The sequence below is a fragment of the Plantactinospora sp. CNZ320 genome, assembly GCF_002846275.1.
Genome location: NZ_PJMP01000001.1, coordinates 6,955,245 through 7,070,587, shown reverse-complemented (window position 1 = coordinate 7,070,587; position 115,343 = coordinate 6,955,245). Strand labels below are relative to the sequence as shown.

Genomic DNA, 115,343 nt, shown 5'->3' with positions numbered 1-115,343 from the left:
ACCGCCCCGGGTCGACGGGCAGGGACGGGTGCCCCGAATCGTTGCCCGTGACAGCCGGCTGTCCTGGCTCGGCGGCCGGGACGCTGTGCCGGCCACCGCCCCAGCCCTCGTCCGAGGCGAGCGGGCCGGCGGGGAGGCGGCTCGTGTCGTCCGAGGAGTGGACCGGACCGGGCAGGTCAGCGGCGCCGACCGCCGTGGCATCGCGCTGGCCGGTCGGATCCGGCGCCCACCCACCGGGCGGATACCCGGCGCCGCTGCCGGTCGGGGCGGCGGCGAAGCCCGGCAACGGGACCTCGAGCGAGGGCGGGGCGGGTTCAGGAGCGCCCACCGGCACGAACCCCGGGTACCCGCCGCCCGGCAGGGGCCTGCCACGCGGGTCCAGCCCGTACTGGGCCTGTTTGCCGGCACCCTCCGATACGCCGAACGGGGTCGGGTCGGCGTACCGCCCGGTGCCGGCGTCGGCAGGCTGGCCGTACGGGGTGTCGGATGCCGGGCCGCCGCGCTGGGCCGGGGCCGCCGGCTGATCCGTACCGGGGTAACGGTCCTCGCCGACGCCGGGCCATCGCTGGTCGGGGTAACCACGGTCCTCGGCCCGCCAGCCGGACCCCTGCTCTTCCGGATAGTTGCGTTGCTGCTCCACGGCCACGCACCGTATGTGACCTGCCCGGGTGCCCGCCAGTCGGCCGCATCGCCACCGGCCGTTCGAGTGGTTCGCATATCAGACGAAGGGCATGATCGTCCGGTTGTCCACAGCACCCCCTGATATCCACAACCATCGCGGTCGACGGTTGCCGGGAGCGTCGGCCGGAGCCAGGGTCCAGCCATGACAGCGGCGAGACAGGCGGTCGGCGCGTACGGGGAGCGGTGTGCCGTACGGCACCTGGTCGAGGCGGGATTGCGGGTCGTGGCCCGCAACTGGCGATGTGCCCACGGCGAGATCGACATCATCGCCTGGGAGGCGGAAGTCCTCGCCTTCTGTGAGGTCAAGACCCGGCGCGGCGACGCGTTCGGCACACCCGCCGAGGCGGTGGTGGGCAACAAGGCACGCCGGTTGCGTCAGTTGGCCGCCGAATGGCTGCGGACCAGCGGCGTGCATCCGGAGCAGATCCGGTTCGACGTGATCGAGGTCTACCCGGCGCGCAGCGGGCCGGCACGCGTCGAGCACCTGCGATCGGCATTCTGAGTACGCCCGACAAGCGTTCGGCCTTGTTGCCAAAGATTGGCAACAAGGCCAGACTCGTGCCATGCCCTCGGTCGAGCCCCAGGCCAACGCCGCTACCGCCCCGTCGGTCCGACGCTCCCTGTTCATGCACTCGCCGATCCACCGGATGCCCCGGGCGGTCCTGCGGCAGCTGCTCGACCTGGTCGACGACGACACTCCACCGGGCGGGCCCGACGGACCGGTAGCCCGGCTGGAGCGGCGCATCGCCGACCTGTTCGGTACGGAGTCGGCCCTCTTCTTCCCCACCGGCACGATGGCCCAGCAGGTGGCACTGCGGATCCATGCCGAACGTCGCGGCCGGCACGCGTTCGCCGCGCATCCGCAGAGCCACCTGGACGTCTGGGAGCAGCGGGGCTACCACGTCGTGCACGGGTTGCGGTTCCATCCGGTCGGGGACCGTCACCGGCTGATGACCGACGCCGCGCTGGCGGCGGTCGGGGAGCCGCTGGCCGCAGTGGTCTGGGAGCTGCCGCAACGGGACATCGGCGGGCAGCTCCCCGAGTGGGACGAGCTGCGCGCGCAGGTCGCCGCCGTCCGGGCCCGAGGCGCGGCGGCACATCTGGACGGCGCCCGGATCTGGGAGGCGCAGACCTACTACCAGCGACCGTTCGCGGAGATCGCCGGGCTGTTCGACACCGTCTACACCTCGCTCTACAAGGCACTGCTCGGCATCCGGGGTGCCGTCCTCGCCGCCGACGCCGCGACCATCGCCGAGGCGACGGTGTGGCGGAGCCGGCTCGGCGGAGCCATCCACGACGCCTGGCCGCTGGCGCTGGCCGGCCTCGCCGGCCTGGACAGGCTGCTGCCCCGGATGCCGGCGTTCCGGGAGCACGCGATCGCGATCGCCAGCGCGATCAACAGCGACGGAGTGGCGCTGGCCTGGCCCGCCCCGCCCCAGACGCCGATCTTCCACGTCCACCTCCCCGCGTCCGGAGAGGACGTCGAACGGGCCGGGGCGGAGATGGTCGCCGAGAAGGGCGTCCAGCTCTTCGCGCGGGTGCGCTCCGCGCCGGACCCGACGCGGTGCAGCTTCGAGGTCACGGTGGGCGAGCACGCCATGGAATTCACCCCGGACGAGGTGGTCGCGCTCCTGCACGAACTACTCGAACGGGCGGCCGGACGGGTACCTGCGTCTCCGCTGGCGGTGCCTGAACCGGCCGGTGGGCACACATAGCACGATCACGCCTTGATCGTCCGGTCGTCCACAGGGCCCTCGGTTGTCCACAGGCGAGGATGTCGGGCCGGTGCGTCGAGGGCGTCCGGGGCACGGTCGAGACCATGCCGATGCCGCGAGACAGCTTCCCCGGGCCCCGCCGATGAGTTACGCCAAAGTGCTCTGCGTAGGACTGGTCGGGGTCACCGGGCACGTCGTCGAGGTCGAGGCCGACCTGGCCACCGGCCTGCCCACCGTCGTACTGTCCGGGCTTCCCGACACCGCCCTCAACGAGGCCCGGGATCGGGTACGTGCCGCGATAGTCAACTCCGGTCAGCGCTGGCCCAATCGCCGGATCACCGTCAACCTGCTGCCGGCGACCCTGCCGAAGCACGGCTCGGCCTTCGATCTCGCCATCGCGGCGGCGCTACTCGGCGGTTCGGGTGAGATGCCACTCGCTCCGCTGGACCGGGTCGCCGTGCTCGGCGAGTTGGGCCTCGACGGGACCGTACGACCGGTCCGGGGCGTACTGCCGATGGTCGTGGCGGCGGCCCGGGCCGGCATAACCCGGGTGGTCGTACCACTCGACAACGCCGCCGAGGCGTCGGTCGTACCCGGGGTACGGGTCAGGGCGGTCGACACCCTGCACCGGCTGGTGGCCTTCATCCGGGACGGCGCGCCGCTGCTCGACCCGCCGACTGCACCGGCGACGCCGCCCCGACCCGGACCCGACCTCGCCGATGTCGCCGGGCAGGGGCTCGGGCGGCGTGCCGTGGAAGTGGCCGCCGCCGGCGGTCATCACCTGGCCCTGTTCGGGCCACCGGGGGCCGGCAAGACGATGCTGGCCGAGCGGCTGCCCTCGATCCTGCCCGAACTCGACGACGAGGGCGCGCTGGAGGTGACCGCGCTGCACTCGATAGCCGGTCTGCTGCCGCCGGACGGGCAACTGCTGCGCCGGCCGCCGTTCCAGGCACCGCACCATACGGCGACGATCGCCTCGCTTGTCGGAGGCGGATCCGGGCTGGCCCGGCCCGGTGCTGTTTCCCTGGCTCATCGCGGAGTGCTCTTTCTGGACGAGGTTCCCGAATTCGTCCGGGGTGCGCTGGAGGCGTTGCGCCAACCGCTGGAAAGTGGCCGGATCGTGCTGGCCCGGGCTCGTGGTGGCACCGAATATCCCGCCCGGGTGCAACTGGTGGTGGCGGCGAACCCGTGCCCCTGCGCGAAACCCTCCGGCGACATCTCCTGTGAGTGCACGCCGCTGGCCCGCCGCCGCTATCTCGGTCGGCTCTCGGGGCCGCTGCTGGACCGGCTGGACGTACAGGTGCGGGTGAACCCGCTGCGGGCGGCGGAACTGATGGCCGCCGAGACCGTCGAGTCGTCCGCCGTTGTTGCCGAACGGGTCTGCAAGGCGCGGGCCGCCGCCGCTGCCCGCTGGGCTGGCGGCGGTTGGCGGGTCAACGCCGAGGTGCCGGGCCCGCAGCTGCGGCATCCCCGGTGGCGGCTGCCGGCGAACGACACCCACGCACTGCGCCGACTGCTCGACAGCGGCGTCCTCTCCGCCCGTGGCTTCGACCGGGTGATCCGGGTGGCCTGGAGCATCGCCGACCTCGACGGCAGGCAGCGCCCGGACGCCGGAGACGTGGACGAAGCGACCCAACTCCGCACCGGGAGCCTCACATGACCAGCCCCGTACACCCCACTTCGGCTATCCCGGGCCGTGATCGCGTACCACCGGTCCCTGAGTTGGCGCAGGCGGTGGCGATGGACGAGGACAGGCTGGCACGTATCGCTCTGAACTGGCTCTTCGAGCCCGGTACCCGAGCGGTGTACCGGCTGGTAGGGCAGTACGGGGCGGTCGGGGCGCTGCACCGCCTGCTCGCCGGCAAGATCTCCGACCACCGGCTGCGGGCAACTGTCGAGTCCCGGCTCGCCGCCGGGGATCCCTGGAAGGTCGCTCTCGACGCCGCGGAGCAGACCGAACGGCTCGGTGCGCGCGTGGTGACCCCCACCGACCCGGACTGGCCGGCCCGGCTGAGCAGCCTGGACCGGCTGACCCTGCCCAGCGCCGACCGCAGGGTCGACCAGGAGACGGCCCCGCCGCTCTGCTTCTGGGTACGCGGGGCCTGGCCGCTCGGGGAGGCGCTGCAACGATCGGTGGCGGTGGTCGGGTCCCGGGCGGCCACCCCGTACGGGCTGCACGTCGCCACCGAGATCGCTTTCGGCCTGGCGGAGCGGGACTGGACCGTCGTCTCCGGCGGTGCGTTCGGCATCGACGCGGCGGCGCACCGGGGCGCCCTGAACGCCGGTGGCCTGACCGTGGCGGTACTCGCCTGCGGTGTCGACCGGCCCTACCCGGTCGGAAACACCTCTCTCTTCGACCGGATCGCCGAGGTGGGCCTGCTGGTCAGCGAATGGCCCCCCGGGTCGGAGCCGCTGCGGCCCCGGTTCCTGATCCGCAACCGGGTGATCGCCGCCGCGACCGTCGGCACCCTGGTGGTCGAGGCGGCGGCGCGCAGCGGCGCGACCCAGACGCTGCGTCGGGCGATCGCCATGAAGCGACCGGCGATGGTCGTTCCCGGGCCGGTCACCTCCGCCATGTCGGTCGGGGCGCACGAACTGCTCCGCGAATACTCCGAGACGCGACTGGTCACCGGCGTCCCGCACGTGCTGGAGGAGGTGGGGCGGATCGGTGCCGACCTCGCACCGCCGGTTCGTGGTCCGGAAAGGCCGCAGGACGGGCTCGACGACGACTCCGCGCTGATCCTGGAGTCGGTTCCGCGACGCGGCCCACTCGGTGCGGACGCTCTCGCCGCGCGGACCGGACTCGCGCTGCGTACCACCCTGCGCAAGCTCTCCCTGCTGGAGCAGCTCGGCCTGGTGCTCCGCCGCGACGACGGGTACCTTCTCGCACCGGCGGCGACCCGGTCCGCACGCACAGCGTCCACTCGACCGGACGGAGCACATGTTGCGGGTGAGCCAGCTGGCCGGTGAGCACCGGTAGCTGTTGTGAGCGCGCGTGGCGGGTGTGGCGCACCGGTGGCGGGCGTGAAGCCACCGGGGGTGGGCGGGGAGCACCGGTGGCGGGGTGTGAGCTGCGGCGAGCCGGCTTGACGTAACCGAGGTTCGGGGCCCACCGTCGCAGTGATGAGCGAGCCCAGTCGAACCACCCGCGCCCGGCATGAGGCCCTGACACCGGCCTTCCGGGAGAGCGTCGACAACTTCGCCCAGCACCTCGCCTCGGTCGAGAACCGGTCGACGCACACCGTCCGGGCGTACGTCGCAGACGTGGTGTCACTGCTCGACCATGCCAACCGGATGGGTTGCGCCGAGCCGCGAGAACTCGACATCGGCATGCTGCGAAGTTGGCTGGCGAAACTGCGTACTCTCGGGGCAGCCCGCGCCTCGCTGGCTCGTCGCGCCGCGTCCGCCCGTACCTTCACCGGCTGGGCGTACCGGACCGGGCTGCTGGACGCCGACGTCGGCGCGCAACTCGCCAGCCCTCGGGCGCACCGGGAACTGCCGTCCGTGCTCCGGCCCGACCAGGCCAGCGAGCTGGTGGACGCGCCCGGCGAGGCCGGGTCGCCGGAATCGTCACGGGACCGGGTGGTGCTCGAACTCCTCTACGCAACCGGTATCCGGGTCGGTGAGCTGTGCGGGCTGGATCTCGGCGACGTCGACCCGGCCCGGCGGGTGGTCCGGGTCCTGGGCAAGGGCGCCAAGGAACGCACGGTGCCGTACGGGCTGCCGGCACAGCGGGCACTCGACGACTGGCTCCGGATCGGCCGGCCACGCCTGGCCGGCCCGGAGAGCGGTACCGCGCTGCTGCTCGGGGTACGCGGCGGGCGGCTCCAACCCACTGTGGTACGCCGGATCGTCGCCGACTACGCCCGCGCGGCGGGCCTGCCCCGGATCAGCCCGCACGGGCTGCGGCACTCGGCGGCCACCCATCTGCTGGAGGGCGGTGCCGACCTGCGTACGGTGCAGGAGCTTCTCGGGCACGCAACGCTGTCGAGCACACAGATCTACACCCATGTCTCGGTGGAGCGGTTGCGAGCTGCCTACCGCCAGGCACACCCGCGCGCCGACTCCCCCAGCTGAGCCGATCCCGCCGGCCGGTGCAGTGGCCCCGGCCAGCGCAGTGGCCCCGGCCGGTGAAGTGGCCCCGGGCGGCGCAGTGGCCATCGCCCGGATCCCAGTTCCCGGTCGGTGGTCGATCGGCGCCGGGCTACGATCGCCGAATGAGCACCGCGGGGCCGCAGCCGCCCGTGCCGATCCCCGGCGCACGACTGCTGTTCTCGCTGGATCCCGGCGTCGCCCACCTCAACCACGGCTCGTACGGGGCGGTGCCGATCGGCGTGCAGCGCGCACAGCAGCGGCTGCGCGACGAGACCGAGGCCAACCCGATGCGGTTCTTCAACCGTGGACTCGTCGACCGGATCACGCACGCCCGTCGACACCTGGCCGGCTTTCTCGGTGCCGACCCGGACGGAACGGCCCTGGTCGGCAACGTCACCCTCGGTGCCGCCGTCGTGCTCCAGTCACTGCGGCTCGAACCCGGCGACGAGGTGGTCGACACCGATCACGGGTACGGCTCGGTCGCCCTCTCCGTCGAGCGGGAGGCACGCCGGACCGGAGCCGTCCGGCGCACCCTCGCCGTACCGCTGACCGCCACGGACGAGGAGATCGTCGAGATCGTCCGGGCCGGGATCCGGCCCGGGCGTACCAAGCTGCTCATCGTCGACCAGCTCACCTCCTCGACCGCCCGGCTGTTTCCGGTGGCGGCGATCGCCGCGGTGGCCCGGGAACGGGACGTCCCGGTACTCGTCGACGGTGCACACGCGCCCGGGATGCTGCCGACGCCGGTGCAGAGCATCGACGCCGACTTCTGGATCGGCAACCTGCACAAGTGGGGCTACGCCCCCCGGGGTACCGCCGCGCTGGTGGTCGCGCCCCGCTGGCGTGACCGGATCGAACCGTTGGCCGTCTCCTGGGAGCAGGAGAGCGGCTTTCCCTCCCGGGTCGAATGGCAGGCGACACTCGACTACACCGCCTGGCTCGCCGCACCGGTCGGCGTGTTCACGCTTCGCACCCTCGGGCTGGATCGGGTGCGGGCACACAACGCCGAACTGGCCGCGTACGGGCAGCGGGTGGTCGGGACAGCTCTCCGGGTCGCGCCGGCCGACCTGCTCGACCCCGGCGGGCCGACGGTGTCGATGCGGATTCTTCCGCTGCCGGCCGGGGTCGCGACCACCTTTCCCGACGCGGTGGCGCTGCGCCATCGGATCAGCGACGAGCTGGGCGCCGAGGTCAACGTCAATCCCTGGCGTGGCCGGGGCTGGCTGCGACTCTCCGGTCAGGTCTACAACCGGGCGGAGGAGTACGACCGGCTCGCCGAGCGCCTGCCGGGCCTGCTCGGCAGGCTCTCCTGAACAACGGTCCGGATCGTGTCATCGCCCGACGGCACCGGCCGGAGGACCTGCTGTCACCGGTAGCAGGCGGACCCGGCCGAGGCCGAGCAACAGCAGGGGATCGAGGTACTCGTCGCCCCGGCGCAGCCCCCAGTGCAGGCAGGCCGACCCGGCGGACACGCAGCCCCGGTGGCCCGGCAGGAGTACGCCGAGCGGGTCTCCGGCCCGCACCTCGTCGCCGGTCGCCACCCCGGGCCGCACCGGCTCGTAGGTGGTGCGTAGCCCGTTGGGATGGGCGACGCTGACCAGCGGACGGCCGGCGACCGTCCCGGCGAAGTACACCACCCCCGGCCCGGCGGCCCGCACGGTGGCCCCGGACGGCGCGGCCAGGTCGACGCCCCGGTGCCCGGCCGCCCACGGTCGCGGCGGCGGGTCGAACCGGCGGACGACCGGCGGAACCCCGTCAAGCGGCCACCGGAACCTCCCGGGCACCGACACCAGCTGCGGCGGCGGCACCAGCACCGACACCGGCTGCGACGTCGACGGCGGCCGACGGGGCAGAGCAGCGACCAGGGCCGGGGTACCCGCGCCCCGGATCGACCTGTCGCTCGGTGCTGCCTCGACCGTGGGTGTCGGTGCCAGCGCCAGCAGCACTACCGGAAGCAGGAGCGCCGGTCCCGCGCCGGACCATCTTCTCGTCATGGTCGTGCAGCGTCGCGCCCCGCGCGGTCCCGCACAACGCCCCGACTCGCGGGCTGTGCACAACCAGCACGGCTGTGGAAAACCCCCACGTCCCACGATGATCTGCTATGCAATCTCGTGGCTCGCTCGGTTCCGTGCCGGACCACGGAATCGCGGTTCGTGGCTCGCGGCTCGTGACGGGCGAGCGTCCGCCCGTGAGCAGCGTCCCCCGTGAGCTGGGCGGCTTCGCCTCGGTTCATCCTGCTCGCCTAGGCTGGACGAGCGGAGGCGGTCCCCACCCGCCGCCGGGACGACGGAGGAGCGGAGCGGCGATGACCACAGTGGACGATGTGAGCCGGCCCTCCCGGGTTGCCGACCCCGACGAGGGCATCAGCATCGAGGAGCTGGGGCTCGCCGCGCGCAACCACGCGCTGCCGCTGGAAGCGCTCCGCTACGACGTCACCCCGGTGGGCCTGCACTACCTGCTCATCCACTACGACATTCCGGACCTGGATCCGGGCCGGCACCTGCTCACCGTCGACGGCCGGGTCGACCACCCGCTGACTCTCGATCTCGCCGCCCTGCGGGAGCGGCCGAGGGTGACCCGGCGGGTCACCCTGGAGTGTGCCGGTAACGGCCGGGCCCTGTTGACGCCGCGACCGGTCAGCCAGCCGTGGCTCTCCGAGGCGGTCGGCACCGCCGAATGGACCGGTACCCCGCTCGCTCCACTGCTGCGGGAGGCCGGGCTCGCCGAGGACGCCGTGGACGTGGTGTTCACCGGCGCCGACCACGGGGTGGAGCGCGGCGTCGAGCAGGACTACCAGCGTGGGCTGCCGCTGGCCGAGGCGTTGCGCGAGGAGGTGCTGCTGGCGTACGAGATGAACGGTCTCCCTCTGCTCCCACAGCATGGTGCCCCGCTGCGCCTGGTGGTGCCCGGCTGGTACGGCATGGCACACGTCAAGTGGCTGACCCGGATCACGGTGCTGGACCGGGAGTTCGACGGCTACCAGAACGCGGTGGCCTACCGGCTGCGCACCTCCGCGGACGACCCGGGCGTTCCGGTGACCCGGATCGAGCCCCGGGCCCTGGTCCAGCCGCCCGGCTTCCCGGACTTCATGTCCCGGACCCGGGTGCTACGCCCCGGACTGTGCACGCTGGAGGGCCGGGCCTGGTCGGGGCACGCTCCGGTGACCGCCGTCGAGGTGACCACGGACGGCGGGCAGAGCTGGGCCCCGGCCACCCTCGAACCGGGCACCGGGGCGGAGGAACCGGCGAGCGGATCCGCCCCGGGTTCGGCGGGGCAGCGGGAGTACGCCGCAGCTGAGCCGATCGTGGACGAGCACTGGGCGTGGCGCCGCTGGCGGTACGAGTGGCCGGCGACCCCGGGCCGGTACACGCTCGGCGCGCGGGCCACCGACGCGTCCGGGCGTACCCAGCCGGTCGAGCAGCCGTGGAACCGTGGTGGGTTCGCGAACAATCTGGTGCAGCGGGTGGAGGTCGTGGTCACCGAGGACCACTAGGCGGTCGACCCCGCCGGTCCTTTCCTGCGTCTGGCTACAGCTCCGGCTGCCGGATGGTCCGCCGTCAGGGGGCGGCGGTCAGCCGGCGGTTCCCGGGGCCATCGAAATGCCGGTGATCGTCAACCGCCGAATCCAGAATCAGCGGGAAGGGAGATGTCCGGCTTTTCGAGTTCTTCGACGTTGACATCCTTGAAGGTCATTACTCGGACATTTTTCACGAAGCGCGCTGGCCTATACATATCCCACACCCAGGCGTCGTGCATTTCCACCTCGAAGTAGACCTCGCCGTCGGAGTTGCGGACGTGCAGGTCAACCTGGTTCGCCAGATAGAACCGCCGCTCGGTCTCCACCACGTAGGAGAACTGGCGAACGATGTCGCGGTACTCCCGATAGAGCTGCAGCTCCATCTCGGTCTCGTACTTCTCGAGATCTTCCGCGCTCATCCCACTCCGCCTTCCATGGCCACATCTTCCCCCACCAACGTTGACGGCCGTAGCCGCTCGCCCAACGCCACGCCGACGGTACTCCCTGCCCGGCCCCCGTGCGCCATCGACTCGAACCCACCTAGCTGCGCCGGACGCCGGGACCGGGGCGGCCGACCCACCCGTCCGGAGACGGTTGCGACGTTGACGTACGAGAAGCGATGTTCCGGACACGGACCGTGACGTTCCAGTGCTGCGCTGTGCTCGGCGGTGATGTATCCCTTGTGTTCCGCGAAGCCGTACCCGGGGTACTGGTCGTGCAACTCCACCATGATCCGGTCTCGGGTGACCTTGGCCAGCACGCTCGCCGCCGCCACACAGGCGGCGACCTGGTCACCCTTCCAGACCGCCAGCCCCGGCACGCCCAGCCCGTCCACCCCGAAGCCGTCGGTCAGCACGTAGTCCGGCAGCACGGGGAGGGAGGCCAGCGCCCGGCGCATCGCCGCCAGGTTGCACACGTGCACCCCCCGGGCGTCCACCTCCGCGGCCGGGATGACCACCACCGCGTAGGCCAAGGCCCGGGCCACCACCTCGGCGTAGATCCGCTCCCGGGTGGCCGGGGTGAGCAGCTTCGAGTCGGCGAGCCCTTCGATCTCGCCGCGCCGGCCCTCCGGCAGCACCGCCGCAGCGGCCACCAGCGGGCCGGCACAGGCTCCCCGACCGGCCTCGTCGGCCCCGGCGACCTGTGGGAAGCCGCGTCGCCGCAGCGCGCGCTCCATGGCGTAGATGCCGCCCTCGCGGCGGATCACGGTACGGGGTGGGGTCAGCACCACTACTCGCTCTCCAGCGCCCGGCGCAACAGCTCGGGCAGGTCGGTCGGATAGAACCGTTCCGTCGTCCGCTCCAGTTCCCCGATCGCCCACCAGTGGTGGGTGTCGATCGTGGCCTGCTCGACCGCGTCGAACCCGGCCGTGTCCACCGCCCAGGCCGCGACCCGGACGAGGAAGAAGTGCTGCTCCTGCCGGTACCACTGGCCAGCGAAACTGAACTCGGTGGTCTCCTGCCAGATCGGCTCGCCGAAGTCGGTCGGCCCCAGCCGCAGGCCGGTCTCCTCGGCCAGCTCGCGGGCGGCTCCCGCCGCCGGGGTCTCGCCGGAGTCCAGGCCGCCGCCGGGGGTGAACCAGTAGCGGTGTTCGGGGCGGGCCGGATCCCAACCGTGGAACAGCAGCACCCGACCGTCGGCGTCGACCAGGAGCACCCGGGCGGCCTGGCGGGGGCTGAACACGGTCACCCGGTCAGCCTAACCGCGTCCGCGTCCGGCCCGCCGCCGGCCGCGCGCCGACCGCGACGCCTCAGCCCTGCGGGTTGGGAATCGCGCCGTAGGAATCGGGTACGGAGAGCCAGGTGGCCCGGCCGACCGGCCAGAAGACGGTGAAGGCCCGCCCCACCACCGAGCCCTCCGGGATCGTCGCCACCTGGATGTCCTTGCGGCTCTGCTGCCAGTGCTCCAGCGAGTCACCGGATGCGGATCGATGATCACCCATCACCCAGAGTCGCCCCTCCGGGACGGTGATGTCGAACTCCTCGTCGGCCGCCGGGTCCTGCACCCCGTTCTCGGTGAAGATGTACGGCTCGTCCAGCGACTGACCGTTGATCATCAGTCGGTCCTCGGCGTCGCAGCAGACCACCCGGTCGCCGCCGACTCCGATCACCCGCTTGATGAAGTCCTCACCCTCGGGTTTGCCTGTCCACTCGGTGGGTGCCTTGAACACGATGATCTCGCCCCGATGCGGTGCGCGGAAATCGTAGACCAGCTTGTTGACGAGCACCCGGTCGTAGATGTCGAGCGTGTGCTCCATCGACGGCGACGGGATGTAGAAGGTCTGTAGCACGAACGCCCGGACCAGCACCGCGACCAGCACAGCCACGCCCACCAGGATGGGCAGCTCCCGCCAGAACGAACTGCGGGGCTTGGACTTGTCGGTCTGCTCGTCAATCACTGGTGGAGCCTACGATGCCGGGTCCGGCGAGAGCGCCGGGAACGCGCGGTAACGAGCAGAGAGCCCAAGATTGGCATAGCAATTGCCATTTCTCCCGTGTCTGCGCTGTTTTGCGGACTGTCGGTGGGCGCCTCTCCGGGGGCGGGAGCCGCCACCGGTTTCGGCAGTTTGTCGAAGGTGTCCGGCACCGGCAGCGAACTCCAGTGCCCGAACGGCCAGACGACGACGAAGGCCCGGCCGATCACGTTTTCGATCGGTACCGGGCCCTGGCAGCGCGCGTCCTGCGACACCAGTCGGTGATCGCCCATCACGAAGATCTGGCCGGCCGGAACCACCACCTCGTCGAAGCGCCGCGACCGGCATTCCTGGCGGTTGGGCGGTACGTCCAGTGGGGAGTTCTCCAGCACGTACGGCTCGTCGATCGGGGCACCGTTGACGGTCACCCGACCCTGGTCGTCGCAGCACTGCACCCGGTCGCCGGGCAGCCCCACCACGCGCTTGATGAAGTCCTTCTCGCCGGGGCGGCTCACTCCGACCAGGTCTCCGATGGTGCGGCCGAGCTTGGCCACGAACCCCGGATCGGCCTGCTCGCGGACCTCGGGCGCCCAGGCCGCCGTACCCCGGAACACCACGATCTCGCCCCGGTCCGGATCGCGGACGTCGTAGACGATCTTGTTGACCAGGACCCGGTCGCCGATCAGCAGAGTGTCCTCCATGGACCCCGAGGGGATGAAGAACGCCTGGAGCAGGAAGGTCCGGATCAGGACCGCGAGGCAGAACGCCACGATCAGCAGTAGCGGAAGCTCCTGCCACAGTGGCATCTGCTTACGCGTACGGCGGGATCGGCGGGGCCGACGACGCCACGGTTCGACATCGTCCTCGTCGTCCACCCTACGCACCACGCAACTCCCCGGTCCCGAGATACAGCGCCATCACCCACTGGTCGGCGACGGGCACCGCGAGCCGAAGCGCGGGGTGAACGGGCGACCCCGGCAGTCGCCGGGGTCGCCGCGTCTCGCGTCTGCCCGTGCGGCAAGCGTAGTCGGCGTTCGCCGGCTCGGCACCCCACGATCGACGTCGGCGCGGTCAGCGGGAGGTCAGCCGACCCGCTTCTCGCGCTTCTCCTTGATCTTGGCCTTCTTGCCGCGCAGCTCACGGAGGTAGTAGAGCTTGGCCCGGCGCACGTCACCCCGGACCATCACTTCGATCCGGTCGATACCCGGGCTGTTGATCGGGTACGTCCGCTCCACCCCGACCCCGAAGCTGATCTTGCGTACGGTGAAGGTCTCCCGCAGGCCCGCTCCGTGGCGCCGGATGACGACACCCTCGAAGACCTGGACCCGGGACCGGCTGCCCTCGATGACTCGGGCGTGCACCTTGACGGTGTCACCGGCACGGAAATTGGGCACGTCGGTCCGCTGCGACTGGGCGTCGAGGGCGTCCAGGGTGTTCATCGCTGCATCCTTGAAGACTCACGGCGCACCGGGCGTCGGCACGCGGATGGGTGATTCTGATCTCCACGGCGGGGCCCGGCACGGCAACCCCGGCGGAGATCCTCGCAGCCGTCCGTGGCACGGGCGACTGCGGCAACCCCCCTACTTTGCCATATCGCCGGCCGGAGGCTGAAATCCGGCCCCGGCCAGGGCGGCGACGTCCCGTTTGTCCAACTGCTCGGCCGGCAGTGCGGCGAGCATGTCCGGCCGGCGCCGGGCCGTCCGGACCAGTGCCTGGTCCCGCCGCCACCGGGCGATCCGGCCGTGGTCACCCGAGCGCAGGATCTCGGGTACGTCCTGCCCGCGCCAACTCGGCGGCTTGGTGTAGACCGGCGCCTCCAGCAGGCCGTGCGCGTGCGACTCCTCGGCGAGCGAGTCGGCGTTGCCGAGCACCCCGGGGAGCAGGCGGGTCACCGCCTCCATGATCACCAGGACCGCGACCTCGCCGCCGAAGAGCACGTAGTCGCCGAGCGAGACCTCGGTCACCGGCATCCGGGTGCCGGCGTGTTCGAGTACCCGCTGGTCGATCCCCTCGTACCGGCCACAGGCGAAGACGAGGTGGGACTCGGCGGCCAGCTCGTGCGCCATCGCCTGGCTGAACGGGATCCCGGCCGGGGTGGGCACCACCAGTCGGCTGCCGGACTCCCGACCGGGCGGCACCAGGGCGTCCAGCGCCTCACCCCAGGGCTCGGGTCGCATCACCATGCCGGGCCCGCCGCCGTACGGGGTGTCGTCGACCGTACGGTGCACGTCGTGGGTCCAGGTCCGCAGGTCGTGCACACTCACGTCGAGTACGCCGGCCGCGCGGGCCCGCCCGATCAGCGAGAGCCCCAACGGGGCCAGGTACTCGGGAAAGATCGACACCACGTCGACGCGCATGTAAGGAAGGGCCCCCTCTTATCGCATTCTGTATAGGAAGGGGCCCTTCCTAACAGAACTCGCCGCTCAGAGATCCAGCAGCCCCGGCGGTGCGTCCACCACCACCCGGCCGGCGGCCAGGTCCACCTCGGGAACGATCGCCTTGACGAACGGGATCAACGCGGTCCGCCCCTCGGGGCGGCGCAGCACCAGCAGGTCCGAGGCGGGGGCGTGGTCGATCCGGGCCACCTCGCCGAGCGGCTCACCGGCCGGCGTGACCACCGCCAGACCCACCAGTTGGTGGTCGTTGAACTCGTCCGGGTCGGCCGGGGCCGGCAGCCCGGCGCTGTCGACCCAGAGCAGGGTGCCGCGCAGCGCCTCGGCGACGTCACGGTCGTAGACGCCGTCGAAGGTGACCAGCAGCTTGCCCTGGTGCCAGCGGATGGCCTCGACGGTCAACTGCTCGGGCACCCGGACCAGGTCGCCGTGCTCGGTGACCGGGGCGGGTGCGGCCGGGCCGGTGCCGGAGGCCGCCGCCGGGTCGGTGCGCAACACCGCCCCGGCAGCGAACCGTGCCTCGGGATCGTCGGTCCGCACCTCCACGGTCACCTCACCGCGAATGCCGTGCGGACGGCCGATCCGGCCGACGATCAGGAGCATCGGGATCCGCGGATCAGTACGAGTCGACGATGTCGACGCGTACCCCACGACCACCGATCGACCCGATCACCTGGCGCAGCGCCTTCGCGGTGCGGCCGGAGCGGCCGATCACCGTACCCAGGTCCTCGGGGTGCACCCGCACCTCCAGGCGCTTGCCGCGCCGGGAGTCGACCATCCGGACCCGTACGTCGTCCGGGTGGTCGACGATGCCCTTGACCAGGTGTTCGAGCGCCGGCCGGAGCGCCACGTCAGGCCTGCTCGCCGGAGCCCGCACCGGCCTGCTCCTCGGTCTTGGGTGCCTCGGCGGGTGCCGCCTTCGCCTCGGCGGGTGCCGCCTTCGCCTCGGTGGGTGCCGCCTTCGCCTCGGCGGGCGCCGCCTTGGCCGCCTTCTTCGCCGGCTTGGCCGACTCGGTCAGCCCGGCCGCCGCCTTCGCCTCGGCCTCGTAGGCCGCCGTGCGGTCGGCCCGCTCCGGCGCCACCAGCAGCGGCGGCGGGGCCGGCAGGCCCTTGAACTTCTGCCAGTCGCCGGTCTTCTCCAGCAGGCGCTGGACGGCCTCACTCGGCTGGGCGCCGACAGAGAGCCAGTACTGCACCCGGTCCGACTTGACCTCGATCACCGAAGGGTGCTCCTTCGGCTGGTAGATCCCGACGAACTCGATCGCCCGACCGTCACGCTTGGTGCGCGAGTCGGCGACGACGATGCGGTATTGCGGGTTGCGGATCTTACCCATCCGCAGGAGCCGGATCTTTACGGCCACAGTGTGTTCGCTCCTGTTGCGATTCTCACCGTCCCGGACACGGGCGGTGCGCGGGTGAGAGCCGACCGGCACAGTGGGGTTGAGCCGGAGACTGCTCGATGGACTGGCGACACGCCCGGGTTAGAGGGCGCCGGACGCGCGCCGGATACCAGCGACCCATTCTGCCAGACCCGACCGGAGAACCTCACACCGGCCGGCGAACTCGCCGACGGCCTCGCCGGCAGGGCAGGCGCTGGCGGTCACGGCGGGCCGCCAGGAAGGGGCCCCGCTGCGACAGAAAGCTCTGTGCGAGGGCCCTTCCCGACACCTGGCCCGGCCGGTACGCCCGGCGCGGACCCTGATCATCCGGCCGGGCCGTGATCCGGCACAGACCTTGATCATCCGGCCGACGTCCGCCGACAGAACAGCCGTACCGCGGACCTGATCCGGCTGTACCGGCCCTTCCTGGCTCGTACCGCCGCCGCTCAGCCCTTCACGGCGCCCTGGAGGCCGCCGACGATCTGCTTCTCGGCGAAGGTGAAGAAGAGCAGTGCGGGCAGCATCGCCAGCGAGGTGAAGGCGAGAATTCCCGCCGTGTCGGAGGTGTACTGGCTTGAGAAGTTCTGCACGCCGAGTGGCAGGGTGTGCAGACTGACGTCGCCGAGCACCAGCAGCGGCAGCAGGAACGCGTTCCAGCTCGCCACGAACGCGAGGATCCCGACCGTCACCAGCGCGGGCCGGGACAGCGGCAGCACGATCAGCCAGAGGAAGCCGAGCCGGCCCGTACCGTCGATCGCGGCGGCGTCCTCCAACTCGCGCGGGATGGCGGCGAGGAAGGGACGCAGGATCACGATCGTGAGCGGCAACGCGAAGGCGATCTGCGGGAGGATCACCGCGTAGTAGGAGTTGATCAGGTTCAGGTCGCGCAGCATCAGGTAGAGCGGCAGGATCGCCGCCCCGGCCGGGAAGAGCAGGCCGAGGGTGAAGAAGGTGTAGAGCGCCTCGCGCCCGCGGAAGGTGTACCGGGCGAGCACGAACGCGGCGCAGACACCGAGCACCACGACGCCGAGCGTCGTACCCAGGGCGATCACCGCGCTGTTGAAGGCCTGGCCCCAGAAGTCGCTCTGGGTCAGCACCCTGGCGTAGTTGTCGAAGACCCACGGGTCGGGCAGCCCGGCCGGGTTCGCGACGATCTGCGGGGTGGTACGGAATCCGCCGACGATCACGTAGACGACCGGGGCGATCGACACGGCCGCGACCGCGAGCGCCAGCGCGTAGGTGAGCGGGTTGCCCCAGGACACCGGTCGGCGCTTGGACGGTGGGGGCAGGACAGCGTTCGCGGCCACGGTCAGTTCACCCTTCTGGTGATGGCACCCTGGATGTCACGGCGCAGGAGGAAACGCTGGAACAGCAGCGCCGCGACGAAGGAGATGACGAAGAGGATCACGGCCACCGCGTTGCCGTAGCCCCACAGTCGGGCGAAGAAGCCGTTGTCGACCATGTAGGTCGCCATCGTTGCCGACGCGCCGAGCGACCGGACCGAGGAGACCGAGGTCACCCAGATCACGTCGAAGACCTGCAACGAGCCGATCATCGACAGGAACATCCAGATCCGGATCGTCGGGCCGAGCAGCGGAAGTGTGATGTGCCGCTGCACCTGCCACCAGCTCGCGCCGTCGATCGCGGCGGCCTCGGTCAGCTCGTGCGGCACGTTCGACAGGCCGGCGAGCAGCAGGATGATGGCGAAGCCGACGTACTTCCAGGTGAGGACGAAGAGCAGCGTCCAGATCACGATGTCGAGGTCGGCCAGCCACGCCTGCACCAGGCTGCCGAGTCCCAGCGACCGCAGCAGCGCGTCGACGGTCCCGCCGTCGGTGAGGATCAGCTTCCACATGATGCCGACGGTGACCTCGGCGAGCACGTAGGGCACGAAGACCAGCAGGCGGAAGACGGTGCGGCCCCGGAAGCGACGGTTGAGCAACAGCGCCACGCCGAGCGCGATGGGGCCCTGGATCAGCAACGACCCGACCACGATGATGGCGTTGTTGCGCAGCGCGTCGAGGAAGATCGGGTCCTCGAAGGCGAGGATGTAGTTGTCGAACCCGACGAAGTCGGTGGGCGGTCCGACCCCACGCCAGCGGAAGAGGCTGTAGTAGACCGCGAACCCCATCGGCACCAGCACGAACATCACGTAGACGATGACCGCCGGCGTGGTGAGCCCGATGATCTCGTACCACTTACGTCGGTTCTCGGCCCCGCGCGAGGATCTCTGTCTCCGGGCGGGCCGGACACCCGCCGGCGGCGCGGACGCGCCGCCGGCGGGGTTCAGGGTTGAGTTGGTGGAGGTCACTTTCGTGCGGCCGCCTTCATAGCCTCGACGACCTTCTCAGGGGTGCCGCTGCCGGCGAAGATGGCGACGATCGCGTCGTTCATCGCGTTGCCGACGGTGCTGCCGAAGGCCGTGTCCAGCCAGAGCTGCACGTAGGTGGCGTTGGAGGTGGCCTCGAGGATGGACTTCAGGGCGGGGTCCGCGACGCCGCCCTCGGCGCCCTTGGCGACAGGCAGGCCGGTGCCGGTCTCGGCGTAGGCCTTCTGCACCTCGGGGCTGACGATGTACTTGAGGAACTCGACGCACTCGGCCGGAGCGTTCTTGGCGCAGGAGAACCCGTCACCACCGCCGAGGGCGGCCTTCGGGTCGCCCGCCGAACCGCTGATCGCCGGTACCGGGAACCAGCCGAGGAACTTGGCCAGCGCCGCCTTGTCCTCCGCGACGGTCTCCAGGGTGCCCTTGTTCCAGTCACCCATGAGTTCCATCGCGGCCTTGCCGTTGGCGAGCAGGCCGTTGGCGCTGGTCGGGTCGTTCTGGCCCGGGGTGGCGATGAAGTTGGGCTGGAACGGGTTGGTGCCGATGAAGGTCTTCAGGTCCGCGCCGGCCTTCACGAAGCACGGGTCGTCGAAGACGGTCTCTTTGGAGGCCTTCTTCAGGGTGTCGACCGAGCAGGCGCGCATCGCGAAGTTGTACCACCAGTGCGCGGCGGGCCACTTGTCACCGGCGCCGAGGGCGATCGGGATGACGTTGATCGCCTTGAGCTTGGTGACCGCGTCGTTGAGCTCGTCGAACGTGGTCGGCGGGGCGGTGATGCCCGCCCGCGCGAACATGTCCTTGTTGTACCAGATGCCCTCGATGCCCATCCGGTACGGCAGGCCGTACTGCTTGCCGTCCACGGCCCAGATCTCGGCCGCGCTGCCGATGTTCTCGATCTCAGCCTTGGCCGACTCGGTGATGTCCTTGAGGTAGTCGGCCTCCACCTGCTCGCGCATCTCGCCGCCGCCCCACGCGTTGAAGATGTCCGGCGGGTCGGTGGTGAGCAGGGCGGCGGGGAGCCGGGTGCGCTGGAGCTGGTTGGTCTCGATCGCCTCGATCTCGATCTTGACGGTCGGGTGCAGCGCGGAGAAGTCCTTGGCGACCTTCTCCCAGTAAGTCTTGCCGGGACCGTCCTGTGAGGCGTTGTGCCACCAGGTCAGGGTGACCGGGTTCTTGTAGAGTTCCTCTTCAGCGGGCTCTTCGCTCTCGCCGCCGCCACATCCGGCAGCAAGGAGTGCGCTGGTCGTAAGCAGCGCCAGGACGGTGCCCGCGCGGCCTTTCATCGCCATCGAATGTCTCCTCGACTAGTCAGTCGCGGTACTCAACCTGAACGGGGAGTTTTACAGCCGCGTAACGCGGTGTCAACCGTTGTCGATAACGGTTTCGACTCCCCTGTCGTGGGGTCCTGGCAGACCTCTATCATCGTCGGCGTGGCGTTTCCGCAGCGCGTCAAGATGTCGGACGTGGCCCGTACGGCCGGCGTCTCCGTCGCGACGGTATCCAAGGTGGTCAATGGCAGGTACGGCGTGGCCCAGGCGACCGTCGAGCGCGTCCAGCAGGTCATCCACCAGCTCGGGTACGAGGCCAGCCTCGGGGCGCAGAGCCTGCGCAGCCACCGCACCAACGTGCTCGGCATCCTGGTCGCCGAGTTCGAACCGTTCTCGACCGAGCTGCTCAAGGGGGCGTCCCGGGAGGTCGCCGGCACCGGCTACCAACTGCTGGCCTACTCCGGCGGCGACGGCGACCACACGGCCATCGGCTGGGAGCGGCGGTCGCTGGCCCGGCTCTCCGGAACCCTGATCGACGGAGCGGTGATCGTCACCCCGACCGTTGTCGAGACCAACCAGGGCTTCCACGTCGTGGCCGTCGACCCGCACACCGGCCCCTCCGGCCTGCCCACCGTCGACTCCGACAACTTCGCCGGCGCCGTGCTCGCGACGAACTACCTGCTGTCGCTCGGTCACCGTCGCATCGGGCACATCAGTGGACGCTACGACCTCGAGTCGGCCCGGCTGCGCGAGGCCGGGTTCCGCAAGGCGATGGCCGACGCCGGCGTACCGGTGGACGAGCGGTTGGTGCGGGTCGGCGGGTTCCGGATCGAGAGCGCCGCCGGTACCGCCGCCGAACTGCTCGCCCTTCCCGACCGGCCGACCGCGGTCTTCGCCGGTAACGACCTCTCCGCGATTTCCACCCTCGACGTCGCCCAGAGCATGGGACTGCGGGTGCCCGACGACCTGTCGGTGATCGGTTTCGACAACGTACCGGAGTCGGCCCTGGTCAACCCGCCCCTGACGACGATCATGCAGCCCCTGCAACGGATGGGCGCGGAGGCGTTGCGCCTGCTCATCGACCTGATCAGCGGCGTCGAACGCGACACGCACATCCGGCTACCCACCGAACTGGTCGTCCGGGCGTCCTGCCGCCCCTACGGCGCCGGCCAGCAGACCGACCTGCCGCTGCCCGCCACCGTCACCCCGACCGGCGACTGACTCCCGTCGCCGCTCGGCGCACCCTCTCCCGCCCCCGGCGCTCTGCGCACCCTCCCCCGCCCAGGATGCTCGGCCCGGACCGGGTCAGCGCACCGGCGGGCGGTCCCAGCCGGGTGGCAGATCCGGCGAGGTCCAGGCCGGATCGGGGACGAAGTCGCACCAGGTGCCGTCGAACGGGAACTGCGCCGCCTCGGCAATCTTGATCACCCGCTCCCCCTCGGCCCGTACCGCAGCCGGGTCCGGCACCCAGTAGTGCTCCGGGAAGGCGAGCCGCTCGGCGAACTCCTCCTCGTCCTTCCACTCCCAGGTGTGGTCCGGCCAGACCACCACGTCGAGGTCCTGGTCCACCATGTCGACCCCGGCCAGGTCGCCGTCGTCCCAGCGGATGCCGTGTTCCTCCAGATTGACGTACCAGTTGACGAACCGCTCCGAGGCGTCCCGGAAGAACCAGACCGAGTGGTCGGCCCCGGCCGGCAGGAACTTCAGCACCGGCGGGCCGTGCCAGGTGCCGACGTGCAGCCGGTAGTCCGAGCCGACCCACTCGGAGAACGGCAGCGCCCGCATCCCCCGGCCGTCCGCGGTGACCTCGCTGGCCACCCGGGAGTCCCGGGCGATCCAGAGCAGCAGGCCACGGTCGTCGTCGCTCACCACCCGGGCCGAACGGACCCAACCGATCCGGCCCCGCCGCACGTTGCGGTGCACGATGACACGGCCCGGCGCGAAGCGCATGCTGATCCCGGTCCGGCCGGGTCAGTAGGAGCGGGCGAGGATGGCGGTCAGCTCCGGCTCGTCCTCCGAGTCCGGCACCGAGCCGTCGGCCCGACGCAGGCAGCGGACGGTCACGCCCTTGGCGTTCGCCTCCGCCTCCCCCTCGGCACCAACGGCCGACCAGGGCACCCGGGCGAAGCCGGTGCCGGCCGCCTCGATCGCCTCGGCCAGCGAGTCCACCGAGAAGGTGTGCGACTTCCGCCGGGCCAGCGCCTCGTCGTAGAGCGCCTTCTGGTCGGCGTCGAGCGCGGCGAGCACCCCGGCCACCACGTCCGGCACCGGGACCGGAGTCTTGGCGCCGGTGGTCCGGCGGACCAGCACCGCGTTGCCGGCGGCGAGGTCGCGGGGACCGAGCTCGACGCGTACCGGATAGCCCTTGAGCTCGGCGTCGACGGCCCGGCGGCCGAACGGGGTGTCCACCCGGTCGTCGAGGGCGACCCGGACCCCGGCGTCGCGCAGCGCGTCGCAGAGCTTCGCGGCGGCCTCGGCGACGCCGTCGCCGGCCTTCACCACCATCACGTACGCCTGCACCGGCGCCAGCTTCGGCGGCACCCGCAGCCCGTTGTCGTCGCCGTGGCACATGATCAACCCGCCGAGCATCCGGGTCGAGCTGCCCCAGGAGGTGGTCCAGGCGTGCTCGACGCTGCGCTCGGCAGAGGTGTAGGTGATGTCGAAGGCGCGGGCGAAATTCTGCCCCAGCTCGTGCGAGGTGCCCATCTGGAGCGCCTTGCCATCACCCATCATGCCTTCGAGGGTGTAGGTGCGGGTGGCACCGGCGAAGCGTTCCCGGGCGGTCTTCAACCCGACCAGCACCGGGATGCCGAGCACCCCGACCATGAAGTCCTCGTAGACCTCGTGCAGGATCTTCCGGGCGTACGCCCGCGCGTCGGCCTCGTCGGCGTGCGCGGTGTGCCCCTCCTGCCAGAGGAACTCGCTGGTCCGCAGGAAGATCCGGGGCCGCAGCTCCCAGCGCACCACGTTGGCCCACTGGTTGAGCAGCAGCGGCAGGTCCCGGTAGGAGTCGACCCACTTCGCCATGAACTCGCCGATCACCGTCTCGCTGGTCGGCCGGACCACCACCGGCTCGGCTAGCTGCTTGCCACCACCGTGGGTGACCACCGCCAGCTCGGGCGAGAAGCCCTCGACGTGCTGCGCCTCGCGACGCAGGTAGCTTTCCGGGATGAAGAGCGGAAAGTACGCGTTCTCGGCGCCGGCCAGCTTGATCCGGGCGTCCATCTCGGCCTGCATGCGCTCCCAGATGGCGTAGCCGGCCGGTCGGATGACCATGGTCCCCCGCACCGGGCCGTTGTCGGCGAGCTGCGCCTTGGCGATCAGGTCCTGGTACCAGCGGGGGAAGTCCTCCGCACGGGGAGTGAGCACGCGTGCCATGAGGGCACATCCTATGCGTCCACCCCGAAGCCGACACGCGCGGGCCGGGGAAAGGAAGGGCCCCTTGTTATCGCTTTCTGTTGTAGAAGGGCCCCCGCCTAACAACCCTGCGGGGCGGCTCGGGGCGACATCGGGGACGGTCAGCGCACCACCCGGCCGCGCAGCACGATGCGCTGCGGTGCGCGTACGACCCGCAGGTCGGTCCGGGGGTCGGTGGGGTAGACCACCAGGTCGGCGAGGCCTCCCTCGACCAGGCCGGGGAAGCCGAGCCAGGCCCGGGCCCGCCAGGAGGCGGCGGCCAGCACGTCGACGCTGGACATGCCGGCCCGCTCGTGCAGCAGCAACATCTCCTCGGCGGCCAGCCCGTGGTCGATCCCGCCGCCCGCGTCGGTGCCGACGTAGATCGGCACCCCTGCCTCGTACGCCGCGCCGACCACGGCTGGGAAATTGTCGCGGAGCGCGAGCATGTGCTTGGCGTACCCGGGGAACTTCGCGGCGGCCCGCTCGGCGATCTCGCCGAAGGTGTCGATGTTGATCATCGTGGGTACCAGGGCGGTGCCGCGCCGGGCCATCTCGTCGACGAGGTCGACGCTCAGCCCCGTGCCGTGCTCCACCGAGTCGACCCCGGCCCGGACCATCAGCTCGACACCGACCTCGGAGAAGGTGTGCACCGCGGCCCGCGCCCCGGCCGCATGCGCGGCGGCCACCGCGGCGGCCACGGTCTCCGGATCCCAGGAGGGCGCCAGGTCGCCGACGTTCCGGTCGATCCAGTCGCCGACCAGCTTGACCCAGCCGTTGCCGGCCCGGGCCTGCTCGGTCACCGCCGCCGGCACGTCGGCGGGTTCCACCTCGACCGCGATGCCCCGCAGGTACCGCTTCGGCGGCGCGACGTGCCGCCCGGCGCGGGCCAGTCGGGGCAGGTCCGGCTCGTCCTCCAATTCCGGGTACGGGAACGGCGAGCCGGCGTCCCGGATCGCCAGTACCCCGGCGTCCCGGTCGATCCGGGCCAGCTCGCGGGCCTGGTCCAGCGAGGTGATCGGCACCGACCCGGGAGCGATGCCCGGGTGGCAGTGCGCGTCGACCAGACCGGGCAGCACGAAGCCGCCGTCTGCCACCGTCACCGCTCCGGGAACCGGGGTGAAGGTGACCCGGTCACCGACCAGCCACAGGTCGCGGACCTCATCGTCCGGGAGTACGACCCCTCGTACGTGCAGCGCCATGCGCACATTCCTACCCGATCGAGGACGGCCCACCCGCCGCACCCCGGCCCGCCCCGCCGAGGCTCACCTCCGAACCGGAACCTATGCCTCGGCGCGCCCGCGCAGCCCGGCCCAGCGAGCGGTCAGCGCCGGCAGGTCGACAGTCACCTTCCACGGCCGCTCCGTGCCGAAGATGTCGTCGGTGTGCACGGCCGGCTCGTACTCGCCGGACGGCCCGAGTACGAACTCGGTGAGCGTAATCCGTTCGTGCAGCGGGTCGACCACCCAGTAGGTCGGCACCCCGGCGTGGGCGTAGACCCGGGCCTTGGCGTACATGTCCCGGAAGGACGACGGACATCGTGTCCGTCGACGTCACTTCTCGTCCGGACGCTTGCCGAGCTTGTTGAAGTCGAGCTTCGGCAGCTTGAACCCGGGCGGCAGGCCCTGACCGCCCTGCAACGCGTTCGGGTCGAGCCCCGGCGGCAACTGCGGCATGCCGCCCGGGAAGCCACCGGCCGGGCCGCCGACCCGGGGCCGGCCGCCACCCTTGGTGCCCTTGCGCTTGTTCTTCGGCGACTTGGTCGCCTTGCGCCGGCCGCCGGGCAGGCCCATCATGCCGCCCATCTGCTTCATCATCTTCTGCGCCTCGGCGAAGCGGTTGAGCAGCTGGTTCACGTCCATCACGGTGACGCCGGAGCCGTTCGCGATCCGGGCCCGCCGGGAACCGTTGATGATCTTCGGGTTGGTGCGCTCGCCGGGGGTCATCGACCGGATGATCGCGGTGACCTTGTCGAAGTGCTTGTCGTCGACCTCGGCCAGCTGGTCCTTCATCTGCCCCATCCCGGGCATCATGGCCAGGACGTTGGCGATCGGACCCATCCGGCGTACCGCGATGAGCTGGTCGAGGAAGTCCTCCAGGGTGAACTGCTCGCCGCCCATCAGCTTGGCGGTCATCTTCTCTTTCTGATCGGCGTCGAAGGCCTGCTCGGCCTGCTCGATCAGCGTGAGCACGTCACCCATGCCGAGGATCCGGCTCGCCATCCGGTCCGGGTGGAAGACGTCGAAGTCGGTCAGCTTCTCGCCGGTGGAGGCGAAGAGGATCGGCTGACCGGTGACCTGGCGTACCGAGAGCGCCGCACCACCACGCGCGTCACCGTCGAGCTTGGAGAGGACCACACCGGTGATCCCGACACCGTCCCGGAACGCCTCGGCGGTGCGTACCGCGTCCTGACCGACCATCGCGTCGATCACGAAGATGACCTCGTCCGGGTTGACCGCGTCCCGGATCGCGGCGGCCTGCGCCATCATCTCGGCGTCGATGCCGAGCCGGCCGGCGGTGTCGACGATGACGATGTCCCGGGCGGCCCGCCGGGCGTGCTCGATCGACGCGTTGGCGACCTGGACCGGGTCGCCGACCCCGTTGCCGGGCTCCGGCGCGAAGACCTCGACCCCGGCCCTGCCACCGAGCACCTGCAACTGGTTGACCGCGTTGGGTCGCTGGAGGTCGGCGGCGACCAGCAGCGGCTGGTGCCCCTGCCCCTTCAGCCAGCCGGCCAGCTTGCCGGCGAGGGTCGTCTTACCGGAACCCTGCAGACCGGCCAGCATGATCACGGTCGGCGGCTGCTTGGCGAACTGCAACCGGCGACTCTCGCCGCCCAGCACCGCGACGAGTTCCTCGTGGACGATCTTGATTACCTGCTGGGCCGGGTTGAGCGCCTGGGAGACCTCGGCACCCCGGGCCCGCTCCTTCACACTGGCGATGAAGGACTTGACCACGGGCAGGGCGACGTCCGCCTCCAGCAGCGCCAGCCGGATCTCCCGGGCGGTGGCGTCGATGTCGGCGTCGGTGAGGCGACCCTTGCCACGCAGCTTGGTGAAGATCCCGGACAGGCGGTCACTCAAAGTGTCAAACACGGCGCAGCATCCCGTTTGTCGTATTTACCCGAGCATGGCGTGGCCGAGGCACGGGTGCCCGGCCACCGCAAGGGTAGCCGCCCGCATCCCCCGCCGCTTCCGCCCCGCCCGACCCGGAGGGCCGGCGGCGGGCGCACAACCGGGGCAGCTCGACAGTCTGCCGGGACGGCCATCCTCGCCCGGCTGCCGAGCCACGCGGGACGACCGTCCATCGCCCGGCCGAGGTGCCGCGCCCGGCCGTGCCGGGCGGTCAGGGCTCGACCAGGCCGGACTGGTAGGCGTACACCACCAACTGGGCCCGGTCCCGGGCGCCGAGCTTGACCATTGCCCGGCTGACGTGGGTACGCGCCGTCGCCGGGCTGACCAGCAGCCGGCTGCCGATCTCGTCGTTGCTCAGCCCCTCGCCGACCAGCCCGACGACCTGCCGCTCCCGCTCGGTCAGCGTGTCCAACCGGGGATGCGGCCGGAGCACCCGGGACGGCCGGGTGGCGAACTCCCGGACCACCCGCCGGGTCACCGACGGGGAGAGCAGCGCCTCGCCGCTGGCGACCAGCCGGATGGCCCGGAGCAGCTCGACCGGCCTGGTGTCCTTGGTCAGGAAACCGCTGGCACCGTACCGGAGCGCCTCGAAGACGTACGCGTCGAGTTCGAAGGTGGTCAGCACCACCACCCGGGTACCGGCCAGTTCCGGGTCGGCGACGATCCGCCGGGTCGCCTCGATGCCGTCGATCCCGGGCATCCGGACGTCCATCAGCACCACGTCGGGGCGTTCCCGCCGGGTCACCGCCAGCGCGTCCAGCCCGTCCGCCGCCTCACCGACCACCCGCAGGTCCGACTCGCTCTCCACCAGGGCGCGCAGCCCCAGCCGGACCAGGTCCTGGTCGTCCGCGATCAGTACCCCGATCGGCGCGCTCCGCCCGGTCATCCCAGCCTCCTCCGCGGTCATCTCTGCCCTCCCCCGGTCACTCAGGCGTCACCCGGCCACTCCCGCCTCCGCCGGTCAGTCCCACGTCCGCAGGGGCAGTCGGGCGAAGACCCGGAACCCGCCGGCCGGACGCGGCCCGACCTCCAGCGCGCCGCCGAGCGCACCGACCCGCTCCCGCATCCCGGTCAGCCCGTGCCCCTCCCCCGGACCGGCCGCCCCCGAACCGCCGTGCCCGGTGTCGACCACCTCAACGGTCACCTCGTCCGGCAGGTACCCGATCCGGACCGTCGCGGCGGCGGTGCCGGCGTGCCGCAGCACATTGGTCAGCGACTCCTGCACCACCCGGTACGCGGCCAGGTCGACCGCCAGCGGCAGGGGCCGGCGGTCGCCGTCGTACTCCAAGGTCACCGGCAGTCCGGTCTGGCGCAGCCGGCCGGTGAGCGCCGCCACCTGGTCCAGTCCGGGCACCGGAGCCCGATCGACGGCGGCGTCCCGGCGGACCACCGAGAGGGTCACCCGGAGCTCGTCCAGCGCCTCCCGGCTGGTCCGGCTGATCGCGGTCAACGCCGTCTCCGCCTGCTCCGGGCGCTTCGCCAGCAGGTGCAGGGCGATCTCGGCCTGCATGTTGATCGCGGCCAGCCCGTGCCCGACCACGTCGTGCACCTCCTGGGCGATCCGCAGCCGCTCGTCGTCGGCCAGCCGGCGGGCCTGCTCGATCCGGTCCCGGGCGGCGGCCTGGCGGTTGTTGCGCACCGTGACCCCCACCGCGAACGGCACGACGATCCACGCCGCACCCGGCAGCAGGCCGGACAGCCCCACCGGCTCGCGCAGCGAGACGAAGACGTGCGTCAGCAGCGCCGCGAGTGCCGGAACAGAACCGAACACCGCCCGACGGATCGGCAGATGCCGGGCGACCGTGTAGACCGCGACGAAGAACGAGACCAGGATCGGACCGTACGGATAACCGGCCACCAGGTACGCCGAGGTGGCCACCGTGCCGAGCGCCAACGTGACCAGCGGCCAGCGGCGGCGTACCACAAGCGCCAGCGCCGCCACGGTGACCAGCAGGTCGGCCGTACCGTCGACAGGTGCGGCGTCCGGGAAGTTCTGCGTCGCGCCGCGGGTGCCGACATAGCCGACCAGCAGCAGCACCAGCGCGAGCGCGGCGTCGGCCAGCAGACTGCCCCACCGCCCACCGGCCCGGCGCAGCCCGCCGGTCGCCTCCCGTCCCCGCGTCGTCATCTGTGCCGAGGATGTCATGCCGGCACTCCTGTCCGGCCGCCGTGCACCGGTCGGCGCGTCCGTCGGAGTGCCCGGCGACGACCACGGTCGGCTGACCGTGGGTGGATGTCCGCCATGCCCCCGACGATCCCGCCCGACGGCCCCGGCGGCGTCGCCCGCCGGGCGGCCTTCCGGCTACGTCCGCTGACGTAGCCGGCACCGGTTCAGTCAGCAGCGGGCGGTTCAGCCGGCGGCGGCGAGCACGGCGGCCTCGACCCGGTCCCGCTCCGCCTCGTCGGGCCAGCTTCCGACCAGGTAGAAGGCGTCGACGACGTCACCGCCGAGGGTGGAGATCCGGGCCGCCCGCACCTGGGCGCCGGCCTCGTCGAGCGCGCTGGTGACCCGGTAGAGCAGCCCGCCCGCGTCGGCGGCCCGCAGCTCCAGCACCACGGCGTCGGTGGCGGCGGCCCGGTGCCAGACCACCCGGGGTGGCGAGCCACCGCCCCGGGCCGCCAGCGCGCGGCCGCGCAGTCGCTGGGTCACCGAGACGTCCCCGGTGACCGCCCGGCGCAGGTCGGCGGCGAGCGCGACCGGTTCGGGCGGGATGCCGTAGCGGGGCTGGACCAGGAACTCGACCAGGGCCGTCTCGCCTACCATGCTGGCGTCGGCGGCGAGCACCTCCAGCCGGTGCAGGGCCAGGCAGCCGGCGACCGCGGCGAGCAGTCCCCGCCGGTCCGCCGCGGCCACCGCCACCCGGTCCCCCTCCAGGTGTACGGCCGGCAGCGGCCCCGCCACCAGCGCCGGATCCGGGGTCGGCGGCTCGGGAAGCCGGCCGGTGTCGAGCCTGGTGTGCACCCGGCGGACCAGTTCGGCGACCAGCCGGGCCTTCCAGTCCGACCAGGCGGCCGGTCCGGTCGCCTGCGCGTCGGCTCGGGCCAGCGCGTGCAGCAGGCTCAGCGTGCCGGTGTCCCGCACCGCCTCGGCCACCCCCGCGATGGTGACCGGGTCGGCGAGGTCCCGTCGGGTCGCCACCTCGGGCAGCAGCAGGTGCAGCCGGACCAGCCGCTCGATCAGCTCGACCTCGGCCGGCGGCAGCCCGATCCGGGTGGCGATCCGGGCCGCGATCGGTGCACCGACGAGGCTGTGGTCACCGCCCAGTCCCTTCCCGACGTCGTGCAGGAAGGCGGCGAGCAGCAGCAGGTCGGGGCGGTCCACCTCGCGGGCGTACCCGGTCGCCTCGGCGGCGGTCTGCACCAGGTGCCGGTCGAGTGTGTAGCGGTGTACCGGGTTGTGCTGCGGCAGGCTACGCATCCGGGGCCACTCCGGCAGCCAGCCGTCGACCAGGCCGTACCGGTCACAGGTCTCCCAGGTGCCGACCAGCCCCGGGCCGGCACCGAGCAGGGTGATCAGCGCCGCCCGGGCGGCCGGCGGCCAGGGCGTCGGCAGCGGCGGGCAGTAGGCGGCGAGCCACTCGCAGGTGGCGCGGGCGATCGGCAACCGGGCGCTGGCCGCGGCGGCGGCGACCCGCAGCGACAGGCTCGGGTCGGGGCGGGCCCCGATGGCGGTCCGGGCGAGGACCAGTTCGCCGTCCTGCTCCACCACGTCCCGGGCGACCGGGCGGCGCAGCGGCCGGCCGTCGGCGCCCCGTCGTCGCCCGGACCGGAGCCGGTCGGCGGCCCGCCAGGCGTCGTCCAGGGCGTGGCTGATGGTCCGGGCGTCTCCGGCGACCTGGCGCAGCAGCGCGTCACCGGGCTCGGCGACGGCAGGCGTTGCCGCCGCTTGGGCGCCATCCCGGGCCGGCACGCCGCCGTCGTCGGCCGACCCGTCGCCGTGCGGCGGAAGCTGTCGAGGGGTGGGGCCGGTGGTGCCGCGCCGGAGTTGGCGTAGCCCGAGCAGCTCGGCGACGGCGGCCCGCTCCTGGGCGAGGAGCCGGTCGACACGGCGGCCGAGCGAGGTGTGCAGGGCGTCCCGGGTGTCCAGCATCCGCAGGTGCGCGGCCCGGACGGCGGGACGGAGCGTGTCGCTGATCCCGGCGAAGGCGATGGCCCGGAGCAGCGCCACGTCGCGCAGGCCGCCGGCCGCCTCCTTGAGGTCGCCCTCCAGCAGGAACGCCAGCTCGCCGTGCGCCTGCCAGCGGGTCGCGGTGATCTCGCGCAGCGCCGGCAGCACGCGTACGGCGGTCCGCCGCCACTGGTCCGCGGCGGCCTCGATCAGCCGGGTGGAGAGTGCCCGGTCCCCGGCGACGTGCCGGGCGTCGAGCAGGCCGAGCGCGACCTTGACGTCGTCGTGTGCGACGGAGAGCGCCTCGGGGATGGTGCGCACCGAGTGGTCGAGGCCGAGCCGGGCGTCCCAGATCGGATACCAGAGCGCGGCGGCCAGCTCGTCGGTGCCGGGCACCCCGGCGTGCAACAGGACCAGGTCCAGGTCGCCGCAGGGCGCGCACTGCCGGCGGCCGAGTCCGCCGACCGCGATCAGGGCGACCCCGTCGGCCGAGGTCGCGGTCGTGCCGCCCCGGCTGCCGGCGGTCTTGCGCAGTCCGTCGGCGAGCAGCCCGGTCAGCCAGGCGTCCAGCGCCGCCGCCCGCTGCTCGCGGGCGGCGGCGCCGATGCCGGGGACGACCAGGGGCTTCGGGTCGACCTGACCGGTGGTCAGCGGCATGGATCCCCTGGTCATCGTGACGATCGCCTAGAGCGCGTCGAGGCCGCGCTCGCCGGTACGGACCCGGATGACGTCCTCGACGCCGGTCACCCAGACCTTTCCGTCACCGATCTTGCCGGTACGGGCGGCGGTGACCACCGCGTCGACCACCTTGTCGACGTCGATCTCGTCGGTCAGCACCTCGACCCTGATCTTCGGCAGGAACTCGACGGTGTACTCGGCACCCCGGTACACCTCCGTGTGGCCCTTCTGCCGTCCGTACCCCTGGACCTCGCTGACGGTCAGGCCGGCCACGCCCAGGGCGTGCAGCGCCTCCTTCACCGCGTCCAGCTGGTACGGCTTGATGACCGCGGTCACCAGCTTCATATCCAACCCCTCCATCGCAGAAACGTTAGCCGGCGACCTTCTCGCTGACCGGGGCGGCGGGCTCGGCCGCCGGGGTGCTGCTGTTCGACGTGCCGATTCCGGCCATGGCGAAGGCGCCGCCGCCGCTGCCGGAAGCCGTGGAGAGGTCGTAGCCGCTCTCCGCGTGCTCCGCGATGTCGATGCTGTCGACCTCGGCCTCCTGGGAGACCCGGAAGCCGATGGTCTTCTGGATAACGAAGGCCAGCAGCCAGGCGACGCCGAAGGACCAGACGGTGACGATCACACCGGCCAGGGCCTGCCGCCCGAGCTGGGTGGCGCCGCCGCCGTAGAAGAGGCCGTCGGAGGCACCGATCACGTCGGTGATCGCCCCGTTGACGCTGTTGGTGGCGAAGAGACCGAGCCAGAGCGAGCCGATCCAGCCGCCGACGAAGTGCACGCCGACCACGTCGAGGGAGTCGTCGTAGCCGAGCTTGTACTTCAGGCTGACCGCGAGCGCGCAGACCGCACCGGAGACCAGGCCGAGCAGCACCGCCGCCCAGGGGGCGATGAAGCCACAGGCCGGGGTGATCGCCACCAGGCCGGCGATGGCGCCAGAGGAGGCACCGACCAGGGTCGGCCTGCCACCCCTGATCCACTCGACGATGATCCAGCCGAGCACGGCGGCGGCGGTGGCGAGCTGGGTGTTGATGAAGGCCAGGCCGGCGACCGAGTCGACGGTCAGCTCCGAGCCGGCGTTGAAGCCGAACCAGCCGAACCAGAGCAGACCGGCGCCGAGGGCCACCAGCGGGATGTTGTGCGGCTTCATGACCTCGCGGGGCCAGCCGAGCCGCTTGCCGAGTACCAGCGCCACGGCGAGCGCGGCAGCACCGGCGTTGATGTGCACCGCGGTACCGCCGGCGAAGTCGAGCGCGTGGATGTCGCCGCCGATGATGCCGCCGCCCCACACCCAGTGCGCGACCGGGAAGTAGACCAGGGTCGCCCAGCCGAACGCGAAGAGCAGCCAGCCGGCGAACTTGGCCCGGTCGGAGATGGCGCCGCTGATCAGCGCGACGGTGATCACCGCGAAGACCATCTGGAACGCCATGAAGACGTAGAGCGGTACGCCGATGCCGCTGGGGTTCTCGGCCGTCGCACCCCACAGGTCCGTCTCGGCCAGGAAGGTCTTGGTGCCGAGGTACTGGCCCGGGTCGCCCCAGAAGCCGTTCACGTCCGTACCGAACGCCACGCTGAAACCGTAGAACCACCACAGAACAGAGATGAGCCCGATCGCGGAGAAGCTCATCATCATCATGTTGAGCACGCCCTTGGACCGGTTCAGGCCGCCGTAGAACAGCGCCAGACCGGGCGTCATGAGCAACACGAGCGCCGTCGACACCAGCAGCCACACGGTGTTGCCGGAGTCGATCGTCGGTGCTTCAGGCACGCTGGCCTCCTAAAGTTGGTTTCCCTCCTTCCCGGCCCACGAAAGGCAGCATCGCCCGTACGCCGGTTGCGCGGAAGCTTCCTGGCTGGAGGTTTCACGCGTGGTGCCCGCCCGGTTTCCACGGCGTCACGGGTTGTTTCCAACGTGTGAAGAAGCTCGCACTATCGATGGAACGGACAGGGGCATACCAACCGAATAGCCCGTGGTGGATGTACGGACAGCGACAAGCGCTACCGGAGCGCGTACTCCAGGGTGTGCCGTTCGTAGTCGAGCAGCCGGAGATCGCGCATCGGGCGCCGGAGGTGACCCTTGTGCACGATCCGGACGAATGCCGGGTCACCGGCCGCCGCCATCCGGCGGATCCCCTCGACGTGGTCCACGATCCGCTTCCGGATGGTCCGGACCAGCCGATGCCGGTCCCGGGGGATCAGCCCGTACGCGTCGGCGAAGAGCCGCAGCCGGCGCGGCCGGTTGGGCCGCTGCCAGCCCAGGGTGTAGGAGTCCCGGTCGGAGAAGAGCGGCACCCAGGTCCAGGCCGCGTACGCCACGTCGTAGATCCGGGCACCCGGCGAGGCGAGGTCGAAGTCGATCAGGGCGAGGGTGCCGTCCGGCCGCCAGATCACGTTGTGCGGGGCGGCGTCGTGGTGGCAGATCACCTCGGTGTCCGGCGGGGGCGGCCCGAACGAGCGCCAGACCGCGTTCGGCGGCGGCTGGAAACCGTACTGCGCGTCGTGGAACATCCGCAGCATGGTGGCGACGGTGACCAGCGCCTCGTCGGTGACCCAGTGCGGGGCGAGCGGGTACTCCCCGCACTCCCCCTCCAGGTAGGACAGCACCTCACGGTTGCGCGAGTCCATCCCGAGCGCCCGGGGCGAGCCGGTGAAGCCGACGTACTCCAGGTGCCGGAGCAGGGCATGCACCGACGGCGTCCACGGCCCGGCGTTGCGCCGGACCGTGTCGCCCACCCGCACGACGGTGCTGACGTTCCCGCCATGCAGCGGGATCTCCTGCGAAGTCACGTACGTCTCTCCTGTGCAGCGGCGCCGGAACAGCGTCACCAGGCCCGCGCCCGGGTGCGGGGCGGGGTAAGCGATCAGTCCCCCGAGATTACGCGTCCACGCCAAGTGGCTCGGTGCCGAGGAGCGCGTCGACGAACTGCGCCGGATCGAACGGCGCAAGATCGTCGGGGCCCTCGCCGAGCCCCACCAGCTTCACCGGGATGCCGAGCTTGCGCTGCACCGCGATCACGATGCCGCCCTTGGCGGTGCCGTCGAGCTTGGTCAGCACCACGCCGGTGACGTCCACCACCTCGGTGAAGACCCGGGCCTGCTCCAGGCCGTTCTGCCCGGTGGTGGCGTCCAGCACCAGCAGGGTCTCGTCCACCGGGCCGTGCCGGGAGACCACCCGCTTGATCTTGCCGAGTTCGTCCATCAGGCCGACCTTGTTCTGCAACCGGCCGGCGGTGTCGATCAGCACGGTGTCGACGGACGCCTCGATGCCGCGCTGCACCGCGTCGAAGGCGACGCTGGCCGGGTCCGCCCCCTCGGGACCCCGGACCACCTCGGCGCCGACCCGGCCGGCCCAGGTGGTGAGCTGCTCGGCAGCGGCGGCCCGGAACGTGTCGGCGGCACCGAGCAGCACCGTACGCCCGTCGGCGATCAGCACCCGGGCCACCTTGCCGCAGGTGGTGGTCTTGCCTGCACCGTTCACCCCGACCACCAGCAGCACCGCCGGGGTCTCCCCGTCCCGGGTCGCCCGCAGCGACCGGTCCAGCGTCGGGTCGAGTACGCCCACCAGCTCGGCGGCGAGCAGCGCCCGCAACTCGGTCGCGCTGCGGGTGCCGAGTACCGCGGTCCGCTCCCGCAGCCGGTCGACGATCTCCCGGGTCGCCTCGACCCCGACGTCGGCGCCGATCAGGCTGTCCTCGATCTCCTCCCAGACCTCCTCGTCCAGGTGGTCCCGGGCGAGCAGGCTGAGCAGGCCCTTGCCGAAGACGTTCTGCGACCGGGAGAGCCGGGCCCGCAACCGGACCATCCGCCCGGCGGTCGGCTCCGGCCGCTCCACCACCACCGGCGCCTCGACCTCGGTCGGTGCCGGCGGCGCCTCGGCGGGTGGGGTGAGCACGTCTGTCGGCGGTGCCGCCGTTGGACTGGGTGGCACCGGTGGCACCGGCGGAGCGGGCGGGATCGGCGGCAGCGGCGGCGCGGCCCGGCCACCTCGGCGGGTCACCACCAGACCGACCATCAGGCCCACCGCGAGGAGCACCAGCACGCCGGCCACGACCAGCATGACGACGAGGTTGTCCATACGGGCGATCCTGTCAGACGCCGGACGGGTTGGCGCGGGCGCCGCACCTGTGCCGGGGTGTTACACCCGAGTAGGCTCGCCGCGAAGCTCCGGTAAGCACCGCGGGCAACCGGGTGTCCACCACCCCTTACCTCGCTCGGAGGTCGTCGCATGTCCACCGCCCGGCTCCTGATCGGCCCGGTCCTGCGCCGGGTCGTCGGCTCCAGGGCCACCGTCTGGGTGGAGACCAGCGCCCCGACCCTGGTCCGGGTCACCACGCCGGACGGCGCGGCCGGCGAGGCGGTCACCTTCAGCGCGTTCGACCACCACTACGCGCTGGTGGTGGTGGAGGGGCTGGAGCCGGGGCAGAGCACGCCCTACCAGGTCTTTCTCGACGACGAGCAGGTCTGGCCGGAGCCCGGGGCGAAGTTCCCGCCGAGTGTGATCCGGACCCGTCCGGCCGACGACTTCGGGGCACGGCTGGTCTTCGGCTCGTGCCGGGAGACCACCCAGCACTCCACGGCGCGGAAGCTGCCGCCGGACGCGCTCGACGCGTACGCCCGGCGGTTGATGGCGTCGGTCGGGGCCGGCAGGTCGGGCGAACAGGGCGGGCCCGCGGACGCCGCCGACGGCTGGCCGGACCTGCTCGTGCTCCTCGGTGACCAGGTCTACGCCGACCAGACCTCGCCGACGGTACGCAAGCTGCTGCGCCGCCGCCGCGACCGCAGTGCCGGCGCCCCGGCCGACCAGGTGGTCAGCTTCGACGAGTACACCAAGCTCTATCTGGAGTCGTGGCGGGATCCGGAGATCCGCTGGCTCTTCTCCACCGTGCCGAGCGTGATGATCTTCGACGACCACGAGATCATCGACGACTGGAACACCTCGAACCCGTGGCGCACCGAGACGCACCGCGAGCCCTGGTGGTCGGAGCGGATCTCCAGCGGGCTCGCGTCGTACTGGGTCTACCAGCACCTCGGCAACCTCGAACCGGACGAGATCGCCGCCGACCCCGTCTACGCCAAGGTCGTCGCCGCCGAGGACGCGACCTCGGTACTTCGCGAGTTCGGCGCCCGGGTCGACGCGGAGGCGACCGGCTACGACGCCGCGCTGGGCGAGGGGAAGACCCCGGCCGAGGCCGCCCCAGCCGGCCGCTACCAGTGGAGCTACTCCCTCGACGTCGGCCGTACCCGGCTGGTGGTGCTGGACAACAGGTGCAGCCGGGTGCTCGACCCGACACACCGGGCGATGCTGCCGCCGACCGAGTGGGCCTGGTTCACCGACCAGGTGCACGGCGAGTACGACCACCTGGTGGTCGGCTCCTCGCTGCCCTGGCTGCTGCCGCCCGGCATCCACCACCTGGAGTCCTGGAACGAGCGGCTGGCCGACTCGGGCCGGCCCCGGGTGGCGGCGTTCTCCGAACGGCTGCGCCGAGGGCTGGACCTGGAGCACTGGGCGGCGTTCCGCCGGTCGTTCGACGCGCTCGCCCAGGTCTTCGTCCGGCTCGGCAGCGGTCCCGCCGGGCAACCCGGCGACCGGGTCGGTGCCGGGCCGGCGTACCCGCCACCGGCGTCGATAAGTGTGCTCTCCGGCGACGTGCACCACTCCTACGTCGCCCGGGCACGCTTCCCCGGCGCCCCGACCACCACTCCGGTACACCAGTTGACCTGCTCGCCGATCCACAACCAGATCCCCGGGCCGATGCGGCCGCTGCTCCGGCTCGGCTGGTGGCGCGCCCCGTCCGTGGCGACCCGGGCGCTGGCCCGCACAGCCGGGGTCAGGCGGCCGCCGGTGCGCTGGCGCAAGCTCGACGGCCCGTACTTCGGCAACGCGGTGAGCACGCTGCGGCACGAGAGCCGTACCGCCGAGGTCACCATCGAGGGCACCGCGTCGGACGGCACCCTGCGCACGGTGGCCCGGCGTACCCTGACGCGCTGATCGAGGGGCCGGTGGCTCTCTCCGGCAAAGCGCCGGCCCACGTCCAACGCCGCCACCGCACGGCGGGGCGGCGGGGCGGCTAGGCACATGCGATCATGACGCGATGACCTGGACCGCACCCGACATCGACCGACAGCGCGCACCAGTGGTCGCGGACGAGCGCACAATGCTCGAGGGCTGGCTCGACTTCCACCGGCAGACCCTGCTGCACAAGTGCGCCGGGTTGACCGCCGAACAGCTCCGCACCGCCAGCGTCGAACCCTCCGGACTGACCCTGATCGGCCTGGTCCGGCACTGCGCCGACAACGAGCGGTACTGGTTCCGCCAGCAGTTCGCCCAGCTCGACGTGCCGTGGCTGTACTACACCCCGGAGCAGCCCGACGGCGACCTCGAAGGCGTCGCCGACGCGGATCCAGCAACCGAGTTCGACACCCTACGGGAGGAAATCGAACTGGGCCGCCAGGCCGTCGCCGGCCGCGGCCTGGACGAGACCTACGTCAGCTCGCGCGGCAAGGACATCAGCCTGCGCTGGGTCTACCTGCACATGATCGAGGAGTACGCCCGGCACAACGGCCACGCCGACCTGATCCGGGAACGCATCGACGGCACTACGGGCGAATAGCGCGCGGGGGGATCGGCCGGCCGACCGTCAGTACGCCAACGCGGCGCGCAGGTAGCGCAGGTCCGCCGGCCCGTTCCACCGGTACGCCGACAGCCCGGCCACCCTGGCACCCCGCACCGACCGGTCCGAGTCGTCGACGAAGAGCACCTGGGCCGGCGGTGCGCCGACGGCCAGGCAAGCCTCGCGGAAGTACTCCTTGGCCGGCTTCGCCACGCCCAGCTTCGACGAGTTGACCACCACGTCCACCTCGTCGGTCAGGCCGAGCAGCGCCAGGTCGGCGTCGAGCAGGTCGGTGGCGTTGGTGGCCAGCCCGACCCGGATCCCGGCGGCCCGCACCCGGCGGACGAAGTCGAGGACGTCCTGGTCCACCGTGCCCCGGTCGGCCTGCCACTCGTCCACCGCCGCCCGGGCCCGGTCCTGCCCACCGGCCGGCTCGGCGAGCGCGTCGACGATCGCGACCAGCCAGTCGGCGTGACTGAGCTGCCCGGTCACCGCCGGTTGCAGCAGTGACCAGCGCATCGCGGTGTCGTAGAGCGCACCGGCCGGCAGCCCGTACCGGCGCTCGATGGCGGCGCTGGTCTGCGGATCCCACCGCCGCAGTACCCCGTCGAGGTCCACCAGCAGGGCGGTCGCCCGTTCCCGGGGCATCAGTTCTCCTCGTCGTTGCTGAGCCGCTGGCTGATCACCTGGGTCACGCCGCTGCGCATGGTCACGCCGTACAAGGCGTCGGCCACCTCCATCGTCCGCTTCTGGTGGGTGATCACGATGAGCTGGCTCTTCTCCCGCAACTGCGCCATCAGGGTGATCAGGCGGCCCAGGTTGACGTCGTCAAGCGCCGCCTCGACCTCGTCCATGATGTAGAACGGGCTGGGCCGGGCCCGGAAGATCGCCACCAGCATCGCCACGGCGGTCAGCGACCGCTCGCCGCCGGAGAGCAGCGAGAGCCGCTTGATCTTCTTGCCCGGCGGGCGGGCCTCCACCTCTACGCCTGTGGTGAGCAGGTCCTCCGGGTCGGTGAGCACCAACCGCCCCTCGCCGCCGGGGAAAAGCACGGTGAAGACCTGCTCGAACTCCCGGGCCGTGTCGTGGTAGGCGCTGGCGAAGACCTCCAGGATCCGGTCGTCGACGTCCTTGACCACGGTGAGCAGGTCACGGCGGGTCGCCTTGAGGTCTTCGAGCTGCTCGGAGAGGAACTTGTAGCGCTCCTCCAGGGCGGCGAACTCCTCCAGGGCGAGCGGGTTGACCTTGCCGAGCAGGGCCAGTTCGCGTTCCGCCTTGGCTGCCCGCTTCTCCTGTACCGGCCGCTCGAACGGTACCGGCTCCGGCGCCGGCCGGTCGTCGCGCTCGGCGGCGGCGATCTCGGCCTGGCTGGGCGGGACGGGCTGCTGGGGGCCGTACTCGGCGATCAGCGTCTCCACGTCCAACCCGAAGTCCTCGGCCGCCTTCGCCTCCAGCTGCTCGATCCGCAGCCGCTGCTCGGCCCGGGCCACCTCGTCCCGGTGTACCGCGCTGGTCAGCCGCTCCAGGTCGGCACCGAGCCGCTTGGCCGCGCCGCGTACCTCCTGAAGTTCGGCCTCCCGGGCGGACCGGGCCGCCGCGACCTCGTCCCGGGTCTGCTCGGCCGTGGCCAGCGAGACCGCGAGCCGGGTCAGCGCCTCCCGGGCGCCGAACTCGACGGCGCGGGCGATGCCGGCGCCCCGGGCCCGGGCGGCCCGCCGGGCGGCGGCCCGCTCCCGGGCGGCCCGTTCGGCGGCGGCCTGCCGGGCCAGCGAGTCGGCCCGGCCGGCGATCGAGGCGACCCGCTCCTCGGCGGTACGCACCGCGAGCCGGACCTCCATCTCGTTCTGCCGGGCCTGCGGCAGGTACGCCGCCAGCTCGTCCCGCTCCTCGGTGGACGGGTCCGCGTCGATCGGGGTCGCCTCGGCCAGCCGGAGCCGCTCCTCCAGCTCGGCCAGGCCGGCGAGGTCGCGCTCCCGGGCCTGCTCGGCGCGGCTGCGCGACTCGGCGAGCCGGTCCATCTCGGCCTTTGCCGACCGGGCGGCGGCGCCCAGCTCGGCCAGCCGGCGGGCGGCGGCGTTGCGCTGCCCCTCCGCGTCCCGCTTCACCGCCGCGGCGGCGGCCACCGCCTGCTTGCGCTCGGCGACCTCCTCGCGGGCCTCACCGAGCTGTTCACGCAGCTCGGCGATGGTCTGCTCGGCGGCGAGGCGGTTGGCCCGAGCCTCCTCGACCGCCGCCTGCACCTCCAGGAAGCTCGGTGCCTTGGCCGAACCGCCGGCCGCCGCGTAGCCGCCGACCACGTCACCGTCGGCGGTCACCGCGCGCAGTTCCGGGTTGCCGGCCACCAGCCTGGTCGCGGCCTCCAGCGTGTCGACGAGTACGACGTCGCGCAGCGCCCGGTGCACCGCCGGGCGTACCCCGTCGGGACAGCCGACCAGGTCGGGTGCCCAGCGCGCCCCGTCGGGCAGGGCGGGGCGGAGCGCGTCCGGTGAGCCGATCATGCCCGGCCCGGCCTGACCGCCGACCAGCAGCTCGGCCCGGCCGGCGTCCTGGATCTTCAGCCACCGCATCGCCTCGGCCGCCTCGTCGACCCCGGCCACCGCGACCGCGTCGGCCAGTGAGCCGAGCGCGGCGGCGAGCGCGGCCTCGTGACCCGGCGCGACGGTCAGCAGCCCGGCCAGGCTGCCGAGCAGCCCCGGCACCTGGTCGGCGCGGGCCAGCAGCGCCCCGGCGCCGTCCTTGCGGCGCAGCCCCATCGACAGCGCCTCTTCCCGGGCCTTCCAGGTCGCCGCGTCCTTCTCCGCCGCCCGTTCGGCGTCGGAGAGGGTACGCACCCGGGCCGCCGCCTCCTCCTGCGCGGCGACCGCCTCGGCGTGCCTGGCGTCCAGCTCGGCGTTGTCCCGGTCCGCCTCCGAGGACTGCTCGGCGACGGCGTCCAGCTCGTTCTGGGTCTGCTCGGCCCGCAGTTGCGCGTCGGCGTGCGCGGCGGCCAGCCGTTCGATCTCCTCCGCCGCCGAACCGGTACGCGCCCGCGCCGAGTTGACCTGCCCGGTCAGCTTGGCCAGCCCCTCCCGCCGGTCGGCGATCGCCTTCGCCGCCGCGACGAGGGCGCGTTCCGCCTCGGCGAGCTGGCGTTCGAGCTGCTGGCGACTCTCCACCGCCTCGGCCAGCCGGATCTGGTCCTCGGTGAGGGCGGCCCGCAGCTCCTCCTCGTGCGCGCGAACCTCCTCGGCCTCGGCCTCCAGGCGGTCCGGGTCCCGGCCGGGGCGCTCGTCGTCCGGGGTGGTGCTCAGGTGCCGCAGCCGCTCCCGGGCCAGCTGCTCGGTGGAGCGGAACCGCTCGGTGAGTGCGGAGAGCTTGTACCAGGTCTCCTGGGCCCTGGCCAGCAGCGGGGCGTCCTCGGCGAGCGCCTCCTCCAGCTCGGCGAGCCGGGACTGCACCTCGGCGTGCTCCGCCTCGACCTGCTCCCGGCGCTGACGCAGGGCCGCCTCGTCGGCGATCTCCTTGTCCAGGGTCGAGCGGAGCGTGGCCAGATCGTCGGCGAGCAGCCGCAGCCGGGCGTCCCGCAAGTCGGCCTGGATGCCCTGGGCCCGCCGGGCCACCTCGGCCTGCCGGCCCAGCGGCTTGAGCTGACGGCGCAGCTCGGCGGTGAGGTCGGTCAGCCGGTTCAGGTTGACCTGCATCGCGTCGAGCTTGCGCAGCGCCTTCTCCTTGCGCTTGCGATGCTTGAGTACGCCCGCCGCCTCCTCGATGAAGGCCCGCCGATCCTCCGGCTTCGCGTGCAGTACGGCGTCGAGCTGGCCCTGCCCGACGATGACGTGCATCTCCCGGCCGATGCCGGAGTCGGAGAGGAGTTCCTGGATGTCGAGGAGCCGGCAGGAGTCGCCGTTGATCTCGTATTCGCTCTCGCCGGACCGGAACATCCGGCGGGTGATCGACACCTCCGTGTAGTCGATCGGCAGCGCCCCGTCGGTGTTGTCGATCGTCAGGGTGACCTCGGCCCGTCCCAGTGGCGCCCGGCCGGCGGTACCGGCGAAGATCACGTCCTCCATCTTGCCGCCGCGCAGCGCCTTGGCGCTGTGCTCGCCGAGCACCCAGGCGATCGCGTCGACGACGTTCGACTTGCCCGAGCCGTTCGGGCCCACCACACAGGTGATCCCCGGCTCCAGCTTGAAGGTCGTGCTGGAGGCGAAGGACTTGAAGCCCTTCACCGTCAGGCTCTTGAGATACACGTTCCCGATCCTCGTCCGGCGCGACCGCCGGGCGGCCCCAGCGCTTCCCGGTCCGTCCCGCTTCCGGTCCGGCACCACCGGCGACCGGGTCGTCGGCCGGTCGGCCACGCCCCAGGAGTCGGCGGAGACTGCTTGCCCCCGGCGGTGGGAGCCTGGTCAACCCGCAGGGTAACCCGGCGGCGGTCGTCCTGCGCGACGCGGCACGCGCCGACCAGCGTATCGGATCATCCGAGCCCACCGGCCGGGCAGCGCACAGGCCCCGCCGGCGCCAAGACGGACCCGACCGGCACTCAGGCCGGGGCGGCGGGGGCCCGGGAACAGAACTGCGCGCCGCCACAGGTGTGTCGGCGCGCTTTTTCTGGTTGCGATTCAGTTGACAGGCGGGGGCGCCGGTTACCCGACGCCCGGAACTCAGGTCAGCGCGGGCTCGGCCAGCCGCAGCAGATCGTCTGCCTCGGCGACCGCCGCAGCGAGCCGATCGTTCTCGGCACGCAACCGCGTCGTCTCGAACTCCAGTGCCTGAACCCTGGCACGCAGTCGGGTGACCTCGTCGAGGAGGCGCCGGTCAGGCGCCGCACCAACGTGGCCGTAGAGGGCCTTCGCCATATCGTCTCCTTGTAATGCGCTGCCGGAAAGGCCGGCCAACGCGCGCCCAACTCGTACGCGACTACTTGCCCGCAGGAAAACGCAGGCATGGTCGGGCGCGACTGGCGACACTTACATAGTGTGCCGATGTCCCGGCTGAGTCAAGTTTTACCGGGCACGGGCCACCTGTGCTGTCAACCACTCGTGGGCGAGAGCTTGCCGCGCAGGCGCGAACCAGGTCGCTGTCCGGACGACCGGAGTCTATCCCCCGTCGATGTCCCGACAGCTGTCGGCCCTGGTAGCCGGCGCGATCCCACCGGCGGGTCCCCCCCTTATATCTTCCTTAGCCACGTTGCCCCTGCTGGTCGGCCCGCGTAGCGTCCGCACGGTCAACGACCAGGGCATAGCCGGACCCGGAAGCAGTGGAGGCGCAGCGTGCAGGGGTGGAACGAGCAGACCGGCTGGGAGGACGGCGGCGACTGGGCCGACCGGCCCGACAACGGTGCTGCCTTCCCGGCCGCCCACGCCGGTCATCCGGAGGCTCGGCCCGGGTCGTACCAGCATCCCGCCGAAGCGCGCCGCGGCGACGACCGGGACGAGCGGCACGGCGACGCCCGCTGGGCCGACGAGCCGGACGACCTCTCGCCCTCCGCCGGGGCCGCCTGGAGCGACGAACTGGCGCACAGCACGAGCCGGGGCGACGAGGCCACCCGGCAGACCGACTGGGTCGACGGGTCGGCCCGCGACACCGGCTGGAGCGAGGAATCGGCCCGCGACACCGGCAGGAGCGACGAGCCGGCTCGCGACACCGACTGGGTCGACGGGTCGGCCCGCGACACCGGCTGGGGCGACGAGCCGGCTCGCGACACCGGCTGGGGCGACGAGCCGGGTCGGGGTCCGGAGCCCGGTGCAGCGGGCTGGGTGGACGGGGTCACCGAACGCTGGCGACGTGCCGGGCTCGACCCGGTGGACGAGCCGGCCGGGCGGCGGCAACAGGCAGCGGCGCGCTGGGCGGACGAGCCGGCGGACCTCGGCGCGTTCGAGCTGGGTCGGGATACCGACACTGTCCCGGGGCGGCGGCTGTCCACCGCCGACCGCCAGCGCGACGCCGAGGCTTCCGACCGAGGCAGCTCCGGCCGGCACCGCCGGCCGACCCCGCTACGTGGCCCGGTCGGCCTGGGCGTCGCGGTGACCGCACTGCTCGGCGTCTTCGGCGTCGGTGCGGCCCTGCTACCGCCGAGCCTCACCGACGCGCCGGCCGGCAACCGGGGCGGCCAGCCGGCGGTCGAGGCGGCCGGTCCCGAGGAGAGCACGGATACGGCGACGCCGGACCCGACGGGGACCCCCGAGCAGACCGCCGCTCCGACGCCGACCGCGACCGCCACCCGGCCGACCCCGAAGCCCAAGGCCAGCACGAGCGCGCCGAAGCCGCCCCGGACGACCAGCCCGGCCGCGCGGCGTACGCCGGCCCGGTCGGGGTCGGGTGCCGGCGCGACAGGCGGCAGCCAGGCGGCGAGTCAGGTCCTCACGATCGTCAACCGGGAGCGCACCGCCAACGGCTGCGGCACCGTGACGCTCAACGGCGACCTGAATGAGGCGGCCCAGTTGCACAGCCAGGACCAGGGCGAGCACACCAACATGTCACACGATGGCAGCGACGGCAGCGACTTCGTGGTGCGGGCCCGCCGAGCCGGCTACGACCGGCCGATGAGTGAGAACGTCGCAATGGGCTACGAGACCGCCGCCGCCGTGATGGAGGGCTGGATGAACAGCTCCGGACACCGGAGGAACATCCTCAACTGCGACGCGAAGGCGATGGGCGTAGGGGTGGCCACCGGCGCCGACGGCCGGCTCTACTGGACCCAGATGTTCGGCGCGGTCGCCTGACCCGTACGCCGCTGCCCACCGCCGTGCCCGAGCCGGGGACTGGCTCGTTGGGCGGTACGAGGGGGTGCAGCCGTGTTCCGCGCTGCTCGATGAGGTGCCCGGGGTACGCCGGCTCGCCGGTCTGGTCCTCGCGGTCGCACTGCTGACCCCGGCACAGGGGTGCCGCCTCCCGCCGGACCGGTCCGTGGTGCCGCCGTGGCCGGGTGGCCCCACGCCGAGCTGGCAGTGGCAGGTCAGCGGTCAGCTCGATCCCACCGTCGACGCCCAGGTGTACGTGCTCGACGGCTTCCGGCTGTCGTTGGAGACCACCCGGCGGCTGCGGGCGGAGGGGCGGCGCCTGGTCTGCCACGTCGAGGTCGGCGTCTACCAGGAGTCCCGGCCCGACGCGGAACGGTTTCCGGCGACCCTGCTCGGTGCGCCGGCCCGGCTGCCCGGCCAGCCTGCGGGTGCACCGCGCGGTCGGTGGCTGGACATCCGGCAGTGGTCGGCGCTCGAACCTGTGCTCGCCGACCGGTTCCGGCTGTGCCGGGGCAAGGGCTTCGTCGCCGTACTCGCGGTGGGGATGGACGGCTACCGGCAGCGGTCAGGGTTTCCGCTGACCTTCGACGACCAGTTGGCCTTCAACCGGCGGGTGGCCGAGCTGGCCCGGCGTACGGGGCTGGCGCCGGGCCTGGCCAACGACATCGATCAGGTGCTGGCGTTGGAGCCGTACTTCGACTTCGTGGTCGCCGAGGAGTGCTTCCGGCGCCGGGAGTGCGACCGGCTGCTGCCGTTCACCAACGCCGGAAAGCCCGTCTTCCACGTCGAGTACAACGCCTCCCCCGCCGACTTCTGCGTCACCACCGTCGGGTACGGGTTCACCTCGATCCGCAAGGACCGCGACCTCGGGGTACGCCGGGAACTCTGTCCGTCCTGACCGGTCAGCGGCTCGGCTGCGCCACCGAACGGGGCCGGGGCTGACAGCGGGGGCAACTGAACGACGACCGGTTCATGAACGCCTCGCGGCGGATCGGCGTGCCGCAGCGGCGGCAGGGCAGCCCTTCCCGACCGTACACGTTCAGTTCCCGGTCGAAATAGCCGCTCTCGCCGTTGACGTTGACGTAGAGCGCGTCGAAGCTGGTCCCGCCCTCTTTGATCGCCTCACCGAGCACGTCCCGGACGTGGCCGAGCAGCCGGGTGACCGCCGGCCCGGTGAGCGTCTCCGTCGGCCGTGCGCCGTGCAGCCGGGCCCGCCACAGCGCCTCGTCGGCGTAGATGTTGCCCACCCCGGAGATCAGGGTCTGGTCGAGCAGCGCCCGCTTCACCTCGGTACGCCGCCGCCGCATCGCGGCCACGAAGTTGGTCTCGGAGAACTCCGGATCCATCGGGTCCCGGGCGATGTGCGCGATCTCGGCCGGCAGGGTGGCACCGCCCTCCGAGACCGCCAGTCCGCCGAAGGTGCGCTGGTCGACGAAGCGCAGGTCGGTGCCGCCGTCGTCGAAGGTGAACCGGATCCGCAGGTGGATCTCGTCGGCCGCCTCGGTCGGCCGGACCAGCAGTTGCCCGGACATCCCGAGGTGTCCCACCACCGCGTCACCGCTGTCCAGCGGCAGCCACAGGTATTTGCCGCGCCGCCGGGCGTCCAGGATCGTCCGCCCGGCGAGTACCGCGGCGAAGTGCGCGGCGCCGGGCAGGTGTCGGCGTACGGCACGCGGATGGCGTACCTCGACGGCCGCGATCCGCCGACCGGTGACCCAGCGGGACAGCCCCTCCCGGACCGTCTCCACCTCGGGCAGCTCAGGCATGTACCACCATCCTTTCAGCTCGCCGACGGCGTCCCTGGTCAGCTCGGGACGGCGTCGCCGGCCGTACCCGGGTTGCGGCGGTCGACGTCGGCCGGCCCGCCGGAGGCCGCGACGACCGGCCGGTTGTCGGCCCCGACGCCCGGCCCGGCCCCGTCCGGTGCCGGATCGACCACGGTCACCGCGGAGTCCGTCGAATCGGCCCGAGCGGCGGATTCGTTCTGCTGTTCGGAGAGGGTCCGCCAGGCGGCCTCGGCGGCGCGCTGCTCGGCCTCCTTCTTGCTGCGGCCGTCGGCTCCGCCGTACTTGCGGCCGGCCACCACGACCCAGGCCGTGAAGGTCTTGGCGTGGTCGGGCCCGGCCTCGTCGATCCGGTACTCCGGCACGCCCAGCCCGAGCGCGGCGGTCAGCTCCTGGAGGCTGGTCTTCCAGTCCAGTGCGGCCCCCCGGCCGGCCGACTCCGCCATCAGCGGATCGAAGAGCCGGTGGATGACGATGGCGACCGTGTCCAGGCCGTACTGGAGGTAGATCGCGCCGAGCAGCGCCTCCAGGGTGTCGGCGAGGATGCTCGCCTTGTCCCGTCCCCCGGTGCTCTCCTCGCCCTTGCCCAGCAGCAGGTACGGCCCCAGGCCGTTCGGGCCGAGCCGTCGGGCGACGTCGGCCAGCGCCCGCATGTTGACCACGCTGGCCCGCAGTTTCGCCAACTGCCCCTCGGGAAGGTCCGGATGGTTGTGGAACAGCGCCGTGGTGATCACCACGCCGAGTACCGAGTCGCCGAGGAACTCCAGCCGCTCGTTGGTCGGCAGGCCGCCGTTCTCGTAGGCGAACGACCGGTGGGTGAGGGCCCGCTCCAGCAGATCCGCGTCGAGGGCGACCCCGAACGCCGCCTCCAGATGGGTGATCGGTGGCCGCCGCCGCTTGTCCTTGGTCATGCCGTCTCCTCGCTTCGCCCGCCGCCGCCACGACCCGGGCGGCTGGGCTGGCTGGTGTGTGCGCGCTGGCTGGTGTCTTCGCTCATGCCGGCACCTCGTTCGCTCATGCCGTCACCCCGGTGTCGGTGACCGCCGTTCCCGATGTGTCGGTGACTGCGGTCCCCTCGGTTTCGGTGACCCGAACGGTCTCGGTCGACTCGGCGAGCAGCGCGGACACCGCCGGGATGGTCCGGCGGCGGTGCAGGTGGGCGGCGAGCGCGATGCCCGAGGCGATGTCGTCGTCCCGGGCGGCACCGTGGCAGACCACCACGGCACCGCAGACCCCGAGCAGGGTGGCAGCCCGGGGCGGACCACCGTTGGCGGGCGGCCCGCCGGCCATCGCGTACGCGCCTTCGATGCCCTTGAGCAGGATGTTTCCGGTAAACCCGTCGGTGACGACGACGTCGGCCCGGGCGCCGGACGCCACGTCGAATCCCTCGACCAACCCGACGTAACGGGCACCGGCCGGCAACTCCTGCTCGGCCAGGGCCGGGTCGGCTGCCCGGCGGATCCGGTCGCCCTTGCCCGGCTCGGTACCTATCGAGAGCAGTCCCACCCGCGGCTGCGCAACGCTGTGCGTGACCGCCGCGTATGCCGCCCCGAGTACGGCGTGCCGGGCCAGGGTTGCCGGCCGGGCCTCCAGGGAGCCGCCGACGTCGAGGAGTACCACCGGGCCGTCCAGGGCGGGCAGGGTGGCGACCAGCGCCGGTCGGCGTACGCCGGGCCAGCGGCCGAAGCCGAGTACGGCGGCGGTGACCGTCGCACCTGTCGAGCCGGCCGAGACGACCGCGTCGGCGGCGCCGGAGACCACCGCCGCCACAGCGGCCTTGATGGTGTTGTCCGAGCGGACGATCGCGGTGACGTCCCCGTTCATCACGACGGCGTCGCGAACCGGTTGGACGGCGACCCGGTCCCGGTCGGCCGGGCCGAGCGCAGCGATCAGCCCGTCGGCCACCTCGACGGGGCCGACGAGCAGCAGACGCAGGTCGGGATCAGCGCGGAACGCCCGCAGAGCGCCGTCAACCACGACGGCGGGAGCTTCGTCCCCGCCGAGGAGGTCGACGGCGATCCGCACGGTGCCCGGCTCCACGGGAACGCCGGCCGTCCAAGGTCGGTCGGCGTCGGCGGGAGCCGGTGCACCGGGCAGTCGCCAGGGCGGGTGCGCCGTCCGACCGGAGGTCGGTGGCGTCACTCGGTGTCCAGGAGGTCAGACCTCGATGGCCTGGCGGCCGTTGTAGGTGCCGCAGACGCTGCAGGCCGCGTGCGGCAGCTTCGGCGACTTGCACTGCGGGCAGGCCACGGTCGCGACCGCCGTGGTCTTCCACTGCGCCCGGCGGGACCGGGTGTTGCTGCGCGACATCTTGCGCTTGGGGACGGCCACGGTTCTTCCTACTCCTCTTGACGGGTCAGTTGCGACAGGCCCGCCCAGCGCGGGTCGACCTGCTGGTGGCTGTGCTCAGCCGGCAGCTCGTCCCAAAGCACCCCGCATTCGGGGCACAGTCCTGGGCAGTCCTCCCGGCACACCGGGTTGGTCGGCAGTGCGAGCACCACCGCGTCCCGCAGTGCCGGTTCCAGGTCGATCAGGTCGCCCTGCATCCGGCCGACCTCGTCCTCGTCGGTCGTCTCGACCGTGGTGCTGTGCTCGTAGGCGTACAGCTCCTGGATCGTGACGACAAGCGAGTCCGTGATCGGGCGCAGGCAACGGCCGCACTCGCCCCTGATCGGACCGGTGACGGTCCCGGTGACGAGCACACCCTCGGACACCGACTCGAGCCTCAGGTCGAGGCTCAGGTCCGCGCCCTCCGGCACGCCGATCAGCTCCACGCCGAGGTCCGCCGGTGCCGCCACCGTCCGACTGACCGTACGCAACACTCCAGGTCGGCGCGGCAGCTCCCTCGTGTCGAGGACCAGCGGCGACCTGGGGTTGAGATGGGTCGGCAGATGTTTGGGCATAATCAGACTCCGGCCTGTGCGGGGCCGACGAAACAGGTTACCTGAGCAGGGGGCTTAGCGTCGAACCGGGGCGAGTCGGCCGACCCCGCGAGGGTACGGCGACCCGCCCCGGCGAAATGCGACAGTACGCTCAGAAGGGCAGCGGGCGCTCGTTCTCCTCCCCCACGAACGTGCCGATCTCGCGCAACGCGTGCATCTTGTCCCGCCCGCGCTCGATCGAGGCGAGCGCCCGGGTCAGGAACTGCTCGAAGTTGGCCAGCGCGGTGTCGACGTAGTCGTCGACCTCCTCGCGGAGCCGCTGGGCCTCGGCCCTCGCCTCCGCGATGATCCGCGCACCCTCGTGCTCGGCGGAGACGGTGATCTCGTTCACCGAGACCAGCCGGGCGTGCTCCGCCTCGCCCTCACTGATGATCCGGTCCGCCTCGCGCTTGCCGGCATCCATGATCTTGTCGCGCTCTTCCAGCAGCGCCGCCGCCCGGCGCAGTTCGACAGGCAGCTCGACACGCAGTTCCTCAAGGGCGCCGATCATCTCGGCGCGGTCGACCATGGCGTTGTTGCGGGACATCGGGACGGATCGCGCCGTCTCCACCATGGCGATGATCTCGTCTATGCGATCGAGCGGGTCCACCGGTACCTCACTCCCGTCGTTACTTCGGTCGACATACATGATGGGGCGTCGGACCGGATTACTGCTCAACCAATGATGCGGTGCGGTCCGTACCCGAACGGTGATCGACCCGGAGACCGGCGCGTCGCAGGGCCGCGGAGCTGGACCGGAGCGGGTCGCCGCCCGGTTCTCCGCCGGTCCGGCGGGTGCCGGCCGGCGCCCGGGCGAGCACGGCCGCGAGGACGCCGTCGGTCAGGAGCCGGGGCGGAGCAGCCGCTCCCGCAGCCGCTCGCGGACCACGTCCGGTACGTGCGGCGAGACGTCGCCGCCCCACTTCGCCACGTCCTTGACCAGGCTCGACGAGAGGAAGGAGTAGAGCGGGCTGGTGGGCATGAAGAGTGTCTCGACGCCGGCCAGCCCGATGTTCATCTGGGCCATCTGCAACTCGTAGTCGAAGTCGCTCACCGCGCGCAGGCCGCGCACCACGACGCCGGCCCGCTGGGTCCGACAGAAGTCGACAAGCAGGCCCTGGAACGACTCCACCCGGACGTTGCCGTAGGAGCCGGTCACCTCGCGGAGCATCTCGATCCGCTCGTCGACGGTGAACAGCCCGCGCTTGGACTCGTTGATCAGCACGCCGACGATCACCTCGTCGAAGATCCGGCTCGCCCGGCCGATGATGTCGAGGTGACCGTTGGTGACCGGATCGAAGGAGCCGGGACAGACCGCACGTCTCACGATCGGCGACCGTACCAAAGAGTGGTCTCGCCGTAGCGGCGGCTGCGCTGGGCGGTGATCCCCTGCACCCAGTCGACCTCGCCGGACCGGCTGGACCGCTCGATCACCAGCAGGGCGTCCGGGGCCAGCCAGCCCTGGTCGCGCAGCGCGGCCTGCACCACCGCCAGCTCCGCATCGGGTACGGCGTAGGGCGGGTCGGCGAAGACGACGTCGTAGGGGCCGCCCTCGGGCGGGGAGCCGAGTACCTGGGCGACCTTGCCGGTCACCAGCCGGGCGGTACCGGTCACCGGGCTGGCCGGGGTCGACCGCAGTGCGGCCAGGTTCTCCCGGATGGTCCGGGCGGCCCGGGGATCGGACTCGACCAGCAGCACCTGGGACGCGCCCCGGGAGAGCGCCTCCAGGCCCACCGCGCCCGAGCCGGCGTAGAGGTCGGCGAAGCGCGCCCCGGCCAGCTCGGTGGCCGCCTCGATGGCACTGAACAGCGCCTCCCGGACCCGGTCGCTGGTCGGCCGGGTCCGCCCACCGGGCGGGGCGGAGATGCGGCGTCCACCGAGTACGCCCGCCACGATCCGTGTCATGCCGACCTCTCTGACATGGCCGTTTCCTGCATGACGGTGACGCTACGCGACACCGGGGTCATGTCGGTTCGGACAGGTGGGGAGACTCTTTCGCTGAAACAGCGAGGGACGAACGGGCAGGCTAAGGACACTGAGCGAATTTTGTTCACTACCACCTGTTGATCAAAAATCTCAAGTTGGCCACATCATCGTTAGAGGAGCCTGAAGGGTGTCCCTGTACCACCCCAATCGCTAAGGTCTGGCGCTGTGCCCGGCTGCCACTTGCCGGCACCCACGACGTCAGGGAGGCGGTTCTCGCAGGTAGAGCGCCAACCCATGGCACCCCCGCTCGCCTCCTACCCGCGTCGTCCCATGACGCCCTCATCTCTCAGGAGTACGCGTGATCCGTTCCAAGCTGTCGCTCCGGCGATCGGCTGCCGTTCTCGGAGCCGCCTTCCTCGGCATCGGCGCGGCAGTCGCGATTGCGGCACCGGCCAGCGCCCACCACCCCGAGATCTACGGCAACTACTGCCAGGTCAAGGGGAGCAACAACTACGAGTTCAAGTGGACGGTCGGCAACAGCGAGAACATCAAGGCTGAGGTCACCAAGGTCCGCCCCGGTGCGGTCGGTGACATCCGCGAGGGTGCCGAGCTGAACCCGAAGGGCGGCTCCCCGCTAACCGGGACCGAGACCCGCACCGCGGCCAACAAGTTCCAGCTCAACAAGAAGCTGACGGTCGAGGCCAAGTGGAAGCGGGACGGCCGGACCATCCGGGAAGAGCGCACGGTCGAGGCCAAGGACAAGGGCAAGTGCGACACCCCGCCCACCACCCCGCCGCCCACCACGCCGCCGGCGACTCCTCCGGCCACCACGCCTCCGGCGACCCCGCCGGCCACCACCCCGCCGGCGACTCCTCCGGCCACCACCCCGCCGGCCACCCCGGAACCGACCCCGTCGGTCACCCCGGAGCCGGTCGAGCCGGTGGGCACCTACGAGTCCACCTGTGACGAGCTGATCATCTCGCTCGAGAACACCACGGACGAGGAGATCAGCGTCGTCCTCACCCCGAACAAGGGCGAGGCCCAGACCCTGACCGTTGCCCCGGGCAAGACCGGCAGCGTCACGTTCCCCGCCGAGGAGGGCCTGACCGTCACCCCCAGCGGTGACGGCACCGAGGGCGACCCGATCGTCTACGAGCAGCCGGCCGACTGCGGTGGCAGCGGCGGTGGCGAACTGCCGCTGACCGGTGCCGCTGCCGGTGGCATCGCGGCTGGTGCCGTGCTGCTGCTCGGCGCCGGTGTGGTGCTCTACATCGTGGCCCGCCGCCGTCGGGTGACCTTCACCGCCTGATCGGTAGCGAACGCACCAACTGAACCAACGCACCTGAGGGCGCGTCGACCGGAAACGGTCGGCGCGCCCTCAGCGTCTCTGCGGCGTACCGCTGGTCAGCGTCTCTGCGGCGTACCGCTGGTCAGCCCTTCTCCAGGTATTCGGCGCGTTCCTCGTCGACAAGGGCGGCGACCGAGGCGGCCAGTGCCGGATGCCGGTCCAGCTCCGGGTCCTCCTCGACCAGGGCGATCGCCTCGACCCGGGCGTCCCGGATCACCTCGGCGTCCTTGAGCAGCGAGAGCAGCCGCAGGTGGGAGCGCCGGCCCGACTGGGTCGCCCCGAGTACGTCGCCCTCGCGCCGCTGCTCCAGGTCGAGTTCGGCCAGCCGGAAACCGTCGGTGGTGGAGGCGACCGCGTCCAGCCGCTCCCGGGCCGGCGACTCCTCGATCGCCTCGGTGACCAGCAGGCAGAGCCCGGCCGCCGAACCCCGGCCGACCCGGCCGCGCAACTGGTGCAGCTGGGAGACGCCGAACCGTTCCGCGTCGAGCACGATCATCACTGTCGCGTTCGGCACGTCGACCCCGACCTCGATCACCGTCGTCGCCACCAGCACGTCCAGGTCACCGGCCGCGAAGGTACGCATCACGGAGTCCTTCTCGTCGGCGGGCAGCCGACCGTGCAGTACCCCGATCCGCAGGCCGTGCAGTGGGCCCTCGGCGAGCAGCGGTGCCACCTCGGCCACCGCCAGCGGGGGACGCCGGCCGTCCTCGCCGACCGCACCGACCTCCTCGGCGGTCGCGGCCTGGTCGCCGATGCGCGGGCAGACGACGTACGCCTGGTGGCCGGCGGCCACCTCCTCGCGCAGCCGGCGCCAGGCCCGGTCCAGGTACGCCGGCTTCTCCGCCGCGGGTACGACGTGCGAGGCGATCGGCGACCGGCCGCGCGGCAACTGGGAGAGGGTGGAGATCTCCAGGTCGCCGTAGACGGTCATCGCCACGGTGCGCGGGATCGGCGTCGCCGTCATCACCAGCACGTGCGGCGGCTGCTCGGCCTTGGCCCGCAGCGCGTCCCGCTGCTCGACCCCGAACCGGTGCTGCTCGTCCACCACCACCAGCCCGAGGTCGGCGAAGTCGACACCCTCGTAGAGCAGAGCGTGCGTGCCGACGACGATTCCTGCCTCTCCGGCGGCGACGCTCTCCAGGGCACGCCGCCGGGCCGCCGCGCCGAGCGAACCGGTGACCAGGGCCAGCCGGGTACCGTCCGGGTCGCCGTCCAGCTCACCACGCCGACCGAGCGGGCCGAGCAGGTCGAGCATGCCCCGGTAGTGCTGTGCGGCGAGTACCTCGGTCGGGGCCAGCAGTGCGGCCTGGCCGCCCGCGTCGACCACCTGGAGCATCGCGCGCAGCGCGCAGACCGTCTTGCCGGAGCCGACCTCGCCCTGGAGCAGCCGGTGCATCGGATGCGCGGTACCGAGGTCGGCCGCGACCTCCTCACCTACCGCGCGCTGCCCGGCGGTCAGCTCGTACGGCAGCCGGGCGTCGAACGCGGTCAGCAGCCCGCCCTCGCGGCGCGGTCGGGGCTTCGCCGGCCAGGCCGCCGCCCGGTGCTTGCGCTGCACCAGGGTCAGTTGCAGGGCGAACGCCTCGTCCCACTTCAACCGGTGCCGGGCCCGGTACAGCTCCTCCTTGCTCGCCGGCCGGTGGATCTCGCGCAACGCGGTGGCCAGCCCGACCAGGTTGCGGGTGGCCCGCAGCGTCGCCGGCAACGGATCCTCCGGCGGGGTGACGGTGTCCAGCACCACCCGGACGCAGCGGGCGATCACCCAGGTCGGCACCGCCGCCGCGGCCGGATAGACCGGGATCAGCGCCCCGGCGAACTCCTCGATCTCCTCGCCCACCTCGCCGGCACCGGGTTCACCGCCGCCGCTGCCGTCGCCGAGCAGGACGTACTCCGGGCCGTTGAGCTGGCGCTTGCCCCGGAACTCGGTGACCTTGCCGGCGAACATGCCCCACCGGCCGGGCTTGAGGTCCCGCTCCCGCCACGCCTGGTTGCCGAAGAAGGTGAGCGTGAGTACTCCGCCGGAGCCGTCCCCGACGGTCACCTCCAGCAGGTTTCCCCGGCGCTGGCGCATCGGCCGGACCGCCGTACGCTGCACCTGGCCGAGCACGGTCACCTGCTCCCCCACCTCCAGGGAGCGGATGTCGGTGTGCTCGCCCCGCTCGTCGTAGCGGCGGGGGAAGTGATAGAGCAGGTCACCGGCCGTGTGCAGGTCGAGGTGGCTGGCCAGGGCCTTCGCCGTCTTCTCGCCGACCAGCTTGCGCAGCGGTGTCTCCAGGTCGGCCGAGGTCGACTCGGTGCCGGCCGGGGTCGTTCGGTTCGCTGTCATCGGCCCCCCACGAGCGCTCTCATCCTGCCGTCACCACCGCCGTCAGCTCGCCCCTGCGCCGCACGAGTAGCCGGACGATCGCGGCGGCGATCTCGTCGGCCCGGCCGGCCGCCGTCGTCGATCTCCCCGGGCAGCAGCACGTACCCCGTCCCGGTCGGCCTTCCCCGGGAATCCTCGACCGGCTTCCCCGGCAGCGTCATTCGACTCCCACCAGCAGGGGATAGAACGGCTGGCCGCCGGAGTAGTGGTGCACCTCGACGAAGGGCCAGCGCCGGGCCAGGTGCGCCCGGAGGGTCTCGGCCAACTCCTCCGGAGCGTCGGCGCCGAGCAGCAGGGTGACCAGTTCACCGCCGCCGCCGAGCAACCGGTCGAGCAGCGCCGCGCAGGTCTGCACCAGGTCGCCGCCGATCAGGTGCACCTCGCCGTCGACCAGCCCGAGCACGTCACCCGGCTGGCAGCGGCCGGCCACCGTCAGCGCCTCGCGGGAGGCGTGGCAGACCTCCGCGTACCGGCAGGCGCCGGCCGCCTCGGCCATCGCGATCACGTCGTCGGCGAACCGGCGGGCCGGATCCCGGACCGCGAGCGCGGCCAGCGCCTGCACCGGGGAACGGGTCGGCACCACGCTCACCGATATCCCGAACTGCTGCGCCTCCTCCGCCGCCACCCGGGCCACCGCCTGCGCGTTGGGGTCGTTGGGCAGCACCACCACCCGGGACGCGCCGGTCGACCGGACCGCCGTGAGCAGCTCTCCGGCGGACGGGTTGCCATCCACCACTGTCGCGCCCTCGGCCGTGAAGATCGCGGCCAGGCCGGGACCGGAGGCCACCACCACCGCCGCCCGGTCCGGGGTGTCCGGCCCGGCCGGCTCCGCCGGAGCCACCTCCGGGTGCTGGTCGTCGAAGCGGGTGACCGAGATCTGGTACGGCCGACCGGCGACCACCCCGGCCTCGATCGCCGCTCCGACGTCGTTCACGTGTACGTGCACGTTCCAGGTCGACGGGCCGGTGGGTTCCGCCTCGTCCCCGACCACCACAAGCGAGTCGCCCAGCCGGGCGAGTTCGGCCCGGAGTCGGCGTACGGCCGGCAGGTCGGCGTCGAGCAGGAACTGCACCTCGTAGGCGTACTCGGTCGAGCCGGTCTCCCGGGCGGCCGCCAGCGGCCGGCTCGGCGGTGCCGGTGCGACTTCCGGGCGCTCCGGTGCGGCACCGGTGACCACCTCGACCAGGGCGTCCAGCAGGACGCAGAGGCCGCGCCCGCCCGCGTCCACCACACCGGCCCGGGCCAGCGCCGGCAACTGTTCCGGGGTACGTGCCAGCGCCTCGTCGGCGGCGGTCGCGGCGGCCCGGGCCACCGCCGGGAGATCGTCGGTGTCGGCCCGTTCGGCCGCGGTCGCGGCGGCGACCGCGACGGTGAGCAGTGTTCCCTCGACCGGCTCCGCCACCGCACCGTAGGCCGCCGTGCTGGCCGCCCGCAGCGCCGCCGCGAGCGCCCGGCCCCGGACCTCGGGGATGTCGCCGAGTGCGTCGGCCAGGCCGCGCAGGATCTGCGAGACGATCACCCCCGAGTTGCCCCGGGCACCCAGCAGCGCGCCCCGGGCCAGCAGCCGCAACACCCGGGCGTGCGCCGACTGCCCCTGAACGCCCGGATCGTCCCGCTCCATCCGCAGCGCCTGCTCGGCGGAGGTCATCGTGAGCACCAGGTTGGTGCCGGTGTCGCCGTCGGGAACCGGATAGACGTTCAGCTGGTTGATCTCTTCCTGGTGCCGCCTGAGCGCGGCCAGCCCGCCCGCACACCACCGACGCAGGGCTGCGGCGTCGAGGGTCTCCAGCACGGCAGAAGCCTACTGGCGGACCCCGACGCCCCGCTGACACCGCCGCACCGACGCGGGCACCGGACAGCAGCTCCGCCGCGATTCCGGCGGCCGTGGCGGGGGCACGGCCGCCGGCCGGGACCGGGCGGTCGGTCGGGACAGGTGGCCGGTCGGGACCGGTGGTCGGTCCGCCCAGGCGGCCGGTCGGGACCGGTGGTGGGTCCGCCCCGGTGGCCGGTCGGGACCGGTGGAGCCGATTCGCACGCCGGCCAGCACATCGGGTACCCTGGCCAGGTTGCCCGGGCAGCATCCTGCCGGCAACCTGACGACGATCAATCCCAGGAGTATCCCGTGGCTAGCGTGTGCGACATCTGTGGCAAGGGGCCTGGCTTCGGCCACAACGTGTCCCACTCGCACCGGCGGACCAACCGTCGCTGGAACCCCAACATCCAGTCGGTGCGTACCCCGGCGGGTGGCGGCACGACCCGCAAGCTCAAGGTCTGCACCTCGTGCATCAAGGCCGGCAAGGTCGCCCGCGCCTGACCCGACCCCCGGGCAGACCCTGAAGCACTGAAAGCCGCCGGAGCACCACTCCGGCGGCTGTTCGCTGTGCGTACCGGTGTACCGATGTATCGCGCTGTGTCTACCGGCCCTGCCGGTCGGAGTCAGAGGGCGCGGCCGAACGAGAGGACTCCCGGCTCGTTCCGGTAGTAGCCGAAGTCCGGGATCCGCTCGTAGCCACTGCGCTGGTAGAGGGCGATCGCCTCCGGCTGCCGGTCGCCACACTCCAGGATCAGCCGGCTCCGCCCGTACTCCCGGGCGGAGCCCTCGATCGCCGACAGCACCCGGCGGGCGACACCGCGACCGCGAGCCGAGGGCGAGACGTACATCCGCTTGAGTTCGGCGACGTCGTCGGTGCTTCCGTGGGTACGCCATCCGGCGCAGCCGACCGGAACCTCGTCCAGGTACGCCACCAGGAAAGCCCCGGTGGGCGGCTCGAACTCGGTCGGTGCCACGGGGGTCTCGTCGCCATCGCCACCGTACCGCTGGGCCAGGTCGGCCAGCGCGGCATCGACCAGTTCACGGGCGACCGGGGAGTCGTAGGGTCCGACGCGGATGTCCAGCTCACTCACGCGGTGAAGGGTACGACCCCTGCCCACCCGTTACCGATCGGCCCCCGACGTGACGTGCACCGCCCAGCGTCGTCCCCGACGTCGGGGACCCGGCGTCAGGTCGACGCCGGTCGGCGGAAGTGGTCCCAGCCGCTCGATCCCTTGTAGGCCCGCCCGTCCACGGTCACCCCGGCGCCGTGCACGACGTGTCCGATCAGCCGGAAGCCGCCCGGCAGCGGCAGGTCCTCCGGGAACGTCGCCACCAGCGCGTGGTCGTCGCCACCGCCGAGGACCCAGGCCAGCGGATCCACCCCGAGCGCGTGCGCGGCGTCCCGCATCTGCTCCGGCACCTCGAACGCACTGCCGAGCAGGTCGATGCCGACCCGGCTGGCCGTCGCCACGTGGCCGAGGTCGGCCAGCAGCCCGTCCGAGACGTCGATCATGGCCGTGGCACCGAACCGCGCCGCCGCCGGCCCCGCCCCGTACGGCACCTCGGGCCGCCGGTACGCCTCGACAAGTACCTTCGGGGTGCGGAACCCGCGCGACAGCACGGTGTAGCCGGCGGCGGCGTAGCCGAGCCGGCCGGCGAGCGCGACGACGTCACCGGCCCGCGCCCCGCTGCGTACCACCGGGGCCTGCCCGCCGAGGTCGCCGAGAGCGGTCACCGCGATGGTCAGGGTGGGGCTGGCCGACATGTCCCCGCCGACCACGCTCGCCCCGACCCGGGCGGCCTCCGCCGCCAGGCCGTCGGCCAGCTCCTCCGCCCACTGCACCTCCAGATCGGGCGGCATGCAGAGCGCGACGAGCAGCGCGGTCGGCACCGCGCCCATCGCCGCCACGTCGGCGAGGTTCGCCGCGGCGGCCCGGTGCCCGATGTCCACCGCGCTCGACCAGTCCCGGCGGAAGTGCCGGCCCTCGACCAGTACGTCCGTGGAGGCGACCACCCGGCCGTCCGGTGCGTGCACCACCGCCGCGTCGTCGCCGGGGCCGAGCAGCGTGGCGTGTCCGGTGCCCAGCCGGGCGGTGACCCGGGCGATCAGGCCGAATTCGCCGGCCCGTGCGACGCTCACACCCACCTCCGGGCACGCTCGGTGCGCTCGACGTCCGGACCGGCCGGGCCCGTCGCCGGTCGCGGCAACCAATCCACGGGTACGGCCGGAGCCGGCACCGCACCCGCACCCGGCCGGCCGATTCGATCGCTCATCGTGCCTCCTCCGACCACCGATCGGGATCCGACCTGCTCCGTACGGTATTTTCACGGTCTAGCCGCTCGGCGGCGGACGGGAGGCGGGTCGTGGTCCAGGCGTACATCCTCATCCAGACTGAGGTCGGAAGGGCACGTGACGTGGCCGCGCACATCTCGGATATTCCCGGAGTCGTCCGCGTCGACGCCGTCACCGGCCCGTATGACGTGGTCGTGCTCACCGAGGCACACACCGTCGACGAGCTGGGCAAAATGATCGTCAGCAAGGTGCAGTTGGTGCCCGGCATCACCCGCACGCTGACCTGCTCCGTGGTCCGGTTGTAGATGGCGCGGAACACGAGGTCCAGCCGGCCGGACGCGCCGGAGACCACCGAGGCACGACCAGAGGCCGCCGAGACCGACGGAGCGGCGTCCGGCGGAACGGTGCCCGACGGGGCGCCAACCGGCGGAGCGGCGGACCGGCCGAGCGAGGTCGGACCGGACCGGACCACCCGGCAGGCGGCGCTCTGGGCGACCGTGGTCGCCCTGCCGCTGACCGCCCTCGTCGCGGTGCTGGTCTTCGGCCAGCTCAGCCCGGATCCGGTCGAGAAGCCCGCGCCGACACCGACCTCGGCCGCGCCGCAGGTGACCACCCCGGTGCAGATGGCCGCGCCGGCCCTGGCCGACCGACCCGCCACGGTCTGCCGGGCACTGCTGTCGCGGCTGCCCGACAGCCTCCGCGGCCTCGGCCAGCGGCCGGTCACCGCCGGCCCGGAACAGAACGCCGCGTACGGCGACCCGGCGATCACGGTCGCCTGCGGCGTGACTCCGCCCGCCGTTCCGGACGTACCCGACCTGTGGATGGTCAACAACGTCTGCTGGATCACCGAGCACCGCGACGGCGGCCTGGTGCTGACCACTGTGGACCGTGAGGTGCCGGTCCGGCTCAGCGTGCCGGCCGGGCAGGAGCAGACGGTGCAGTGGGCGGCACCGGTGTCCGAGTCCCTGGTCGCCTCGGTGCCCTCGTTACCGCAGGTGCCGAGCGGCTGCACCGGGGGCTGACCACCGCCGCGAGCCGGCCACCCCGAGACGGGCGGCGAACAGACGCTGGTCAATGCAGACCGGTGCCTCGACGCAGCGCGGTCCGGATCAGCCGGTTCACCAGCTTGGGATACTCCAGCCCGGTCGCCGCCCACATCTGCGGGAACATCGAGGTGGGCGTGAACCCCGGCATGGTGTTGATCTCGTTGAGATAGACGTCCAGCTCCGGTGTGACGAAGAAGTCGACCCGGGCCAGACCGGCGCAGTCCAGCGCGGTGAAGGTACGGCAGGCGTACTCCTGCACCTGCCGGGTCACCCGGTCCGGCAGCTCGGCCGGGATGTCGTAGTCGCTGGCGTCGAGGTACTTCGCCTCGAAGTCGTAGAAGTCGTGCTCGGCCACCCGGATCTCGGCCAGCAGGGACGCCTCGGGGCCGCCTCCGGCCTCGGCCTCCAGCACCCCGCACTCGATCTCCCGGCCGACGATCGCCGCCTCGACCAGCACCTTCGGGTCGACCTGCCGGGCCAGCGCGACGGCGGCGTCGAGATCCGCCCAGTCGGAGACCTTGCTGATCCCGACCGACGAACCCGCCCGGGACGGCTTGACGAAGACGGGCAGCCCGAGCCGTTCCTTGTCCTCCTCGGTCAGGCTGACCCCGCTGCGCAGCACCACGTACGGCCCGACCGGGATGCCCTCGGCGACCGCCAGCTTCTTGGTGAACTCCTTGTCCATCGCCGCCGCCGAGGCGAAGACGTTCGCCCCGACGTACGGGATGCCGGCCATCTCCAGCAGCCCCTGGATGGTGCCGTCCTCGCCGTACGCGCCGTGCAGTGCCGGAAAGACGACGTCGACTCCGGCGAGTGCCTGGGGACCCTGGGCCGGGTCCAGCACCATCAGGCCGTCGCCGGTCGGGTCGGCCGGCAACACCACTGTCGATCCGGCGGCGGCGGTGATCTCCGGCAGGCGCCGATCGGTGATGGTGAACTGGGTCGGATCACCGTCGGTCAACACCCACTGACCCGCCCGGGTGATGCCGACCGGTACCACGTCGAACTCGTCCGGATCCAGGGCGGCGAGGATGCTGCCCGCGCTGACACAGGAGATGGCGTGTTCCGTGCTGCGGCCGCCGAAGACGAGGGCCACACGGGTCTTGCCTGGGGTGGTCACTCCGGTCACCTTTCGTTCGCGTCGCCGCTGTCCTCGCGTCACCGCTGATCGGTGTCATCGCTGGTCGGGGGTTGCCGCCCGGTGGGGAGACCCGACGATGTTGCCGTCGCTCCCCGTGCGCTCACCGGGTGACCCTACTCTGCGTGGCCAACTCCCGGGTCCACACCCCTTTTCGGCGTTGGGAAACCTCCATCGACGTGAACGTGTCGAGCACAGCCGGTAGTACCGAGCACAGTGGGTAAGTGCCGAGCACAACGGGTAACCGGTGGCGTACCGGATCGGGCGGGACGGCAGAGACCGGAGTTACCGGTGTGTCGCCCCGGTGACGCCCGCCGTCTAGGCTGCTCGTCTTGTGACTTCCGATTCGGTTATCGACAGCCTGAGCGCGGCGGTTGGCGCGACTCCGGACGACGTCCCGCTGCGGCTGCACCTCGCCGGGCTGCTCCTGGATGCCGGACGTCCCGCCGAGGCGATCGCGCACGTCGGGCAGGCCCTGGCCCGCGACCCGGCCAATCCGCAGGCACAGTCGCTGATGCAGCGCGCCCTGGGCGGCGGCGCACCAGCGCCCGGCGGGGCGGCCAACCCCGCGCCTCCCGGCCAGCCGAACACGCCGCGCCAGCCGGGCCCGGCCGGCCACCCCAACCCACCCGGTCAGCCGAACACGCCGGGCCAGCCGGGCGGACCCGGTGGACCGGGCCAACCGAGCGAAGACCCGCTCGCCGCCTACGAGCAGGAACTCGCCGACGTGGTGCCGCCGCGCTTCTCGCCCGCCGGTGACCAGCCCGAGCCGGTGACCGGGGACGCCGACCGGATGTTCGACGTCGAGGTCTCCACGATCCGGCTCGGTGACGTCGGCGGGATGAACGAGGTCAAGGAGCGGTTGGAACTGGCCTTCCTCGGCCCGCTGCGCAACCCGGAACTGCGCAAGCTGTACGGCAAGAGCCTGCGCGGCGGCCTGATGCTGTACGGCCCGCCCGGTTGCGGCAAGACGTTCCTGGCCAAGGCGATCGCGGGTGAGATGGGCGCGAAGTTCATCTCACTCTCCATCGTGGACGTGCTGGACATGTGGATCGGCAACTCCGAGCGGAACCTGCACGAGCTGTTCCAGACGGCTCGGCGCAGCGCGCCGTGCGTACTCTTCCTCGACGAGGTCGACGCGCTCGGGCACAAGCGCTCCAAGGTCACCTCCAGCGGGATGCGGACGATCGGCAACCAGCTACTCGCCGAACTCGACGGTGTGGAGGGCAACAACGAGGGCGTCTTCGTGCTGGCCGCCACCAACACCCCCTGGGACGTGGACCCGGCGCTGCGCCGGCCCGGCCGCCTCGACCGGGTGGTCCTGGTACTGCCACCGGACGCGCCGGCCCGGACCTCGATCCTGGAGTACCACCTGCGGGAGCGGCCGATCGCGAACATCGACGTGCAACGGATCGTCGCTGCCACGGAAGACTTCTCCGGCGCGGACCTGGCACACCTGTGCGAGTCGGCCGCCGAGTACGCGATGGCCGACTCGATCCGGCGCGGCGAGGTACGGATGATCGAGCAGCGCGACTTCGACCGGGCACTGAAGGACGTCCGGCCCTCCACCAAGCCGTGGTTCGCCACCGCTCGCAACGTCGCGATGTTCGCCAACGAGGGTGGCATGTACGACGACCTCGTCGGCTATCTGAAGCGGCGGAAGCTGCTCTGATGACCGCCGGGGTCGACTCCGGGGACGGTGCGGCCGGGGCCGGCCCGAGTACGGGTTCCAGAGAGTCGCTGCTGGAGCGGGCACTGCACCTCGCCCAGATCGGCCGGGTCGAGGCGGCGTACCCGCTGGTCGGTGAGGCGCTCCGGGCCGACCCGGCCGACGGTCACGCGCTACAGGTGCTCGCCTTCTGCCACCAGCAGGAGGGTCGCTGGGCGGACGCGTTGGCAGCGCTCGACATGGCCGCTCAGAGCATGCCCGCCAGTCCGCAGGTGCAGCGCAACCGCTCGATGGCACTGCGCCAGCTGGGCCGGATCCCCGAGGCGCTCGCCGCCGCCGAACTGGCCCGTACCCTCGATCCGGACGACGCCCGCAGTGAACTCGTCCGGGCCGAGGCGCTGCTGAGCGGTCGCGGCACCCGTACGGTGCTCGCCGCCCTGGCCGCGACCCGACGGGCCAGGGAACTCGATCCGGAGAGTGTCTGGGCGCACGTCACCGAGGGCAGGGTGCAGCGCCGGATGGCCGAGTTCGGTCGGGCCCGCGCGGCGTACCTGGAGGCGCTGCGGCTCGCCCCCGACGACCCGCAGGCCCTCTTTCATCTGGCCACACTGGACAGTGATCGGGGCCGGGCGGTGCGTGCCTCCCCGGCGATGGCCGGGATGCTCGGCACGGTACCCACCGATCCGGTCGCGATCGGGGCCGCCACCCGGAACGCCCGCCTGGCGCTCTGGCTGCTCACCGACCTCGGCTGCGTCATTCTCCTGCTCGTCACACTGCTGGTGGGCACGTTGCAGGATGTGGTCGACCCCCGACCGCTCGCCGCGGCCAGCGGGGTGTTCGTGGCGCTGGCCGGTGCGGCGGCCGTCTTCGCACTGCTGCGCTGGCGGTTCAACCGGCTCTCCGCGCCGACCCGTGCGCTGGTGCTGGCCAACCGCTACCGGTTCACCTTCGTCACCGCGCCGCTGCGGCTGGTCGCCCTGGTGCTCGGCATGCTGCTGATCACGGTCGGCCCGTATCCGCCGACCGTGGTCGAGGTGGTCGGCGGGGCGTCGCTGATCGTGCCGCTGGTGACACTGATCTTCCGGTGGCGCAGCCGGGCCGCCGTCGAGGTGGCTCTGCTGGTCCGCCGCTACTGGTTCCGGCTGCGCCGCCTCATCTCCGGCACCGAACGGAGAGCTGACAGGCGAGCTCACCAGGCAAGCTGATCGAGCAACCCGATCAAGCAGGCTGACCAGGCGCGCTGACGAAGGGGCGCTGAGCGCCGGGCGAGCCGATAACGCCGGGCGAGGCGGCGGTTCAGCCGGCCAGTGATCGCCGTCGGCCCACCGCGAGTACCTTGACCCGCTGCCGGCCGGCCCGCACCATGCCCAGGGCCGCGAACGCGGCGGCGATCCGGTCGGCGGCCTCCCGGCTGGTCGCGCCGACGACCTGGCGGCGCCGCTCGGGCTCGATCCGCTCGTCCCGGCCCTCCTTGGTCAGCGGTCGCACGTCGGTGAGGACCACGAGGAACCGGGTCACCGTGACCGCCCCGGCCACCGTCGCGGATGGCGGCGCCACGCGCGGCCACCGGGGAGTCCGTGCTGGTCAGAGCCCACGGCGAGCCACCTCGGGCTCGGCCGTCGTGCCGGCCAGTCCACCCCACCTGTCCCGGCACACGTAGGCCAGGTCGGCGTGGATCCACGCGTCCTCGTTGTCCCGCAACACCGGTCGCGCGCACCAACGACATCGGGAGACCCGAGGCCAGCACGGGGTCGCGGTCATCTGTCACCTCCCGGTCCGCTGACTGGCGGGAGGGACACGGCGATCGGGTACGGGAAGGCCCGATCGCCGTGCGCCTCATTCCCCTTCGGTCACCCACAGCCACCGTCGACACGACCACCGGCGGTGAGGACGTGATGACAGACTGCCAGCGTGGAAGGCATGAATGCAACTCTCACGTACGTTCTCTCATGCACGCATTCCCGGTTGCATGTGACAGGATCGATGCATGGCTCCGAAGTCGTTCCGCGCCCGCCGCCTCGGCATCGCCCTGCGCCATGCCCGCGAGGCGGCCGGGCTCACCCTCGAACAGGCCGCCGACGAGATCAACAGCACCCGAAGCACGCTCTCGCGGTACGAGAACGCGCAGACGATGGTCAGCCCAGCCTCGGTACGCGCCCTGCTCACCCTCTACAAGCGGCCGGAGAGCGAACTGGAGGACATGGTGCAGCTCGCCAAGGAGGCCCGGAAGCCGGGCTGGTGGGTCTCCTACTCGTACATCCTGGATCGCCGCACCATCGACTTCATCGCGGTCGAGGCCGAGGCCACCGCGATCGCGAACTTCGAGCCCTCGGTCGTGCCGGGTCTGCTCCAGACTCCGGAGTACATCCGGGCGATCATGCGCGGCGGTCCGCACACCCTCGGGGACGAGGAGGTGGAGCAACGGGTGCAGATCCGGATCGGCCGGCAGGAGCGGCTGAAGGAGACCGACCCGCCGATCTTCGACGCCATCGTCGACGAGGGCGCCCTGCTCCGGCCGGTCGGCGGCGAGGCGGTGATGGCGGCGCAGCTGAAGAGCCTGCTCAAGATGTCCGAGCTACCGAACGTGACCGTCCAGGTCATCCCGCTCAAGGCGGGCTACCACCGCGGTACCCGTGGTTCCCTGCACATCCTCGAGTTCGCCGACCCGGAGGACCCGACCCTCGCCTCGGTGGAGACCGTCGCCGGGCAGCTCATCCTGGACCGTCCGCACGACCTGCGCACCTGCGCGAAGATCATGGAACACCTGCGGGCCGTCGCGCTGAGTCCCGCGGAAAGCCGCGACACCATCAACCGCCTCCTGAAAGGACTGTGACATGTCACCGGAGACGACGACCGACCTGCTCGGCCGGGCCCCCTGGCTCAAGAGCAGCCACAGTGGAGACCAGGGCGCCTGCGTCGAGTTCGCCCTGCTCGCCGGGGAAGCCGACGACGTCGTGGCCGTCCGCGACTCCAAGGACACCACTGGGCCGGTGCTGATCTTCGCACCGGCCGCCTGGACCGCATTCACCACCGCGCTGCCCACCTCCCCCATTCTCCCCTGACCTGGGGGGAGGTCGGCGGTCACCGAGCTGCGTCCCCCCGGCAAGGCTCGGCCCGCCCAGCTCCGGTGCCCCACGCCCCCTGTTCCGCCGTTCCGGGTCGGCGGTCAGGGGGCGTGGTGGGGCGCCTGCCGGGCCACCCGGTGCAGCCGGGCCACCAGGACGGCCAGCAGCGCCAACTCGACCACCACCAGGATCCGCTCGACCAGCCCCATCATCACCCGGCCGCCGGGAAACGCGACGTAGTAGAGCGCGAGCAGCGCGAGCACGCTTGTCACCGCCAGCGCCCGCAGCCGGCGTACGGCATCCCGCCAGCGCACGTCGACGGCGAGCCGGCGGATCGCCAGTAGCGTCGCGAGCGGCAGGGCGACGAAGGCGGCGACCGAGACGTACCTGTGCACGTAGCCCTGGGTGGTCAGCTCGACCGTTCCCAGTGGATCGGTCGGCACCAGCGCCGAGGCGATCAGCCCCAGGCACCAGACCAGCAGCAGTACCTCGGCGACGCGTCCCACCCTGACCCGGGCGGCCCGCAACGCCAGCGGTACGGCCAGCGAGGTGACCCCGAGGATCAGGATGGCGAGGTTCATCGGCCAGCCGTTGTTCGACACGGCGTAGTCGCTGATGGTGAGCGACAGTGGGCTCATCCCGGGGTCGGGCGCGAGGTGCGCCGCGACGCCCAGGGTCGCGGTCAGGGAGATGCCGGCCCCCGCGAGCAGGGTCAGCGATCGGGCGGTCCATGGCTGCGGTGAAGATCCGGACATCATGTGACCAGCGTCGTCGCGCCATCGCGGCGCCGAATCCGGCGCGATCCCGGACCCGTCCCGGGCTTCCGTGACCCTGAGTCGATCAGGGTCGGGTTGCCCCTACCCCGGACACTCCCCCCTGCACCATCGACAGCGCGCAGGGCGCGTTCACGGGATGGTCAGGGTGGTGGCCGCACCCTCCAGCAGCTTCAGCGCGGCTATCGCGGCGCCCCGGGCTCCGGCCATGTCGAGATCCGGCACCAGCGCGAACCGGGCGCGTTCGGCCTGCTCGGTCCGGAGCGTGGTGTGTTCCCGGACGGTGCCCAGGAACCAGTCCCGGAACTCCGGCGTCGCCTCCACCACACCGCCGCCGACGAAGTACCCGTCCGGGTCGGTGACGTTGGCGACGATGGTGAAGAGCCGGCCCAGGGCCATCGCCTGCTGCTCGAAGATCCGCAACGCCATCGGGTCGCCGTCCGCCCCGTACGACCGGACCTGCTTCGCCGCGCTCACCGGGTCGAGTCCGGCCAGCGGGTGCCCGGCGTACCGGCCGAGCCAGTAGGGCAGCAGGTTGCGCCGGATACCGGTCAGCGAGGCGACGCTCTCCACGTCACCGACGAACCCGCAGTTGCACGCCGGCACCGGCTGCCCCTCGGCGAGCAGGCCGAACATCGGGATGTGCACGTGCCCGAGTTCACCGGCCATCCCGGCGGCGCCGGTCAACACCTGCCCACGGACGACCACCCCGCCACCGAGTCCGGTACCCACGATCGCGGAGATCGACGACCGTTGCGCGGCGTCGGCACCGAAGTAGGAGTGGTGGGCGTAGAGCGCCGCCGCGTTGCCGTCGTTGTAGTAGACGACCGGCAGGCCGAGCCGGCGTTCGAGTGCGCCCCGGATGTCGTAGCCGCGCCAGGCCGGCTGGGAGAAGTTCGTCGAGCCCTTCGACGAGATGACCCCGGTGGCGCTGGCCGGCCCCGGGGTGTCCAACCCGACGGCCCGGACCCGCTCCGGCCGGGTGCCGGTGCGCGCCAGCACCTGTGCCATCGCCTCGGCCAACGCCTCGACCGCCGCCTCCGGCCCCTCCAGCACCCGGCACGGGGTCTCGACCAACTCGTCGACCAGGAACCGCCCGGTCGCGTCCAGCACTGTGGCGTTGTTGCTGTTACCGCCGTTGTCGAGTCCGACCACCACCGGTACTTCGGAGTTCGTCATGGTGCGCCTCCCGGTACGCCGGCCGGCCCCGGACCTCGATTGCGTCGCCAGCCGACCGATGTGCATACCCTGCCGCACGCGGAGCAGTCCCGCACCCCCCGACCGGCCGGCGGGCGCCGACGAACGCTATGCGCCGCCGGCCGCGTCCAGTGCGGCGGTCAGGTCGGCGACCAGATCCGCGGCGTCCTCGATCCCGCAGGAGAGCCGGACGAACCCGGCGGAGACGTCGTCGCCCCACTGCGCGCGGCGGTCGGCGCTGGTGTGCAGGCCGCCGAAGGAGGTCGCCGCGAAGATCAGCCGGCTCGCGGTCAGGAACCGCGCCACCCGGTCGGCGTCGCCGAGGTCGAACGCGACGATCCCCGGCACCCGCCGGAGCTGCCGGCTGGCGATCGGGTACGCGGGGTCGTCGTCGAGCCCCGGCCAGCGCAGTCCGGTCACGTCGGAACGGGCCCGCAGTGCCGTCGCCACCGCCGCCGCGTTGGCGCTCTGCCGGGCCAGCCGCAGGTCCAGTGTGGCCAGTGACCGGTGAGCCAGCCAGGCGTCGAAGGCGCCCGGGATCGAGCCGGTGGTGGTCCGCCAGCCCAGGATCGTCTCCAGTAGACCGGCGGTCCGGCTGGCCACGTAACCGAGCAGCAGGTCGGAGTGCCCGGTCAACGCCTTGGTGCCGGACGCGACCACCAGGTCGGCGCCCAGTTCCAGCGGTCGCTGACCGAGCGGTGTCGCGGTGGTGTTGTCGACGGCGAGCAGCGCACCGGCGGCGTGCGCCCGGTCCGCCAGCTCGGTGATGTCGCAGACGTCCAGGCCCGGGTTGGCAGGCGTCTCAACAAGCACCAGGCGTACGCCGTCGAACGACGGGTACGGGCCGGCGGTCGGTACGAAGTCGACGCGTACCCCGATCCCGCGAAGCGTCTCGGCGGCGAACGCCCGCACCGGGAAGTACCCGTCGGCGGGGAGCAGCACCGTGTCGCCGGGGCGCAGCACCGAGAGGAGTACCGCCGTGATCGCGGCCTGCCCGCTGGAGAAGGCGAGACACTGCCCACCCTCCAGCTCACCGATGGCCGCCTCCAGCAGGCGCCGGGTCGGGTTGTCCGGCCGACCGTACCCGTTCGGGCTCGCCTCGGGACCGATCGCCGGGTCCAGGTGGTACGGGGCGGCGAAGACCGGGCCGGGCAGGAACGGCTGTCCGGGTACGGGTTCCGGCAGTCCGGCGTGCACACTCCGGGTACCGTCGCCGTACTCCGGTCGGGTGCCCTCGCCGTGGTCCGGGCGGGTACCGTCGCCGTGCTTCGGCTGGTCGGGCATCGTGTCCCTCCGGGATTCGGGCGCGGTCACTCGGGTTTCGGCTTCCGGCTCATCAGGGCGGCCATCGCGCTCTGCGGGTCGGCGCCCTCGTGGCAGACCCGCTCGACCTGCTCGGTGATCGGCATCTCCACACCGTGTGCCCGGGACAGGTCCCGGATCGCCAGGCAGCTCTTCACCCCTTCGGCGGTCTGCCGGGTCGCGGCCTGTGCCTGCTCCAGGGTCTCGCCCCGGCCCAGGTGCTCGCCGAAGGTCCGGTTCCGGGACAGCGGCGACGAGCAGGTCGCGACCAGGTCGCCGAGGCCGGCCAGGCCGGCGAAGGTGAGCGGGTCGGCGCCGAGCGCCACGCCGAGCCGGGCCGTCTCGGCCAGCCCTCGGGTGATCAGGGTCGCCCGGGTGTTGTCGCCCAGCCCCATCGCGGTGGTGATGCCGTAGGCGAGCGCGATCACGTTCTTGACCGCTCCGCCCAGCTCGCAGCCGATCACGTCGTCGTTGGTGTAGGGACGCAGGTAGGGCGTGTTTACCGACGCCTGCACCAGGTTCGCCCGGTCGGTGTCGGTGCAGGCGACCACGGTCGCGGCGGGCTGCTCGGCGGCGATCTCGGCCGCCAGGTTGGGGCCGGAGACCACGACGACCCGGTCCGCCGCCACCCCGGCGGTCTCCACGATCACCTCGCTCATCCGCTTGGTGGTGCCGAGTTCGATCCCCTTCATCAGGGAGACGAGCGTCGAGTCGGGTTCGAGGTGCCGGGTCCACTCGGCGAGGTTGCCGCGCAGGGTCTGCGACGGCACCGCCAGCACCACCAGGTCGGCACCGGTGATCGCCTCGGCGGCGTCGGCGGTGCCGCGTACCGCCGACGGCAGCCGCAGCCCGGGCAGGTAGTCGGGGTTGGTCCGGGTGGTGCGGATCGCCTCGACGACGGCCGGGCGGCGGGCCCAGAGGACCACGTCCCGGCCGGCGTCGCCGAGCACCTTGGCGAAGGCGGTACCCCAGGAGCCGGCACCGAGCACCGCGACGTGGCTCATGCCGGCACTCCGCTTCGCTCCGTGCCGTCATGAGGCACATCCGCACTGAGCCGGCTGATTCGCTCGCTGCGCTCGCTCATGCCGGCACTCCGCTTCGCTCCGCGCCGTCATGAGGCACATCCGCACCGAGCCGGCTGATTCGCTCGCTGCGCTCGCTCATGCCGGCACTCCGCTTCGCTCCGCGCCGTCATGAGGCACATCCGCACCGAGCCGGCTGATTCGCTCGCTGCGCTCGCTCATGCCCGGTCCTCGGTACGGCGGTGCGGGGCCGACCAGAGCGGTGGGGGCGTCTCGCCCCGGATCTCGGCCAGCATGTCGCGCAGCCGCAGCATGATGGCATCGGTCATCTCGTCCAGTACCGCCTTGCTCGGCACCGCACCGGCCCACCGGCCCAGGTCCACCGGCGGACCGGCGACCACCGTCACCGGGGTACGCGGCCGGAGGCTGACCTTCTTCGTCCGGGGGTCGAAGATCCGCTGTGGTCCCCAGGTCACCACCGGCACCACCGGAACGCCGGTGGCCAGGGCGAGCCGGGCGGCGCCGGTCTTGCCGCGCATCGGCCACAGCTCGGGCTCCCGGGTGGTGGTCCCCTCGGGATAGATCACCACGGCGGCGCCGGAGCGGACCGCCCGGTCCAGCGCGTCCAGCGACCTGGCCGCGTCGACGGTGCCGCGCTCCACCGGGATCTGCCGGCACTTCAGCAGGATCTTGCCGATCACCGGCACCTTGAAGACGCTCGCCTTGCCCAGATAGCTGGGCCAGCGGCCGGCGTCGTAGATGAAGTGCGCCGCGACCAGCGGATCGAAGTGGGAGAGATGGTTCACCACGATGATCAGGCCGCCGGACGACGGGAGGTGCTCCATGCCGCGCCACTCACGACGTGTCCAGACGGTCAGCACCGGCTTGACCACCGCGACGGCGAACCGTCGCCAGAACCCGAGCCTGCGCCGTGTCACTGTGCCTCCTCGTCGTCCAACCCGGCGCGGCCCGGCCGGCGCGCGCCAACCGGGCGTCCCGGCTCGGGTGGCGAGGTGACACCGCCCGTGCCCACCCCGGTCCGGCCCGCCACCGACCCGGGCCCGGGGTGCCGCCGCCCGCAGCGAAATCATGCCTGTTCGCCCCGGGTAGGGCCAGCCAGGGGGTGTCCCGCCGGCCGACCGGGCCACCCCACCGGGCTGTCGCCGGTGAACTGGCAGGATTGTCGCGTGGCAGAGCGGAACTGGACCGTGGTGGTGCCGGTCAAGCGCCTCGGGTCGGCGAAGAGCCGGCTACGCGGGGCGCTCGACGGCGTACCGCACGAACTGCTCGCCCTGGCGCTGGCCGAGGACACCGTCGAGGCCGTACTCGGCTGCCCGGCCGTCCGGGAGGTACTCGTGGTGACAGGTGACCCCGAGGCGACCCGTACCCTGGGCCGGCTCGGCGCCCGGATCGTGCCGGAACCGTCGATTGGCGGGCTGAACGCCGCGTTCGCCCGAGGCGCGGCGACCGTCCCGGACGGTCCGGTCGCGGCGCTCACCGCCGACCTGCCGGCGCTGCGCCCGACGGAGCTGGCCGAGGCGCTGCTGGCCGCCACCGGGCCGACCGGGGTACGCAGCTTCGTCGCAGACGCCCCCGGCACCGGCACGGTACTGCTCACCGCCACCGCCGGCACGACGCTGGACCCCCTGTTCGGTCCCCGCTCCGCGGCCGCGCACGCGGCCTCCGGGGCCCGTCCGCTCACCGCCGCCTGGCCGACGCTGCGCCGCGACGTCGACACCCCGGCGGACCTGCGGGCCGCGATCGCGCTCGGCCTCGGCCGGCACACCGCCGCGATGACCGGGCGGGCGACCCCGGCCGCCGCCCAGCACTGAGCCGCTGCCGCCGCCGCAAGGCCGACGCACCGCCGAGCCGACCGGTGTACGGTGCTGGGCATGCAGGGCACGGTGGCCGACTACGACCCGCAGACCCGGACCGGCACGCTGCTGCTCGACGACGGCTCCCGGGTCACCTTTCCGGCGACCGCGTTCGACGCCTCCGGGCTGCGCCTGCTCCGGCTCGGCCAACGGGTCCGGCTGGAGCACGACGACACCGGCACACTGGTCCGGATCACACTGCCGACCTTCCCCTGACCCGCCCGATCCTCCCCTGACCCGCCCGACCTTTCCCTGAGCCGCCCGGCCGTTCTTCGGCTGATCCGCTCGGTCAAAGTTCATTTTCGGTTCACCATCGCCGGGGAATGATGGGGAGGTGAGCACCCCACCGTCCCGACGCCCCCGCTCGGAGCGCAAGGCGCAGCCGGGCTCCGCCACCTCCCGTACCCGTCGGGATGGCCGGGCGGGCGTCGAACCGGACGCCACCGCCACCAAGCCGGACACCACCGCCGAACCGCAGGCCACCGCCGCCGAGCCGCAGGTCACCGCCGAACCGGACGCCGCGACCGGGCCGGACCGGGCGGCGGCGCCGGACCAGGCGGCCGACTCGGCGCGGGCCTCGGCCGCCGGCCCGGCCCGCAGCCCGGCGGCCGGCCTGACCGGCAACCCGGAACAGCTCCGGCGCGGCGTGCCGGCCACCGGACCGGGCAGCGCCGTCCCGGAGAGCCGCCTGGCTGCCCGCCCGGAGAGCACCGAGCCGGCCGCCGAGCCCGACAGCGGGCCGACCGAGCCGCTGCCACCGGACCGGTTCCTCAACCGGGAGCTCTCCTGGCTGGATTTCAACGCCCGGGTACTGGCCCTGGCCGAGGACCCGGACACCCCGCTGCTGGAACGGGCCAAGTTCCTCGCCATCTTCGCCAACAACCTCGACGAGTTCTACATGGTCCGGGTCGCCGGGCTGAAGCGACGGTTGCAGGCCGGGCTGCCGGTCCGGGGCGGCGACCGGATGCCGCTGAGCACCCAGCTCGAACGGGTCTCCCAGTGCGCCGCCGAGCTGGTCGCCCGGCACGCGGCGTGCTTCGTCGACGAGGTGCGGCCGAAGCTCGCCACCGAGGACATCGCGGTACTGCACTGGGCCGAGCTGCCCGTCGCCGAGCGGCAGCGGCTGCGGACGTACTTCCGGGAGCAGATCTTCCCGGTGCTCACCCCGCTCGCCGTCGACCCGGCACACCCGTTCCCGTACATCTCCAGCCGGTCGCTCAACCTGGCGGTGGTGGTACGCGACCCCGACGGCGGCTCGGAACTCTTCGCCCGGGTGAAGGTGCCGAACAACGTACCCCGGTTCGTCCGGGTCGAGCGGGACCTGCCCGGTCACCGGTTCCTGCCGGTGGAGGACCTGATCGCGGCCCACCTCGACCAGCTCTTCTCCGGGATGCAGGTGGTGGAGTGCCACCTGTTCCGGGTCACCCGCAACGCCGAGGTGGAGGTCGACGAGGACCGGGACGAGGACCTGTTACAGGCCCTGGAACGCGAACTCGCCCGGCGCCGCTTCGGCCCGCCGGTACGCCTGGAGGTCGCCGCATCCGTCTCCGACCACGTACTCGACCTGCTGGTCCGGGAACTCGACATGGACAGCCAGGACGTGCTGCGGGTGCCGGGGCTGCTCGACCTGACCGCGCTCTGGCAGGTCTACAACGAGTCCAACCGGCCGGAGCTGAAGGATCCGCCGTTCGTGCCGGCCACCCATCCCCGGCTCGTCGAGGGGGAGGTGCCGCGCAGCGTCTTCGCCACCCTTCGCGACGGCGACATCCTGGTGCACCACCCGTACCACTCCTTCTCGACAAGCGTGCAGCGCTTCATCGAGCAGGCCGCGGCCGACCCGAACGTACTGGCCATCAAGCAGACCCTCTACCGCACCAGCGGAGACTCCCCGATCGTCGACGCGCTGATCGACGCCGCCGCCGCCGGCAAGCAGGTGGTGGTGCTCGTGGAGATCAAGGCCCGGTTCGACGAGGTGGCGAACATCGGCTGGGCTCGGGTGCTGGAGCGGGCCGGCTGCCACGTGGTCTACGGCCTGGTCGGGCTCAAGACGCACTGCAAGACCGCGCTCGTGGTCCGGCAGGAGGGCAACCAGATCCGCCGGTACTGCCACATCGGCACCGGCAACTACCACCCGAAGACCGCCCGGCTCTACGAGGACTTCGGCATGCTCACCGCCGACCCGGAGATCGGGGCCGACCTGACCGACCTGTTCAACGTGCTGACGGGGTACAGCCGGCAGACGTCGTACCGGCGGCTGCTGGTGGCGCCGCAGGGCATCCGGCGCGGGCTGATCGAACGGATCGAGGGTGAGATCGAGCGGGCCCGCGAGGGCCGGCCGGCCCTGGTCCAGTTCAAGGTGAACGCGTTGGTCGACGAGGCGATCGTGGACGCCCTCTACCGAGCCTCCCGGGCCGGGGTCCGCGTCGACCTGCTGATCCGGGGGATGTGCACGCTGCGGCCGGGCGTACCGGGGCTGTCGGAGAACATCCGGGTCCGCTCCATCCTCGGCCGGTTCCTCGAACACTCCCGGGTGTTCCGGTTCGGCAGCGGGGACGCCGGAGCCGACCGGCCGGGCGGCGCCGCCGAGTTCTGGATCGGCTCCGCCGACCTGATGCACCGCAACCTGGACCGTCGGGTGGAGGCGCTGGTCCAGGTCACCGATCCGGCCGCCCGGGCCGCGCTCGACGAGTTGCTGACCGCCGCGATGAGCCCGGATGTCGAAGCGTTCGACCTGGCCGGGGACGGCTGCTGGACCCGGCGCAAGGGCAGCCCCGAGGCACCACTCGTGCAGCTCCAGGAGGCGCTGCTGGCCCGGGTCGCCGGAGCCGCCAAGTGACCCGCCGGCCGGTCGCCCGGCAGCGGCGGTGCACCGGCCGAGCCGACATTCCGGACTAGGCTTGGCCGATGCTGGAGGAGGAGCGGAAGTACGACGTCGACCAGGGGTTCACCCTGCCCGACCTCGCCGGCATCGTGCCGGACGGCGTACGGGTGGTGGAACGGCCGCCGGTGACGCTCACCGCGACCTACCTCGACACCAGCGACCTGCGGCTGGCCCGGGCCGGGGTGTCGCTGCGGCACCGCAGGGGTGACGAGCTGCCGTGGACGGTCAAACTTCCCGCCGACAGTCCCGGCGTACGGCACGAGATCTCCCGTACCGGCCGGCCGAAGCGGGCCCCGGACGAGTTGGTGGCACTTGTCACCGCGTACTCCCGGGGGGCGCAACTCCGGCCGGCCGCAGTGGTCCGTACCGTGCGCCGGGCCTACGAGCTGCGCGACGAGTCCGACCGGGTACTCGTGGAGATCGCCGACGACTCGGTGCGGGTGTTGGACGGCAAGCAGGTCCGGTCGACGTTCCGCGAGATCGAGGTGGAACGCAAGGACGGCGGACCGGACCTGCTCGACGCTCTGGAGCCGGCGCTGACCGGCGCCGGTGCCCGACGCGGTGACTTCACCCCGAAGCACGTCCGGGCGCTCGGTCCGGCGGCCGAGGCCGCGCCCGACCTGGTGCCGCCCGGCGAACTGCCCGAGCGGCCCAGTGCCGGTGACGTGGTCGCCGCGGCGATCCGCAGGGGCGTCGGCCGGGTGCTCGGACACGACCCGCTGGTCCGGTTGCGGGCACCGGTGGGTGACGACGACACCGCCGTACACCAGATGCGGGTCGGCTGCCGCCGGCTCCGCAGCGACCTGCGGACGTTCGGTCCGCTGGTCCGCAAGGCGTGGGCCAGGTCGCTGCGCGACGAGCTGAGGTGGCTGGCGGGGGTGCTGGGACAGGCCAGGGACGCCGAGGTGCTGCGGGCCCGACTCTCCGGTACGGCCAACGCCGACCCACTCAGCCCGCTCGACCCGGCGGCGGTGGCCCGGATGGACCGGGTACTCGCCGACCGGCACGCCGAGGCGCTGTCCGCCGTCGACGAGGCGCTGCGCTCGGCGCGCTACCACGCCCTGGTCGAGGCGCTTGTCGACGCCGCCCGGAACCCGCAACTGACCTCCCGGACCGACGGGCCGGCCGCCAAGGTGCTGCCCCGGCTGGTCGCCCGCCCCTGGCACCGGCTGACCGACGGCGACGACGATGTCGACGGCGCCGCCGACCTCGACCCGGGCGCCCCGGACGAGCGCTGGCACGCGGTACGCGTCAACGGCAAGCGGGCCCGGTACGCCGTCGACGCCGTCGCCGGGGTGCTCGGCGGCGACGCGGCGAGGTTGGCCAAAGCACTGTCGAAGGTGCAGAACCTGCTCGGCCAGCACCAGGACGCGGCGGTCGCCGCGCAGACGTGGCTGTCGATCGCGGCACAGCACCCGGACGACCACGCCGTCGCCGTCACCGCCGGCCGGTTGGCGGAACGGGAACGGGCCGCCGTCCGGGCAGCCCGGGCGGCCTTCCCCGACGCGTGGCGCCGGACGAGCCGGAGACGGTGGACGGCATGGCTGGGGTGACCCCGGTCCGGGCGGCCGGCGGCGTGGTGTGGCGGCACTGCGACGACGGCGTACGGATCTGCCTGGTGCACCGCCCCCGCTACGACGACTGGTCGCTGCCGAAGGGCAAGCTGGATCCGGGGGAGCATCCGCTCACCGCCGCGGTACGCGAGGTGGCCGAGGAGGCCGACGTACTCGGGGTGCCGGAGGTACGGCTCCCGCCGGTGCACTACCGGATGCGCGACGGCGCGCCGAAGACCGTCGAGTTCTGGTCGATGCGGGCCGTCGGCAGCGGCGGTTTCCAGCCGGAGACCGAGGTCGACGCCGTACGCTGGCTGCCGCTGGCCGAGGCGCTGCGGCTGGTCAGCTATCCACACGACGTCCGGGTGCTGGAGGACTTCGCCGCCCTGCCACCGGTGACTGCCGTACTCGGGCTGGTCCGGCACGCCCGGGCGGGCAACCGCGGCACCTGGTCCGGGCCGGACACCGCCCGGCCGCTGGACGGTGCCGGGCAGACCCAGGCGCGGGAGTTGGCCGGACTGCTCGCGCTGATCCGCCCGGTACTGCTGCGTTCGGCGGCGCCCCGGCGCTGTGTGCAGACACTGCGCCCCCTCGCCGAACTGCTCGACCTGCCGATCGAGGTGGATTCCGCGTACGACGAGCCGAAGCCGGGGCAGGACGCCGAGGAGAACGCCCTGGCCGCCGCCGGAGCCCTGCTCGAACTGGCCCGGGCCGGCGAGCCGGCGGCGGTCTGTAGCCAGGGGAAGGTGATCCCGGAGGCGTTGGCCGGGCTGGCCGCCGCAGCCGTCGGTTCGAGCGGTCCGACCGCCTCGACCGGTTCCGTCGCGCTTCCCGGGTCTGCGCGGGAGTTCCGGACCGGGAAGGGCACCGGTTGGCTGCTCGCCTTCGGCGGTGACCGGCTGGTCGGCGCGAGCCGGTTGGACGGCGCGGAGCGCCTCGCCGCCATCGCGCCCTGACCGGCCCGCGTCCGGCCCCCACAGCCCGGACGCTGCGGAAACGACCGACGGGTACCACGGAGGGCGGGTACGCCGTTTCGGGCCGTCCACGGGCCGCACAGCGGCACCAAACGCCCTGCCTGCGCCTCGGGACGCCCTGGTACGCCCCGGATCTGCCTACCGGACAACGTGAAGGGCGCCCCCGGACAGTCCGGAGGCGCCCTGGTGGTGCCAGATTCTCAGCGCTTGGCGGCTTTCTTGGCCGGAGCCTTCTTGGCCGTGCTGGCCTTCTTGGTCGCCGTGGCGCGGGTGGAGGTGCTCTTTGCCGCCGTCGACTTCTTCGCCGCCGTCGTCTTCTTGGCCGTCGTCGTCTTCTTGGCCGTGGTGGCCTTGGTGCCGCCGGTGGCCTTCTTCGCCGGAGCCGTCTTCTTCGCCGCCGCCTTGGTGGCGGTCGTCTTGGCGGGTGCCGCCTTCTTGGTCGTCGTCTTCTTGGCAGTTGTCGACTTGGCCGTCGACGCCGTGGTGGACTTCTTCGCCGCCACGGTGTTCTTCGGGGCCTTGCCGCTGGCCACCATCTCCTTGAACCCGGCGCCCGGCCGGAAGGCCGGAACCGATGTCTTCTTCACCTTCACCGACTCTCCGGTGCGGGGGTTGCGGGCTGTTCGAGCACCGCGCACGCGCTTTTCGAACACCCCGAACCCGGTGATGGCGACCCGGTCCCCCTTGGTGACCGCCGCCTGGACCTCCGCGAGGACCGCGTCGAGCGCCGACGTCGCCGTCTTCCGGTCTCCCAGACGAGCGGCGAGAGCCTCGATGAGCTCGGCCTTGTTCACGACTTCCCTCCCAATGTGCAACTGGACTCAACGCGAGCCATTCTGCGCGCACGGTATGCCCTGTGCCACCGGGACACAAACATCTGCTCGAAAAAACCCATTGTGTCGCAACGGATTCGCCCCCGTCGGGCGAACCGGCGGGGGCGAAATCGGCTGTGCGGTCGGCGGTTCGGCCTATGCCACCACAGGCCGGAAGGTGGATCTCCGGCCCTCGTACGCGGTGATGTCGGCCTCGTGCCGGAGGGTCAGTCCAATGTCGTCCAAGCCCTCCAGCAACCGCCACCGGCTGAAGTCGTCCATCGGGAAGGACCAGGTGTCCTCCCCGGCCCGGACCTCCCGGGCGGTCAGGTCGACCGTGATCCGAGCCGTCGGGTCGGACTCCGTCAACTCCCACAAAGCCTCGACGGCCTTCAATTCAAGCTCGACCGGCAGGAGCCCTTCCTTGAGCGCGTTCCCCCGGAAGATGTCCCCGAAGCGCGGGGCGATGACGGACCGGAACCCCCAGTCGCGCAACGCCCAGACGGCGTGCTCCCGGGAGGAGCCTGTGCCGAACTCGGGGCCGGCCACGAGAATCGACGCACCGGAATATGAAGAATCGTTGAGTACGAATGTCGGGTCTTCCCGCCACGCGCTGAAGAGGCCGTCGGCGAAGCCCGTCCGGGTCACCCGCTTGAGGTACACGGCGGGGATGATCTGATCGGTATCCACGTTGGACCGGCGCAGCGGAACCGCCGTACCGGTGTGCACGGTGAACTTCTCCATCTCAGGTCAGCCCCTTCACAGATCGGCCGGTGCGGCCAGCCGGCCGACCACGGCGGTGGCGGCGGCGACCGGTGGCGAGACCAGGTGGGTACGCCCGCCCCGGCCCTGCCGGCCCTCGAAGTTACGGTTGGAGGTCGAGGCCGAGCGCTGGCCCGGCTTGAGGGTGTCCGGGTTCATGCCGAGGCACATCGAGCAGCCGGCGAACCGCCACTCGGCGCCCGCCTCGGTGAAGATCCGGTCCAGCCCCTCCTGCTCGGCCGCTTCGCGAACAGCGGCCGAACCGGGTACCACGAGCATCCGTACGCCGTCGGCGACCCGGTGGCCGCGCAGCACGTCGGCGGCGGCCCGGAGGTCCTCCAGCCGGCCGTTGGTGCAGGAGCCGACGAAGACCACGTCCACCGGTACGTCCCGCAGCCGGGTGCCGGGCTTGAGGTCCATGTATTCGAGGGCCCGCCGGGCAGCGGTCTGCTCGGCGTCGGTGACGAAGTCCTCCGGGTCGGGGACGGCCGCGTTCAGCGGGGTGCCCTGGCCCGGGTTGGTTCCCCAGGTGACGAACGGGCTGATCCGGCTGGCGTCGAGCACCACCTCGCTGTCGAAGGTCGCGCCCTCGTCGGTCGGCAGGGTGCGCCAGTATTCCAGCGCCGCGTCCCAGTCCGCGCCCTGCGGGGCGTTCGGCCGCCCCTTCAGGTAGGCGAAGGTGGTCTCGTCCGGCGCGATCATCCCGGCCTTGGCGCCCCACTCGATGGACATGTTGGCGATGGTCATCCGGCCCTCCATGGAGAGCCCGCTGATCGCCTCGCCCCGGTACTCCACGACGTGGCCGCGACCGCCGCCGGTGCCGACCTGGGCGATCAGCGCCAGCACCAGGTCCTTGGCGGTGACCCCGGGGGCCAGCTCGCCGATCACGGTCACCGCCATGGTCTTCGGGCGGATCTGCGGCAGGGTCTGGGTTGCCAGGACGTGTTCGACCTCACTGGTGCCGATTCCGAAGGCCAGTGCGCCGAACGCGCCGTGGGTGGCCGTGTGTGAATCACCGCACACGATGGTCAGGCCCGGCTGGGTCAGGCCGAGCTGCGGCCCGATCACGTGCACGATGCCCTGGTTGTCGTCGCCGAGCGGATGCAGCTTGACGCCGAACTCGGCGCAGTTGCGGCGCAGCGTCTCGATCTGGGTCCGCGAGGTCGGGTCGGCGATGGTGAGCAGGTCACCGCGCCGGGACCGGAACGACGGATCGTCGTACCCGGTCGGGGTGTTGTGGTCCTCGGTCGCGAGCGTGAGGTCGGGCCGGCGGACCTTGCGATTCGCCATCCGCAGCCCGTCGAAGGCCTGCGGGCTGGTCACCTCGTGCAAGAGGTGCAGGTCGATATAGAGCAGATCCGGCTCACCGTCAGCGGATCGCACCACGTGAGCATCCCAGACCTTCTCGGCCAAGGTCCTGGGCGAGGACGGCTCTGGAGTGACTCCCACCATCTGGACATCCTAAATTCTGGGAGGTAGGTTTCGGCTTGTGGGACACAGTATGAGCGGTGTCGGCGTTCTCGACAAGGCGGTGGTCATCCTGGCCGCCTGCGTCGACGGCGCCAGCCTGGCCGAACTCGTCGATCGCACCAAGCTGCCCCGGGCCACGGCCCACCGCCTGGCCCAGGCCCTGGAGATCCATCGGATGCTGGTCCGGGACACCCAGGGCCGCTGGCGCCCCGGGCCGCGCCTGGGCGAACTGGCGAACGCCGCCCCGGACGTACTCCTGACCGCGGCCGAGCCGCTGCTGTCGGCGCTGCGCGACGCGACGGGTGAGAGCGCCCAGCTCTATCTACGCCGGGCCGACGAGCGGATCTGCGTGGCCGCCGCCGAGCGCGCCAGCGGGCTGCGGGACACCGTGCCGGTCGGCTCGGTACTGCCGATGACGGCCGGTTCCGCCGCGCAGATCCTGCTGGCCTGGGAACCACCGGAGGCGGTCATGCCACTCCTCCCCCGGTGCAAGTTCACCGGCCGCACCCTCGCCGAGGTACGCCGCCGGGGCTGGGCGCAGAGCGTCGCCGAACGGGAGGCCGGTGTGGCGAGTGTCTCCTCGCCGATCCGGGACCGCACCGGCCGGGTGATCGCCGCGATCAGCATCTCCGGGCCGATCGAGCGGCTCGGCCGGCGCCCCGGCGACCGGCACGCGATGGCCGTGGTACGAGCCGGCCAACGCCTCAGCGGCCTGTGATTTGTCGCGTGCCGGCGGCGATCCCCGCCGCCGGCACGCGCTCCGCCCGCCAGCTGGCACCAGCCGACCGCAACCGACCTCCGTCGGCGGGAGAGCGCTGACCGAAAGCGAATCGGCGCTACCCAGACCACACGGCGCGGCCCGAACGCCAGCGGCGCAGGTGATTCGTTTCGGGTACGAGATCGGGGGCGGTGTGCGATGCTCGACACCATGGGCAGGTCGATCGACCACATGCGCAAGGGCGCGTCCCAGGGTGGCGTGCGAAGGTACGCGCAAAGGTAACGGCCCGCGCCACCTGAGTGACGCGGGCCGTCGATCGTAGCCCCGACCGGATTCGAACCGGCGCTACCGCCTTGAGAGGGCGGCGTCCTAGGCCGCTAGACGACGGGGCCAGGACTTTCCTTTGTTGACCTTGCGATCAACGCTGCTGAACTCTACCAGAGACCAGCTACCGGCGCCCTTTCGGGCTTCGGTGGCTGGGGTACCAGGACTCGAACCTAGACTAACTGAACCAGAATCAGTCGGGCTGCCAATTACCCCATACCCCATCGGTGCTCGTCGCACCGAAAGCGAACTTTACCGGACCCGGTGGTGGAGACCAAATCGGGTCGGTACCGGGCGACGGCGTCGCCACCGCCGCCCGCCTGACCTCAGTCGAGGGCCACCACCGGGTTCGACAGTTCGCCGATCCCGCCGATGCGGACCGTGACCGTATCCCCGTCGACGATCGGACTAACCCCCGCCGGAGTGCCGGTCAGCACCACGTCGCCCGGGAGCAGCGTCATCACGTGGGAGACGTAGGACACCAGGGTCGCCACGTCGAAGACCATGTCCCTGGTCCGGCCGAGCTGGCGTACCTCCATCTCGTCGGCACCGCGACCCACCTCGCAGCGGACCTCGACGTCGCTGACGTCGATCCCGGTGGAGATCCACGGGCCGAGCGGGCAGAACGAGTCGAAGCCCTTGGCCCGGGTCCACTGCCCGTCCGAGCGTTGCAGGTCCCGCGCGGTGACGTCGTTGGCGCAGGTGTAGCCGAAGATGGCCTGGGCGGCGGCGGCCCGGTCGGCGCGGCGGGCTCCCGGCGGACCGATCACCACCGCCAGCTCCGCCTCGTGCTCGACCTGCTTGGACTGGGCCGGCAGCCGGATCGCGTCCCGGGGCCCGATCACCGAGGTCGACGGCTTGAGGAAGAGCAGCGGCTCGGCCGGTACGTCGTTGCCGAGTTCGGCGGCGTGCTCGGAGTAGTTGCGTCCGACACACACCACCTTGCTCGGCAGGATGGGCGAGAGCAGCCGGACGTCCGCCAGCGCCCAGCGGGCGGTGGTGAACCGGATCTGGCCGAACGGGTGGCCCTCGATCTCGGCCACCGTCAGCCCCTCGGGGCCGCCCTCCGGGTCACCCTCGACCACGCCGAACGACATTCCCTTTGCATGAGCGAAACGAGCGATACGCACGCCGCCAATCTATCCCCACCGGGAGCCGGTACCGGTGCGGCCTGTGCCGGTGCGACCTGCGGCAGGGCGGCACCATACCGCAGCGGGCCGGCCTGCGGCGGTGGTTCGTTCCTTCCGCACCGCCCGGCCAGCCGTCCGGCTTAGCGTCTGGGCGGGAGGAGACTTCGTGATGCCTGCATCGATCCGACTACGTGCGGTGGGGGCGGTGATCGCGGGTTACCTGCTGGTCGCCACCGCGCCCGGCGCCCCCGCCCAGGCGGCCGGCGCCCCCGCCCCGACCAGTCCGCTGATCACCGTCGCGATGGCCACGTCCGGCGATCCGGCTCCCCGCTACGAGATCCGGGTGCGCAACGGAACCGACGGCATGGTGAAGACGACGGTCCGGCAGGAGCTGCCGCCGGGCGCCACCCCGTCGATGATCAGCCAGGGCGGCACGGCCAGCGCGCCGGGCACCATGCCGGGGCAGCACGGTACCGAGGTGGTCTGGCAGGTCCAGCTCGGTGGCCGCAGCACCGCGCTGCTCAGCACCACCCTCGTACCGCCGGCGCGCGGGGCCGACGTCACCGCCCCGGCCTGCGCCTTCGTCGCGGGCGGCAACATGCCGTACGACTGCGCGACCGCTACCTGGAACCGGGCAAAAGCGGCAGCCGCCGGCCCCGGCCCGGACGACGCGGTACAGGCGCAGGGAACCGCCGCCCCACCCTGGTGGCGCAGCGGCCCCCTGCTGGGTACCGCCATCGCGGCACTGGCGCTGCTCGCCGCGGCCGGCGGCGCGCTCTGGTGGCGGCGCCTGCGCCGGCGACGCGCCGCCGGCCAGGCCAACAGCACGCCGGTGGACGGAACGGACCGGCGGGCCGCCAAACGGGCCGCCAAACGGGCCGCCAAGCGAGAGGCGGCACAGCGACGCGAAGCCGAACGGCAGGCAGCCGCCGCGCAACGCCGGATCCGCCGCTCGGGCAGCCCGATCGCCCGGGCCCGGGCACGGGTACGCGGCGACCACAAGATCCCGGTGCCGGAGAGCGTACGGCGGGCCACCGCGCATCCCCGGATCGGCGGCGCGGCGGAACATCCGGTCGCCGGGGAGGTCGGTGCGGCCGCCCAGCCGGCCGGAGACGGCAGCGCGGGCGGTGCCGCGCTGACCCAGCGGGTGCCGGACGGCGCGGAGGCGATGGCCGGCGACGCGGTCGACGGCGGTGGGCTGCTCCGGGACGGCGGGCTCGCCACGACCGACGGGCCGGTCGAGCCGGCTGCCGAACTGGGTGCCGGACCGGCTGCCGGACCGGAACCGGGTGCCGGCGGACCAGGTGGCCTGGTGGGGATCGCGGGCGGCGCCCGCTACGTCGGACGGGCGCCGATACCGCCACGCACGCCGGTGCCGGACGACGCCGAGGAGCCGGCCGAGGAGCGGGTACCGGAGCCGCCGGAGCCGACCGCCGAGGAACTCGCCCCGGTGGTCGGGCGGGCCCGCCCCGCACCGCACCCGGCGGCCACCTACCGGCCGCCCCGACGGCGTGCCAGGCCGCCCGCGTGGGTGGCCGTCGGCTCGGCCGCCCTGCTCGCGGTGGCCCTGGCCGCGCTCACCGCGTGGACCGGATCGAGCCAGGTGAGCGCGATCAACGCCGACCGCCAGCCGTCCAGCGGGGCGTGGGTGGGCAAAACCGTGGCCGGGCCGGTCGGTACGAGCCTGCGGGAGAGTGCCTTCGAGTTCACCGTCTACCGGCTGGTCTGCCCACCGGCACCCGGCGACGGCTGCCAGGCGATCCTCGGAGTACGCAACCTGACCGACAAGAGCCAGCAGTGGCACGGGACGCTGCAACGGGCGTACCTGCCCAGCGGGGACTGGGTCGGCGCCGACGTACCCGCGACGCAGATCGCCAACGCCGGGAAGGACCCGTTCGCCGAACCCGTACCGGCCGGTCGGCGCATGATCATGCCGTTGGTCTTTCCGTCGACCGGTGGGGTGGAGCCGACTCGGATCGAGCTGCGCAGTGCCGTCTTCTCCGCCGGGGTCAGCGTCGACGTGCCGCACTAGCCCGGCGGGGTGGACGAGGTGCTCACCACGTCGACCTGCCGGCCCGACCGGGGCGTCCGGCCCTCGCCGTACCCTGGGGCGGTGACCGCTGCCGTGACCCGTACCGTCGTGCTCGACGCGGCGGACTGGCGCGCCCGGCGGGCGGCCCACGAGCGGCGGGTGGACGAGTGGCTGGCACCGCACCTGGCCCGGCGCGGCAGCGGCACCCGGCATCCGGTGGAGGACTTCCTCTTCACCTACTACTCGCACCGGCCGGCGCAGTTGCGCCGCTGGCATCCCGGCGCCGGGGTGCTGCTGCACGACGCCGACCCGACCGAGTTCGGCCGGGACTACCGCGCCGAGGACGCCGGCCTCACCCTGGACGCCGAGGCGGTACTCCGGCGCCGGGGCGGCTCCGTCGACTGGATCCGCACCCTGCTGACCCGGACCGCCGGCCGGCCGGGCCAGTTCGGCTGCTTCGGAATGCACGAGTGGGCGATGGTCTACCGGCAGACCCAGGCGCAGGTCCGGCACAACGCCTGGCCGCTGCGGCTGCCGCCCGAGCAGACCGCCCGGGTGGTGGAGGACAACCGGATCCGGTGCAGCCACTTCGACGCGTACCGGTTCTTCACCGCGCCGGCCCGGCCGCTGAACCTGCTCGCCCCGAGCCGGGAGACCCAGGCCGACAACGAGCAGCCGGGCTGCCTACACGCCAACATGGACCTCTACAAGTGGGCGTACAAGCTCTCCCCGCTGGTGCCGAGCGAGCTGGTCGCCGACGCGTTCGCGCTGGCCCGGGAGATCCGCGCCCTGGACATGCGGGCCAGCCCCTACGACCTGGCCGCGCTCGGCTATCCGCCGGTACGGGTGGAGACACCCGAGGGCCGGGCCGAGTACGCCGCCGCGCAGCGCGGTTTCGCCGAGCGGGCCGCCCCGCTCCGCGCCCGGCTGCTCGCCGCGCTCACGGCGGCCGGACTCGACTGACGACGGTCGGGCTCGGGTCGCTCGGGGTCGGGTCGCTCGGGGTCAGATGATTCCGCCGTTGGCCCGCACCACCTGGCCGTTGACCCAGTGTCCGGCCGGGCTGACCAGGAAGGCCACCACCTCGGCGATGTCGTCGGGGGTGCCGAGCCGCTCCAGCGGTGGTTGGGCCGCCAACTGGGCGATCCGCTCCTCGCTGTTGGCCCCCAGGAACAGGTCGGTGGCGGTCGGCCCGGGCGCGACCGCGTTGACTGTGATGTCCCGGCCGCGCATCTCCCGGGCCAGCACCAGGGTCATCGCCTCGACCGCGCCCTTGCTGGCGGCGTAGGCGCTGTAGTTCGGGAAGGCCAGCCCGACGACCGAGGAGGAGAAGTTGACCAGCGCTCCGCCGGGGCGGAGCCGGCGTACCGCCTGCTGGTCGACGACGAAGGTGCCCCGGATGTTCGTCCGGTGCAGGTCGTCCAGGTCGGCCAGGTCGAGTTCGGCCAGTGGCGCGAGCGGCATCCGGGCGGCCACGTGCACGACCACGTCGATGCCGCCGAAGGTCCGCTCGGCGGTGTCGAAGAGTTCGGTGACGGCGTGCTCGTCGGCCACGTCGGCCCGTACGGCGATCGCCCGGCCGCCGGCCGTCTCGACCTCGCGGACCGCGGCCTCTGCCTCGACCTGGTTGCCGGCGTAGCCGACCACGACGGCGAACCCGTCGGCGGCGAGCCGGGTGACGACCCGGCGACCGATACCGCGCGATCCGCCGGTGACGACGGCGGTACGGGCGTTCGGAGCCGCGGGTAGGGATGGACTGGACACAGAGATTCTCCTTGCTGATTCGGACGGTGTTCGTGCTGTTTCGAGCCGGCCGCCCACCTGCCGACAAGCCGGTCGCTCATCCGCTGGTGAGCCGGCCGGTCAGCCGTTGACGGGCCGGTCGGCGAGTCGGGTCAGCCACTCCAGCAGCAGGCCGGTCTCGGCGGGCGAGAGTGGACTGTCCGGCAGCGCCGGCAGCAACGCGCCGAGGCTCGCGGCGGCCACCGCGACCGCACCACCCGGTTCGGCGGTGCGCTCCGGGCCGGTGGAGGGGTCCGGGGTGACGATGGCGGTGACGATCGCCTCGCGTACCCGCCTCGACACCTGGGCGGCGTCGGGATAGATGGTCGGGCGGGTGATCAGCAGCAGCGCCACCCCCACGGTGGCCGGCATCACCATCTGGGCGGCCAACTGCGGAGTGATCCGGAGCCGGCCGGCCGCCGCGCAGCGTTCGAGTACGCCGAGCAGGAGCTGGTGCGCCTCGGTCGCGGCGGCCGGCGGGGTGGAGAGCCCCGGCGAGTACATCAGCCGGTAGAAGTTCGGGTTCTCCAGCGCGAACGCGACGTGGTTGTCCCAACCCTTGCGCAGGTCCCCCACCGGGTCGTCGGAGGGTACGGCGGCACGCTTGTCGGAGAGGTACTTCTCGTAGCCGAAGTCGACCACGGCGGCGAGCAGCCCCTCCTTGTCACCGAACTGCCGGTAGAGCGCCGGGGCGCCCACCCCGGCTGCCTCGCAGACCGCCCGGGTGGGCAGATCCGCCTCCGGAGACCGGGCCAGCAGGTCGGCTGCGGCGTGCAGTATCCGTGTTCTCGTATCCACGTTAACGACGATAACACTCCCCTCGTATCACTGCTACTTCCAGGATGTAATCGTCGTTACAGGCGCCCTCGACGGGCGTACTACGCTTGCCGAGTGGATCTAGTCGAGGCGCGACAGTTGTGGAAGCCCGAGCCGGGCTGGCTGAACACCGCCAGCTACGGCCTGCCGCCCGATCCGGCCTGGGAGGCGCTCCAGGCCGCCCTCGCCGACTGGCGCACCGGGCACACCTCCTGGGAGGGCTGGGACTCCTCCACCGCCAGGTCCCGGGCCGCCTTCGCCCAACTGGTCGGCGTACCGGTCTCGGACGTGACAGTCGGGGCGACCGTCTCGCAACTGCTCGCCCCGATCGGCGCCGCGCTGCCCGCCGGAGCCACCGTGCTGGTGCCGGAGGTGGAGTTCACCTCCAACCTCTTCCCCTGGCTGGTGCAGGCCGAGCGCGGCGTACGGGTCCGCACCGTGCCGGCCGACCGGCTCGCCGAGGCGGTCGACGCCGACACCGACGTGGTGGCGTTCAGCCTGGTCCAGTCCGCTGACGGCGCCGTGGCCCGGTACGACGAGATCCTGGCCGCCGCCGAGGCGCACGACGCGCTGGTGGTGGTCGACGCCACCCAGGGCTGCGGCTGGCTGCCCTTCGACGCCGGCCGGGCGGACGTGGTCGCGGTTGGCGCGTACAAGTGGCTGATGGCGCCGCGCGGGGCGGCCTTCGGCTACCTGAGTCCCCGGATCCGGGAGAGGATCACCCCGCTCGCCGCCAACTGGTACGCCGGCTCCGACCCGCACGCCTCCTACTACGGACCGCCGCTGCGGCTGGCCGACGACGCCCGCCGGTTCGACCTCTCCCCCGCCTGGTTCTGTTTCGTCGGCGCGGCTCCGGCCCTGGAACTCCTCGTCGACGTGGGGCTGCCGGCGATCCGGGAGCACAACGTGCGGCTCGCCAACCGGTTCCTGGCCGGGCTCGGCCAGCCGCCCCGGGACAGCGCGATAGTCACCGTCGACGTACCCGGTGCGGCGGAGAAGCTGGCGGCGGCGGGTGTCCGGGCGGCGGTCCGGGCCGGCCGGGTACGCGCCTCGTTCCACCTCTACTCCAGCGACCACGACGTGGACCTGGCCCTGACCGCCCTGACCTCCTGACCCGCTCCGCCGGTCTCCTGACCCGCTCCGCGGGCCGCGTGACCCGTCCCGTCGGCCTCCTGACCCAGCCCGCCGGCCGACCGGTCGGGGTCCTCAGTCGACGTCGCGGCGGCGGGTCTGCTTGAGCTGGCTGCGGCGCTTCTTCTCGGCGAGCCGGCGCTCCTTGGCGCCCCGACTCGGTTTGGTGGGTCGCCTCGGCGGCGGCGGTGGCGCGACCGCGTCCGCCAGCAGCGCGGCGAGCCGGGCCAGCGCCGCCTCCCGGTTGCGCAGTTGGGCCCGGTGCTCCGACGCCGAGATGGTGAGCACCCCGTCGACGAGCCGGCTGCCGAGCCGGTCCAGCGCACGGGTTCTGAGCCGCTCGGGCAGCGCCGTCGAGTTCGCCACGTCGAAGGAGAGTTCGGCCCGGGAGTCGGTGGTGTTCACGCCCTGTCCGCCCGGGCCGCTGGACCGGGAGAACCGCCAGTTCAGTTCCGCCTCCGGGATGACGAGGCCCGGTCGGATGGTCAGGGGTGCCATGCCGTCAACCGTACGACTCAGCCGCCCTTGCCGATTATGGTGTCCGCCGTCTGCTGCACCTGCTCGATCGGGATGGCGAAGCCGATCCCGATCGACCCGCTGCCGTCGATGGTGGCGATCGCGGTGTTCACCCCGACGACCTCGCCCCGGGCGTTGACCAGCGGACCACCGGAGTTGCCCGGATTGATCGAGGCGTCGGTCTGCACCGCGCTGTGCCGGTTCTCGCCCAGCTTCACCTGGCGGTCGAGCGCGCTGACGATGCCGGCGGTCACCGTGCCGGCCAGCCCCAGCGGCGAGCCGACCGCGAGGACCGGCTCACCGACCCGGGTGGCGCCGGGCTTGGCCAGCGGCAGCGCCGTCAGGTTGGCCGACGGCGGCACCCGGAGTACCGCGATGTCGCTGCTGGAGTCCCGGCCGACGAGCCGGGCCGGGTACTGCCGGCCGTCCGAGGTCTCCACCATCACCGCGCCGTCGGGCTCCCCGCCGCCGCCCCGGGCCACGATGTGGTCGTTGGTGACGATGTGTTGCAGGTCGTCGATGGCGAATCCGGAGCCGCTGGCCGACTTGCCACCCCCGGCCACCATCACCGAGACGACGCCGGGCACCACCTGCGCGGCCGCGGCCACCAGGTCGGCCGGCAGCGCGGCCTGCGCCGCCTTGCCCGGCTGCGCCGACGGTTCCTGGCTGGCCACCCAGCCGCCGGCCAGGCCGCCGGAGCCGATGGAGAGCGCGACCACCGCCAGCGCGGCGAGCAGCGCCCGCCGCCGCCGGGCCGCCCGCTCCGGCAGCGTCGCACCGGGTACGCCCGGAACCCCGCGCCCGTCCGGTTCGAGATCGGGTGAGATGAACCACGGACCGCGGGGCTCGCCGAGTCCGGTCTGGGTTGCCATTAGCTCAACTCCTCGTCAGTGGCGTCGTCGGATCGGGCAGGTGTCGCCGGTGGCGACTCGGCGGGGCCGAGCCGGGCCGGCGCGGTCTACGGCAACCGGGAGAACCACGCCATCGAGCCGCCCGCCGCCGCCAGGGCGAACAGCAGTCCGATGCCGATGAACCGGGCGGAGATGTCCTGCTTCTCCGTGCGGTAGCCGACCGATGTCCCGATGTCCTCGTAGACGGCCCGCAACTCGGCGCTGGTGCCCGCCTCGTGGTAGCCGCCCTTGGTCTGCTCGGCGACCGCCCGCAGGGTCTGGCCGTCCACGGGTACCCGGATCGGCCGGCCACCCCGGGCCACATAGCCGGAGGCGGTGCCGAACGAGATCGTGTGCACCGGTACCCCCACCTGCACCGCCTCGTCGGCCGCGTCCATCGGGTCGCGCCCGGAGGTGTTCGCCCCGTCGGAGAGCAGCACGATCCGGGCCGGTGGCGGGTTCTTGTCGGCCTGGGCGTCGAAGGTCCTGATCGCCTCCAGCGAGGTGCCGATCGCCTCGCCGATCGCGGTCCCCTGCACCCCGGTACTCCCTTCGGCGAGTCGCCTGATCCCGGAGTGCAGCACCGAACGGTCGGTGCCGGGCGGTACGAGTACCGCCGCGCTGCCGGCGAAGGCGACCAGCCCGACGTTGAACTCGTCCGGAAGTGTCTCGGCGAACCGGTGCGCCGCCGACTTCGCCGCCGCCAGCCGGTCCGGTTCGACGTCGGTGGCGAGCATCGAGGTCGAGACGTCCACCGCCACCATCACGGTTGCCCGTTCGCGGGGCACCCGCACCTCCGCCTCCGGCCGGGCGAAGCCGACGACCAGCAGCGCCATCATGGCCAGGAACAGCCCGGCCGGCAGGTGCCGGCGCCAGGACGGCCGGTCCGGCGCGACCCGGTCCAGCAGCCGCAGGTTGGTGAAGCGGACGGCGTACCGGCTGCGGCGGCGTTGCAGCACGACGTACCAGATGCCGAGCCCGAGTACGCCGAGGAGCAGCAACAGCCGCTCCGGAGACTGCCACGTCATGCCGCGCCTCCCCGTACCGCTGCCACGGGCGGGCGGGCCGAGCCGGCCAGCCGCCGCTGGGTGTGTACGTGCCGGACGATGTCCGCGACCCAGTCCCGGTCGGTACGCAGCGACAGGTGCGCGGCACCCGAGCGGCGCAGCGCCTGCCGGACCGATTCACGCTGGGCGGCCGCTGCTGCGGCGTACCGCTGGCGAAGCCGACGGTCCGCTGTGGACACCTCGCGCCGGCGCCCCGTCTCCGGGTCGACCAGGGTGACCAGTCCGACGTCCGGCAGCTCCAGTTCGCGCGGGTCGACCACCTCGACCGCCAGCACCTGATGGCGTACCCCGAGCCGCCGCACGGCCCGCTCCCAGGCCGGCGTGCCGCCCTCGGCCTCGGGCAGCCCGTCGAGGAAGTCGGAAATCAGCACCGCCAGGCCCCGGCCGGTGCTGGCCCGGTGCAGCGTGGTCACCGCGTCGGCGAGGGACGGTGCCGGGCCGGCGGTGTCCCGCCGGGGCGCCGCGAGCAGCAGGTTGAGCAGGCCCAGCAGGTGGTTCCGGCCGGTCCGGGCCGGCAGGCGGCGGATTCCGGTGCCATCGAGCAGGTGGGCGCCGAGCCGGTTGCCGACCCCGGCGGTGAGGAAGCCGACCGCCGCCGTCGCGGCCACCGCGAGTTCCCGCTTGTCCAGTTCGGCGGTGCCGAAGTCCATGCTGGGGGTGGAGTCGACAAGCAGCCAGGTGGTGAGTTCCCGGTCGGCGTCGACCTCGCGGACGTGCGGCAGGGTGGTCCGGGCGGTCACCGCCCAGTCCATCCGGCGTACCTCGTCCTCGCCGGGCCGGTACTCCCGGGCGCCGGTGAACTCGCTGCCCGGGCCGGGAAGCAGGCCGAGGTACTGGCCGTGCAGCAGCCCGTCGAGCCGCCGGGTGACGAGCAGTTCCAGCCGACGCAGCCGGTGTTCGGGGGCGAGCTGCCCCAGGGTGGGCGCGTCGCCGTCCCGTTCCGCGGGTACCCCGTTCCGACCGGTCCGGGTCGCCCGACCGATCCGGCTGACCCGGTTCACGCGACCGCCAGGCCGCGCCGCTGTTCCTCGCGGCTCGGCGCGATCCGGGGCGGCGGTACCGCCTCGACCAGCCGGCGTACCACCGACTCGGCGGGCACCCCGTCGGCGATCGCGTCGAAGGAGAGCACCAGCCGGTGCGAGATCACGTCGGGGGCGAGTTCGCGTACGTCGTCGGGGAGCACGTAGTCCCGGCCGCGCAGCAGCGCCTGGGCCCGGGCGGCGGCGACGAGTCCGAGGGTGGCCCGGGGACTCGCCCCGTACGCGAGCAGCGGCGCCACCTCCGGCACCCCGAACCGGGCCGGGTCCCGGGTGGCCAGGATCAGCCGTACGACGTACTCGGCGAGTGCGTGGTGCACGAAGACCCGGGAGGCCCGGTCCTGGAGTGCGCGCAGCCGCTCCGGGTCGAGTACGGCCCGCGCGGTGGGCCGCTCCGCGCTCATCCGGTAGAGGATGGCGAGTTCGTCGGCGTCGCTGGGGTAGTCGACGAGAACCTTCAGCAGGAACCTGTCGCGTTGCGCCTCGGGTAGCTGGTAGACCCCCTCGGACTCGATCGGGTTCTGGGTGGCCAGCACCAGGAACGGTTCCGGTACCGGATAGCTGCGCCCGCCGATGGAGACCTGCCGCTCGGCCATCGCCTCCAGCAGCGCCGACTGCACCTTCGCCGGTGCCCGGTTGATCTCGTCGGCGAGGACCAGGTTCGCCATCACCGGGCCGAGTTCCACGTCGAAGCTCTCCGACGATGCGCGGTAGATGCGGGTGCCGACGATGTCCGACGGCACCAGGTCGGGGGTGAACTGGATCCGGGAGAAACTGCCGCCGACCACGACGGCGAGGGTCTGCGCGGCGAGGGTCTTCGCCACCCCCGGTACGCCTTCGAGCAGGCAGTGCCCGTCGGCGAGCAGCGCGGTGAAGAGCCGTTCCACCAACCTGTCCTGCCCGACGATCACCCGCTTGACCTCGAAGAGGGCCTGTTCCAGCTCGGGGCCGGCGGAAGCCGTCTCGACCGCCCTGGGGCGGTTGGCCACGGTGTCTGACATGTCCGTCACGGTGCGGGCTTCCCTACCTCGCCTGCGACAAACCCGAGGTCACCGCGGCGTCATGACAAGTTTTGTCACAGGCGCAACACGGGGTGCACAAAACCTCCGGCGTACCAATAAAATCAGCGGCACACAAACCCGTCACCGGGGCCGGGACGGGACTAAACCGGGAGGCACTGTGTTGCTGCGACGGTGCGGAGCAATGCTGCTGGCGGCGGCGTCGATACTGGTCTTCGCGGCACCCGCGGCGGCAGCCCCCGATCCGGTCCCGCCGCCGAGTTACGCGGGCTTCCGGCTGGTCAAGGCGATCCCCGGCGAGCCGAGCACGCCGCAGATCACCCTGCCGGACGGTTACGAACTCGTGCCGGGCGCCTCGACCCAGGTGGCCAGCCGGGCCGAGTACTACTCCTTCGTCCGGGGTCCGCGCAGCGAGGCGGTCACCGTCACCGTCGACTGGCCGGGCACCTGGGTCGGTTCGGTGGTCGCCACCGACACCCGGCTGGCGATCCGCCGGCACGCCGGTGCGCCGTACCGGATCAGCTTCACCCTGCCGGTGACCTGGTCGTCGGTGAACGCCAACCAGGCGACCGTGCAGGTCTGGAGCATCCTCAGCCCGGAGACGTCGAGCGGGCTGCACTGGCGGATCGAGCACAACGACCCGGACCGGGTGGCCGGGCCGTGGACCACCGTCGCCTGGCCGGCGACACAGGCCGCCTCGGTGATCAACTACATGATCGCCAGCGAGGCGGTGCTCCAGGACTCGGGGCTGGTCGCCGAGGCCCGCCGCAAGGGGCACTTCTTCTCGCTGATGGGCTTCGAGACCAACAACGTGCTGCACCCGGACAACCCGCCGCACTGGCATCTCGCGTACTACCCCGGGCTGACCTACAGCGCGCCCCGGGCACACGTGCCGCACTTCTGGGTCGACGCGCAGGGCAAGACCTACTACAACGGGATGGACATCCAGGGCCAGGGCCGCAGCCGCTTCTACGCCGGAGACCCGGCGCAGATCCACGACCCGGAGAACAACCTGGTCGTCACCCTCACCATCCGGGCCGACGGCGGGCTGGACATCGACCCGCCGGCCGGGCCGCGCTACTCGATCACCGCGCCGGACGGGGACTTCTCGCACCAGGTCGACGTCGCCAAGGACGGCGTGCCGTGGCGCTCGGTGGTCAGCCGGGACCACGTGAAGATCGGCGTACTGGTCAGCCAGGTGAAGGACCACCAGGCGGCGGGGCCACACCGGACCACCGTCTACCAGTACGACGCGCTGACCGGGGTACTGAACAACACCTGGCCCGCCCCGCGGTAGGCCACACCCCTGCACGCGATCTTCACCGGCTCTCCACAGAAGACGGTTAGCGTGCCGGTGTGAATGTCGATCTCGCTCCGGAGCGGCAGTCCCCGGCCGTACCGGCCCCGACCCGTCGACGCCCGTTGACCGGGCTCTGCTGGCTGCTGGTGCTGCCCGCGTTCGGTGTCGCGGCGGTACGCCTCACCGGGCTGGAACGGGGGCCGTTGGTGCAACTGCTGGCGTTCACGCCGTACCTCGCGGCCTGGGCGCCGGTGCCCCTCGGGCTGGCCCTGGCGATCCGGCGGCCCTGGGCGGCGGGCGTCGCCGCCGTGGCGGCACTGGTCCTGGTCGCGCTTGTCGCACCCCGGGCACTGCCGGACCACCAGCCGGCCGCCGGTGGGCCGGAACTGCGGGTGCTCACCGCCAACCTGCTCGCCGGGGCAGCCGATCCGCGGGCGCTCGTCGCACTGGTCCGGACCGAGCGGGTCGACGTGCTCGCTCTCCAGGAGTTCACCCCGGCGGCCGAGGCGGCACTGGACCGGCTCGGCCTGACCGAAATGTTGCCGCATCGGCAGGTCAACCCGGAGGTCGGCACGACCGGGTCGGCGCTGTACTCCCGCCATCCGCTGCGCGAGGCGGGTACCCGGCGCAACGGCGGCGGCTTCTCCCAGGCGTACGCGACGATCCAGGTCCCCGACGGGCCGGTGGTGCCGGTGGAGTCGGCACATCCGATGGCGCCGGCCAGCCTGGCCTGGCTGGCGGACTGGCGCGCGGACCTGCGGGCCCAGCCACCGGCCACTCCGGACGGGCAGGTGCGGATCCTGGCCGGGGACTTCAACGCCACCCTCGACCACGCCCCGCTGCGCGACCTGCTCGACACCGGGTACGTCGACGCCGCCGACACGGTCGGTGCAGGGCTGACCGGCACCTGGGGCCCGTACGACGGCGATCCGATCCCGCCGGTGACCATCGACCACGTCCTGGTGGACCGGCGGATCGCGGTCGATCGGGTGGCGGTGTTCCGGCTGCCCGGCTCCGACCACCGCCCGGTGCTGGCCGAGCTGACCCTGCCGGCGCGCTGACCCGACCGGCGCACCGATCGGGCCGGGCATGCCGATCCGGCCGCCTCCGCACACCGGGTTCGGCGCCGTCCCACCCCACCAGACGCCGCCGGCCTCCGTGTCCGTTCGGGGGGACACGGAGGCCGGCGGTCACCGGGGTCAGGGCAGGAACACCGCCAGGTGGAAGCTGCGGTTCGCCGGTTGGTTGGCCGCGTTCCAGGTCTGCACGAAGACACCCTGGGCCAGGTTGGTCCGGCCGACCACCGAGATGAGACCGGACGGTGAGGTGCCGACGCTGCCGGTCAGCCCGATCGTGCCGACGAACGCCCCGCTGGCCACCGGGACGTTGAAGACCACCTGGTAGAGGCCGAGTCCCAGCGAGGTCGCCGAGACGGCCTGGCTGCCACGGATCAGGCCGCCGTTGGCGCTGACCACGGCGAAGAGTTGCGCGCTCGACGCCTGCACGCCGACGTCGCCCTTGAGCAGCGCCGCCTTGGCCAGGTCGATGTCGGCCTGGGTGACCGCTGGCTGCTGGACCACCTTGCCGTTCACCCGGACCGCGTCGGGATCGGCGCGGTGGCTCGGGCCGGCGACGGCGATGCCGCCGCCGGCCAGGGTCAGCGCGAGCGCTCCGACGGCTAGCAGGATCGTCTTACGTCCAAAGATTCTGGCCATGACGTCATCTCTTTCTTTTTACCCAGGATGGTGATGGTCTCTCCGACGGTGGAGATGGGTCCCAACTGTCGCCCTGTTGATCCGGGTACGCCCCTCGCCCGTCCAGACTCGCGACCGGAATAGCCAGCCCGACAATTGCCGTGGTCGTTTCCACGACGCCATGGTCGTTTCCACGACGAGTCATCGGACAATGAGGACTGTGCAGCCCCTTGCGCACGATTGTTTCGGTTTCTGAACGCCCGACTGACAGCGATTGTCACCCCGCGCTCAACAGCAGATACTACTTAGAGTGGCCACTCAACAACCATGAGCGAACATAGCATTCGGCAAAGCAGCAGGTCAATAGCGGTTTCACCTGCCCGGGTACGTCCACTGTGGCGACGCGCAACAGCCCGTCATCCCGTCATCCCGAGTTCGCTTTTCGCGAATGCGTACCACCCTCGGATCTCACATTCATTTTTCGCGTTCCGCAGTTCCGGGAACCGGCAACGGGCAGGGCCGGAAACACGACGACCCCGCTCGCGGTAGTCACCGCGGCGGGGCCGTCCGTCGGGTCGCTGTTCAGACCTCGGCCGGGGTACGCAACACTCCGTACGTCAGCGCGTCGACGAGCGCGTGCCAGCTCGCCTCCACCACGTTCGGGTGTACGCCCACGGTGGTCCAGTCCCGGCCGCCACTGTCGGCGGTCTCCACGAGTACCCGGGTGATCGCGCCGGTGCCGTGACTGCCCTCCAGGATCCGCACCTTGTAGTCGGCCAGCTCGAACCCGCGCAACTCCGGGTAGTGCCGCAGCAGCGCCACCCGCAGCGCCTCGTCGAGGGCGTTGATCGGCCCGTTCCCCTCGGCGGTGGCGATCACCCGCTCGCCGCGTACCCGGAGTTTCACCGTCGCCTCGGAGACCACCGCGCCGTCCTCGCGGTGCTCGACCAGCACCCGGTACGACTCCAGCGCGAACGGCCGGGGCGCGCTCATCCCGGGCAGCTCGGCGCGGACCAGCAGCTCGAACGAGGCGTCGGCGGCCTCGAAGGACCAGCCGCTGGCCTCCATCTCCTTGACCCTCTTGGTGACCCGCGCCGCGGCGTCGGGATGGTCGGCCAGGTCCAGGCCGAGTTCACGGCTCTTCAGCTCGATGCTGGCCCGGCCGGCCATCTCCGTCACCAGGATCCGCATGTCGTTCCCCACCACAGCGGGGTCCACATGGTTGTAGAGCACCGGATCCACCTTGATCGCACTCGCGTGCAGCCCCGCCTTGTGGGCGAAGGCGGCGGCCCCGACGTAGGCCTGGTGGGTGTCGGGGGCGATGTTGGCGATCTCCGCGATGGCGTGCGAGACGCGCACCATCTGCTCCAGGCACCCGTCCGGTAGGACCGGTAGCCCGAGCTTGAGTTGCAGGTTGCCGACCACCGCGAAGAGGTCGGCGTTGCCCGGCCGTTCGCCGTAGCCGTTGGCGGTGCCCTGGAAGTGGCGTACCCCGGCCTCGACGGCGGCGATGGTGTTGGCCACCGCGCAGCCGGTGTCGTTCTGGGTGTGGATGCCGAGCCGGGCCGGCGAGATCCCGAGCCGCTCGGTCAGCTCGCCGATCGCGGCGGTCACCTGGGAGGGCAGCATCCCGCCGTTGGTGTCGCACATCACCACGACCTCGGCGCCGGCTTCGAGGGCGGTCTCCACCACCGAGGCGGTGTACGCCGGGTCGTGCCGGAAGCCGTCGAAGAAGTGCTCGCAGTCCAGGAACGCCCGCCGCCCCTGTGCCACGAGGTGGGCGACGCTGTCCCGGACCATCGCCAGGTTCTCCGCCGCGGTGGTCCGCAGCGCCCGCTCGACGTGCCGGATGTCGGACTTGGCGACCAGGCAGACCACCGGGGTCTCCGCGTCGAGCAGCGCCCGCAACTGCGGGTCGGCGTCGACCGCCACCCCGGCCTTGCGGGTCGAGCCGAAGGCGACGAGGAGGGCGTGCTTGAGGTCCAGCTCCGTCCGGGCCCGGCGGAAGAACTCGGTGTCCTTCGGCATCGCCCCCGGCCAGCCCCCCTCGATGAATCCGACGCCGAACTCGTCGAGCAGCCGGGCCACGGCCAGCTTGTCGACGACCGAGTAGCTGATCCCCTCGCGCTGCGCACCGTCGCGCAACGTCGTGTCGAACACCTGGTACGTCATGTGATCTCCTTCGAGCTGGGCGCGCACCCCGCTCCGCTACCTTCCTGGCCCGACAAACAAAATGACCCCCCGCGGGATGCGGGAGGTCTGCGCGCTCGGCGGGAAGGATGCCGGCGCGCTAGTTGCCAATAATCAGTGCGGAGCACGTCACGGACCGTACTCTGCCACGCCGTCGAGGTTGTGGGAGGGAAAATCCACATCGCGGGACTGACTGCCGGGTCTCCGCTCCCGGCGCCCTGCTCTCGGCGCTCGGATCACGGCGCCCCTGCTCTCGGGCGCCCCGCACTCGGCGCTCGGGTTTCCGGGGCTCGGTCACGGGGGGCGCCGAATTCTTGTGTGTAGGAATCGACAGCCCTGGGTAGGTGTCTTCGGGACAGCGGAGAACGTTCGAGACAGTCGAGAAGAGGAGTGATAGCCAGTGGACAGGCTCGATCCTCAGACGACCCCGCAGCAGGCGCCGGATCCCCTGATCCATGGTGGTGGCGGCGCGTTCGCGGGCGGCACGCCCGCGGGCGAGTTCGACCCGTGGCGCTACCGGGACGATGCCGGGGTGACCGGTGCCGACCTGGTGGGCTACAAGGTCGAGGCGACCGACGGCGGCATTGGCAAGATCGACAGTGCCAGTCACGAGGTCAACGCCAGCTACCTGGTGGTGGACACCGGCCCGTGGATCTTCGGCAAGAAGGTCATGTTGCCGGCCGGCGTGGTGAACCACGTCGACCACGACGACCAGAAGGTGTACGTCGACCGGAGCAAGGAGCAGATCAAGGCCGCTCCGGAGTTCGACGGCGCCACGCACGAAGACCCGGCCTACCGGGACAAGCTCGGTGGCTACTACGGCGGCACGTACGGCCCTTCGGGCTGGACCGCTCCGCCGGGGCGCGCCATGTGACACGTGACCCGCAGTCGCCTGGCCGGCGGGGCATCCGCCCCGCCGGCCAGCGGCGTTTCCGGGGTACTCCCCCGGCCAGACCGGACCGCACGGCGGAAAACTTCCACCGGTGCCGCCGACCCGCCGGGGCACTACGGTAGTCGGGTGGACGGAACTTCGGCGCGTACGACCAGCTTCGAAACCCTCTTCAACTTCCGGGACGTCGGCGGCGTCACCGGGCTCGACGGCCGGCTGGTCCGCCAGCAGCGGCTGTACCGGTCCGACTCACCACACCGGCTCGACGGCATCGACCGGGAGGCGTTCGAGGCACTCGGCATCCGTACCGTGCTCGACCTGCGCCGCCCCGCCGAGGTACGCCGGCACGGCCGGGTACCCGCCTACGACGGCCTGGTCTACCAGCACATCCACCCGGAGCACGCGCTCTGGGAGGCGTCGACGTACGCCGAGGAGGTGGGCCTGGCCCGCTGGCTGGCCGACCGGTACCACGACCTGGCCAGCACCGGCTCGGCCGGCCTGGTGGCGGCGCTGGAGGTGATCGCCGACGCCGAGGCCGCCCCGGTGCTGGTGCACTGTGTGGCAGGCAAGGACCGGACCGGAGTGGTCTGCGCGCTGACCCTGTCTGTGCTCGGCGTCGCCGACGACGACATCGCCGAGGACTACGCCCGGAGCAGCGCCGCCTCGGCCCGGTTCAGCGAGTGGCTGGCCAGCAGCATGCCGGGCGAGCCGCCACTGCCGGCGCCGTTCCTCGCCTCGCCGGCCGAGGCGATGACCCTGTTCCTGGCCGAACTGCGCGACCGGCACGGCTCGGTGCCGGACTATCTGATCCGGGCCGGCCTCGGCCCGGCCCGGATCGACGCCCTCCGCACCCACCTGCTCAGCTGAGCCCGGTGGCGGCGGGGAGCCGCCCGCAGCCACCCGCCCAGCTGAGCACCGCAGCCACCCGCTCAGCTGAGCGGGTGGCTGCCACCTGTGCAGAGCCGCCCGCTCAACTGGGCGCCGCGCGGGATCGCCGTGCGGCTGCAGGTCAGCCGATTCGGTGGATCCAGCCGTTGCGGTCCTCGGCGCGGCCCCGCTGGATGTCGACGAGCTGCTGCCGCAGTCGCATGGTGACCTCGCCGGGGCTGCCGTCGGCGATCCGGAACTCCCCGTCGGGGTGGCGCACCTGGCCGATCGGGGTGATCACGGCAGCGGTGCCGCAGGCGAAGACCTCACGCAGCCGTCCGCTGGCCGCGTCGGCCCGCCACTCGTCGAAGCCCACCGGCCGTTCCTGCACCGTACCGCCGGACTGCCCGATCAACGTGATCAGGGATTCCCGGGTGATACCGCGCAGAATCGTACCGCCGAGCGGCGGGGTGACGATGCTCCCGTCGTCGTAGACGAAGAAGATGTTCATGCCGCCGAGTTCGTCGACGTACCGGCGCTGCACGGCGTCGAGGAAGACCACCTGGTCGCAGCCGTGCTCGATCGCCTCCGCCTGGGCCGCCAGCGAGGCGGCGTAGTTGCCGCCGAACTTCGCCTCGCCGGTGCCGCCGGGCGCGGCCCGGGTGTAGGTGGGCGAGACCCAGACGTCGACCGGCTGCACGCCCCGGGCGAAGTACGAGCCGACCGGGGAGGCGATCACCACGAAGAGGTATTCGTTGGACGGGCGCACCCCGAGGAAGACCTCGCTGGCGATCATGAACGGCCGCAGGTAGAGGCTGGCCTCCTCGGAGCTGGGCAGCCACTCGCGGTCGATCTCGATCAGGTGTCGCAGCGAGTCCAGGAACGCCGTCTCCGGCAGTTCGGGCATCGCCATCCGCCGGGCCGAGACGTTGAACCGGGCCGCGTTCGCGTCCGGCCGGAACATCGTCACCGAGCCGTCCTCCGCCGAGTACGCCTTCAGCCCCTCGAAGATCTCCTGGGCGTAGTGCAGCACCGCGCTCGCCGGGTCCATCGGGAGCGGCGCCCGGGCCTCCACCCGGGCGTCGTACCAGCCCTTGCCCTCGGCGTACCGGATCGTGACCATGTGGTCGGTGAAGACCCGACCGAATCCCGGGTTGACCATCAGCGCCGCGCGCTCGGCGGCGGCTACCGGCTGAGGATTCGGACGGATCTCGAAGTCGAGCTTGTCACCACCGCTCATCGTGCTGACCTCCATGAAGTGGACCGGCGCCCGCGGATGGGCGGCCGGAACTGGGAGTTGTGCCTGAAACTTACCCGAACGGTCGTTCAACCTCGACCCTCCGGGCGACCGGCGGGCCGCACCACCCGCGCCTTCGCGCAGATCCGGCGGTTTGCCGGGGCTGCGGGCGGACCGGGGTGAGGCGGCTCAGGAGGCCGCGTGGGCGGCGAGCCGGTCTCCGATGTCGGCGGTGCGCCGCACCGAGCCGGGGCCCCGGGAGGCCAGCTCGGCGGCGACCGCCTCGGTTACTCGGCGGGCCGCGTCGGGGTGGCCCAGGTGGTCGAGGAGCAGTGCGGTGGAGAGCACCGCGGCGGCCGGGTCGGCGACACCCTGGCCGGCGATGTCCGGCGCCGAGCCGTGCACCGGCTCGAACATCGACGGGTACGCCCGCTCGGGGTTGATGCTGCCGCTGGCGGCGAGCCCGATCCCGCCGGTGACCGCGGCGGCGATGTCGGTGAGGATGTCCCCGAAGAGGTTGTCGGTGACCACCACGTCGTAGCGCTGCGGTTGGGTGACCAGGAACATCGCGGCGGCGTCGACGTGCTGGTATTCGGTCTCGATCTCCGGGTGCTCGGCGGCGACTGCGGCGAACGCCCGGGCCCAGAGCGAACCGGCGTGGGTCAGCACGTTGGTCTTGTGCACCAGGGTGACCTTGCGGCGCTCCCGCCGCTCCGCGCGGGCGAACGCGTCCCGGATCACCCGCTCGACGCCGTGCCGGGTGTTCAGGCTCTCCTCGGTGGCGACCTCGGCCGGGGTGTCCCGGTGCAGGCTGCCGCCGGCCCCGGCGTAGAGCCCCTCGGTGCCCTCCCGGACGACCACCAGGTCGATCTCGTTCGGCTTGACGCTGGCCAGCGGGCCGGTGGTGCCCGGCCAGAGGCGGGACGGCCGGAGGTTGACGTACTGGTCGAACTCGAAGCGGAGCTTGAGCAGCAGGCCGCGCTCCAGCACCCCGGGCGGCACGCTGGGGTCGCCGACCGCGCCGAGCAGGATCGCGTCGTAACCGGCCAGCTCGGTGAGCACGGAGTCGGGCAGCACCTCGCCGGTCCGGTGGTAACGGGCGGCCCCGAGGTCGTATTCGGTGGCCTCGATCCCGGGCAGTACGGCGTCGAGCACCTTGCGGGCCTGCGCGACCACCTCCGGCCCGATGCCGTCGCCAGCCACCACCGCGATCCGCGCCACCGCCACGTCCCAGCCCCCTTGCCTCCGTCGTGTCTAGGGAACGTTAAGGGACCGTCCCGGCTCCCGGTACGCCGCTCCCAACATCTGGAAGGTCAACTGCACAGGAGCTTCTCAGCCAGCACTCATGCTCTGGCCATCTTCGCTTCCTAGGGTGAGCACGAAGAACGGCTCGTGGGGCTGGAGACGGTGGCCGGGCCGGAGGGGGCGAGACGCGGACCCAGGGGGCGAACATGCGGATCCAGGGAGCGAACATGCGGATCCCGGGCGGCCGGAGTCGGGGACAGCGTAGCCGGAGCCTGCCGCCGGCGCCCGCCGTGGGCCGGGGACGGCCGGACCTGCGGTTGGGCGCCGGCTGGCGCAACGTCCGGCCCGGCGCGGGCCTGACCGACCGGGTGGTCGCCCGGCACACCGTGCAGACCTCGATCGCCGAGTACACCCTGGTGCTCAACGGCATGGGCGCGCTCGGCTGGCGCGGCGTCGGCCACGCGCTGCGCGACGCCGTCGCCGAACTGCGGGCTATCGACCTCACCTACAGCCCCGCCCGGCCGGCGAGCCTGGTCTCCCGGCTGCGCCGGGGCGAGATCTCCGCGGACGCGTACCCGCCGCTGGCCGACATCGTCGCCCGGTGCGCCGCGATGCGGGCCGCCACGGACGGCTGGTTCGACGCCTGGGCGGTGCCCGGCGGCTTCGACCCGGGCGGCCTGCTGGTCGGCTGGGCGGTGGAGCGGGCCGCCGCCCGGCTGCGCGCCGCCGGCATCGAGGACTACGCCGTGATCAGCGGCGCCGACCTGGTGGTACGCGGCCACGCGCCGCACGGCGGGCCGTGGCGGGTCGCGGTGCACCATCCGACCCAGGGCAACCGGCCGCCGATGCTGCTGGAGATGACCTCCGGGGCGATCGGCACCTCCGGCGTCGCCGGCCGACGCGACCACGTGTTCGACCCGCACACCGGGCAGCCGGCCGACAAACTGGTCGCGGCCACGGTCACCGGCCCGGACCTGACGGTCGCCGACGGGTACGCCACCGCCCTGTTCGCCGCCGGCCGCGCGGGACTGGACTGGTTCCCCACCCGGGACGGCTACCGGGCCCTCTTCGCCACCGCTCGCTGAGCCTGCCCGGCAACTCCCCTGCGGGACAGCGCGACTGGGCCGGCCCGAACCAACACGGTCGGCCAGGGGCTGACCTGCGCGAACGCGAATTTCACCCGATCGCGAATCGGCCCGAGCGAACGAGATCGGCCGGGGAAAGAACGCGATCGGCCGGAACGGACGCGGGTCGGCCGGGAAAAGAACGCGATCGGCCCCCGCGATCTCGGCAACGATCGCGGGGGCCGATCAGCGACGAGTGCGCGTGGCTCGCGCACACGGGGGTGCTGGCTACCCGGCCGGCGCGACGCCTCATCACCCGAAGACGAGCCCACGCCCAGGAACTCACCGGGTATCCGCGTCAATACGCTATCGACCCGACGCGAGTCCCCGCAAGAGTCGCCCTTCCGCGTGTCGGCGGGGTATCCGAGAAAACGTCACCGACTCAGTGGCACCCTGTACCCCCGTGAGTTCTGATCTGTCAACACTCTTGGGACACGGGAGCCCGGTGTGAGTTTCGATCTGATCGTATGGGCGCTAGGGGCCGGCGCCGCCGACGAGGACGTACGCGCGGCACACGGCCGTTGCCGGCAGGGTGTCCATGCCGAGGGGAGGCCGGACCGGCGGATCTCGGCGTTCTACCACGCGCTCACCACCGGCTATCCGGACCGGCCGGGACCGGGCACGCCGTGGGCGGTGACCCCACTGCACGTCGCCGCCGACCACGTCGAGATGAAGCTCGACGAGTCCTGTGCCGACCAGGTGCTGCTCGACATCGAGCGGTTGGCCGCACAGCACGGCCTGATGCTGCTCGACCCGCAGGACGGCTCGGTCTATCCGCCGCCGACCCCGGTGAAGGGCTGACCGGACGGGGCGACCTCGATCGCCCCGTCCGGCCCGGACGTCAGATCCCGGTGCCCGACCTGCCGGTCACGTCACGGCTGACCTGCCGGTCACGCCACGGCTGACCTGCCGGTCACACCTCGACTGACCTGCTGGGGTCACACCTCGTCGCGCAGGTCGGCGGCGCTCGCCGCCACCGCGCCGATCGAGTCGGCCGCCGAGCTGAGCAGCTCGGCCGCGGTCGCGGAGTCCACGGTAAGGGTCATCAGCGCCTCGCCACCGGCCTCCCGGCGGGCCACCTGCATCGCCGCGATGTTGACGCCCGCCTCGCCGAGGATCGAGCCGATGGTGCCGACCACGCCGGGCTTGTCGACATAGCGGAAGAAGAGCAGGATGCCGTCCGCGCCGAGTTCCAGGTCGAAGCCGTCCACCTCGGTCAGCTTGAGCACGTCACGGTTGCCGGTGTGCACGGCGGTGCCGGAGACCGAGACGGTCCGGCCGTCCGGAAGCGCACCGCGCACCGTGACCAGGTTCGGGTGGTCGATGGTCTCCGCGTGCGTGGTCAGGGCCACCGTCACGCCCCGGTCGGCGGCGAGCAGCGGCGCGTTCACATAGCTCACCTGCTCCTCGACGACCGAGGTGAAGAGCCCCTTCGTGGCGGCCAGCTTCAGCACCGAGACGTCGTTGGCGACGATCTCGCCGCGTACCTCGACGGTGACGCTGGCGGCGACCCCGCCGGCCACCGCCGTGAAGACCTTGCCCAGCTTCTCGGCCAGCGGCAGCAGCGGCCGGACGTCCTCGGCGACGACCCCGCCGGCCTGCACGTTCACCGCGTCCGGCACGAACTCGCCCTGCAGGGCGAGCTTGACGCTGCGGGCCACCGCGAGGCCCGCCTTGTCCTGCGCCTCGGCGGTGGAGGCGCCCAGGTGCGGGGTGGCCACCACGTTGTCGAAGGCGAACAGCGGCGAGGCGGTGCAGGGCTCCTTGGAGTACACGTCGATGCCGGCGCCGCCGACCCGGCCCTCGGCGATCGCGTCGGCCAACGCCTGCTCGTCGATCAGGCCGCCCCGGGCGGCGTTGACGATCCGGACCCCCGGCTTGACGAGCGCGAGTTCCTTCTCGCCGATCAGACCGACCGTCTCCGGGGTCTTCGGCAGGTGGATCGAGATGAAGTCGCTCTCCCGGAGCAGCTCCTCCAGCCCGACCAGGCGTACGCCGAGCTGCGCCGCCCGGGCCGGCTGCACGTACGGGTCGTACGCGATCAGCCGGGTACCGAACGCCGCGATCCGCTGCGCGAAGAGCACGCCGATCCGGCCGAGCCCGACCACGCCCACGGTCTTGCCCTGGATCTCCACGCCGGTGTACTTGGACCGCTTCCACTCCCCCGCCTTCAGCGCGGCGCTGGCGCTGGCGGTGTTCCTGGCGACGGCCAGCAGCAGCGCGACCGCCTGCTCGGCGGCGGAGACGATGTTGGAGGTCGGCGCGTTGACCACCATCACGCCCCGGGCGGTCGCGGCCGGCACCTCGACGTTGTCCAGCCCGACGCCGGCCCGGGCGACGACCTTGAGCCGGGGTGCGGCGGCGATCGCCTCGGCGTCGACCTGGGTGGCGCTGCGTACGATCACCGCGTCCGCCTCGGCGAGCGCGCTGAGCAGGGCAGGGCGGTCGGTGCCGTCGACGTGGCGTACGTCGAAGTCGTGCGCGAGTACGTCGATTGCGGCGGGAGCGAGCTCTTCAGCGATCAGTACGACGGGAGTCATTGGTCCTCGTATATGTCGTCCGGGCGAGGTCTGCGGCCACGTGGGCGCCGCACTGCGTCCCGCGCTTCCGGCCATTCGGGTGCTTCCCTGCGGTGCGGACGCACCTGTCTGCCGATCGTAGGCGCCCTGCTGCGCACGGTGCGCTGCCAAACCGCGTGAGTGCCCTCACAAGGCGCACCAACCAGCGTGATCCGGACCTCGCCGAGCGGCGTGATCGGGCCCCCGACCGCCCGCCCGGGCTCCCGTTTGCTGTCTCTGCCGCCCGGCCCGGGCTTCCGTCGGCTGGGCGTGACGGGATCGGCGTCGACGGCTCAGGCCGAGGTGAAGACCTCGGATCCGGGCAGTTCGGCGCGGGGCCGCAACGGGGTCAGCAGCGAGCGGGTACCGAGCTGGCGAAAGGTGCCCGCCTCGGTCTCCAGTACGTCGCGCAGCAGGTCCAGGTCGAGCGAGCCGACCGGCGGGTAGATCCGCTCCCGGGGCGGCTCCTCGCCCGGCGCGATCGCCTGCTGGGCGAGCATGAAGTCGAGGATCGCCTCGCGGACCGCGGGCAGCGCGACCGGCGAGTGGTAGAGCACGTTCAGCGCCTGCATCCGCATGCCCTGCACGTGGTCCTCACCCTTGTTGTCGTGGAAGTGCGGGTTGCGGGTCTCGATCTGGAGCACCGGTACGGAACTCGCCATCACCTCGGGATGGGCGGTGTCGAGCACCCCGCCGAACTGTTCGAAGAGTTCCACGAACTCGAACGGCTCCACCGCGAAGCCGCCGGCCAGCCGCATCCGGAGCCCGAGATCGAGGCTGAGCGCGTGCTCGCCGGCATTGCCGGTGGCGATCACCTCGGTGCCGAAGCCGGAGTATTCGGCGACCAGCCGGTTCAGGAACTCGTTGGTGATCTCGGAACTGCGGCCACGCCGGCTGAAGAAGAGGCGCCCGTCCCGCAGTTTCGGCTTGGAGTGCCAGGAGATCCGGACCATCGCGTACGGGTTGGCGGCGAGGTGCAGGCCGGCGGCGTACACCTTGACGTACTCGTGCACAGCGCCCGGTACGTAGTTGTCCGCGTCGATGTAGCCGAGGTACTTCCGGCCGGTCAGCGCGGCGACCGCCATGCCGATCAGCATCGCCTCGCCCTTGCCGCCCCGGATCAGCCCGTCCTCGTCGATCAACTCGGGCATCCCGGCGGCCTTGAAGGCGGCGGCGAGTCCCGGGTCCCGCTGGTGCACCATGATCGCCGGCCGCTCGGTCGCCCGGCAGTACTGCTCCAGGGTCTGCGCTTCCATGTCGTAGCGATCGACCGGGTTCCGAGCGCTGTTCGAGACCAGCACGATCAGACAGTCGTGTGGAATCCCCGAGAGCACACCTTCGATTACTCTGCGTGTCTCGTTCATGCAGGGAATGACGATGACCATCTGCCGCTCGATCGCGCGCATCGCCGACTGCGAGACGATCCCCTCGCCGGTGGTCCCCGTGGCGTCTCCCGAGTCCAGCTGTATGACACGCTGGAGTTCGTGGATACGGACGGCGCCGAAACGCTCGGTGCGGTGCGATTGCTCCAGACGCATGCGGCGACAGTACCCGAGTGGACGCATTAACCGCGCGTAACCGCCGACCATTTCCTGACGCCATCGCCGTGGATGGCGATTGGACGTCTATTCGCAATGATCCGGAAACTCGACGGTGGAAGATCCGGTAACGCGGGATCGATCTCGCACCGGCTGTGACCGCCGCCCCGGACCGGTACGCTCACCGGCCCGGGGCAGCACTATGTCAGGCGGTCTCGGTGATCGGCCGGTCGACCCAGCTCATCATGCCGCGCAGCTTCTTGCCGGTCTCCTCGATCGGGTGCGCCGCACCCTCGGCCCGCCACTTGGTGAAGTTGGGCCGACCCTCGTCGTCCTCGGCGATCCACTCCCGGGCGAACTCGCCGGACTGGATCTCGGCGAGGATCTTCCGCATCTCGTCCTTGACCCGGGCGTCGACCACCCGCGGGCCCCGCGAGTAGTCGCCGTACTCGGCGGTGTCGGAGACGCTGTAGCGCATCCGGGCGATGCCGCCCTCGTACATCAGGTCGACGATCAGCTTCAGCTCGTGCAGGCACTCGAAGTACGCCACCTCGGGGGCGTACCCGGCCTCGGTGAGCACCTCGAAACCGGTCTGCACCAGCGCGGAGGCGCCGCCGCAGAGCACCGCCTGCTCGCCGAAGAGGTCGGTCTCGGTCTCCTCCTTGAAGGTGGTGCGGATCGCACCGGCCCGGGTGCCGCCGATCGCCTTGGCGTAGGCCAGCGCGAGCGGGAAGCCGGTGCCGGTGGCGTCCTGCTCCACCGCGACCAGGCAGGGCACGCCCTTGCCGTCGACGTACTGCCGGCGGACCAGGTGCCCCGGGCCCTTGGGGGCGACCATCGCCACGTCGACGTCGGCCGGCGGGGTGATGAAGCCGTACCTGATGTTCAGGCCGTGGCCGAAGAACAGCGCCTTGCCCGCGGTCAGGTGCGGCGCGATGGCCTCGGCGTAGAGCGACCGCTGCGCGGTGTCCGGCGCCAATACCATGATCACGTCGGCCTCGGCCGACGCCTCGGCCGGAGTCAGCACCCGCAGGCCCTGCTCCTGCGCCTTGGCCCGGCTCTTCGAACCCTCCGGCAGACCGATCACCACGTCGACGCCGGAGTCGCGCAGCGACAGCGCGTGGGCGTGGCCCTGGCTGCCGTACCCGAGCACCGCGACCTTCTTGCTCTGGATGAGCCCCAGGTCGGCGTCGTCGTCGTAGAACACCTCAGCGGTCATGACTTTCCTCTCCTGCGGCGCGGCCCGGCCGGGCCCGCCGTTGCCAATCGTTATGCGGAATCCGCCGTGCTCAGGCGGCTCGCAGCGCCGAACCGGTGGTGATCGAACGGGAGCCCCGCCCGATCGCCACCAGACCCGACTGCACCATTTCCTTGATTCCGAACGGTTCGAGGTCGCGCAGCAGCGCGTCCAGCTTGTCAGCGGTGCCGGTCGCCTCGATCGTGAGGGTGTCCGGCGCCACGTCCACCACCCTGGCCCGGAACAGGTTCACCGTCTCCAGCACCTGGGCCCGCTGCGAACGGTCGGCCCGGACCTTGACCAGCACCAGCTCCCGGGCCACCGAGACGCCCGGATCCAGCTCCACGATCTTGAGTACGTTGACCAGCTTGTTGAGCTGCTTGGTGACCTGCTCCAGCGGCGAGGTCTCGGCGTTGACCACGATGGTGATCCGGGAGACGTCCGGGTTCTCCGTCTCACCGACCGCCAGCGAGTCGATGTTGAAACCCCGGCGGGAGAAGAGTCCGCTCACCCGGGCCAGGACACCTGGCTTGTTCTCCACCAGCACGGACAGCGTGTGTTTGCTCATGCCGGCACTCCGCTTCGCTCCGTGCCGTCATGAGGCACAATCGCACTGAGTTGACTGATTCGCTCACTACGCTCGCTCATCTTTCCGGCCTCACAGCTCGTCGTCGTCGAAGGCGGGGCGGACCCCACGGGCGAACATGATCTCGTCGTTGCTGGTGCCGGCGGCCACCATCGGCCAGACCATCGCGTCCTTGCCGACCACGAAGTCGATCACCACCGGCACGTCGTTGATCTCCATCGCGGCCTTGATGGTCTTGTCCACGTCGGCCTTGCTCTCGCAGCGCAGCCCGACGCAGCCCAGCGCCTCGGCCAGCTTCACGAAATCAGGAATCCGGTGCTTGTGGGTGCCCAGCTCGGTGTTGGAGTAGCGCTCGCCGTAGAAGAGCGTCTGCCACTGCCGGACCATCCCCAGGTTGCCGTTGTTGATCACCGCGATCTTGACCGGTATCCCCTCCAGGGCACAGGTCGCCAGCTCCTGATTGGTCATCTGGAAGCAGCCGTCACCGTCGACGCCCCAGACCACGGTCTCCGGCTTGCCGACCTTGGCGCCCATCGCCGCCGGCACGGCGTACCCCATCGTGCCGAGGCCGCCGGAGTTGAGCCAGGTGTACGGCTTCTCGTACGAGACGAACTGCGCCGCCCACATCTGGTGCTGCCCCACCCCGGCAACGTAGATCGCGTCCGGGCCGGCGATCGCGCCCAGCCGCTCGATCACGTACTGCGGGGCCAGGGTGCCGTCGGTCGGCTCGTCGTAGCCGAGCGGGTAGCGGTCGCGCAGGTCGTCCAGCTGCGCCCACCACTCGGTCCGGTCGATTGGAGCGGTCTGGCTGGCCGTGGCGGCCCGGACCGCCTCGATCAGCTCGTCGATCACGTACTTCGCGTCGCCGACGATCGGCACGTCGGCGGCCCGGTTCTTGCCGATCTCCGCCGGATCGATGTCGGCGTGCACGATCGCCGCCCCCGGGGCGAACGAGTCCAGCTTGCCGGTGACCCGGTCGTCGAACCGGGCCCCCAGCGCCACGATCAGATCCGACTTCTGCAGGGCGTAGACCGCGGCGACCGTGCCGTGCATGCCGGGCATGCCGAGGTGCTGCGGGTGCGAGTCCGGGAAGGCGCCCCGGGCCATCAGCGTGGTCAGCACCGGGATGCCGGTCAGTTCGGCCAGCCTGCGCAGGCCCTCGGTGGCGCCGGCCTTGAGCACGCCGCCACCGACGTAGAGCACCGGGCGGCGGGCCGTGGTCATCAGCCGGGCCGCCTCGCGGATCTGCTTGCCGTGCGGGTGCAGGGTCGGCCGGTAGCCGGGCAGGTCCAGCGTCGGCGGCCAGGAGAAGGTGGTCTGCGCCTGGAGCACGTCCTTGGGGATGTCGACGAGCACCGGGCCGGGGCGGCCGGTGGCGGCCAGGTGGAACGCCTCGGCCAGGATCCGCGGGATCTCCTCGGCGGTCTGCACCAGGAAGTTGTGCTTGGTGATCGGCAGGGTGATGCCCTGGATGTCGGCCTCCTGGAAGGCGTCCGTGCCGATTGCCGGCCGGGCCACCTGACCGGTGATCGCCACCAACGGCACCGAGTCCATGTACGCGTCCGCGATCGGCGTGACCAGGTTCGTCGCGCCCGGCCCCGAGGTGGCGATGCAGACCCCGACCCGGCCGGTGGCCTGCGCGTACCCGGTGGCGGCGTGCCCGGCGCCCTGCTCGTGCCGGACCAGGATGTGCCGCACCGACGAGTCGTAGAGCGGGTCGTACGCCGGCAGGATCGCCCCACCCGGAATACCGAACGCGACCTCGACGCCGAGCGCCTCCAACGACTTGACCAGCGAGCCGGCCCCGGAGACCTGGACCGGTGCCACTACCTGCCCACCTGCGGCACCCCGACCCGGCTCGGCGAGCGGGCCGGGCTGGTCAGCTGTCGGCTGGGCGCCCGGCCGGAGTCGGCGGGGGAACTGGTCGGCGGGGTCGTTGCTCCCCTCGGCGGCGGCGGACCGGTGTCGCCGCGCGCTGTTGGCCAGGGTCTCGGGTGTGGGTCTCGTCATGGCTATTCAGGCCTTCGGCTCGGAGCAGTGATCTTTTCCAGATGTACGACGGGCGGTGCGGCGACCGCCTCGGCCGGCGGCCGATCCACCCAAACCGGCAGGAGTGGTACGCCAACCGAGGCGACCACACTGCCGACGCGAGATACGTGGCCAATAAAAACGGCCCTCGTGCTGATGCACGGGGCCTGCGCACTCTCGGGAGTCGAGAGTGCGCTCAGATAAGTACTCGGAAGGACCTGGTCGCAGACATGCGGCTAAGCCTGACGCATCTCACGCGATGAGTCAACTGATCCCGCATTCTGGGCACTGCCGGTTTTCGGGTCCGCCGGCCCGTCGCTCGGCCTGCGCTGCCGTGGTGCGCTCCGGCTGTTGCCGCCGGTGCGGGGGGTGGACCTGCCCCCGCCGCCCTTCGGGCGGGACTCCGCCCCGCTCCCCTCGGGCGGGCTGGCCGCCTCCAGCATCGCCTCCAGGTGCTCGGCCGGCACCCCCCAGCCGAAGAGCTGGCCCTGCCCGAACCGGCAGCCGGCCTCGACCACAGCGGCGAGTTCCGTCGGGTTGGTCACCCCCTCGGCGATCACCTCCAGCCCGAGCTGGTGGCCGAGCCGCATCACCACGTCCACCATCGGGGCGAAGGCGCGGCCCTTCGGTCGCCGGATCGGCTCCGGTCCGGCGACCAGGCTGTGGTCGATCTTGAGGATGTCGATCGGCAGCCGGCGGAGCTGGCCGAGGGAGGAGTACCCGGCGCCGAAGTCGTCGAGCGCGATGCGTACCCCGGTCAGCCGCAGTGCCCGGAGCCGGCGGATCAACTCGTCCAGGTCAGTCGCCACGGCGTGCTCGGTCACCTCCAGCACCAGCCGCTGCGGTGGTACCCGGTGCGCGCGCAGCGCCTCGGTGACCTGGACGACGTACTCCGGGTTGTGCAGCTCCCGGGGCGAGACGTTCACCGACACCCAGACGTCGTGCCCGGCGGCGAGCCAGAGGGAGAGCTGGTGGCAGGCCCGGTGCAGCACCCAGGCGCCGAGCTTGGCGATCATCCCGCACTCCTCGGCGAGCGGGATGAACTCGTCCGGGCCGACGTTGCCCAGCTCGGGGTGGTGCCAGCGCAGCAGCGCCTCCGCGCCGACCGGCCGGACCGACGGGACCGCCACCACCGGCTGGAACGCCAGGTGCAGCTCGTCGCGCTCGATCGCACCGCGCATCTCGTGCTCCAGCGTGGTACGCCGGCGCAGCAGGTTGTCGTAGGTCATGTCGTACCGCTCGACGCGGTTCTTGCCCCGCTGCTTGGCGTACCGCAGGGCCAGGTCGGCGTTGCGCAGCAGGGTCTCCACGTCGGCGGCGTCGGCGCTGTCCGCCACGCCGATGCTTACCGACAGGAAGACCGACCCGGCCTCGTGCCGGTACGCCGAGCCGACCACCCCGAGCAGCCGCTGCGCGATCCGCTGCGCCTCGGCCGGACGGGCCCGCATCAGTACGGCGAACTCGTCACCGCCGAGCCGCGCGGCCAGGTCGCCGGGGCGCAGGTTGCTCTTCAGCCGCCGGCCCACCTCGACCAGCACCGCGTCGCCGACGTCGTGCCCCCGCATGTCGTTGACGTTCTTGAAGCCGTCCAGGTCGAGCCCGAGCAGCACCCAGGGGGTCTCCGAGTCGGCCTGCTGCTGCACCGCCCGGAGCAGCCCCCGGCGGTTGGCCAGCCCGGTCAGCGGATCGGTGTGCGCCAGTTCCCGGAAGTGCGCCTCCCGCTCGGCGAGCCGACCGGCATAGGCCCGTACGTCGGCCAGGGCGAGGTACTGCCGGGCGACCAGGCCGAACCCCTCGACGATGCCGGCCACCACCGCCAGGATCGTGAACTCGCCGCCTACCAGCAGGTGGTAGACGGCGGACACGGCCATCGCCACCATCGGCAGCACGGCGTAGGTGCCGCGCCGGATCACGTCGGCGTCCGGTCCGCCGGCCAGATCGGGCGCCCGGCCGGCCAGCGCGACCATCAGCAGGCCGAACGGCAGCAGCACCGCCCCGACCAGCGCGACCGTCGGGCCGGCCTGGCAGATCCCGGCGGAGATGGCGAGCCCGGAGCCGGTCACCAGGTTGATCCCGGCCCCGGCCAGCAGCAGCCCGCGCCGGGGCGCCCGGGTCCGGGCGCCGACGATGAAGGTCAGCCCGGCCGCCACCGCCGCCGTGACGGTCGTCACCAGGATGGCCAGGCAGCCGCTCGGGGTGAGGTCGCCGAGCACCCGGGTCGGCTCGGCGAGCAGCACCCAGCCGACGAACCAGAACGCCGCCCCGATCACCAGCCCGTCCAGCACCAGCCGGAGCGCCGCGCCGGGAGTCTCGGCCACGCCGGGCAGCCGGAGCAGGCCGGCGCAGAGCAGGGCCCCGCTGGCCGCCATCCCGACCGCGATCAGGGTGGCCAGACCGGTCCGCTGAACCTGCTCATGCTGCCAGTGCCCGGCCATGGTGACCAGCGCGAACAGTCCCAGTGCGGCGCTGACCGCCGCGAGTGCGCCGCCAACGGCGAGCAGCCAGTGCCCGACCCGGCGCGCACCCGGGTGCCGGTGTGCCGAAAATGCCAGCATGACCGGCCCGCAGCAGGATGCGAGGCCGGTCACCACGGCCAGGGCCGGCGCGCCGGAGGCGAGTTGCACGGGTTCACTCTGCCGGATCGATCGCACTCCATGGGGGAGCCCGCGCCGGTTCATCGACCAGAGGCACAGACCCCCCATTCGGGCATCGGGTGTAAGGAAGGGCCCCCGCATATCGTTTTCTGTTGTAGCGGGGGCCCTTCCTTACACCTGTCGTGTCCCGGTGGCTGGACGTGGGGGGACGGGCGGGCGGCGGGCGGCGGGTGGAGGTGCCACACTTGTCGAATGCCTGACCTGCGGTCGAAGACCTCCACACACGGCCGGACGATGGCCGGCGCCCGCGCGCTGTGGCGGGCCACCGGGATGACCGACGACGACTTCGGCAAGCCGATCGTCGCCATCGCGAACAGCTTCACCCAGTTCGTACCCGGGCACGTGCACCTCAAGGACCTCGGTGGCCTGGTGGCGGACGCGGTGGCCGAGGCGGGTGGGGTCGGCCGGGAGTTCAACACCATCGCCGTCGACGACGGCATCGCGATGGGGCACGGCGGCATGCTCTACTCGCTGCCCAGCCGCGAGCTGATCGCCGACGCGGTCGAATACATGGTCAACGCGCACTGCGCGGACGCCCTGGTCTGCATCTCCAACTGCGACAAGATCACCCCCGGCATGCTGCTCGCCGCGCTCCGGCTGAACATCCCCACCGTCTTCGTCTCCGGCGGCCCGATGGAGGCCGGCAAGACGGTGGCGATCGAGGGGATCGTGCACGACAAGATCGACCTGATCGACGCGATGATCGCCTCCTCCAACGACGCGGTCACCGACGACCAGCTCGGCGCGATCGAGCGCTCCGCCTGCCCCACCTGCGGCTCCTGCTCCGGCATGTTCACCGCCAACTCGATGAACTGCCTCACCGAGGCGATCGGGCTGGCCCTGCCCGGCAACGGGTCGGTGCTGGCCACCCACGCCGCGCGCAAGGCGCTCTTCGAGGAGGCCGGCCGGGTCGTCGTGGAGATCGCTAATCGCTGGTACGCCGACGACGACGCCTCGGTACTGCCCCGGTCGATCGCCTCCCGGGCCGCGTTCGAGAACGCGGTCGCGCTGGACGTGGCGATGGGCGGCTCCACCAACACGGTGCTGCACCTGGTCGCCGCGGCCCGCGAGGCGGAACTCGACTTCGGCGTCGCCGACATCGACGAGATCTCCCGCCGGGTGCCCTGCCTGGCCAAGGTCGCCCCGAACTCGCCGAAATACCACATGGAGGACGTGCACCGGGCCGGTGGCATCCCGGCGATCCTCGGCGAGCTGGACCGGGCCGGGCTGCTGCACCGGGACGTACACGCGGTGCACTCGGCCGATCTGGACGGCTGGCTGGCCGACTGGGACATCCGGGGTGGCAAGGCCCG

At 72.1% G+C, this 115,343-nt stretch carries 106 protein-coding genes and 2 tRNA genes (2 of these 108 cut by a window edge); 36 read left to right on the top strand and 72 right to left on the bottom strand.

Going from position 1 to position 115,343, the window contains the following annotated elements; all coding sequences use genetic code 11:
• A protein-coding gene (locus CLT71_RS38330) for a hypothetical protein (protein ID WP_486483561.1) crosses the window boundary here: on the bottom strand, positions 1-640 show its 5' portion. The gene continues 731 nt to the left of window position 1, outside the view; only the first 640 of its 1,371 coding nucleotides appear in the window; it begins with the start codon at positions 638-640; the stop codon falls past the left edge of the window.
• A gap of 183 nt (positions 641-823) precedes the next feature.
• On the opposite strand from CLT71_RS38330, the gene CLT71_RS31615 reads away from it, so the two are divergent.
• From CLT71_RS31615 to CLT71_RS31590, 6 genes are all read left to right on the top strand, one after another.
• Positions 824-1,183: a YraN family protein gene (locus tag CLT71_RS31615; RefSeq protein WP_101370318.1), complete on the top strand. Its 360-nt coding sequence runs from the start codon at positions 824-826 to the stop codon at positions 1,181-1,183.
• A 61-nt stretch (positions 1,184-1,244) separates the two neighbouring features.
• Positions 1,245-2,396 (top strand): beta-eliminating lyase-related protein, encoded by a 1,152-nt coding sequence (locus tag CLT71_RS31610; protein WP_101370317.1) that lies wholly within the window; start codon positions 1,245-1,247, stop codon positions 2,394-2,396.
• 142 nt (positions 2,397-2,538) lie between these two features.
• Positions 2,539-4,056, top strand: a complete 1,518-nt coding sequence (locus CLT71_RS31605) for a YifB family Mg chelatase-like AAA ATPase (RefSeq protein ID WP_101370316.1) — start codon at positions 2,539-2,541, stop codon at positions 4,054-4,056.
• 80 nt (positions 4,057-4,136) lie between these two features.
• A complete protein-coding gene (locus tag CLT71_RS31600) occupies positions 4,137-5,366 on the top strand; it encodes a DNA-processing protein DprA (protein WP_486483560.1) in 1,230 nt (409 codons plus the stop codon).
• Between the two features lie 153 nt (positions 5,367-5,519).
• The gene (locus tag CLT71_RS31595) at positions 5,520-6,473 is read left to right on the top strand and encodes a tyrosine recombinase XerC (RefSeq protein ID WP_101370314.1); all 954 of its coding nucleotides are present in this window, start codon (positions 5,520-5,522) and stop codon (positions 6,471-6,473) included.
• Between the two features lie 140 nt (positions 6,474-6,613).
• Positions 6,614-7,804, top strand: a complete 1,191-nt coding sequence (locus CLT71_RS31590) for an aminotransferase class V-fold PLP-dependent enzyme (RefSeq protein WP_101370313.1) — start codon at positions 6,614-6,616, stop codon at positions 7,802-7,804.
• Positions 7,805-7,822: 18 nt separating this feature from the next.
• Here CLT71_RS31590 and CLT71_RS31585 read toward each other — a convergent pair whose 3' ends face one another.
• Positions 7,823-8,485, bottom strand: coding sequence for a M23 family metallopeptidase (locus CLT71_RS31585; protein WP_101370312.1), 663 nt, complete (start codon positions 8,483-8,485; stop codon positions 7,823-7,825).
• A 311-nt stretch (positions 8,486-8,796) separates the two neighbouring features.
• Here CLT71_RS31585 and CLT71_RS31580 point away from each other — a divergent pair, with 311 nt between their 5' ends.
• A complete protein-coding gene (locus CLT71_RS31580; RefSeq protein ID WP_101370311.1) occupies positions 8,797-9,984 on the top strand; it encodes a sulfite oxidase in 1,188 nt (395 codons plus the stop codon).
• Between the two features lie 119 nt (positions 9,985-10,103).
• Here CLT71_RS31580 and CLT71_RS31575 read toward each other — a convergent pair whose 3' ends face one another.
• From CLT71_RS31575 to CLT71_RS31515, 13 genes are all read right to left on the bottom strand, one after another.
• A complete protein-coding gene (locus tag CLT71_RS31575; RefSeq protein ID WP_007075222.1) occupies positions 10,104-10,427 on the bottom strand; it encodes a DUF2469 domain-containing protein in 324 nt (107 codons plus the stop codon).
• Entirely contained in the window at positions 10,424-11,236 is an 813-nt protein-coding gene (locus CLT71_RS31570) for a ribonuclease HII (protein ID WP_101371958.1), read from the bottom strand. Before CLT71_RS31570 ends, CLT71_RS31575 begins: the two co-directional genes overlap by 4 nt.
• A gap of 2 nt (positions 11,237-11,238) precedes the next feature.
• Positions 11,239-11,697, bottom strand: a complete 459-nt coding sequence (locus tag CLT71_RS31565) for an NUDIX domain-containing protein (protein WP_101370310.1) — start codon at positions 11,695-11,697, stop codon at positions 11,239-11,241.
• Positions 11,698-11,758: 61 nt separating this feature from the next.
• A complete protein-coding gene (lepB, locus tag CLT71_RS31560) occupies positions 11,759-12,406 on the bottom strand; it encodes a signal peptidase I (RefSeq protein ID WP_101370309.1) in 648 nt (215 codons plus the stop codon).
• The gene (lepB, locus tag CLT71_RS31555; RefSeq protein ID WP_101370308.1) at positions 12,403-13,308 is read right to left on the bottom strand and encodes a signal peptidase I; all 906 of its coding nucleotides are present in this window, start codon (positions 13,306-13,308) and stop codon (positions 12,403-12,405) included. The genes lepB (CLT71_RS31560) and lepB (CLT71_RS31555) overlap by 4 nt, the downstream gene beginning before the upstream one ends.
• A gap of 195 nt (positions 13,309-13,503) precedes the next feature.
• Positions 13,504-13,860 (bottom strand): 50S ribosomal protein L19, encoded by a 357-nt coding sequence (rplS, locus tag CLT71_RS31550; RefSeq protein WP_101370307.1) that lies wholly within the window; start codon positions 13,858-13,860, stop codon positions 13,504-13,506.
• A gap of 141 nt (positions 13,861-14,001) precedes the next feature.
• Complete coding sequence (gene trmD, locus CLT71_RS31545) at positions 14,002-14,778, bottom strand: tRNA (guanosine(37)-N1)-methyltransferase TrmD (RefSeq protein ID WP_101370306.1); 777 nt, start codon at positions 14,776-14,778, stop codon at positions 14,002-14,004.
• A gap of 66 nt (positions 14,779-14,844) precedes the next feature.
• Positions 14,845-15,417, bottom strand: a complete 573-nt coding sequence (gene rimM / locus CLT71_RS31540; protein ID WP_101370305.1) for a ribosome maturation factor RimM — start codon at positions 15,415-15,417, stop codon at positions 14,845-14,847.
• 13 nt (positions 15,418-15,430) lie between these two features.
• The gene (locus tag CLT71_RS31535) at positions 15,431-15,691 is read right to left on the bottom strand and encodes an RNA-binding protein (RefSeq protein ID WP_192767609.1); all 261 of its coding nucleotides are present in this window, start codon (positions 15,689-15,691) and stop codon (positions 15,431-15,433) included.
• Entirely contained in the window at positions 15,666-16,175 is a 510-nt protein-coding gene (gene rpsP, locus CLT71_RS31530; protein ID WP_101370304.1) for a 30S ribosomal protein S16, read from the bottom strand. Before rpsP ends, CLT71_RS31535 begins: the two co-directional genes overlap by 26 nt.
• Positions 16,176-16,639: 464 nt before the next feature.
• Positions 16,640-17,506 (bottom strand): carbohydrate ABC transporter permease, encoded by an 867-nt coding sequence (locus CLT71_RS31525; protein WP_101370303.1) that lies wholly within the window; start codon positions 17,504-17,506, stop codon positions 16,640-16,642.
• Complete coding sequence (locus CLT71_RS31520; protein WP_486483559.1) at positions 17,503-18,342, bottom strand: carbohydrate ABC transporter permease; 840 nt, start codon at positions 18,340-18,342, stop codon at positions 17,503-17,505. The genes CLT71_RS31525 and CLT71_RS31520 overlap by 4 nt, the downstream gene beginning before the upstream one ends.
• Before the next feature lie 158 nt (positions 18,343-18,500).
• A complete protein-coding gene (locus CLT71_RS31515; protein ID WP_101370301.1) occupies positions 18,501-19,808 on the bottom strand; it encodes an extracellular solute-binding protein in 1,308 nt (435 codons plus the stop codon).
• A gap of 141 nt (positions 19,809-19,949) precedes the next feature.
• Between CLT71_RS31515 and CLT71_RS31510 the strand changes: the two genes are divergently transcribed.
• Positions 19,950-21,008, top strand: a complete 1,059-nt coding sequence (locus CLT71_RS31510) for a LacI family DNA-binding transcriptional regulator (RefSeq protein WP_486483558.1) — start codon at positions 19,950-19,952, stop codon at positions 21,006-21,008.
• Positions 21,009-21,092: 84 nt separating this feature from the next.
• On the opposite strand, the gene CLT71_RS31505 is transcribed toward CLT71_RS31510, so the two are convergent.
• The 12 genes from CLT71_RS31505 to ftsY all read right to left on the bottom strand — a co-directional run bounded on the left by CLT71_RS31505 (position 21,093) and on the right by ftsY (position 35,178).
• Complete coding sequence (locus CLT71_RS31505) at positions 21,093-21,737, bottom strand: ribonuclease FAU-1 family protein (protein WP_101370300.1); 645 nt, start codon at positions 21,735-21,737, stop codon at positions 21,093-21,095.
• A 21-nt stretch (positions 21,738-21,758) separates the two neighbouring features.
• On the bottom strand, positions 21,759-23,165 hold the full coding sequence (gene proS / locus CLT71_RS31500; RefSeq protein WP_101370299.1) for a proline--tRNA ligase: 1,407 nt from the start codon (positions 23,163-23,165) through the stop codon (positions 21,759-21,761).
• 140 nt (positions 23,166-23,305) lie between these two features.
• Entirely contained in the window at positions 23,306-24,385 is a 1,080-nt protein-coding gene (locus tag CLT71_RS31495; RefSeq protein ID WP_101370298.1) for an amidohydrolase family protein, read from the bottom strand.
• Between the two features lie 81 nt (positions 24,386-24,466).
• Positions 24,467-24,700: a PDDEXK family nuclease gene (locus tag CLT71_RS31490; RefSeq protein WP_101370297.1), complete on the bottom strand. Its 234-nt coding sequence runs from the start codon at positions 24,698-24,700 to the stop codon at positions 24,467-24,469.
• 36 nt (positions 24,701-24,736) lie between these two features.
• Positions 24,737-26,278 (bottom strand): signal recognition particle protein, encoded by a 1,542-nt coding sequence (gene ffh, locus CLT71_RS31485; protein ID WP_101370296.1) that lies wholly within the window; start codon positions 26,276-26,278, stop codon positions 24,737-24,739.
• A gap of 250 nt (positions 26,279-26,528) precedes the next feature.
• A complete protein-coding gene (locus tag CLT71_RS31480; RefSeq protein ID WP_101371957.1) occupies positions 26,529-27,203 on the bottom strand; it encodes a response regulator transcription factor in 675 nt (224 codons plus the stop codon).
• A 75-nt stretch (positions 27,204-27,278) separates the two neighbouring features.
• The gene (locus tag CLT71_RS31475; RefSeq protein WP_101370295.1) at positions 27,279-28,445 is read right to left on the bottom strand and encodes a sensor histidine kinase; all 1,167 of its coding nucleotides are present in this window, start codon (positions 28,443-28,445) and stop codon (positions 27,279-27,281) included.
• 222 nt (positions 28,446-28,667) lie between these two features.
• The gene (locus tag CLT71_RS31470) at positions 28,668-31,082 is read right to left on the bottom strand and encodes a bifunctional uridylyltransferase/uridylyl-removing enzyme (RefSeq protein WP_486483740.1); all 2,415 of its coding nucleotides are present in this window, start codon (positions 31,080-31,082) and stop codon (positions 28,668-28,670) included.
• 27 nt (positions 31,083-31,109) lie between these two features.
• Complete coding sequence (locus CLT71_RS31465; protein ID WP_196205300.1) at positions 31,110-31,448, bottom strand: P-II family nitrogen regulator; 339 nt, start codon at positions 31,446-31,448, stop codon at positions 31,110-31,112.
• 25 nt (positions 31,449-31,473) lie between these two features.
• Complete coding sequence (locus CLT71_RS31460; protein WP_101370292.1) at positions 31,474-32,871, bottom strand: ammonium transporter; 1,398 nt, start codon at positions 32,869-32,871, stop codon at positions 31,474-31,476.
• Positions 32,872-33,101: 230 nt separating this feature from the next.
• Positions 33,102-33,932, bottom strand: coding sequence for an aminoglycoside phosphotransferase family protein (locus CLT71_RS31455; RefSeq protein WP_486483739.1), 831 nt, complete (start codon positions 33,930-33,932; stop codon positions 33,102-33,104).
• 46 nt (positions 33,933-33,978) lie between these two features.
• Positions 33,979-35,178: a signal recognition particle-docking protein FtsY gene (gene ftsY, locus CLT71_RS31450; RefSeq protein WP_101370290.1), complete on the bottom strand. Its 1,200-nt coding sequence runs from the start codon at positions 35,176-35,178 to the stop codon at positions 33,979-33,981.
• A gap of 150 nt (positions 35,179-35,328) precedes the next feature.
• Here ftsY and CLT71_RS31445 point away from each other — a divergent pair, with 150 nt between their 5' ends.
• Together CLT71_RS31445 and CLT71_RS31440 are read left to right on the top strand one after the other, a co-directional pair.
• Positions 35,329-37,092 carry a DUF7800 domain-containing protein gene (locus tag CLT71_RS31445; RefSeq protein WP_101370289.1) on the top strand — a complete coding sequence of 588 codons (1,764 nt, stop codon included), beginning with the start codon at positions 35,329-35,331 and terminating at the stop codon, positions 37,090-37,092.
• Between the two features lie 103 nt (positions 37,093-37,195).
• The gene (locus tag CLT71_RS31440) at positions 37,196-37,714 is read left to right on the top strand and encodes a DinB family protein (protein WP_101370288.1); all 519 of its coding nucleotides are present in this window, start codon (positions 37,196-37,198) and stop codon (positions 37,712-37,714) included.
• A 27-nt stretch (positions 37,715-37,741) separates the two neighbouring features.
• Here CLT71_RS31440 and CLT71_RS31435 read toward each other — a convergent pair whose 3' ends face one another.
• The 3 genes from CLT71_RS31435 to CLT71_RS31425 all read right to left on the bottom strand — a co-directional run bounded on the left by CLT71_RS31435 (position 37,742) and on the right by CLT71_RS31425 (position 42,549).
• Positions 37,742-38,362, bottom strand: a complete 621-nt coding sequence (locus CLT71_RS31435; RefSeq protein WP_101370287.1) for an HAD-IA family hydrolase — start codon at positions 38,360-38,362, stop codon at positions 37,742-37,744.
• The gene (smc, locus tag CLT71_RS31430; RefSeq protein WP_101371956.1) at positions 38,362-41,943 is read right to left on the bottom strand and encodes a chromosome segregation protein SMC; all 3,582 of its coding nucleotides are present in this window, start codon (positions 41,941-41,943) and stop codon (positions 38,362-38,364) included. Before smc ends, CLT71_RS31435 begins: the two co-directional genes overlap by 1 nt.
• A 411-nt stretch (positions 41,944-42,354) precedes the next feature.
• The gene (locus tag CLT71_RS31425; protein WP_101370286.1) at positions 42,355-42,549 is read right to left on the bottom strand and encodes a hypothetical protein; all 195 of its coding nucleotides are present in this window, start codon (positions 42,547-42,549) and stop codon (positions 42,355-42,357) included.
• Between the two features lie 414 nt (positions 42,550-42,963).
• Here CLT71_RS31425 and CLT71_RS31420 point away from each other — a divergent pair, with 414 nt between their 5' ends.
• Both CLT71_RS31420 and CLT71_RS31415 read left to right on the top strand, forming a co-directional pair.
• Positions 42,964-44,415, top strand: coding sequence for a CAP domain-containing protein (locus CLT71_RS31420; protein WP_101370285.1), 1,452 nt, complete (start codon positions 42,964-42,966; stop codon positions 44,413-44,415).
• Between the two features lie 64 nt (positions 44,416-44,479).
• The gene (locus tag CLT71_RS31415) at positions 44,480-45,331 is read left to right on the top strand and encodes an endo alpha-1,4 polygalactosaminidase (protein WP_101370284.1); all 852 of its coding nucleotides are present in this window, start codon (positions 44,480-44,482) and stop codon (positions 45,329-45,331) included.
• Positions 45,332-45,335: 4 nt separating this feature from the next.
• Here CLT71_RS31415 and mutM read toward each other — a convergent pair whose 3' ends face one another.
• From mutM to rsmD, 8 genes are all read right to left on the bottom strand, one after another.
• Positions 45,336-46,199 carry a bifunctional DNA-formamidopyrimidine glycosylase/DNA-(apurinic or apyrimidinic site) lyase gene (gene mutM / locus CLT71_RS31410; protein ID WP_101370283.1) on the bottom strand — a complete coding sequence of 288 codons (864 nt, stop codon included), beginning with the start codon at positions 46,197-46,199 and terminating at the stop codon, positions 45,336-45,338.
• Positions 46,200-46,237: 38 nt separating this feature from the next.
• Positions 46,238-47,128, bottom strand: a complete 891-nt coding sequence (gene rnc, locus CLT71_RS31405) for a ribonuclease III (protein WP_101370282.1) — start codon at positions 47,126-47,128, stop codon at positions 46,238-46,240.
• A 103-nt stretch (positions 47,129-47,231) separates the two neighbouring features.
• The gene (locus tag CLT71_RS31400) at positions 47,232-48,257 is read right to left on the bottom strand and encodes a phosphate acetyl/acyltransferase (RefSeq protein WP_101370281.1); all 1,026 of its coding nucleotides are present in this window, start codon (positions 48,255-48,257) and stop codon (positions 47,232-47,234) included.
• A gap of 117 nt (positions 48,258-48,374) precedes the next feature.
• Entirely contained in the window at positions 48,375-48,548 is a 174-nt protein-coding gene (gene rpmF / locus CLT71_RS31395) for a 50S ribosomal protein L32 (RefSeq protein ID WP_101370280.1), read from the bottom strand.
• Positions 48,549-48,556: 8 nt separating this feature from the next.
• Positions 48,557-49,120, bottom strand: coding sequence for a YceD family protein (locus CLT71_RS31390; RefSeq protein WP_101370279.1), 564 nt, complete (start codon positions 49,118-49,120; stop codon positions 48,557-48,559).
• Positions 49,121-49,250: 130 nt separating this feature from the next.
• On the bottom strand, positions 49,251-49,748 hold the full coding sequence (locus CLT71_RS31385) for a hypothetical protein (RefSeq protein ID WP_101370278.1): 498 nt from the start codon (positions 49,746-49,748) through the stop codon (positions 49,251-49,253).
• 231 nt (positions 49,749-49,979) lie between these two features.
• Positions 49,980-50,465 (bottom strand): pantetheine-phosphate adenylyltransferase, encoded by a 486-nt coding sequence (gene coaD, locus CLT71_RS31380; RefSeq protein ID WP_101370277.1) that lies wholly within the window; start codon positions 50,463-50,465, stop codon positions 49,980-49,982.
• Complete coding sequence (rsmD, locus tag CLT71_RS31375; RefSeq protein ID WP_101370276.1) at positions 50,462-51,043, bottom strand: 16S rRNA (guanine(966)-N(2))-methyltransferase RsmD; 582 nt, start codon at positions 51,041-51,043, stop codon at positions 50,462-50,464. Before rsmD ends, coaD begins: the two co-directional genes overlap by 4 nt.
• 379 nt (positions 51,044-51,422) lie before the next feature.
• On the opposite strand from rsmD, the gene CLT71_RS37190 reads away from it, so the two are divergent.
• Positions 51,423-52,373: a cell wall anchor protein gene (locus tag CLT71_RS37190; protein WP_158242341.1), complete on the top strand. Its 951-nt coding sequence runs from the start codon at positions 51,423-51,425 to the stop codon at positions 52,371-52,373.
• 121 nt (positions 52,374-52,494) lie between these two features.
• On the opposite strand, the gene recG is transcribed toward CLT71_RS37190, so the two are convergent.
• On the bottom strand, positions 52,495-54,738 hold the full coding sequence (gene recG / locus CLT71_RS31365) for an ATP-dependent DNA helicase RecG (protein ID WP_101370275.1): 2,244 nt from the start codon (positions 54,736-54,738) through the stop codon (positions 52,495-52,497).
• 196 nt (positions 54,739-54,934) lie between these two features.
• Positions 54,935-56,569 (bottom strand): DAK2 domain-containing protein, encoded by a 1,635-nt coding sequence (locus tag CLT71_RS31360; RefSeq protein WP_101370274.1) that lies wholly within the window; start codon positions 56,567-56,569, stop codon positions 54,935-54,937.
• Positions 56,570-56,899: 330 nt separating this feature from the next.
• Here CLT71_RS31360 and rpmB point away from each other — a divergent pair, with 330 nt between their 5' ends.
• A complete protein-coding gene (gene rpmB / locus CLT71_RS31355; RefSeq protein WP_101370273.1) occupies positions 56,900-57,091 on the top strand; it encodes a 50S ribosomal protein L28 in 192 nt (63 codons plus the stop codon).
• A gap of 122 nt (positions 57,092-57,213) precedes the next feature.
• On the opposite strand, the gene CLT71_RS31350 is transcribed toward rpmB, so the two are convergent.
• Both CLT71_RS31350 and CLT71_RS31345 read right to left on the bottom strand, forming a co-directional pair.
• On the bottom strand, positions 57,214-57,681 hold the full coding sequence (locus tag CLT71_RS31350; RefSeq protein WP_101370272.1) for a GNAT family N-acetyltransferase: 468 nt from the start codon (positions 57,679-57,681) through the stop codon (positions 57,214-57,216).
• Between the two features lie 95 nt (positions 57,682-57,776).
• Positions 57,777-58,730: a thiamine-phosphate kinase gene (locus CLT71_RS31345; protein ID WP_101371955.1), complete on the bottom strand. Its 954-nt coding sequence runs from the start codon at positions 58,728-58,730 to the stop codon at positions 57,777-57,779.
• Between the two features lie 224 nt (positions 58,731-58,954).
• Between CLT71_RS31345 and CLT71_RS31340 the strand changes: the two genes are divergently transcribed.
• On the top strand, positions 58,955-59,188 hold the full coding sequence (locus CLT71_RS31340) for an Lrp/AsnC ligand binding domain-containing protein (protein WP_101370271.1): 234 nt from the start codon (positions 58,955-58,957) through the stop codon (positions 59,186-59,188).
• Complete coding sequence (locus CLT71_RS31335) at positions 59,189-59,905, top strand: DUF3515 family protein (protein ID WP_101370270.1); 717 nt, start codon at positions 59,189-59,191, stop codon at positions 59,903-59,905.
• 49 nt (positions 59,906-59,954) lie between these two features.
• Here the strand turns inward: CLT71_RS31335 and CLT71_RS31330 are convergent, their stop codons facing one another.
• Positions 59,955-61,049: a D-alanine--D-alanine ligase family protein gene (locus CLT71_RS31330; protein WP_101370269.1), complete on the bottom strand. Its 1,095-nt coding sequence runs from the start codon at positions 61,047-61,049 to the stop codon at positions 59,955-59,957.
• A 352-nt stretch (positions 61,050-61,401) separates the two neighbouring features.
• Between CLT71_RS31330 and CLT71_RS31325 the strand changes: the two genes are divergently transcribed.
• Positions 61,402-62,739, top strand: a complete 1,338-nt coding sequence (locus tag CLT71_RS31325; protein ID WP_101370268.1) for an ATP-binding protein — start codon at positions 61,402-61,404, stop codon at positions 62,737-62,739.
• Positions 62,739-63,941, top strand: a complete 1,203-nt coding sequence (locus CLT71_RS31320) for a tetratricopeptide repeat protein (RefSeq protein WP_101370267.1) — start codon at positions 62,739-62,741, stop codon at positions 63,939-63,941. Before CLT71_RS31325 ends, CLT71_RS31320 begins: the two co-directional genes overlap by 1 nt.
• 91 nt (positions 63,942-64,032) lie before the next feature.
• Here CLT71_RS31320 and CLT71_RS31315 read toward each other — a convergent pair whose 3' ends face one another.
• Positions 64,033-64,293 (bottom strand): hypothetical protein, encoded by a 261-nt coding sequence (locus CLT71_RS31315; protein WP_199187781.1) that lies wholly within the window; start codon positions 64,291-64,293, stop codon positions 64,033-64,035.
• A 430-nt stretch (positions 64,294-64,723) separates the two neighbouring features.
• Between CLT71_RS31315 and CLT71_RS31310 the strand changes: the two genes are divergently transcribed.
• A complete protein-coding gene (locus tag CLT71_RS31310) occupies positions 64,724-65,569 on the top strand; it encodes a Scr1 family TA system antitoxin-like transcriptional regulator (protein WP_101370266.1) in 846 nt (281 codons plus the stop codon).
• Position 65,570: 1 nt separating this feature from the next.
• The gene (locus CLT71_RS31305; protein ID WP_101370265.1) at positions 65,571-65,798 is read left to right on the top strand and encodes a DUF397 domain-containing protein; all 228 of its coding nucleotides are present in this window, start codon (positions 65,571-65,573) and stop codon (positions 65,796-65,798) included.
• 104 nt (positions 65,799-65,902) lie between these two features.
• On the opposite strand, the gene CLT71_RS31300 is transcribed toward CLT71_RS31305, so the two are convergent.
• From CLT71_RS31300 to CLT71_RS31280, 5 genes are all read right to left on the bottom strand, one after another.
• On the bottom strand, positions 65,903-66,559 hold the full coding sequence (locus CLT71_RS31300; RefSeq protein WP_101370264.1) for a DUF998 domain-containing protein: 657 nt from the start codon (positions 66,557-66,559) through the stop codon (positions 65,903-65,905).
• 147 nt (positions 66,560-66,706) lie between these two features.
• On the bottom strand, positions 66,707-67,753 hold the full coding sequence (locus CLT71_RS31295) for an ROK family protein (RefSeq protein WP_101370263.1): 1,047 nt from the start codon (positions 67,751-67,753) through the stop codon (positions 66,707-66,709).
• Between the two features lie 126 nt (positions 67,754-67,879).
• Entirely contained in the window at positions 67,880-69,055 is a 1,176-nt protein-coding gene (locus tag CLT71_RS31290; RefSeq protein ID WP_101370262.1) for a cystathionine gamma-lyase, read from the bottom strand.
• 26 nt (positions 69,056-69,081) lie between these two features.
• The gene (locus CLT71_RS31285; RefSeq protein WP_101370261.1) at positions 69,082-70,077 is read right to left on the bottom strand and encodes an NAD(P)H-dependent glycerol-3-phosphate dehydrogenase; all 996 of its coding nucleotides are present in this window, start codon (positions 70,075-70,077) and stop codon (positions 69,082-69,084) included.
• A 236-nt stretch (positions 70,078-70,313) separates the two neighbouring features.
• The gene (locus tag CLT71_RS31280) at positions 70,314-71,033 is read right to left on the bottom strand and encodes a lysophospholipid acyltransferase family protein (RefSeq protein ID WP_101370260.1); all 720 of its coding nucleotides are present in this window, start codon (positions 71,031-71,033) and stop codon (positions 70,314-70,316) included.
• 249 nt (positions 71,034-71,282) lie between these two features.
• Here CLT71_RS31280 and cofC point away from each other — a divergent pair, with 249 nt between their 5' ends.
• From cofC to CLT71_RS31255, 5 genes are all read left to right on the top strand, one after another.
• Entirely contained in the window at positions 71,283-71,927 is a 645-nt protein-coding gene (gene cofC, locus CLT71_RS31275) for a 2-phospho-L-lactate guanylyltransferase (protein ID WP_101370259.1), read from the top strand.
• Positions 71,928-71,987: 60 nt separating this feature from the next.
• Complete coding sequence (locus CLT71_RS31270) at positions 71,988-72,185, top strand: cold-shock protein (protein ID WP_199187780.1); 198 nt, start codon at positions 71,988-71,990, stop codon at positions 72,183-72,185.
• Positions 72,186-72,657: 472 nt separating this feature from the next.
• Positions 72,658-74,805, top strand: coding sequence for an RNA degradosome polyphosphate kinase (locus CLT71_RS31265; RefSeq protein ID WP_486483738.1), 2,148 nt, complete (start codon positions 72,658-72,660; stop codon positions 74,803-74,805).
• Positions 74,806-74,873: 68 nt separating this feature from the next.
• Positions 74,874-76,403 carry a CYTH and CHAD domain-containing protein gene (locus CLT71_RS31260; RefSeq protein ID WP_101370257.1) on the top strand — a complete coding sequence of 510 codons (1,530 nt, stop codon included), beginning with the start codon at positions 74,874-74,876 and terminating at the stop codon, positions 76,401-76,403.
• Positions 76,391-77,359, top strand: coding sequence for a bifunctional NUDIX hydrolase/histidine phosphatase family protein (locus CLT71_RS31255; protein ID WP_101371952.1), 969 nt, complete (start codon positions 76,391-76,393; stop codon positions 77,357-77,359). The genes CLT71_RS31260 and CLT71_RS31255 overlap by 13 nt, the downstream gene beginning before the upstream one ends.
• A 218-nt stretch (positions 77,360-77,577) precedes the next feature.
• Here CLT71_RS31255 and CLT71_RS31250 read toward each other — a convergent pair whose 3' ends face one another.
• The 3 genes from CLT71_RS31250 to leuC form a co-directional block, all read right to left on the bottom strand.
• The gene (locus tag CLT71_RS31250; protein WP_101370256.1) at positions 77,578-78,171 is read right to left on the bottom strand and encodes an HU family DNA-binding protein; all 594 of its coding nucleotides are present in this window, start codon (positions 78,169-78,171) and stop codon (positions 77,578-77,580) included.
• Positions 78,172-78,345: 174 nt separating this feature from the next.
• Positions 78,346-78,933 (bottom strand): 3-isopropylmalate dehydratase small subunit, encoded by a 588-nt coding sequence (leuD, locus tag CLT71_RS31245; RefSeq protein WP_101370255.1) that lies wholly within the window; start codon positions 78,931-78,933, stop codon positions 78,346-78,348.
• Positions 78,934-78,948: 15 nt separating this feature from the next.
• Positions 78,949-80,403: a 3-isopropylmalate dehydratase large subunit gene (gene leuC, locus CLT71_RS31240; RefSeq protein WP_101370254.1), complete on the bottom strand. Its 1,455-nt coding sequence runs from the start codon at positions 80,401-80,403 to the stop codon at positions 78,949-78,951.
• Between the two features lie 49 nt (positions 80,404-80,452).
• Between leuC and CLT71_RS31235 the strand changes: the two genes are divergently transcribed.
• A complete protein-coding gene (locus CLT71_RS31235; RefSeq protein ID WP_101370253.1) occupies positions 80,453-81,139 on the top strand; it encodes an IclR family transcriptional regulator in 687 nt (228 codons plus the stop codon).
• A 319-nt stretch (positions 81,140-81,458) separates the two neighbouring features.
• On the opposite strand, the gene CLT71_RS31230 is transcribed toward CLT71_RS31235, so the two are convergent.
• The 3 genes from CLT71_RS31230 to CLT71_RS31220 all read right to left on the bottom strand — a co-directional run bounded on the left by CLT71_RS31230 (position 81,459) and on the right by CLT71_RS31220 (position 82,593).
• Positions 81,459-81,531: transfer RNA gene (locus CLT71_RS31230), tRNA-Glu, on the bottom strand.
• Positions 81,532-81,612: 81 nt separating this feature from the next.
• A tRNA-Gln gene (locus CLT71_RS31225) sits at positions 81,613-81,687 on the bottom strand.
• Positions 81,688-81,789: 102 nt separating this feature from the next.
• The gene (locus CLT71_RS31220) at positions 81,790-82,593 is read right to left on the bottom strand and encodes a fumarylacetoacetate hydrolase family protein (RefSeq protein ID WP_101370252.1); all 804 of its coding nucleotides are present in this window, start codon (positions 82,591-82,593) and stop codon (positions 81,790-81,792) included.
• 169 nt (positions 82,594-82,762) lie between these two features.
• Between CLT71_RS31220 and CLT71_RS31215 the strand changes: the two genes are divergently transcribed.
• Together CLT71_RS31215 and CLT71_RS31210 are read left to right on the top strand one after the other, a co-directional pair.
• Entirely contained in the window at positions 82,763-84,625 is a 1,863-nt protein-coding gene (locus tag CLT71_RS31215) for a hypothetical protein (RefSeq protein ID WP_143743689.1), read from the top strand.
• Positions 84,626-84,718: 93 nt separating this feature from the next.
• A complete protein-coding gene (locus CLT71_RS31210; protein ID WP_486483737.1) occupies positions 84,719-85,588 on the top strand; it encodes a 3-methyladenine DNA glycosylase in 870 nt (289 codons plus the stop codon).
• Between the two features lie 42 nt (positions 85,589-85,630).
• On the opposite strand, the gene CLT71_RS31205 is transcribed toward CLT71_RS31210, so the two are convergent.
• Together CLT71_RS31205 and CLT71_RS31200 are read right to left on the bottom strand one after the other, a co-directional pair.
• Positions 85,631-86,389, bottom strand: a complete 759-nt coding sequence (locus tag CLT71_RS31205; RefSeq protein ID WP_486483557.1) for a Rossmann-fold NAD(P)-binding domain-containing protein — start codon at positions 86,387-86,389, stop codon at positions 85,631-85,633.
• Between the two features lie 99 nt (positions 86,390-86,488).
• Complete coding sequence (locus CLT71_RS31200; protein WP_101370250.1) at positions 86,489-87,205, bottom strand: TetR/AcrR family transcriptional regulator; 717 nt, start codon at positions 87,203-87,205, stop codon at positions 86,489-86,491.
• A gap of 93 nt (positions 87,206-87,298) precedes the next feature.
• On the opposite strand from CLT71_RS31200, the gene CLT71_RS31195 reads away from it, so the two are divergent.
• Positions 87,299-88,336: an aminotransferase class V-fold PLP-dependent enzyme gene (locus CLT71_RS31195; RefSeq protein ID WP_101370249.1), complete on the top strand. Its 1,038-nt coding sequence runs from the start codon at positions 87,299-87,301 to the stop codon at positions 88,334-88,336.
• Between the two features lie 93 nt (positions 88,337-88,429).
• Here CLT71_RS31195 and arfB read toward each other — a convergent pair whose 3' ends face one another.
• The 5 genes from arfB to CLT71_RS31170 form a co-directional block, all read right to left on the bottom strand.
• Positions 88,430-88,852, bottom strand: a complete 423-nt coding sequence (gene arfB / locus CLT71_RS31190; protein ID WP_101370248.1) for an alternative ribosome rescue aminoacyl-tRNA hydrolase ArfB — start codon at positions 88,850-88,852, stop codon at positions 88,430-88,432.
• A 17-nt stretch (positions 88,853-88,869) separates the two neighbouring features.
• Complete coding sequence (locus CLT71_RS31185) at positions 88,870-89,742, bottom strand: trypsin-like peptidase domain-containing protein (RefSeq protein WP_101370247.1); 873 nt, start codon at positions 89,740-89,742, stop codon at positions 88,870-88,872.
• Between the two features lie 86 nt (positions 89,743-89,828).
• Positions 89,829-90,788 (bottom strand): VWA domain-containing protein, encoded by a 960-nt coding sequence (locus tag CLT71_RS31180; RefSeq protein ID WP_101370246.1) that lies wholly within the window; start codon positions 90,786-90,788, stop codon positions 89,829-89,831.
• A complete protein-coding gene (locus CLT71_RS31175) occupies positions 90,785-91,810 on the bottom strand; it encodes a DUF58 domain-containing protein (RefSeq protein WP_486483736.1) in 1,026 nt (341 codons plus the stop codon). The genes CLT71_RS31180 and CLT71_RS31175 overlap by 4 nt, the downstream gene beginning before the upstream one ends.
• A gap of 14 nt (positions 91,811-91,824) precedes the next feature.
• Complete coding sequence (locus CLT71_RS31170) at positions 91,825-92,874, bottom strand: AAA family ATPase (protein ID WP_101370245.1); 1,050 nt, start codon at positions 92,872-92,874, stop codon at positions 91,825-91,827.
• Between the two features lie 169 nt (positions 92,875-93,043).
• Between CLT71_RS31170 and CLT71_RS31165 the strand changes: the two genes are divergently transcribed.
• On the top strand, positions 93,044-94,180 hold the full coding sequence (locus tag CLT71_RS31165) for a hypothetical protein (protein WP_143743688.1): 1,137 nt from the start codon (positions 93,044-93,046) through the stop codon (positions 94,178-94,180).
• A 125-nt stretch (positions 94,181-94,305) separates the two neighbouring features.
• The gene (locus CLT71_RS31160) at positions 94,306-95,244 is read left to right on the top strand and encodes an endonuclease/exonuclease/phosphatase family protein (RefSeq protein ID WP_101370243.1); all 939 of its coding nucleotides are present in this window, start codon (positions 94,306-94,308) and stop codon (positions 95,242-95,244) included.
• A 138-nt stretch (positions 95,245-95,382) separates the two neighbouring features.
• On the opposite strand, the gene CLT71_RS31155 is transcribed toward CLT71_RS31160, so the two are convergent.
• Both CLT71_RS31155 and cimA read right to left on the bottom strand, forming a co-directional pair.
• Complete coding sequence (locus CLT71_RS31155) at positions 95,383-95,898, bottom strand: hypothetical protein (protein ID WP_101370242.1); 516 nt, start codon at positions 95,896-95,898, stop codon at positions 95,383-95,385.
• 561 nt (positions 95,899-96,459) lie between these two features.
• Positions 96,460-98,049: a citramalate synthase gene (gene cimA, locus CLT71_RS31150; RefSeq protein ID WP_101370241.1), complete on the bottom strand. Its 1,590-nt coding sequence runs from the start codon at positions 98,047-98,049 to the stop codon at positions 96,460-96,462.
• A 418-nt stretch (positions 98,050-98,467) separates the two neighbouring features.
• Here cimA and CLT71_RS31145 point away from each other — a divergent pair, with 418 nt between their 5' ends.
• Both CLT71_RS31145 and CLT71_RS31140 read left to right on the top strand, forming a co-directional pair.
• Entirely contained in the window at positions 98,468-98,941 is a 474-nt protein-coding gene (locus CLT71_RS31145; RefSeq protein ID WP_486483556.1) for a PRC-barrel domain-containing protein, read from the top strand.
• Positions 98,942-99,085: 144 nt separating this feature from the next.
• Entirely contained in the window at positions 99,086-99,823 is a 738-nt protein-coding gene (locus CLT71_RS31140) for a tyrosine-protein phosphatase (protein ID WP_101370240.1), read from the top strand.
• 142 nt (positions 99,824-99,965) lie between these two features.
• On the opposite strand, the gene CLT71_RS31135 is transcribed toward CLT71_RS31140, so the two are convergent.
• A complete protein-coding gene (locus CLT71_RS31135) occupies positions 99,966-101,063 on the bottom strand; it encodes a branched-chain amino acid aminotransferase (RefSeq protein WP_101371947.1) in 1,098 nt (365 codons plus the stop codon).
• Between the two features lie 186 nt (positions 101,064-101,249).
• Positions 101,250-102,281, bottom strand: a complete 1,032-nt coding sequence (locus CLT71_RS31130; RefSeq protein WP_101371946.1) for a 3-isopropylmalate dehydrogenase — start codon at positions 102,279-102,281, stop codon at positions 101,250-101,252.
• A gap of 230 nt (positions 102,282-102,511) precedes the next feature.
• Here CLT71_RS31130 and CLT71_RS31125 point away from each other — a divergent pair, with 230 nt between their 5' ends.
• Both CLT71_RS31125 and CLT71_RS31120 read left to right on the top strand, forming a co-directional pair.
• Entirely contained in the window at positions 102,512-103,390 is an 879-nt protein-coding gene (locus CLT71_RS31125) for an FAD:protein FMN transferase (RefSeq protein ID WP_486483555.1), read from the top strand.
• 486 nt (positions 103,391-103,876) lie between these two features.
• On the top strand, positions 103,877-104,230 hold the full coding sequence (locus CLT71_RS31120; RefSeq protein WP_101370238.1) for a hypothetical protein: 354 nt from the start codon (positions 103,877-103,879) through the stop codon (positions 104,228-104,230).
• Positions 104,231-104,367: 137 nt separating this feature from the next.
• On the opposite strand, the gene serA is transcribed toward CLT71_RS31120, so the two are convergent.
• The 6 genes from serA to CLT71_RS31090 all read right to left on the bottom strand — a co-directional run bounded on the left by serA (position 104,368) and on the right by CLT71_RS31090 (position 113,931).
• Positions 104,368-105,969, bottom strand: coding sequence for a phosphoglycerate dehydrogenase (serA, locus tag CLT71_RS31115; protein ID WP_101370237.1), 1,602 nt, complete (start codon positions 105,967-105,969; stop codon positions 104,368-104,370).
• A gap of 311 nt (positions 105,970-106,280) precedes the next feature.
• The gene (gene mpgS / locus CLT71_RS31110) at positions 106,281-107,525 is read right to left on the bottom strand and encodes a mannosyl-3-phosphoglycerate synthase (RefSeq protein ID WP_101370236.1); all 1,245 of its coding nucleotides are present in this window, start codon (positions 107,523-107,525) and stop codon (positions 106,281-106,283) included.
• A 205-nt stretch (positions 107,526-107,730) separates the two neighbouring features.
• On the bottom strand, positions 107,731-108,744 hold the full coding sequence (gene ilvC, locus CLT71_RS31105; RefSeq protein ID WP_101370235.1) for a ketol-acid reductoisomerase: 1,014 nt from the start codon (positions 108,742-108,744) through the stop codon (positions 107,731-107,733).
• A 70-nt stretch (positions 108,745-108,814) separates the two neighbouring features.
• Positions 108,815-109,330: an acetolactate synthase small subunit gene (ilvN, locus tag CLT71_RS31100; RefSeq protein ID WP_101370234.1), complete on the bottom strand. Its 516-nt coding sequence runs from the start codon at positions 109,328-109,330 to the stop codon at positions 108,815-108,817.
• A gap of 90 nt (positions 109,331-109,420) precedes the next feature.
• Positions 109,421-111,358, bottom strand: coding sequence for an acetolactate synthase large subunit (locus CLT71_RS31095; RefSeq protein ID WP_101370233.1), 1,938 nt, complete (start codon positions 111,356-111,358; stop codon positions 109,421-109,423).
• 254 nt (positions 111,359-111,612) lie between these two features.
• Positions 111,613-113,931, bottom strand: a complete 2,319-nt coding sequence (locus CLT71_RS31090) for an EAL domain-containing protein (RefSeq protein ID WP_101371945.1) — start codon at positions 113,929-113,931, stop codon at positions 111,613-111,615.
• Positions 113,932-114,222: 291 nt separating this feature from the next.
• On the opposite strand from CLT71_RS31090, the gene ilvD reads away from it, so the two are divergent.
• Positions 114,223-115,343, top strand: the 5' portion of a protein-coding gene (gene ilvD, locus CLT71_RS31085; protein WP_101370232.1) for a dihydroxy-acid dehydratase. It continues 727 nt past the right edge of the window; the window shows 1,121 of its 1,848 coding nt (coding positions 1-1,121); it begins with the start codon at positions 114,223-114,225; its stop codon lies off the right edge, out of view.

Coding starts and splice junctions, on each gene's coding strand:
- CLT71_RS31615 (WP_101370318.1), top strand. CDS start 824: ATGACAGCGGCGAGACAGGCGGTCGGCGCGTACGGGGAGCGGTGTGCC.
- CLT71_RS31610 (WP_101370317.1), top strand. CDS start 1,245: ATGCCCTCGGTCGAGCCCCAGGCCAACGCCGCTACCGCCCCGTCGGTC.
- CLT71_RS31605 (WP_101370316.1), top strand. CDS start 2,539: ATGAGTTACGCCAAAGTGCTCTGCGTAGGACTGGTCGGGGTCACCGGG.
- CLT71_RS31600 (WP_486483560.1), top strand. CDS start 4,137: ATGGACGAGGACAGGCTGGCACGTATCGCTCTGAACTGGCTCTTCGAG.
- CLT71_RS31595 (WP_101370314.1), top strand. CDS start 5,520: ATGAGCGAGCCCAGTCGAACCACCCGCGCCCGGCATGAGGCCCTGACA.
- CLT71_RS31590 (WP_101370313.1), top strand. CDS start 6,614: ATGAGCACCGCGGGGCCGCAGCCGCCCGTGCCGATCCCCGGCGCACGA.
- CLT71_RS31585 (WP_101370312.1), bottom strand. CDS start 8,485: ATGACGAGAAGATGGTCCGGCGCGGGACCGGCGCTCCTGCTTCCGGTA.
- CLT71_RS31580 (WP_101370311.1), top strand. CDS start 8,797: ATGACCACAGTGGACGATGTGAGCCGGCCCTCCCGGGTTGCCGACCCC.
- CLT71_RS31575 (WP_007075222.1), bottom strand. CDS start 10,427: ATGAGCGCGGAAGATCTCGAGAAGTACGAGACCGAGATGGAGCTGCAG.
- rplS (WP_101370307.1), bottom strand. CDS start 13,860: ATGAACACCCTGGACGCCCTCGACGCCCAGTCGCAGCGGACCGACGTG.
- trmD (WP_101370306.1), bottom strand. CDS start 14,778: ATGCGCGTCGACGTGGTGTCGATCTTTCCCGAGTACCTGGCCCCGTTG.
- rimM (WP_101370305.1), bottom strand. CDS start 15,417: ATGCTCCTGATCGTCGGCCGGATCGGCCGTCCGCACGGCATTCGCGGT.
- CLT71_RS31520 (WP_486483559.1), bottom strand. CDS start 18,342: ATGTTCGTGCTGGTGCCGATGGGGTTCGCGGTCTACTACAGCCTCTTC.
- CLT71_RS31515 (WP_101370301.1), bottom strand. CDS start 19,808: ATGGCGATGAAAGGCCGCGCGGGCACCGTCCTGGCGCTGCTTACGACC.
- CLT71_RS31505 (WP_101370300.1), bottom strand. CDS start 21,737: ATGCGCTTCGCGCCGGGCCGTGTCATCGTGCACCGCAACGTGCGGCGG.
- proS (WP_101370299.1), bottom strand. CDS start 23,165: ATGGCACGCGTGCTCACTCCCCGTGCGGAGGACTTCCCCCGCTGGTAC.
- CLT71_RS31495 (WP_101370298.1), bottom strand. CDS start 24,385: ATGGCGCTGCACGTACGAGGGGTCGTACTCCCGGACGATGAGGTCCGC.
- CLT71_RS31490 (WP_101370297.1), bottom strand. CDS start 24,700: ATGTACGCCAAGGCCCGGGTCTACGCCCACGCCGGGGTGCCGACCTAC.
- CLT71_RS31480 (WP_101371957.1), bottom strand. CDS start 27,203: ATGACCGGGCGGAGCGCGCCGATCGGGGTACTGATCGCGGACGACCAG.
- CLT71_RS31475 (WP_101370295.1), bottom strand. CDS start 28,445: ATGACGACGCGGGGACGGGAGGCGACCGGCGGGCTGCGCCGGGCCGGT.
- CLT71_RS31470 (WP_486483740.1), bottom strand. CDS start 31,082: ATGCCGCTGACCACCGGTCAGGTCGACCCGAAGCCCCTGGTCGTCCCC.
- CLT71_RS31465 (WP_196205300.1), bottom strand. CDS start 31,448: ATGAAGCTGGTGACCGCGGTCATCAAGCCGTACCAGCTGGACGCGGTG.
- ftsY (WP_101370290.1), bottom strand. CDS start 35,178: ATGGACAACCTCGTCGTCATGCTGGTCGTGGCCGGCGTGCTGGTGCTC.
- CLT71_RS31445 (WP_101370289.1), top strand. CDS start 35,329: ATGTCCACCGCCCGGCTCCTGATCGGCCCGGTCCTGCGCCGGGTCGTC.
- CLT71_RS31440 (WP_101370288.1), top strand. CDS start 37,196: ATGACCTGGACCGCACCCGACATCGACCGACAGCGCGCACCAGTGGTC.
- CLT71_RS31435 (WP_101370287.1), bottom strand. CDS start 38,362: ATGCCCCGGGAACGGGCGACCGCCCTGCTGGTGGACCTCGACGGGGTA.
- CLT71_RS31425 (WP_101370286.1), bottom strand. CDS start 42,549: ATGGCGAAGGCCCTCTACGGCCACGTTGGTGCGGCGCCTGACCGGCGC.
- mutM (WP_101370283.1), bottom strand. CDS start 46,199: ATGCCTGAGCTGCCCGAGGTGGAGACGGTCCGGGAGGGGCTGTCCCGC.
- rnc (WP_101370282.1), bottom strand. CDS start 47,128: ATGACCAAGGACAAGCGGCGGCGGCCACCGATCACCCATCTGGAGGCG.
- CLT71_RS31390 (WP_101370279.1), bottom strand. CDS start 49,120: ATGCCCAAACATCTGCCGACCCATCTCAACCCCAGGTCGCCGCTGGTC.
- rsmD (WP_101370276.1), bottom strand. CDS start 51,043: ATGACACGGATCGTGGCGGGCGTACTCGGTGGACGCCGCATCTCCGCC.
- recG (WP_101370275.1), bottom strand. CDS start 54,738: ATGACAGCGAACCGAACGACCCCGGCCGGCACCGAGTCGACCTCGGCC.
- CLT71_RS31335 (WP_101370270.1), top strand. CDS start 59,189: ATGGCGCGGAACACGAGGTCCAGCCGGCCGGACGCGCCGGAGACCACC.
- CLT71_RS31320 (WP_101370267.1), top strand. CDS start 62,739: ATGACCGCCGGGGTCGACTCCGGGGACGGTGCGGCCGGGGCCGGCCCG.
- CLT71_RS31310 (WP_101370266.1), top strand. CDS start 64,724: ATGGCTCCGAAGTCGTTCCGCGCCCGCCGCCTCGGCATCGCCCTGCGC.
- CLT71_RS31305 (WP_101370265.1), top strand. CDS start 65,571: ATGTCACCGGAGACGACGACCGACCTGCTCGGCCGGGCCCCCTGGCTC.
- CLT71_RS31300 (WP_101370264.1), bottom strand. CDS start 66,559: ATGATGTCCGGATCTTCACCGCAGCCATGGACCGCCCGATCGCTGACC.
- CLT71_RS31295 (WP_101370263.1), bottom strand. CDS start 67,753: ATGACGAACTCCGAAGTACCGGTGGTGGTCGGACTCGACAACGGCGGT.
- CLT71_RS31290 (WP_101370262.1), bottom strand. CDS start 69,055: ATGCCCGACCAGCCGAAGCACGGCGACGGTACCCGCCCGGACCACGGC.
- CLT71_RS31285 (WP_101370261.1), bottom strand. CDS start 70,077: ATGAGCCACGTCGCGGTGCTCGGTGCCGGCTCCTGGGGTACCGCCTTC.
- CLT71_RS31270 (WP_199187780.1), top strand. CDS start 71,988: ATGCAGGGCACGGTGGCCGACTACGACCCGCAGACCCGGACCGGCACG.
- CLT71_RS31260 (WP_101370257.1), top strand. CDS start 74,874: ATGCTGGAGGAGGAGCGGAAGTACGACGTCGACCAGGGGTTCACCCTG.
- CLT71_RS31255 (WP_101371952.1), top strand. CDS start 76,391: ATGGCTGGGGTGACCCCGGTCCGGGCGGCCGGCGGCGTGGTGTGGCGG.
- leuD (WP_101370255.1), bottom strand. CDS start 78,933: ATGGAGAAGTTCACCGTGCACACCGGTACGGCGGTTCCGCTGCGCCGG.
- leuC (WP_101370254.1), bottom strand. CDS start 80,403: ATGGTGGGAGTCACTCCAGAGCCGTCCTCGCCCAGGACCTTGGCCGAG.
- CLT71_RS31235 (WP_101370253.1), top strand. CDS start 80,453: ATGAGCGGTGTCGGCGTTCTCGACAAGGCGGTGGTCATCCTGGCCGCC.
- CLT71_RS31215 (WP_143743689.1), top strand. CDS start 82,763: ATGCCTGCATCGATCCGACTACGTGCGGTGGGGGCGGTGATCGCGGGT.
- arfB (WP_101370248.1), bottom strand. CDS start 88,852: ATGGCACCCCTGACCATCCGACCGGGCCTCGTCATCCCGGAGGCGGAA.
- CLT71_RS31185 (WP_101370247.1), bottom strand. CDS start 89,742: ATGGCAACCCAGACCGGACTCGGCGAGCCCCGCGGTCCGTGGTTCATC.
- CLT71_RS31180 (WP_101370246.1), bottom strand. CDS start 90,788: ATGACGTGGCAGTCTCCGGAGCGGCTGTTGCTGCTCCTCGGCGTACTC.
- CLT71_RS31155 (WP_101370242.1), bottom strand. CDS start 95,898: ATGGCCAGAATCTTTGGACGTAAGACGATCCTGCTAGCCGTCGGAGCG.
- cimA (WP_101370241.1), bottom strand. CDS start 98,049: ATGACGTACCAGGTGTTCGACACGACGTTGCGCGACGGTGCGCAGCGC.
- CLT71_RS31135 (WP_101371947.1), bottom strand. CDS start 101,063: ATGAGCGGTGGTGACAAGCTCGACTTCGAGATCCGTCCGAATCCTCAG.
- CLT71_RS31125 (WP_486483555.1), top strand. CDS start 102,512: ATGCGGATCCAGGGAGCGAACATGCGGATCCCGGGCGGCCGGAGTCGG.
- serA (WP_101370237.1), bottom strand. CDS start 105,969: ATGACTCCCGTCGTACTGATCGCTGAAGAGCTCGCTCCCGCCGCAATC.
- mpgS (WP_101370236.1), bottom strand. CDS start 107,525: ATGCGTCTGGAGCAATCGCACCGCACCGAGCGTTTCGGCGCCGTCCGT.
- ilvC (WP_101370235.1), bottom strand. CDS start 108,744: ATGACCGCTGAGGTGTTCTACGACGACGACGCCGACCTGGGGCTCATC.
- ilvN (WP_101370234.1), bottom strand. CDS start 109,330: ATGAGCAAACACACGCTGTCCGTGCTGGTGGAGAACAAGCCAGGTGTC.
- CLT71_RS31095 (WP_101370233.1), bottom strand. CDS start 111,358: ATGACGAGACCCACACCCGAGACCCTGGCCAACAGCGCGCGGCGACAC.
- CLT71_RS31090 (WP_101371945.1), bottom strand. CDS start 113,931: ATGCTGGCATTTTCGGCACACCGGCACCCGGGTGCGCGCCGGGTCGGG.